This window comes from Paenibacillus xylanexedens, assembly GCF_017874615.1.
GTDB lineage: Bacteria > Bacillota > Bacilli > Paenibacillales > Paenibacillaceae > Paenibacillus > Paenibacillus xylanexedens.
In genome coordinates this window covers 1-115,343 of record NZ_JAGIKV010000002.1, presented here as the reverse complement: position 1 = coordinate 115,343, position 115,343 = coordinate 1, and the positions used below count along the sequence as shown (strand labels likewise).

General features: G+C 45.6%; 122 protein-coding genes, 2 tRNA genes and 1 pseudogene (1 of these 125 running past the window's edge). 91 read left to right on the top strand and 34 right to left on the bottom strand.

Features of this window, described 5'->3' with window-relative positions; all coding sequences use genetic code 11:
* From J2Z28_RS02835 to J2Z28_RS02800, 8 genes are all read left to right on the top strand, one after another.
* Positions 1-1,817, top strand: partial view of an asparagine synthase-related protein gene (locus J2Z28_RS02835; protein ID WP_211081109.1) — the 3' portion only. The gene continues 115 nt to the left of window position 1, outside the view; only the last 1,817 of its 1,932 coding nucleotides appear in the window; the start codon falls outside the window, past its left edge; its stop codon occupies positions 1,815-1,817.
* Between the two features lie 65 nt (positions 1,818-1,882).
* A complete protein-coding gene (locus J2Z28_RS02830; RefSeq protein WP_244988072.1) occupies positions 1,883-2,017 on the top strand; it encodes a paeninodin family lasso peptide in 135 nt (44 codons plus the stop codon).
* Positions 2,018-2,070: 53 nt separating this feature from the next.
* Complete coding sequence (locus tag J2Z28_RS02825; RefSeq protein ID WP_017689562.1) at positions 2,071-2,208, top strand: paeninodin family lasso peptide; 138 nt, start codon at positions 2,071-2,073, stop codon at positions 2,206-2,208.
* A gap of 139 nt (positions 2,209-2,347) precedes the next feature.
* Positions 2,348-3,295, top strand: coding sequence for a phosphoenolpyruvate carboxykinase (ATP) (locus J2Z28_RS02820; RefSeq protein WP_211081108.1), 948 nt, complete (start codon positions 2,348-2,350; stop codon positions 3,293-3,295).
* Complete coding sequence (locus tag J2Z28_RS02815) at positions 3,292-3,591, top strand: lasso peptide biosynthesis PqqD family chaperone (protein WP_017689560.1); 300 nt, start codon at positions 3,292-3,294, stop codon at positions 3,589-3,591. The genes J2Z28_RS02820 and J2Z28_RS02815 overlap by 4 nt, the downstream gene beginning before the upstream one ends.
* Before the next feature lie 4 nt (positions 3,592-3,595).
* Positions 3,596-4,078, top strand: coding sequence for a lasso peptide biosynthesis B2 protein (locus J2Z28_RS02810; protein ID WP_017689559.1), 483 nt, complete (start codon positions 3,596-3,598; stop codon positions 4,076-4,078).
* Between the two features lie 52 nt (positions 4,079-4,130).
* A complete protein-coding gene (locus J2Z28_RS02805; protein WP_244988096.1) occupies positions 4,131-5,264 on the top strand; it encodes a nucleotidyltransferase domain-containing protein in 1,134 nt (377 codons plus the stop codon).
* Positions 5,264-7,081, top strand: a complete 1,818-nt coding sequence (locus tag J2Z28_RS02800; RefSeq protein ID WP_211081347.1) for an ABC transporter ATP-binding protein — start codon at positions 5,264-5,266, stop codon at positions 7,079-7,081. Before J2Z28_RS02805 ends, J2Z28_RS02800 begins: the two co-directional genes overlap by 1 nt.
* 79 nt (positions 7,082-7,160) lie before the next feature.
* Here J2Z28_RS02800 and cysC read toward each other — a convergent pair whose 3' ends face one another.
* Positions 7,161-7,799 (bottom strand): adenylyl-sulfate kinase, encoded by a 639-nt coding sequence (gene cysC, locus J2Z28_RS02795; protein ID WP_076318331.1) that lies wholly within the window; start codon positions 7,797-7,799, stop codon positions 7,161-7,163.
* Between the two features lie 206 nt (positions 7,800-8,005).
* Between cysC and J2Z28_RS02790 the strand changes: the two genes are divergently transcribed.
* Together J2Z28_RS02790 and pdaA are read left to right on the top strand one after the other, a co-directional pair.
* On the top strand, positions 8,006-8,425 hold the full coding sequence (locus J2Z28_RS02790; RefSeq protein WP_211081106.1) for a hypothetical protein: 420 nt from the start codon (positions 8,006-8,008) through the stop codon (positions 8,423-8,425).
* Between the two features lie 97 nt (positions 8,426-8,522).
* Positions 8,523-9,302 carry a delta-lactam-biosynthetic de-N-acetylase gene (gene pdaA, locus J2Z28_RS02785; protein WP_017689554.1) on the top strand — a complete coding sequence of 260 codons (780 nt, stop codon included), beginning with the start codon at positions 8,523-8,525 and terminating at the stop codon, positions 9,300-9,302.
* Between the two features lie 194 nt (positions 9,303-9,496).
* On the opposite strand, the gene J2Z28_RS02780 is transcribed toward pdaA, so the two are convergent.
* On the bottom strand, positions 9,497-10,345 hold the full coding sequence (locus J2Z28_RS02780) for a DegV family protein (RefSeq protein ID WP_211081105.1): 849 nt from the start codon (positions 10,343-10,345) through the stop codon (positions 9,497-9,499).
* 105 nt (positions 10,346-10,450) lie between these two features.
* The gene (locus J2Z28_RS02775) at positions 10,451-10,801 is read right to left on the bottom strand and encodes a hypothetical protein (protein WP_211081104.1); all 351 of its coding nucleotides are present in this window, start codon (positions 10,799-10,801) and stop codon (positions 10,451-10,453) included.
* 214 nt (positions 10,802-11,015) lie between these two features.
* Between J2Z28_RS02775 and J2Z28_RS02770 the strand changes: the two genes are divergently transcribed.
* The gene (locus tag J2Z28_RS02770; protein ID WP_017689551.1) at positions 11,016-11,402 is read left to right on the top strand and encodes a DUF423 domain-containing protein; all 387 of its coding nucleotides are present in this window, start codon (positions 11,016-11,018) and stop codon (positions 11,400-11,402) included.
* A gap of 124 nt (positions 11,403-11,526) precedes the next feature.
* Here J2Z28_RS02770 and J2Z28_RS02765 read toward each other — a convergent pair whose 3' ends face one another.
* Positions 11,527-12,099, bottom strand: a complete 573-nt coding sequence (locus tag J2Z28_RS02765) for a hypothetical protein (protein ID WP_017689550.1) — start codon at positions 12,097-12,099, stop codon at positions 11,527-11,529.
* 463 nt (positions 12,100-12,562) lie between these two features.
* Between J2Z28_RS02765 and J2Z28_RS02760 the strand changes: the two genes are divergently transcribed.
* From J2Z28_RS02760 to J2Z28_RS02750, 3 genes are all read left to right on the top strand, one after another.
* Complete coding sequence (locus tag J2Z28_RS02760) at positions 12,563-12,823, top strand: hypothetical protein (protein WP_211081103.1); 261 nt, start codon at positions 12,563-12,565, stop codon at positions 12,821-12,823.
* A 145-nt stretch (positions 12,824-12,968) separates the two neighbouring features.
* Positions 12,969-13,574 carry a hypothetical protein gene (locus J2Z28_RS02755; RefSeq protein ID WP_211081102.1) on the top strand — a complete coding sequence of 202 codons (606 nt, stop codon included), beginning with the start codon at positions 12,969-12,971 and terminating at the stop codon, positions 13,572-13,574.
* 222 nt (positions 13,575-13,796) lie between these two features.
* The gene (locus tag J2Z28_RS02750) at positions 13,797-14,099 is read left to right on the top strand and encodes a YunC family protein (RefSeq protein WP_211081101.1); all 303 of its coding nucleotides are present in this window, start codon (positions 13,797-13,799) and stop codon (positions 14,097-14,099) included.
* 110 nt (positions 14,100-14,209) lie between these two features.
* Here the strand turns inward: J2Z28_RS02750 and mtnA are convergent, their stop codons facing one another.
* Both mtnA and mtnK read right to left on the bottom strand, forming a co-directional pair.
* Positions 14,210-15,301, bottom strand: coding sequence for an S-methyl-5-thioribose-1-phosphate isomerase (mtnA, locus tag J2Z28_RS02745; protein ID WP_211081100.1), 1,092 nt, complete (start codon positions 15,299-15,301; stop codon positions 14,210-14,212).
* 23 nt (positions 15,302-15,324) lie between these two features.
* Complete coding sequence (gene mtnK, locus J2Z28_RS02740; protein ID WP_211081099.1) at positions 15,325-16,542, bottom strand: S-methyl-5-thioribose kinase; 1,218 nt, start codon at positions 16,540-16,542, stop codon at positions 15,325-15,327.
* 297 nt (positions 16,543-16,839) lie between these two features.
* On the opposite strand from mtnK, the gene J2Z28_RS02735 reads away from it, so the two are divergent.
* The 10 genes from J2Z28_RS02735 to J2Z28_RS02690 all read left to right on the top strand — a co-directional run bounded on the left by J2Z28_RS02735 (position 16,840) and on the right by J2Z28_RS02690 (position 26,422).
* Positions 16,840-17,301: a Dps family protein gene (locus tag J2Z28_RS02735; protein ID WP_017689542.1), complete on the top strand. Its 462-nt coding sequence runs from the start codon at positions 16,840-16,842 to the stop codon at positions 17,299-17,301.
* A 125-nt stretch (positions 17,302-17,426) separates the two neighbouring features.
* A complete protein-coding gene (locus J2Z28_RS02730) occupies positions 17,427-18,002 on the top strand; it encodes a DUF1802 family protein (RefSeq protein ID WP_211081098.1) in 576 nt (191 codons plus the stop codon).
* A 378-nt stretch (positions 18,003-18,380) separates the two neighbouring features.
* A complete protein-coding gene (gene sufC, locus J2Z28_RS02725) occupies positions 18,381-19,163 on the top strand; it encodes a Fe-S cluster assembly ATPase SufC (protein ID WP_017689540.1) in 783 nt (260 codons plus the stop codon).
* A gap of 25 nt (positions 19,164-19,188) precedes the next feature.
* Positions 19,189-20,493 (top strand): Fe-S cluster assembly protein SufD, encoded by a 1,305-nt coding sequence (gene sufD, locus J2Z28_RS02720; protein ID WP_036609929.1) that lies wholly within the window; start codon positions 19,189-19,191, stop codon positions 20,491-20,493.
* Positions 20,490-21,710, top strand: a complete 1,221-nt coding sequence (locus tag J2Z28_RS02715) for a cysteine desulfurase (protein ID WP_211081097.1) — start codon at positions 20,490-20,492, stop codon at positions 21,708-21,710. The genes sufD and J2Z28_RS02715 overlap by 4 nt, the downstream gene beginning before the upstream one ends.
* On the top strand, positions 21,700-22,131 hold the full coding sequence (sufU, locus tag J2Z28_RS02710; protein WP_017689537.1) for a Fe-S cluster assembly sulfur transfer protein SufU: 432 nt from the start codon (positions 21,700-21,702) through the stop codon (positions 22,129-22,131). Before J2Z28_RS02715 ends, sufU begins: the two co-directional genes overlap by 11 nt.
* Before the next feature lie 20 nt (positions 22,132-22,151).
* The gene (sufB, locus tag J2Z28_RS02705; protein WP_036669904.1) at positions 22,152-23,549 is read left to right on the top strand and encodes a Fe-S cluster assembly protein SufB; all 1,398 of its coding nucleotides are present in this window, start codon (positions 22,152-22,154) and stop codon (positions 23,547-23,549) included.
* 301 nt (positions 23,550-23,850) lie between these two features.
* Positions 23,851-25,200 (top strand): jacalin-like lectin, encoded by a 1,350-nt coding sequence (locus tag J2Z28_RS02700; protein ID WP_211081096.1) that lies wholly within the window; start codon positions 23,851-23,853, stop codon positions 25,198-25,200.
* Between the two features lie 211 nt (positions 25,201-25,411).
* On the top strand, positions 25,412-26,131 hold the full coding sequence (locus J2Z28_RS02695) for a M23 family metallopeptidase (protein ID WP_211081095.1): 720 nt from the start codon (positions 25,412-25,414) through the stop codon (positions 26,129-26,131).
* A gap of 150 nt (positions 26,132-26,281) precedes the next feature.
* The gene (locus tag J2Z28_RS02690) at positions 26,282-26,422 is read left to right on the top strand and encodes a hypothetical protein (protein WP_017689533.1); all 141 of its coding nucleotides are present in this window, start codon (positions 26,282-26,284) and stop codon (positions 26,420-26,422) included.
* Between the two features lie 160 nt (positions 26,423-26,582).
* On the opposite strand, the gene J2Z28_RS02685 is transcribed toward J2Z28_RS02690, so the two are convergent.
* Together J2Z28_RS02685 and J2Z28_RS02680 are read right to left on the bottom strand one after the other, a co-directional pair.
* Entirely contained in the window at positions 26,583-27,632 is a 1,050-nt protein-coding gene (locus J2Z28_RS02685) for an HD-GYP domain-containing protein (protein WP_074094355.1), read from the bottom strand.
* 124 nt (positions 27,633-27,756) lie between these two features.
* On the bottom strand, positions 27,757-28,503 hold the full coding sequence (locus J2Z28_RS02680) for a molybdenum cofactor biosynthesis protein (protein ID WP_211081094.1): 747 nt from the start codon (positions 28,501-28,503) through the stop codon (positions 27,757-27,759).
* A gap of 120 nt (positions 28,504-28,623) precedes the next feature.
* On the opposite strand from J2Z28_RS02680, the gene J2Z28_RS02675 reads away from it, so the two are divergent.
* From J2Z28_RS02675 to J2Z28_RS02640, 8 genes are all read left to right on the top strand, one after another.
* Entirely contained in the window at positions 28,624-30,054 is a 1,431-nt protein-coding gene (locus J2Z28_RS02675; RefSeq protein ID WP_211081093.1) for a bifunctional metallophosphatase/5'-nucleotidase, read from the top strand.
* A gap of 73 nt (positions 30,055-30,127) precedes the next feature.
* Entirely contained in the window at positions 30,128-31,249 is a 1,122-nt protein-coding gene (locus J2Z28_RS02670) for an HD-GYP domain-containing protein (protein WP_211081092.1), read from the top strand.
* Between the two features lie 220 nt (positions 31,250-31,469).
* Positions 31,470-32,606 (top strand): radical SAM/CxCxxxxC motif protein YfkAB, encoded by a 1,137-nt coding sequence (gene yfkAB, locus J2Z28_RS02665; protein WP_101313331.1) that lies wholly within the window; start codon positions 31,470-31,472, stop codon positions 32,604-32,606.
* Between the two features lie 46 nt (positions 32,607-32,652).
* Positions 32,653-34,005 (top strand): hemolysin family protein, encoded by a 1,353-nt coding sequence (locus J2Z28_RS02660; protein ID WP_211081091.1) that lies wholly within the window; start codon positions 32,653-32,655, stop codon positions 34,003-34,005.
* A 288-nt stretch (positions 34,006-34,293) separates the two neighbouring features.
* On the top strand, positions 34,294-34,533 hold the full coding sequence (locus J2Z28_RS02655) for a spore coat associated protein CotJA (RefSeq protein WP_017689526.1): 240 nt from the start codon (positions 34,294-34,296) through the stop codon (positions 34,531-34,533).
* Positions 34,523-34,798: a spore coat protein CotJB gene (locus J2Z28_RS02650; protein ID WP_017689525.1), complete on the top strand. Its 276-nt coding sequence runs from the start codon at positions 34,523-34,525 to the stop codon at positions 34,796-34,798. The genes J2Z28_RS02655 and J2Z28_RS02650 overlap by 11 nt, the downstream gene beginning before the upstream one ends.
* 101 nt (positions 34,799-34,899) lie before the next feature.
* Positions 34,900-35,469, top strand: coding sequence for a manganese catalase family protein (locus tag J2Z28_RS02645; protein ID WP_017689524.1), 570 nt, complete (start codon positions 34,900-34,902; stop codon positions 35,467-35,469).
* A gap of 192 nt (positions 35,470-35,661) precedes the next feature.
* Entirely contained in the window at positions 35,662-35,970 is a 309-nt protein-coding gene (locus J2Z28_RS02640) for a hypothetical protein (RefSeq protein ID WP_211081089.1), read from the top strand.
* 275 nt (positions 35,971-36,245) lie between these two features.
* On the opposite strand, the gene J2Z28_RS02635 is transcribed toward J2Z28_RS02640, so the two are convergent.
* From J2Z28_RS02635 to J2Z28_RS02620, 4 genes are all read right to left on the bottom strand, one after another.
* Positions 36,246-37,238, bottom strand: a complete 993-nt coding sequence (locus J2Z28_RS02635; protein ID WP_211081088.1) for a 3-oxoacyl-[acyl-carrier-protein] synthase III C-terminal domain-containing protein — start codon at positions 37,236-37,238, stop codon at positions 36,246-36,248.
* Between the two features lie 54 nt (positions 37,239-37,292).
* Entirely contained in the window at positions 37,293-37,643 is a 351-nt protein-coding gene (locus tag J2Z28_RS02630; RefSeq protein WP_211081087.1) for a hypothetical protein, read from the bottom strand.
* Between the two features lie 187 nt (positions 37,644-37,830).
* On the bottom strand, positions 37,831-38,199 hold the full coding sequence (locus tag J2Z28_RS02625) for a carboxymuconolactone decarboxylase family protein (RefSeq protein ID WP_211081086.1): 369 nt from the start codon (positions 38,197-38,199) through the stop codon (positions 37,831-37,833).
* Positions 38,200-38,211: 12 nt separating this feature from the next.
* Entirely contained in the window at positions 38,212-39,843 is a 1,632-nt protein-coding gene (locus tag J2Z28_RS02620; protein WP_211081085.1) for a thiamine pyrophosphate-binding protein, read from the bottom strand.
* A 411-nt stretch (positions 39,844-40,254) separates the two neighbouring features.
* On the opposite strand from J2Z28_RS02620, the gene J2Z28_RS02615 reads away from it, so the two are divergent.
* Positions 40,255-41,226: a Gfo/Idh/MocA family protein gene (locus J2Z28_RS02615; RefSeq protein WP_211081084.1), complete on the top strand. Its 972-nt coding sequence runs from the start codon at positions 40,255-40,257 to the stop codon at positions 41,224-41,226.
* A gap of 179 nt (positions 41,227-41,405) precedes the next feature.
* On the opposite strand, the gene J2Z28_RS02610 is transcribed toward J2Z28_RS02615, so the two are convergent.
* Complete coding sequence (locus J2Z28_RS02610) at positions 41,406-43,124, bottom strand: methyl-accepting chemotaxis protein (RefSeq protein WP_211081083.1); 1,719 nt, start codon at positions 43,122-43,124, stop codon at positions 41,406-41,408.
* A gap of 294 nt (positions 43,125-43,418) precedes the next feature.
* On the opposite strand from J2Z28_RS02610, the gene J2Z28_RS02605 reads away from it, so the two are divergent.
* The 8 genes from J2Z28_RS02605 to J2Z28_RS02570 all read left to right on the top strand — a co-directional run bounded on the left by J2Z28_RS02605 (position 43,419) and on the right by J2Z28_RS02570 (position 53,420).
* Positions 43,419-44,105, top strand: a complete 687-nt coding sequence (locus J2Z28_RS02605; protein WP_211081082.1) for an HAD family hydrolase — start codon at positions 43,419-43,421, stop codon at positions 44,103-44,105.
* Between the two features lie 206 nt (positions 44,106-44,311).
* The gene (locus tag J2Z28_RS02600) at positions 44,312-45,202 is read left to right on the top strand and encodes a carbohydrate ABC transporter permease (RefSeq protein WP_017689516.1); all 891 of its coding nucleotides are present in this window, start codon (positions 44,312-44,314) and stop codon (positions 45,200-45,202) included.
* 22 nt (positions 45,203-45,224) lie between these two features.
* Positions 45,225-46,094: a carbohydrate ABC transporter permease gene (locus J2Z28_RS02595; protein ID WP_047842312.1), complete on the top strand. Its 870-nt coding sequence runs from the start codon at positions 45,225-45,227 to the stop codon at positions 46,092-46,094.
* Positions 46,095-46,108: 14 nt separating this feature from the next.
* Positions 46,109-47,950 carry a sensor histidine kinase gene (locus J2Z28_RS02590; protein ID WP_244988070.1) on the top strand — a complete coding sequence of 614 codons (1,842 nt, stop codon included), beginning with the start codon at positions 46,109-46,111 and terminating at the stop codon, positions 47,948-47,950.
* A gap of 11 nt (positions 47,951-47,961) precedes the next feature.
* A complete protein-coding gene (locus J2Z28_RS02585; protein ID WP_211081081.1) occupies positions 47,962-49,566 on the top strand; it encodes a helix-turn-helix domain-containing protein in 1,605 nt (534 codons plus the stop codon).
* Between the two features lie 133 nt (positions 49,567-49,699).
* Entirely contained in the window at positions 49,700-51,097 is a 1,398-nt protein-coding gene (locus J2Z28_RS02580; protein WP_211081080.1) for an ABC transporter substrate-binding protein, read from the top strand.
* 68 nt (positions 51,098-51,165) lie between these two features.
* A complete protein-coding gene (locus J2Z28_RS02575; protein WP_211081079.1) occupies positions 51,166-51,501 on the top strand; it encodes a cupin domain-containing protein in 336 nt (111 codons plus the stop codon).
* Complete coding sequence (locus J2Z28_RS02570) at positions 51,498-53,420, top strand: alginate lyase family protein (protein ID WP_211081078.1); 1,923 nt, start codon at positions 51,498-51,500, stop codon at positions 53,418-53,420. Before J2Z28_RS02575 ends, J2Z28_RS02570 begins: the two co-directional genes overlap by 4 nt.
* 67 nt (positions 53,421-53,487) lie before the next feature.
* On the opposite strand, the gene J2Z28_RS02565 is transcribed toward J2Z28_RS02570, so the two are convergent.
* Genes J2Z28_RS02565 through J2Z28_RS02545 form a run of 5 tightly spaced genes read right to left on the bottom strand, consistent with a single transcriptional unit; the run spans position 53,488 to position 59,850 of the window.
* Positions 53,488-54,666: a YheC/YheD family endospore coat-associated protein gene (locus J2Z28_RS02565; RefSeq protein WP_211081077.1), complete on the bottom strand. Its 1,179-nt coding sequence runs from the start codon at positions 54,664-54,666 to the stop codon at positions 53,488-53,490.
* A gap of 35 nt (positions 54,667-54,701) precedes the next feature.
* Positions 54,702-55,808 (bottom strand): YheC/YheD family endospore coat-associated protein, encoded by a 1,107-nt coding sequence (locus J2Z28_RS02560; protein ID WP_211081076.1) that lies wholly within the window; start codon positions 55,806-55,808, stop codon positions 54,702-54,704.
* Entirely contained in the window at positions 55,808-57,181 is a 1,374-nt protein-coding gene (locus J2Z28_RS02555; protein ID WP_036609869.1) for a YheC/YheD family endospore coat-associated protein, read from the bottom strand. The genes J2Z28_RS02560 and J2Z28_RS02555 overlap by 1 nt, the downstream gene beginning before the upstream one ends.
* Before the next feature lie 60 nt (positions 57,182-57,241).
* A complete protein-coding gene (locus J2Z28_RS02550; RefSeq protein ID WP_211081075.1) occupies positions 57,242-58,432 on the bottom strand; it encodes a YheC/YheD family endospore coat-associated protein in 1,191 nt (396 codons plus the stop codon).
* A 50-nt stretch (positions 58,433-58,482) separates the two neighbouring features.
* The gene (locus J2Z28_RS02545; protein ID WP_211081074.1) at positions 58,483-59,850 is read right to left on the bottom strand and encodes a YheC/YheD family endospore coat-associated protein; all 1,368 of its coding nucleotides are present in this window, start codon (positions 59,848-59,850) and stop codon (positions 58,483-58,485) included.
* A gap of 236 nt (positions 59,851-60,086) precedes the next feature.
* On the opposite strand from J2Z28_RS02545, the gene J2Z28_RS02540 reads away from it, so the two are divergent.
* From J2Z28_RS02540 to J2Z28_RS02530, 3 genes are all read left to right on the top strand, one after another.
* Entirely contained in the window at positions 60,087-60,434 is a 348-nt protein-coding gene (locus J2Z28_RS02540; protein ID WP_036609862.1) for a YlbF/YmcA family competence regulator, read from the top strand.
* 196 nt (positions 60,435-60,630) lie between these two features.
* Positions 60,631-60,915, top strand: a complete 285-nt coding sequence (locus tag J2Z28_RS02535) for a hypothetical protein (RefSeq protein ID WP_211081345.1) — start codon at positions 60,631-60,633, stop codon at positions 60,913-60,915.
* A gap of 245 nt (positions 60,916-61,160) precedes the next feature.
* Positions 61,161-62,495 (top strand): DRTGG domain-containing protein, encoded by a 1,335-nt coding sequence (locus J2Z28_RS02530; protein WP_036609860.1) that lies wholly within the window; start codon positions 61,161-61,163, stop codon positions 62,493-62,495.
* A gap of 144 nt (positions 62,496-62,639) precedes the next feature.
* Here J2Z28_RS02530 and J2Z28_RS02525 read toward each other — a convergent pair whose 3' ends face one another.
* The 3 genes from J2Z28_RS02525 to J2Z28_RS02515 all read right to left on the bottom strand — a co-directional run bounded on the left by J2Z28_RS02525 (position 62,640) and on the right by J2Z28_RS02515 (position 63,903).
* The gene (locus J2Z28_RS02525; RefSeq protein WP_017689501.1) at positions 62,640-62,981 is read right to left on the bottom strand and encodes a YtpI family protein; all 342 of its coding nucleotides are present in this window, start codon (positions 62,979-62,981) and stop codon (positions 62,640-62,642) included.
* Between the two features lie 82 nt (positions 62,982-63,063).
* Positions 63,064-63,552, bottom strand: coding sequence for a sporulation membrane protein YtrI (locus J2Z28_RS02520; RefSeq protein ID WP_017689500.1), 489 nt, complete (start codon positions 63,550-63,552; stop codon positions 63,064-63,066).
* A 21-nt stretch (positions 63,553-63,573) separates the two neighbouring features.
* On the bottom strand, positions 63,574-63,903 hold the full coding sequence (locus tag J2Z28_RS02515; protein ID WP_026081169.1) for a YtrH family sporulation protein: 330 nt from the start codon (positions 63,901-63,903) through the stop codon (positions 63,574-63,576).
* 266 nt (positions 63,904-64,169) lie between these two features.
* On the opposite strand from J2Z28_RS02515, the gene J2Z28_RS31055 reads away from it, so the two are divergent.
* The 9 genes from J2Z28_RS31055 (at position 64,170) to J2Z28_RS02470 (ending at position 74,491) form a co-directional block, all read left to right on the top strand.
* The gene (locus J2Z28_RS31055; RefSeq protein ID WP_244988068.1) at positions 64,170-68,309 is read left to right on the top strand and encodes a DNA polymerase III subunit alpha; all 4,140 of its coding nucleotides are present in this window, start codon (positions 64,170-64,172) and stop codon (positions 68,307-68,309) included.
* Positions 68,310-68,617: 308 nt separating this feature from the next.
* On the top strand, positions 68,618-69,109 hold the full coding sequence (locus J2Z28_RS02505) for a phosphatidylglycerophosphatase A family protein (RefSeq protein WP_211081073.1): 492 nt from the start codon (positions 68,618-68,620) through the stop codon (positions 69,107-69,109).
* Positions 69,110-69,393: 284 nt separating this feature from the next.
* Positions 69,394-69,582 carry a hypothetical protein gene (locus tag J2Z28_RS02500; protein WP_017689496.1) on the top strand — a complete coding sequence of 63 codons (189 nt, stop codon included), beginning with the start codon at positions 69,394-69,396 and terminating at the stop codon, positions 69,580-69,582.
* Positions 69,583-69,669: 87 nt separating this feature from the next.
* On the top strand, positions 69,670-69,924 hold the full coding sequence (locus J2Z28_RS02495) for a hypothetical protein (RefSeq protein WP_036609848.1): 255 nt from the start codon (positions 69,670-69,672) through the stop codon (positions 69,922-69,924).
* Positions 69,925-69,987: 63 nt separating this feature from the next.
* Entirely contained in the window at positions 69,988-70,881 is an 894-nt protein-coding gene (gene accD / locus J2Z28_RS02490; protein ID WP_036609844.1) for an acetyl-CoA carboxylase, carboxyltransferase subunit beta, read from the top strand.
* Positions 70,882-71,913, top strand: a complete 1,032-nt coding sequence (locus J2Z28_RS02485; RefSeq protein ID WP_036609840.1) for an acetyl-CoA carboxylase carboxyltransferase subunit alpha — start codon at positions 70,882-70,884, stop codon at positions 71,911-71,913.
* 106 nt (positions 71,914-72,019) lie between these two features.
* Positions 72,020-73,447 carry a pyruvate kinase gene (gene pyk / locus J2Z28_RS02480; protein WP_017689492.1) on the top strand — a complete coding sequence of 476 codons (1,428 nt, stop codon included), beginning with the start codon at positions 72,020-72,022 and terminating at the stop codon, positions 73,445-73,447.
* 101 nt (positions 73,448-73,548) lie between these two features.
* Positions 73,549-74,085, top strand: a complete 537-nt coding sequence (locus J2Z28_RS02475; protein ID WP_211081072.1) for an acyl-CoA thioesterase — start codon at positions 73,549-73,551, stop codon at positions 74,083-74,085.
* A 7-nt stretch (positions 74,086-74,092) separates the two neighbouring features.
* Positions 74,093-74,491 carry an FxsA family protein gene (locus J2Z28_RS02470; protein ID WP_036609835.1) on the top strand — a complete coding sequence of 133 codons (399 nt, stop codon included), beginning with the start codon at positions 74,093-74,095 and terminating at the stop codon, positions 74,489-74,491.
* A 102-nt stretch (positions 74,492-74,593) separates the two neighbouring features.
* On the opposite strand, the gene ytvI is transcribed toward J2Z28_RS02470, so the two are convergent.
* Positions 74,594-75,712, bottom strand: coding sequence for a sporulation integral membrane protein YtvI (gene ytvI / locus J2Z28_RS02465; RefSeq protein ID WP_211081071.1), 1,119 nt, complete (start codon positions 75,710-75,712; stop codon positions 74,594-74,596).
* Positions 75,713-76,242: 530 nt separating this feature from the next.
* On the opposite strand from ytvI, the gene citZ reads away from it, so the two are divergent.
* The 4 genes from citZ to J2Z28_RS02445 all read left to right on the top strand — a co-directional run bounded on the left by citZ (position 76,243) and on the right by J2Z28_RS02445 (position 80,313).
* Positions 76,243-77,355: a citrate synthase gene (gene citZ / locus J2Z28_RS02460; protein ID WP_211081070.1), complete on the top strand. Its 1,113-nt coding sequence runs from the start codon at positions 76,243-76,245 to the stop codon at positions 77,353-77,355.
* Positions 77,356-77,502: 147 nt separating this feature from the next.
* Positions 77,503-78,795, top strand: a complete 1,293-nt coding sequence (gene icd / locus J2Z28_RS02455) for an NADP-dependent isocitrate dehydrogenase (RefSeq protein WP_017689487.1) — start codon at positions 77,503-77,505, stop codon at positions 78,793-78,795.
* A 15-nt stretch (positions 78,796-78,810) separates the two neighbouring features.
* A complete protein-coding gene (mdh, locus tag J2Z28_RS02450) occupies positions 78,811-79,752 on the top strand; it encodes a malate dehydrogenase (protein ID WP_211081069.1) in 942 nt (313 codons plus the stop codon).
* 135 nt (positions 79,753-79,887) lie between these two features.
* Complete coding sequence (locus J2Z28_RS02445) at positions 79,888-80,313, top strand: hypothetical protein (protein WP_017689485.1); 426 nt, start codon at positions 79,888-79,890, stop codon at positions 80,311-80,313.
* A 263-nt stretch (positions 80,314-80,576) separates the two neighbouring features.
* On the opposite strand, the gene J2Z28_RS02440 is transcribed toward J2Z28_RS02445, so the two are convergent.
* Positions 80,577-82,136: a histidine kinase N-terminal 7TM domain-containing diguanylate cyclase gene (locus J2Z28_RS02440; protein WP_211081068.1), complete on the bottom strand. Its 1,560-nt coding sequence runs from the start codon at positions 82,134-82,136 to the stop codon at positions 80,577-80,579.
* A gap of 389 nt (positions 82,137-82,525) precedes the next feature.
* Between J2Z28_RS02440 and J2Z28_RS02435 the strand changes: the two genes are divergently transcribed.
* From J2Z28_RS02435 to J2Z28_RS02385, 12 genes are all read left to right on the top strand, one after another.
* On the top strand, positions 82,526-83,398 hold the full coding sequence (locus J2Z28_RS02435; RefSeq protein WP_211081067.1) for an SDR family oxidoreductase: 873 nt from the start codon (positions 82,526-82,528) through the stop codon (positions 83,396-83,398).
* 313 nt (positions 83,399-83,711) lie between these two features.
* Positions 83,712-83,834, top strand: coding sequence for a hypothetical protein (locus J2Z28_RS31450; protein ID WP_280530802.1), 123 nt, complete (start codon positions 83,712-83,714; stop codon positions 83,832-83,834).
* Positions 83,835-83,877: 43 nt separating this feature from the next.
* Positions 83,878-85,698, top strand: a complete 1,821-nt coding sequence (pnpS, locus tag J2Z28_RS02430; protein ID WP_211081066.1) for a two-component system histidine kinase PnpS — start codon at positions 83,878-83,880, stop codon at positions 85,696-85,698.
* A gap of 116 nt (positions 85,699-85,814) precedes the next feature.
* Positions 85,815-86,543: a response regulator transcription factor gene (locus J2Z28_RS02425; RefSeq protein WP_062833557.1), complete on the top strand. Its 729-nt coding sequence runs from the start codon at positions 85,815-85,817 to the stop codon at positions 86,541-86,543.
* A gap of 152 nt (positions 86,544-86,695) precedes the next feature.
* Positions 86,696-87,877: a methyl-accepting chemotaxis protein gene (locus J2Z28_RS02420; RefSeq protein WP_211081065.1), complete on the top strand. Its 1,182-nt coding sequence runs from the start codon at positions 86,696-86,698 to the stop codon at positions 87,875-87,877.
* Positions 87,878-88,104: 227 nt separating this feature from the next.
* Positions 88,105-88,860 carry a phosphate ABC transporter ATP-binding protein PstB gene (gene pstB / locus J2Z28_RS02415; RefSeq protein ID WP_076209092.1) on the top strand — a complete coding sequence of 252 codons (756 nt, stop codon included), beginning with the start codon at positions 88,105-88,107 and terminating at the stop codon, positions 88,858-88,860.
* Between the two features lie 63 nt (positions 88,861-88,923).
* Positions 88,924-89,583 (top strand): phosphate signaling complex protein PhoU, encoded by a 660-nt coding sequence (gene phoU / locus J2Z28_RS02410; protein WP_036609819.1) that lies wholly within the window; start codon positions 88,924-88,926, stop codon positions 89,581-89,583.
* Positions 89,584-89,815: 232 nt separating this feature from the next.
* A complete protein-coding gene (gene polA / locus J2Z28_RS02405) occupies positions 89,816-92,470 on the top strand; it encodes a DNA polymerase I (protein WP_211081064.1) in 2,655 nt (884 codons plus the stop codon).
* A 117-nt stretch (positions 92,471-92,587) separates the two neighbouring features.
* Positions 92,588-93,415 carry a DNA-formamidopyrimidine glycosylase gene (gene mutM / locus J2Z28_RS02400; RefSeq protein WP_036609815.1) on the top strand — a complete coding sequence of 276 codons (828 nt, stop codon included), beginning with the start codon at positions 92,588-92,590 and terminating at the stop codon, positions 93,413-93,415.
* Between the two features lie 142 nt (positions 93,416-93,557).
* On the top strand, positions 93,558-94,331 hold the full coding sequence (locus J2Z28_RS02395; protein ID WP_245837950.1) for a manganese efflux pump: 774 nt from the start codon (positions 93,558-93,560) through the stop codon (positions 94,329-94,331).
* Positions 94,332-94,340: 9 nt separating this feature from the next.
* On the top strand, positions 94,341-94,937 hold the full coding sequence (coaE, locus tag J2Z28_RS02390; protein WP_211081063.1) for a dephospho-CoA kinase: 597 nt from the start codon (positions 94,341-94,343) through the stop codon (positions 94,935-94,937).
* Positions 94,934-95,497, top strand: a complete 564-nt coding sequence (locus J2Z28_RS02385) for a lytic transglycosylase domain-containing protein (RefSeq protein ID WP_036609809.1) — start codon at positions 94,934-94,936, stop codon at positions 95,495-95,497. The genes coaE and J2Z28_RS02385 overlap by 4 nt, the downstream gene beginning before the upstream one ends.
* 82 nt (positions 95,498-95,579) lie before the next feature.
* On the opposite strand, the gene J2Z28_RS02380 is transcribed toward J2Z28_RS02385, so the two are convergent.
* Positions 95,580-95,801, bottom strand: coding sequence for an alpha/beta-type small acid-soluble spore protein (locus tag J2Z28_RS02380; protein WP_017689472.1), 222 nt, complete (start codon positions 95,799-95,801; stop codon positions 95,580-95,582).
* Positions 95,802-95,917: 116 nt separating this feature from the next.
* On the opposite strand from J2Z28_RS02380, the gene nrdR reads away from it, so the two are divergent.
* The 4 genes and pseudogenes from nrdR to J2Z28_RS02355 all read left to right on the top strand — a co-directional run bounded on the left by nrdR (position 95,918) and on the right by J2Z28_RS02355 (position 98,490).
* The gene (gene nrdR / locus J2Z28_RS02375; protein ID WP_211081062.1) at positions 95,918-96,385 is read left to right on the top strand and encodes a transcriptional regulator NrdR; all 468 of its coding nucleotides are present in this window, start codon (positions 95,918-95,920) and stop codon (positions 96,383-96,385) included.
* 185 nt (positions 96,386-96,570) lie between these two features.
* A tRNA-Ala gene (locus J2Z28_RS02370) sits at positions 96,571-96,643 on the top strand.
* 497 nt (positions 96,644-97,140) lie between these two features.
* Positions 97,141-97,836 (top strand): annotated as a pseudogene (locus J2Z28_RS31050) (tyrosine-type recombinase/integrase).
* A gap of 279 nt (positions 97,837-98,115) precedes the next feature.
* Positions 98,116-98,490: a YhjD family protein gene (locus J2Z28_RS02355; RefSeq protein ID WP_211081059.1), complete on the top strand. Its 375-nt coding sequence runs from the start codon at positions 98,116-98,118 to the stop codon at positions 98,488-98,490.
* A gap of 53 nt (positions 98,491-98,543) precedes the next feature.
* On the opposite strand, the gene J2Z28_RS02350 is transcribed toward J2Z28_RS02355, so the two are convergent.
* The 3 genes from J2Z28_RS02350 to J2Z28_RS31625 form a co-directional block, all read right to left on the bottom strand.
* Positions 98,544-99,323: a hypothetical protein gene (locus tag J2Z28_RS02350; RefSeq protein WP_244988067.1), complete on the bottom strand. Its 780-nt coding sequence runs from the start codon at positions 99,321-99,323 to the stop codon at positions 98,544-98,546.
* Between the two features lie 99 nt (positions 99,324-99,422).
* Entirely contained in the window at positions 99,423-99,671 is a 249-nt protein-coding gene (locus J2Z28_RS31045) for a DUF4062 domain-containing protein (protein WP_244988066.1), read from the bottom strand.
* A 75-nt stretch (positions 99,672-99,746) separates the two neighbouring features.
* Positions 99,747-99,866 carry a hypothetical protein gene (locus tag J2Z28_RS31625; protein ID WP_342357462.1) on the bottom strand — a complete coding sequence of 40 codons (120 nt, stop codon included), beginning with the start codon at positions 99,864-99,866 and terminating at the stop codon, positions 99,747-99,749.
* Between the two features lie 236 nt (positions 99,867-100,102).
* Between J2Z28_RS31625 and J2Z28_RS31445 the strand changes: the two genes are divergently transcribed.
* The 7 genes from J2Z28_RS31445 to J2Z28_RS02330 all read left to right on the top strand — a co-directional run bounded on the left by J2Z28_RS31445 (position 100,103) and on the right by J2Z28_RS02330 (position 103,554).
* Positions 100,103-100,231, top strand: coding sequence for a hypothetical protein (locus J2Z28_RS31445; protein ID WP_280530801.1), 129 nt, complete (start codon positions 100,103-100,105; stop codon positions 100,229-100,231).
* A 259-nt stretch (positions 100,232-100,490) separates the two neighbouring features.
* Entirely contained in the window at positions 100,491-100,622 is a 132-nt protein-coding gene (locus J2Z28_RS31440) for a hypothetical protein (RefSeq protein WP_280530800.1), read from the top strand.
* 355 nt (positions 100,623-100,977) lie between these two features.
* Positions 100,978-101,607, top strand: a complete 630-nt coding sequence (locus J2Z28_RS02345; protein WP_211081058.1) for a hypothetical protein — start codon at positions 100,978-100,980, stop codon at positions 101,605-101,607.
* A gap of 238 nt (positions 101,608-101,845) precedes the next feature.
* On the top strand, positions 101,846-102,229 hold the full coding sequence (locus tag J2Z28_RS02340) for a hypothetical protein (protein ID WP_211081057.1): 384 nt from the start codon (positions 101,846-101,848) through the stop codon (positions 102,227-102,229).
* Between the two features lie 307 nt (positions 102,230-102,536).
* Positions 102,537-102,668 carry a hypothetical protein gene (locus J2Z28_RS31435; protein WP_280530799.1) on the top strand — a complete coding sequence of 44 codons (132 nt, stop codon included), beginning with the start codon at positions 102,537-102,539 and terminating at the stop codon, positions 102,666-102,668.
* On the top strand, positions 102,649-103,251 hold the full coding sequence (locus J2Z28_RS02335) for a M23 family metallopeptidase (protein WP_211081056.1): 603 nt from the start codon (positions 102,649-102,651) through the stop codon (positions 103,249-103,251). The genes J2Z28_RS31435 and J2Z28_RS02335 overlap by 20 nt, the downstream gene beginning before the upstream one ends.
* A gap of 102 nt (positions 103,252-103,353) precedes the next feature.
* On the top strand, positions 103,354-103,554 hold the full coding sequence (locus J2Z28_RS02330; RefSeq protein ID WP_244988089.1) for a holin: 201 nt from the start codon (positions 103,354-103,356) through the stop codon (positions 103,552-103,554).
* Between the two features lie 106 nt (positions 103,555-103,660).
* Here the strand turns inward: J2Z28_RS02330 and J2Z28_RS02325 are convergent, their stop codons facing one another.
* Positions 103,661-104,335, bottom strand: coding sequence for a DUF4145 domain-containing protein (locus J2Z28_RS02325; RefSeq protein ID WP_211081054.1), 675 nt, complete (start codon positions 104,333-104,335; stop codon positions 103,661-103,663).
* Positions 104,336-104,490: 155 nt separating this feature from the next.
* On the opposite strand from J2Z28_RS02325, the gene J2Z28_RS02320 reads away from it, so the two are divergent.
* The 4 genes from J2Z28_RS02320 to J2Z28_RS31035 all read left to right on the top strand — a co-directional run bounded on the left by J2Z28_RS02320 (position 104,491) and on the right by J2Z28_RS31035 (position 106,490).
* A complete protein-coding gene (locus J2Z28_RS02320; RefSeq protein ID WP_211081053.1) occupies positions 104,491-105,738 on the top strand; it encodes a putative phage abortive infection protein in 1,248 nt (415 codons plus the stop codon).
* Between the two features lie 107 nt (positions 105,739-105,845).
* Positions 105,846-106,049: a hypothetical protein gene (locus J2Z28_RS02315; protein ID WP_211081052.1), complete on the top strand. Its 204-nt coding sequence runs from the start codon at positions 105,846-105,848 to the stop codon at positions 106,047-106,049.
* A 2-nt stretch (positions 106,050-106,051) separates the two neighbouring features.
* Positions 106,052-106,345 carry a hypothetical protein gene (locus tag J2Z28_RS02310; RefSeq protein WP_211081051.1) on the top strand — a complete coding sequence of 98 codons (294 nt, stop codon included), beginning with the start codon at positions 106,052-106,054 and terminating at the stop codon, positions 106,343-106,345.
* A gap of 13 nt (positions 106,346-106,358) precedes the next feature.
* Positions 106,359-106,490 (top strand): YolD-like family protein, encoded by a 132-nt coding sequence (locus J2Z28_RS31035; protein WP_244988064.1) that lies wholly within the window; start codon positions 106,359-106,361, stop codon positions 106,488-106,490.
* Between the two features lie 279 nt (positions 106,491-106,769).
* Here the strand turns inward: J2Z28_RS31035 and J2Z28_RS02305 are convergent, their stop codons facing one another.
* Together J2Z28_RS02305 and J2Z28_RS02300 are read right to left on the bottom strand one after the other, a co-directional pair.
* Positions 106,770-106,985: a hypothetical protein gene (locus tag J2Z28_RS02305; protein ID WP_211081050.1), complete on the bottom strand. Its 216-nt coding sequence runs from the start codon at positions 106,983-106,985 to the stop codon at positions 106,770-106,772.
* 179 nt (positions 106,986-107,164) lie between these two features.
* The gene (locus tag J2Z28_RS02300; RefSeq protein ID WP_211081049.1) at positions 107,165-107,413 is read right to left on the bottom strand and encodes a hypothetical protein; all 249 of its coding nucleotides are present in this window, start codon (positions 107,411-107,413) and stop codon (positions 107,165-107,167) included.
* 172 nt (positions 107,414-107,585) lie between these two features.
* On the opposite strand from J2Z28_RS02300, the gene J2Z28_RS02295 reads away from it, so the two are divergent.
* A complete protein-coding gene (locus J2Z28_RS02295; RefSeq protein WP_211081048.1) occupies positions 107,586-108,470 on the top strand; it encodes a hypothetical protein in 885 nt (294 codons plus the stop codon).
* 200 nt (positions 108,471-108,670) lie between these two features.
* Here the strand turns inward: J2Z28_RS02295 and J2Z28_RS02290 are convergent, their stop codons facing one another.
* Positions 108,671-108,856 (bottom strand): hypothetical protein, encoded by a 186-nt coding sequence (locus J2Z28_RS02290; protein ID WP_211081047.1) that lies wholly within the window; start codon positions 108,854-108,856, stop codon positions 108,671-108,673.
* A gap of 161 nt (positions 108,857-109,017) precedes the next feature.
* On the bottom strand, positions 109,018-109,185 hold the full coding sequence (locus J2Z28_RS31030; protein WP_244988063.1) for a zinc ribbon domain-containing protein: 168 nt from the start codon (positions 109,183-109,185) through the stop codon (positions 109,018-109,020).
* 219 nt (positions 109,186-109,404) lie between these two features.
* Between J2Z28_RS31030 and J2Z28_RS02280 the strand changes: the two genes are divergently transcribed.
* From J2Z28_RS02280 to J2Z28_RS02255, 6 genes are all read left to right on the top strand, one after another.
* Positions 109,405-110,334: a hypothetical protein gene (locus J2Z28_RS02280; protein ID WP_211081046.1), complete on the top strand. Its 930-nt coding sequence runs from the start codon at positions 109,405-109,407 to the stop codon at positions 110,332-110,334.
* 514 nt (positions 110,335-110,848) lie between these two features.
* On the top strand, positions 110,849-111,046 hold the full coding sequence (locus J2Z28_RS02275) for a helix-turn-helix domain-containing protein (protein WP_211081045.1): 198 nt from the start codon (positions 110,849-110,851) through the stop codon (positions 111,044-111,046).
* Positions 111,047-111,140: 94 nt separating this feature from the next.
* Positions 111,141-111,212 (top strand) — tRNA-Ala (locus tag J2Z28_RS02270).
* Positions 111,213-111,701: 489 nt separating this feature from the next.
* Positions 111,702-112,067 carry a tyrosine-type recombinase/integrase gene (locus J2Z28_RS31430; protein WP_211081044.1) on the top strand — a complete coding sequence of 122 codons (366 nt, stop codon included), beginning with the start codon at positions 111,702-111,704 and terminating at the stop codon, positions 112,065-112,067.
* The gene (locus J2Z28_RS31735; protein ID WP_211081344.1) at positions 112,055-112,414 is read left to right on the top strand and encodes a tyrosine-type recombinase/integrase; all 360 of its coding nucleotides are present in this window, start codon (positions 112,055-112,057) and stop codon (positions 112,412-112,414) included. The genes J2Z28_RS31430 and J2Z28_RS31735 overlap by 13 nt, the downstream gene beginning before the upstream one ends.
* A 386-nt stretch (positions 112,415-112,800) precedes the next feature.
* Positions 112,801-113,271, top strand: a complete 471-nt coding sequence (locus J2Z28_RS02255) for a YhjD family protein (RefSeq protein ID WP_211081043.1) — start codon at positions 112,801-112,803, stop codon at positions 113,269-113,271.
* A gap of 34 nt (positions 113,272-113,305) precedes the next feature.
* Here the strand turns inward: J2Z28_RS02255 and J2Z28_RS31730 are convergent, their stop codons facing one another.
* Both J2Z28_RS31730 and J2Z28_RS31020 read right to left on the bottom strand, forming a co-directional pair.
* On the bottom strand, positions 113,306-113,461 hold the full coding sequence (locus J2Z28_RS31730) for a putative holin-like toxin (RefSeq protein ID WP_415841544.1): 156 nt from the start codon (positions 113,459-113,461) through the stop codon (positions 113,306-113,308).
* A gap of 529 nt (positions 113,462-113,990) precedes the next feature.
* Entirely contained in the window at positions 113,991-114,191 is a 201-nt protein-coding gene (locus tag J2Z28_RS31020) for a hypothetical protein (RefSeq protein WP_244988062.1), read from the bottom strand.
* Positions 114,192-115,343 lie beyond the last annotated feature (1,152 nt).

Sequence of the window (115,343 nt, the reverse complement as noted above, 5' to 3'; positions counted from 1 at the left end):
AAGGCAACGAGGCGTTCCTCAGCTGTCACGCCCAATGGATTACACCAGAATCGGTTAGCGAGAAATTACCTTTATATGATGAGGAAAGTGGTCTGACCATCACGGCAGATGCGATTCTGGATAATCGGGAACAACTGGCTGATCAATTACAGATATCCAGAGCTGAACTGGCTATGTTGGCGGATAGTGAATTGATCCTGCGTGCCTATCAGCGCTGGGGAGACGATGTGGCCGTCCGATTGCTGGGGGATTTTGTATTCGCGATATGGGATGAGCGGAATCGAAAACTGTATGCAGCAAGAGATATTACAGGCATGAGAGCTTTTTATTACCGACATGATGGTTCACGTTTTGCTTTCTGCACACTCATGAATCCGTTGCTCGGGCTTGAAGGGGTACATAAAGAACTTGATGAGACCTGGTTGTCCGAGTTCCTTGCCATTCCCGACATGCATGATTCAGCAGATATCAATTCAACTGTATATCGGGGAATAAGCCAGCTACCGTCTGCACATACACTTGTCTTCCGGGATGGGAGACTGGAGCTGAAGCAATATCATCGCTGGAATGAAGTCGAACCCCTAAGGCTTAAATCCGATGGCGAGTATGTAGAAGCGTTTCGAGAGGTCTTTGGGCAGGCGGTTGGATCGCGCTTGCGAACGCACAGACAGGTGGCTGCTGCATTAAGTGGCGGACTGGACTCGGGAGCCGTGGTTGGTTTTGCTTCCGGAACACTGAGAAGTCAGGGTAAACGGCTGCAGGCCTATAGTTATGTTCCCGTACCGGATTTCACAGATTATACGTCGAAAACGTTGCTTGCAGACGAACGGCCCTTCATACGTTCAACCATTAATCATGTCGGCAATATCACAGAGAACTACCTTGATTTTGAAGGCAGAAGTCCACTCAGTGAAGTAGATACCTGGCTCGACATTATGGAAATGCCTTATAAATACTTTGAAAATTCATTCTGGATTCGCGGATTCTATGAAAAAGCGAGCCAGCAAGATGCAGGCATCCTGCTCACAGGCGCACGTGGTAATTTCACCATCTCCTGGGGCCCGGCTCTGGATTATTACGCCAGTCTACTGAAAAGTGGCCACTGGTACCGCTGGTTCCGTGAGATTCAGCAGTATAGTGAACGAACGGGCATGCCTTTCTCCCGTATAGCCAAGATCACCGGGAAAAAGGCATATCCGGATTGGTTCAAGGCTCAGTCCAAAGGAGCCAGCCAGGCCGCATCCGTACAGTTGATTCATCCTGACTTTGCGCAGAGAACAGGTGTACTGGAACGACTCAAATCCATTATCGTTCTGCAGGGCGGTGCCCAGGCCGATGCACTCAAAGTGCGTGCCGAGAAATTCAATAATCTGGCCATTGCGAACAAAAACGGTGCTGTCGCCACAAAATGTTCTCTCCGTTATCGGGCTTGGGAACGTGACCCGACCAGTGACGTCAGAGTCATTCGATTCTGCCTGTCTGTACCGATTGAACAATATGTGAAACACGGGACGGATCGTTCATTAATTCGCCGGGCTACTTCACCGGAGTTGCCTGACAAGGTCAGACTGAATCAGCGGGTACGGGGTGTGCAGCCGGCAGATTGGTTACATCGCATCATTCCGAATTGGGATGCCTTTACCGCTGAGTTACGTACTTTGTGTTCTGACAGCAAGGTCGCTGGCATATTAAACACGGAGCGTATCAAATCAGCCTTGGCCAACTTTCCGAGTCCGAGACCAGAGCTTGCTTCACATCCAGATCTGCGATTGATGATGCATAGTCTGATTGTCTATCGGTTCATTCGGAAATTCTGATATAGCCCGGTGAACTGTGGGCCCGGATTTTTCTTACATTTGACTCATGATAGGAGGTGAATACGATGCAAATGGAAAAAAAGGAATGGCAAGAACCAGTACTGGAAATATTGGAAGTCAACCAAACAATGGCGGGCACAGGTTACAAACATATCGACTGGGTTACGGTTCACGATGCGGATCTCTACGGAACTAGTTAGAAAGCTTTACCATATGCCATCATACTTAGAAGTGCGAAAAGGAGGTGAATACGATGCAAATGGAAAAAAAGGAATGGCAAGCACCAGCTCTTGAAGTGTTGGAAGTCAATCAAACGATGGCCGGTACTGGCTACAGACAAATTGACTGGGTAACGGTTCACGATGCGGATCTGTACGATCCAACTTCCTAAGTTATTAAGTTTTATGAAGTGTCATCATACTTAAAGGGCGGAAATGCAACAAATCCAGCTTTTCGCCTCCGCCCTTATATTGAGCAACATGAATATAAGGGCTTTTTTTTACATTTTATTACGAAGGAGGCGTCGTTCATTGTTGCCTGTGCATTATGTGGCGTATGGTCTGCGCTGGTCGAGCCAAATTCGAATGCCTGAACTACAGATCGCACCCAAGGATGCGGGGACTGATTTTGATGTCGTGGAAGTGCACATCGAGTCTTCAGATCTGACCCCATTGTGGGAGGATTGGGATGTAGGCAACGACAACTTTGTGGCACGAGAGGGCAGTCTTTTTTTCAAAATCGAAGATACAGGTCTGTTTCTAATGGAACAAGGAAAGCGCATTGTTGTATCCCCCATACCGGGTGCAGATGAGAAAAAGGTCAGATTATTCATCCTGGGCACCTGTATGGCGGTCATTATGATGCAGCGTGGCATCCTTCCATTGCATGGTAGTGCAGTGGTTATTGATGGCTGGGCTTACGCATTTGTCGGACATTCGGGGGCAGGTAAATCGACGTTGTCGGCTGCACTGGCATCACGCGGATATCCGCTTCTCACCGATGATGTTGTCGCACTGACCTGGGATGCTGGGGGAAGAGCCATCGTATCACCTGGTTATCCGCAACAGAAGTTATGGCAGCCCAGTCTGGATGGCTTCGGCATGAAGGAACAGGATTATGCAACGGTTCACGCAGAGATTACGAAGTATGCGATACCTGTTCAGCACTATTTTCATGAGATGGCCGTACCACTAGGTGGAATATTTGAACTTGCTCCACAACCGGAGGAAAACCATACATCTGTTCAACTGGTTGAAGTGACGGGGCTAGAACGACTGCATCTGTTATGCTCGCACACGTTCCGTGGTGGACTCGTTGCAAGACAGGGGCTGGCACAGTGGCTGTTCGAGACGGCTTCAAGACTTTCGGCAAGTGTGGAGATTGGCAGATTGGTCAGAACGGGCGCTGAGTTTACAGCATTTGAGATGGTGGATCGGATCACAGATCATATACGCAAAGGAGTGCATACAGGACAATGACAGCGACTACGCCGATGAATGTGGAAGACCGGGTAACCCGGAAGGAAGGCAATCTGGTCAGTGATATGGGCAGTGAGAAAGTCATGATGAGCATTAGCTCTGGAAAATACTATAATCTCGGGAGTACCGGTGGACGAATCTGGGACCTGATCGCAGAAGAACGCACGCTGGGTGAAGTTGTGGAGGTACTTGCTGCGGAGTATGAGATTGAGCCAGATGTATGTCGTGAGCAGGTGGTGCAATTCCTGGAACATCTGTCCCGTGAAGGTTTAATCGACGTTACTCGTGGAGTGTAGAATGATGTTGCGAAAAATAAAGGCTTATCTCTCGCTCCCGCGGTCGATGCGTCGACTGGTATGGGAGGCCTATATCCTCCTTGGCTGGGCACGCATACAGAAGGCTATGCCATTTGCCAAAATCGCGCCAGGGCTGGGTACGCCTATGGTAGAAACACCGATGACAGGACTCGAACGCAGCGAGGTCATCACTATACGGAATATTTCCAAAGCGATTTCGCTCGCCAGTAAATATACGTTATGGGAAAGTCGCTGTCTTGTAATGGCGATTGCCGGGATGAAGATGCTTGAGCGACGCAAGATAGAGAGTACGTTATACATGGGGACTGCACGGAATAAGCAAGGACATATGATGGCTCATGCCTGGCTGCGAAGTGGTAAATTGATCGTGACCGGAGCTGATACTATGGACCAATATACGGTTGTCGGTGTGTTTGGCAAACGGTGTCCGGAGAAGGGATCTGGGGAGATTGTCTATGATACATGAAAGTGAACTCTATTCATCAGGGTTTCCGAAGGAGCTTAAGCTGATTTTGAGCATGATTAGAGGTGATCTGACGGCTCTATCCCCTGAAGAACTCAAGGCGGGTTTGCAAGGAACCGATTGGCAGCTCTTTCTGCGGCTTGTCTATCATCACCGCTTATACTCTGTCCTTTATTTGAAAATGAAAGAATTAAACTCTGCAATCATTCCTGCAGTTGTTATGGAGAGTCTGAGACAACAATATACGGTCAATACGTTCCGCATGTTACATCTGACAGCTGAAATGGAGCAGGTGTGTGGAGCTTTTCGTGAACGCGGCATCCGCAATATTACACTAAAGGGACCGGCGCTCGCACATGATCTCTATGGCGATGTATCGATGCGAACCTCCAAAGACCTGGATATCCTGATTCCGTTTGATGATGTGGAAGCGGCTGAAGGCATTCTGGCTACCCTCGGATATATATCCAAGGAAGGGGAGCGGGCACCTACGGTGCGCAGCTGGAAATGGCGGGAACATCATATCTGTTACACCCATCCGGTCAAAAGGACTCAAGTGGAGATCCATTGGCGCCTGAACCCGGATTCGGGCAAAGAAACCGATTTTGAATTGCTGTGGAAACGCAGCCGGTTCAGTTCATACACACAGACACCTGTCCGTATGCTCGAACAAGAAGACCTATGGGCTTATCTCGTAACCCATGGTGCACGACACGGCTGGTTCAGACTGCGCTGGTTACTGGATATCGACCAGATGATCCGCAGCATGCCACTCGATGTGAAGAAAGTAGAGAGACGTCTGAAAGCGGAGGGACGTTTATCGATCGGTTCGCAGGCTCTTCACTTAGCCTCAGATCTGTTAAATACGCCGCTGGATGTAGAGTACAGGTCCTTGATGTCCTTGAGTGACCGTACAGGCAAGCGATTAGCCAACGAAGGCGCAAAGTTCATGAACGAGATGCTGGAAAGCCCGGCTGATATGAAGTCTTATCAATCCTATTTGTTTAAACTTCGAAGTACAAAACAGAAATGGTTTTTCTTTATTGAACGTTTATATCCAAGTACATGGGATGTGGATCAATTGCCGCTTCCGCGTTCTTTGTTTTTTCTGTACTTTCCGTTACGTCCGTTTCTCTGGTTCTGGCGGCGAATTAAAAGGTATACGGTGACGGAAAGGGGTAAAGTATGATCTCGGAATTAAGGTATTTCATGCGAAAGTTGCATCATGTCACGGGGCCCATTTTATATTGGAATCTGCTAGGGATGATCTGTATCAGTCTCATGGAAGGAATCGGTATCTACATGCTTGTTCCGATGCTGAGTCTGATTGGCATATTTGAGATGGGCTCCACAGGCTTAAACATTCCCTGGCTTGGCGACGTGTTGAATCGTTTTTCTGAAAATAGCCAATTGTTACTCGTATTGTTCACCTTTGTGTTGATTGTCTCCGGACAGGCCTGGATGCAGCGTCTCCAGACGATCCGTAATACTCGAATCCAACAGCAATTTGTACGAACGCTGCGCATGGAAACCTATGGTGCTATTATTATGGCGCAATGGTCATTTTTTCTCCAAAAACGAAAATCCGATTTTAACCATATATTAACGACTGAACTTGCACGTGTGAGCCAGGGAACGAGCATTATGCTGCAAATGGCAGCCTCTCTGATCTTTACGGGCATTCAGATCGGTCTTGCTTTCTGGTTATCCGCCAAGCTGACGGCACTTGTGCTGGTCTGTGGATTGGTATTATTTATCGTCTTGAGAAAATTCGTCAAGCGCGCCAAGCAGATCGGAGACCAGACCTCTGAATTCTCGCAAAGTTATTATAACGGCATTACCGAGCATTTTAACGGCATTAAGGATATTAAGAGCAACATGCTTGAGCGCTCCCACATGAACTGGTTTGAGCGTATGTGCAGACAGATAGAACGCAATGTCATTCAGTTTAGCCAATTGAACAGTGGAACACAGCTGATACACCGGATGTCCGCGGCAATCATTATTGCGGCATTCATCTATCTTTCTCTCCGTGTAATGACGGTGCCTCCCGCAAGTCTGCTGCTCATCATCCTTATCTTTTCCCGGTTATGGCCAAGATTTACGGCGATTCAGTCCAATCTGGAGTACATCAGCTCCATGCTGCCTGCATTTCGGGTAGTTAGAGAACTGCAAGCGCAGACGGCGAAAAGTCGTGAGATTAGTGAAGAGATTGCTTCGGCAGGAGACGTTGGAACTGATGGGATTCAACCTATGGAACTGAAGGAATCTATCACGTGTGAGGATGTCTGCTATCGCTATGAGGGAAGTGATACGTACTCATTGCGAAATGTGCAAGCTTCGATTCCAGCAAGGGGTATGACCGCAATTGTAGGTAAATCCGGAGCAGGCAAGAGCACGTTGATAGATCTGATTATGGGCCTCGTAAGGCCTGAAACTGGTCGTATTTTGATTGACGGTGTGCCTCTGTCAGAAGAACGATTATTGAGCTGGCGAAGTTCCATCGGATATGTCTCCCAGGACCCATTCCTGTTTCATACGAGTATTCGTGAGAATCTGCGTCTGGTTGATCCAAATGCAAGTGAAGAACAGATGTGGCAGGCTTTGCAATTTTCCTCCTCTGCGGCATTTGTACGGAAGTTGCCTCAGGGTCTGGATACGATCATTGGTGATCGGGGTATTCGTCTGTCCGGGGGTGAACGTCAGCGATTGGTGCTTGCCCGGGCTATGCTGCGTAATCCTTCTGTATTGGTACTGGATGAAGCAACGAGTGCGCTGGACAGTGAGAATGAACAGTACATTCATGAGGCGCTGGAACGGTTAAAAGGACATGTGACCATTATCGTGATTGCACACCGATTGTCTACGATTCGGACGGCAGATCGTGTAATTGTGCTCGATGAAGGTCGGGTGATTCAAGAGGGCGGGTACCAGCAGTTATCTACTGATCCGGTAGGGACGTTCAGCAAACTTTTGAACATGCAAGCGGGTGTTGTGGGACAGTAGGTAGGTTATGACATAACGTAAAGAGGCGCGCCACGATTGGTGCGCCTTTCATGTAAGTAGTTCGTATAATGAGCAAGAATTAATGAACGAGCGCTGTTTTCGTAGGAAGCGGCAGTTGAAGAGCACCGATCTGCTCCAAATGCTGTACGATCTCTTGCACGGCTTCCTCAATGGACCATTGCTCTGTATCGATGATAAATGAAGGAGATTTGGGTACATCATAGGGGGCGGAAATGCCTGTGAAATGCGGGATGTCACCATTGCGTGCTTTTTTGTATAGACCCTTGGGATCACGACGCTCACATTCTTGAATTGAACAGCGCACATAGATTTCAATGAAATCATCTGGTTCAAATAACTGTCTAACCATCTCCCGATCCTGTTCATGAGGAGAGATAAAGGCCGAAAGCACAAACAACCCGGCATCTACCATTAACTTCGATACTTCACCAATTCGCCGCAGATTTTCTTGACGATCCCCTGCTGTAAAACCGAGATCACGGTTCAGTCCATGACGTACATTATCCCCGTCCAGAACATAACAGCGGACGCCTTGATCGTAGAGATACTGCTCCAGGGCAAATGCAAGGGATGACTTTCCTGCACCTGATAACCCGGTAAACCATATGGCACGACTACGGTGCCCATTATGCTTCTCCCGGTCTTGTCTGTTGATGCTGGATGATTGCCAGGTTATGTTGCGCTCTTCCTTCGACATGAGTATCCCGCCTTTTCCTACCATGATATGTATAATATTTTAACATATTTACAAGATTATAGCACCTTACAGATTTCTTCAAAATAAGCGTGAATCGACAAAATATCGGGTATAGATGTAGTACATACATAAGCATTATGCATATATCCAAGGAGCGTTTTGAATTAAATGATGCAAAATGCTCACATTGCAGGAGGAACAATGTCATGAGTGAAAACATACAAAACATACAAAACATACAAGTTGGGTTCAAATGCCCGGATTGCCAGCAAGATGTCCGAGCGGAATTTATAAATGAACAGATCAGCACGGTTCGTTGTAAAGGTTGTGACAGAGCGTATACACTTTTGAAGCCAACCATCGGTGATGAGATTCTGCTGGATTGGGAGCAGGAGGCTTTGTATCACAAGCTGAGGGCAGAGCGGTCTGAACTGGATAATCACAATATGTCGGCCTTGATTATCAAAGTTATCGAGTTGCTTACATGGCGTGATCGGGGAGATGGGCAGACCCGTGCCATTCAGACCGTGAGGGAATGGCTTGCTTCCAGTGGCAAACCTCAGACCTTACTTGAATTGTTCCATCAATCTCCGCCACAACCTGAAAATAAACGTTTCGATCGTTAATGATTTACATACATTAGCCGTTCCTGTGGCATATTACCTGAAGGTGTTCGTGTGTGCAAACGACTAACCGAATTTTTCAGGAACAGGAGCGGATAGAATGAAGCGAATGGTTCTATATATACTGTTGGGGCTGTTATCCATCAGTATGGTACCGGCACAGACTGAAGCATCACCGGTTACCGGAGCGTATCACTTTGGCTTCAAAAAAAGTCAAAACGGTCAACTGCCCTCCATTGATCAGGAAGGCTTTAAATCGATCTTACAACATAACGATGCCATTTTCCTGGGGGATACAAAGCAGAAGGAATTGTATCTCACGTTTGATAACGGGTATGAGAATGGATTCACACCTGCCATACTGGATGTTTTGCGTACCAAGAAGGTACCAGCGGCTTTCTTTGTGACAGGTCATTATCTGAAAGATCAGCCTGAGTTGGTCAAACGTATGGCGGCTGAAGGTCATATTGTCGGTAATCATTCATGGAGTCATCCGGATATGACCCGCATCTCCAATGAAAAGCTTAGAGAGGAACTTGAGAAGGTCAAGTCGGAGGTCAATCGGCTGACGGGTCAACAAGCGACCTTTTTACGGCCACCGCGTGGGATTTTTAACAATCGTACGCTCGCAGAGAGTCATGCCCAAGGGTATGTGAACGTGTTCTGGTCTGTTGCTTATAAAGATTGGGATACCAATGTGCAGCGTGGCACACAATATGCTCATCAACAGGTGTTGAAACAACTCCATCCGGGCGCTGTCATTTTGCTTCATTCGGTATCCAAAGATAACACGGAAGCTCTGGGTTCCATCATTGATGAGGCACGTAAACAAGGATATGCATTTAAAAGTCTGGATGATTTGCGGACCAAAAATTATTGATCCTGTATCATAATGAGCAATGGACCAAATGTAGATCATTCAAAAGTTCAGCAAAAATATTAAAGGGCATCCTGAGCGATTAAGCTCGGAATGCCCTTTTTAGTTGTATCGGTATGCCAGTCCAAGTATTGGATGTACCACATACAGATTTAGAAGAAAGGATTAGGTAATACGATACGATGTAACGTGTAATACTATAAAACAGTGCTATAGATGATTCCAATCGTTTTCGGGCCACAGTGACTGCATACTACACAACCAGCAGTGGTCAGTTCCACACGGGCACCCGTTTGTTCCTGCAAAGACTTCTGCAAATCAAGCGCATCCTCTTCAGCCATGGTGTGCACAACAATCAGCAGGTCTGGATCGATCTGATCCTTCTGGCTGAGCGTATTATTCAGCATTTGTTCCAGAGCTTTTTCCCGTTTGCCGCGCACTTTATAGGCAGGTGCCATCTTGCCATCTGTTACCCGGATGACAGGACGAATCTTCAACAGGCTTCCAATCAGGTTTTGCATGCCCGAACAGCGTCCGCCCTTATGCAGATACTCCAGTGTATCGATGACAAACTCCGTGCGTACATTTGATTTCATCGCCTCAATCAGGTGTGTAATCTGAGTCAGGTTTTGCCCTTTATCAGCAGCATGTACAGCTTTCATCACCATCAGCGCAATTCCTGATGAGAGATTCTGTGAGTCAATGACCGATATTCGACCTTCCGGGAACTCGGAACTCGCTAGTCGTGCATTTTGATAGGTAGAGGAAAGTTCAGAAGATAAGCTGATATATAGAATCTCATCCCCTTGATCTATGTAAGGTTGAAATGCCGTTATGAAGTCAGCGGGGGAAGGTGCAGCCGTTTTAGGAAGACGCCCATCTTGGCTAACACGTTCATATAGCTGTTCAGGCTTAATCTCAGCACCGTCTTTCAGTGATTCTTCACCGAACACGACATACAAAGGGATGATACCGATATCGTGCTGCTGGATCCATTCTGGAGCCAGATCACTTGTGCTGTCCGCAAAAATTTTGATTCGTGACATGTCAATCTCCTTTGAAAACAATGATTTTGGCAAAAAATATAGATTATACTTATGTGTAAACCCATTCATTTTAATTATAAGGAAACATGACGCTGATGCAAAGTGTTACATCAGCGTCATGCCTACCAAGATAAGTCCAACGAATAACAGAATCATGATCCCATTTAATAGGGTTCCGATAATGGCAAAAACTTTCTTTCGATTCTTGAGGACAAGACCAATAATTCCGACGATGCCTCCGGCCAGATTGAGAATCAGGCAGACCAGGATGGCTAATGAAGCCAGAGCCACTGCTGGATGCAAGGCGATCTCTTCTGTCTGCAACGGGGTGAGAACTCCGATGGACTCGTTTACAGCCATGGTGGCAATAAAGAATATCAGAATATAACCCAAGATTGCAACCAACCCAATGACAAAGCTGGCGATCCCAGGTCCGGAATGTTTCAGTGGTGCCATTGGTTGCCTCTCATGATCTGGCGGGTAGGCTTCATACCCATTGTTATTGTATGGATCTGCATGGCCAGTTTTCTACGATATTTAGGGTAGGGATAGGTTTGGTAAGTATAAACAGACATATGATCTTTGACGCTCTGTCCCGACTGGTAAAGGAGGAGTGGATTCGCTACAATAATAGGAGTGAATTGTAGTTAAATTAAGGGAGAGAACTTATATGCAACGAAGATGGATGATGCTTGGAGCAGTAATGACCATGCTATCGGTGGCGATTGGTGCGTTTGGTGCTCACATGCTCAAGGATACGATTGGGCCGGCGGCCATCGCTACATATGAGACGGGTGTGCAATATCACATGATTCATGCATTGGCCTTGCTCATTATTGGCTTGACGGCTGGTCAACTTGGAGCATCGACAAAACTGAAGTGGGCAGCGCGTCTGTTGTTTATCGGAATTATTGTGTTCTCAGGCAGCTTGTATGTGCTTAGTATTTCTGGCATCAAGATTCTGGGTGCCATCACACCGATTGGTGGGGTAGCCTTTATTGCCGGATGGTTGTTATTGGCATTAGATGTGTGGCAACGAGGTAAGGATCGCTCCTGATCGGTCCAAACAAATCTCGGAGGGTTCAATCCTGCATGAACCATTGAACTAAAAAAGCAACTTGCGTTAGAATGTCCCGTCATTCTAACGCAAGTTGCTTTTTGTTTTAATCTGATGAAGTTAGTTACAGAAACTCATCGATTTCATTGGTTCGGAACGTATACACCTGTTTTTCATCGACATGGTAGATGCTCACAATACTGGTATCTCGATCAAAATTCAGAATACGGCAAGGAATGCTCTGATGTTTACCGTTTTTGTTATTGACAACAATACGGGTTAGTTTATTCTCTTTAATGAGTGTGTCAATCCACGCATCAAACGAGTTTCCATCGGAAACATTGGATGTTTGGGTGGCAGGTTTTGTCTCACTAACCGGTTGTTCTTGTAGATTCTGTGTTTTGACTGGAGCAGGTGAGGCAGGTGTCTGAGCTGCAGTGGACGCCTTCTGTGCTGCGTTGGCTTTTTTGCGCTCGTTGTGAAGTGTGACGAAAGAGTCCTTCTTGGACTGGAGTGTCGCTTCAATAATTTTGCCTAGCTCTATGCCGGATTGAATCCGAAAGTCCGCAATTTGTTCTTCATTGTTTATGAACTCCAACAGGGACTGCAGTGCCAATGCATTTGAGCGGCTCTTAATAAGTATATCGACATTAAATAAAAAGCCGATGTCCTCTTGATTGGATAAGGTTTCTTTCATTCATCCCAGCCCCGTTAAAAAGTATGTCAGCTCAAAAAAACGCTTCAATTCACTATATCATTAAAAAGGAAATTATCATAGTGCTAGAGACGCAGAAATATGCCGAAACACATGGGCGAATATCACAAATAAACCTTATTATTCACGACTTTTAGAAGGGGTCCACGAGACATCCAGAATGAGGGAAACAACATTCGTGACCTGTGGAACAGGAGGTGGATCGGGAAATTTGTTGACCGATGCAGTCCATTATTGTTGGAGAGCGCGTATTGGCATGTGCGGAGCAACTTATCGCACCTCATTTTGGAGTAGAGTCGCAAAGTGCTGGTACATGTAAATAATGAACCCGTATGAGATAACATTCATCTTATGCCCATTGTATTTGTTTGTACTCTGACGTTTAACAACCGCCTTCTCATTATTATGTTACAATATGCTCATCACACATTAAGGAATGAAGACCATGCATCAAGAGGACAGTGTATTTGAACAGATTATGAAGCAGAAAAGATTGAAGCCTGTCAAGCCTGAAACTACAAAAGTTCAAGTGAAACAAATACATAAAAAGAAACTAGCTCAGGAGCAATTAAGTGATTTGGATGTCCAGTTCAAAAAGTCGGTAGCTGAATCAATAGACCGCAGTGTACTTCATAGACGTGTACTGGGAATTAGAAGAGAGTTAACGGAGATAAGACGATTAAAGAATGATGAGCATACGTTTTAAGGTAGGCCCAATTCAACTCACCTTGGGTGAGGGGGCTTTTATTAGTGTTTATTCCCTGCGTTCTAATCCCTTCTATTGAATCCCATAGACCCACTACTTTTGGCATGGTATAATAATTCCATAATTTAGGAAACGAGGTCTACGTATGAAGAAGTTGGTTTTATCGTTTTTAGTTTTATTATTGTTTGTCGTTTCAACTACATATGCACCCGCACCTGCAACAGCAGCTACTAAGTACGATTTTAAAAATGTCAATTGGGGCATGACAGTCAATCAGGTTAAAAAGAAAGAAAAATCAAAGATATTGGAAACAGTAAAGAGTAAAGATTTTACCTACGTAGTTTATAAAACAAAAGGATTTAGGAAGAATGCGAATCTGTATTACTTGTTTTACAAAAACAAATTAGTCCGTGCAATGTATGTATTTGACCCAAACAATACTAATGGAACTACAATGCACTTGATAGGTGAATATTTCAGTTTAAAGCGAGATCTATTTGATACATATGACAGATCTATTAACAACAGAGACATTCTTGATCGAAGCGGCAAGCGTGTCACTATGTATGATGGCGAAGAGAAAGATCTAGCTGCTGGAAAGATAAGCTATCAATGCTATTGGATAGTAGATAAGAAAAAAACACACATTAGTCTTTCCCTCTCTATCTTTGGAAACTTTTTAATTAATCGAGTAATCTACAGCGATAACACTCTGGACTTCGACATCGATAAAGTCATGGATTCTATGTAAGTATAGGTTAAGTCAGTGGAAGAGCTGCCTCATTTCTGAGGTGGCTTTTTATATTCCAACTAAGCATATTTCTAATATCTAAGTCTGCGAAGAGAATTAGCAACAATATATTTAAACTGTAAGTACCTACATTTTCTCAAACACGGCAGGTGTCCACACGACAATCCAGAATGAGGCATACAATTATCGTGACCTGTGGAAGAGGAGGTGGATCGGGAAATTATGGTGACGATGGAGCCCATTGTAGTTGGAGAGCATGTATTGGTAGGGGTAGAAGTCAAGCTGCCCAAAACAACGTTGTTGACCATTAACACATCCAAAGGATATATCATGTGCGGAGCACTCGACGTGGGATTACTTAATGAGAAGCTCGGGGATCGCAAAATTATTGCGGCTCGGGCGGTTGGTGTGCGTACACTGGAGCAATTGTTGCATGCACCTATGGAGTCGGTGACAACAGAAGCCGAGGCCATGGGCATTACGATTGGTATGACGGGTGTAGAGGCTTTGTTGAAAATGATCTAATCACGCTAAAGAAGGGCTCCCCGTATGGGAAGCCCTTCTTTAGCTTCTTAGCGTCCTAATACAGAGCCGGGCACATCAGTAGCCAATGGCTCTATACACGAATTTTATTCTTAAATACTCTCATTAAATTCAGCTTCTTCCTTCGCGAACAAGGCAGCCAGATTTTCTTGGAAAGGTGCGCGAACAACGCCTTTTTCCGTGATAATAGCTGTTACATATTCGTTAGGCGTTACGTCAAATGCTGGATTGTATACTTTAACACCTTGCGGTGCTGTACGTTTACCAAATCCTTCAGTGACTTCTTCCGCAGCGCGTTCTTCAATCGGAATGAGGTCCCCGGATGGAGTGGACAAGTCGATAGTCGACAATGGGCTCGCTACATAGAACGGAATATTATGAGCCTTGGCAAGCAAGGCCACACTGTAAGTTCCGATTTTGTTAGCTACGTCACCGTTAGCTGCAACACGATCAGTTCCGACGATAACGGCTTGAATCCAGCCTTTGGACATCACCATGCCTGCCATGTTATCACAGAGCAGCGTAACGTCAATGCCGGCTTGCTGTAACTCAAATGCAGTCAGGCGTGCACCCTGAAGTACAGGACGAGTTTCGTCTGCAAATACTTTCAGGTGAATGCCACGTTCCTGTGCGAGATACATTGGAGCGGTTGCTGTACCGTATTTCGCAGTAGCTAGTCCGCCTGCGTTGCAGTGAGTAAGTACACCCATACCATCTTCGAACAAAGGCAGTGCATTCTCGCCGATCATGCGGCATACTTCTTCGTCTTCTTTCTGAATCAACAGAGCTTCTACTTCAAGAGCATCATTGCCCTCATCCAGGCTCAGGCCGGATTCAACGACCTCATTTGATTTTTGCATCATGCGATCCAGTGCCCAGAATAGGTTGACCGCTGTTGGACGGGAAGTAGCCAGATGAGCACATATGGATTTTACGTGGTCCAACCAACCTTGAACGGTTGTTCCGTCATATGATTTGGCACCCAATACAACACCAAATGCGGCAGCAATACCAATCGCTGGAGCACCGCGTACTTTCATGGAGTGGATGGATTCCCATACTTCCTCGGGTGTATACAGTTTCAACATGAGGATCGTTTCGGGCAACAGACGCTGGTCAAGCATTTCAAGCTTGTCCTTTTTCCAGATGAGAGAGGACAGAGGCTGATATTCAGGGGTTGTCATGGGTGGTACCTCCGTTCCTTATGTTAAACCTTAGTAGTAGTAACAGCTGTGGATACAATATCCAGTACTTCGCCGATGGTATTCAAGCGACGATTGTTCTTGATCAATGCTTTACCAATGGACAACGCTTTACGCTGAGCATGTTCACGTTCAGTCGCATTTGGAATGGTATCTATATCCGCCACGTGAGCAAGTCCCACGATACGACGAACCATCTTGGCACCTGCGAAGCCGATCGAATCTCTGAACAATTGTTGCACATACAGATCCTGATAGCCTGCAGTTTTTGCCATCGGATCAACGAGGTCGTTAACCCAGAGGGCACGGAAACGAGATTCGAATTCAGTCCATACATCACGAACCATTTTCAGCAAAAGCGTCTCACGTTCATGCAAAGCAGTCTCATCCTGAATCCATCCTGGCAGGGATGCGTAATTCAAGAGCAGGTTCGCAAGGACTGCACCGACATCAAATCCCATGGGGCCGTAATATGCAAATTCGGGATCGATGACCTTGGTTGATTCAGGTGTAACAAAAATACTGCCTGTATGCAGATCCCCATGAAGCAATGCCTGCCCATGTGTCAGGAATTTTTCCCGCAGCAAGGCCACTTCAAGGTGAAGTTCTCCATCTGTGCGAAGGGCTTCAGCCTCGTCCTCAATGGAAACATCATAATTATTTTTCTCAGCGATCCGGTAGGGTTCATCAAAGATCAGATCCTCCGTTATTTTGCATTGGTCCGGATTAATGAATCTGCCCTGTTGTTCCTTCTTCAATTGCTGATTCATGCCCAAGTCGGATGTGAAAAACAGCGTTCTTGCCATGAATTCCCCAATATGCTGTGCAAAAAGAGGATAGGAAACACCTTCGATCAGGCCTTTGCGCATGATCACATGATCACTCAGATCTTCCATAACCGTTAACGCGAGGTCATCATCGTAATGATACACTTCGGGTACCATCCCTGGACACAGACGATACTCTTCCTGAAGAATCTCACGTTCAATTCGGGCACGTACCAGAGAGAGCGGCCATGATTCTCCAACCACTTTCGCATAAGGAAGCGCTTGTTTGATAATGATACTTTTATCGGAGTTCTGATCCGTGATGTGGAATACCAAATTCAGATTGCCATCGCCGATCTCGTGACAATCCAGATTTGCATCTGCCGCAAATGGACCCGGTAATGTTTTGGCCAGTTCAATTGCATCCTGGGGGGTAAACGGGCGATATTGGGACAAAGGTGCCACCTCCATATATATGAAGAAACAGGAAAACCCACTTCTTTGCTTGGTATATGTCAGTATATCGGAAATAGCGCGGTTTTTGAACTTTTTTTTGAGACAAGTCAAGTCGATCCTGATTCGAACTTCCGGTTCAAGGGTAAAAACAAATAGGCCGGACGGTTGAGAGAAACGCCGTTAACAAGGCTCTCCACTACATGTGGTGACACATTATTAACTCTCTGTTATGTATTGCGGGACAACCTGCTTATCATGGCATGACAGACTAATTTTAAATAAAAGGATGGGATTAATATGGCTACAAAAAACAAAACAGATCAAGCAAAATCGGTGGAACAAGTACTTAATCGTCAGGTAGCTAACCTGAACGTATTGTATGTCAAAATCCATAACTATCACTGGTACGTTAAAGGACCTAACTTCTTCACGTTGCATGTGAAATTCGAAGAATTCTACAACGAAGTTACAGTACAAATGGATGAAATCGCAGAGCGTATCCTTACACTGAAAGGTAGCCCGGCGGCTACAATGAAAGAGTATCTGGAGCTTTCTTCTATCCAAGAAGCAGCAGGCGGAGAAGACGCAAAAACAATGGTGCAAAACCTGATCGAGGACTTCGCTACACTTTCGAATGAATATCAGGAAGGTATCGAAGTTGCAGATGCAGCTGAAGATCAACCAACATCCGATATGCTGACAGGCTTCAAGGCTGACCTGGAGAAACACATGTGGATGCTTCGCTCTTTCCTGGGTTAATATAGCCAAGATTTTGCTTAATACAAGTGGGTTTCTTACGTAAGCTTTTTGATCCCCGATCATGTTGTCAGAAACGCCCTAAGCGTCTATACTGCTGACAAGAACGATTGGGGAGGGAACCGCTTATGTTAGAACCGACGATACCGGCTTTAAAAGAATGGGCTTCTGCAATCAAAGCGCTGGAAACGGGTCGCCAGATTATGGTGATGCGCAAAGGCGGGATTGTAGAGGAAACCCGACATTTCGAGCTGAAAAGTCCGGCGTTTTACCTGTATCCGACTTATGAACATCAGCGTAAAGAACTGATTAAGTCCTCGGATCAATCCTATGTTGAAGAATCACTGGCCGAATGGGTGCCCGAAGCTTCGACAATCCGTATTACAGCATATGCTGAAGTAACGCAGGATCTGGAGATACGAGATCAGGAGATGCTGGATCGACTTCTTGACTTTCATATGTGGACAGCGGATTTTGCCGAAGACCGTTTGAAATGGAAACGGAAAGATCCGCTCCATGTATTGATTTTACGTGTGTACCTTTTGGAAGAACCGATGGAAATCCCCGTACTGCCTGAATATAATGGTTGCCGTTCATGGATTTCTATTCCGAATGGTCCGGTGCCGCGCGAAATGACGCCGGTGGTGGACGTTGCGGATTTTGACGAACAGGTACAGAAGATTAACGAGATGCTCAAATTGTAAATGGTAACGTTATTTAACGGAGGGACTTGTCCATAATATGGATGAGTCCTTTTTTTAGATTAGTGTACAGCAGATGACATAAAAGCTTGAATTGCTGTGATTTTTCTCACTGTGCATTTGTGCTTAAGATGTTTTCTGATTTGATTCAATTTGTCTTTTACTATAGAATCAGAAAGAATAAGGTTTCATGCAAGGGACAAAGGTTCTTAGGAAATGACTTGATTATCATTGAGAATCAGTTTAGAATTATTCTAAAGTGTTCTTGCTTTAAGAATCGAGTACAGGAGAAATTCAGGGGAAGCCCTGTTCAGATATAATAGGCGCTTTTTCGTTTTCGACAACTAACATCAATTTAATCAATGGAGGGAAACAATACACATGGCTACGAATTTCGTCATTGAAGGTCTGAAAGCGACGATCGAAGGTAAGGAAATCCTGAAAGGCATCAACCTGGAAATGAAAGGTGGAGAAATCCACGCAATCATGGGTCCGAACGGAACAGGTAAATCTACTCTGGCTTCTGCATTGATGGGTCACCCGAAATATGAAGTAACAGACGGTACAATTACACTTGATGGTGAAGATGTATTGGATATGGCTGTAGATGAGCGCGCACGTGCAGGTCTCTTCCTGGCTATGCAATACCCAAGCGAAATTGCAGGTGTTACGAACTCCGACTTCTTGCGTAGTGCAATTAACGCACGTCGTGGCGAAGGTAATGAGATCTCCCTGATCAAGTTCATTCGTCAAATGGAAGGTAAAATGAAAGAACTCGACATGAACCCTGAGTTCGCTCACCGTTACCTGAATGAAGGTTTCTCCGGTGGTGAGAAAAAACGTAACGAGATTCTGCAAATGATGCTGCTTGATCCAAAAATCGTAGTACTTGATGAAATTGACTCCGGTCTGGACATCGATGCTTTGAAAATCGTGGCTGACGGTGTGAACGCTATGAAGAGCGAAGATCGTGGCTTCCTGATCATCACTCACTACCAACGTCTGTTGAACTACATTACGCCTGACTATGTTCACGTAATGATGCAAGGTCGTATCGTGAAATCCGGCGGACCTGAATTGGCTCACCGTCTGGAAGCTGAAGGATATGACTGGGTAAAGGCAGAGCTGGGAATTACAGACGAAACTGTAGGCCAAGAAGCGTAAAGACAAAACGGAGGAGGATTAATCAATGACTACACAAACAATTCTTCCGGTTGAATCTGAAGCGCTTCGCGCCTTGTCGGAAAGCAACAATGAACCCGGCTGGTTGACCGAACAGCGGCTCGAAGCTTTAAAGCTTGCGAGCGGGCTTGCGCTTCCTAAACTGGAAAAACAAAAAATCGAACGCTGGAATGTCAGCGAGTACGGAACATATAAAACAAGTGAAGCTATTTCTTCTTTGACAGAAGTACCTGCTTCTATTAAAGATCTGGTTCAGGATCAAGCTGAAGGCAGTCTGGTTATCCAGCGCAATTCCGGTACGGTATACTCCAAGGTGTCTGCTGATCTGGCAGCAAAAGGAGTTATCTTCACGGATCTGGCTACAGCGGTTCGCGAACATGGCGATCTGGTAAAACAATATCTGAACACAGCAGTGAAAGCGGATGAGCATTCCCTCGCTGCATTGCATGCGGCACTTTGGAATGGCGGGGTCTTCCTGTATGTTCCGAAAAATGTCGAAATCGAAGTACCACTGCAAGCAGTGTTGCTTACGGACGACGCATCTGCAACGTTTGCACCTCACGTGCTTGTAGTTGCAGAAGCAAACAGTTCCGTAACTTATGTTGATAACTATGTATCTGGCGAATTGTCCGCACCTGTTTTCCATAATGGTGTTGTGGAAGTATTCGCAAAATCCGGTGCTAAAGTACGTTTCGCATCGGTTCATCAACTGAGTGTGAATGTAACTGATGTTTCATTCCGTCGTGCAGTGTTGGAGAATGATGCTTCCATCGAGTGGATTGTAGGCGAAATGAACAATGGCGACACAGCGAGCAACACGATGACCGTGCTGAAAGGCAATGGATCAAGTTCTGATTCCAAAGTCATCGCTGTAGGTTCCGGTTCGCAGAAAATCAACTACACCACAGAAGCTCGTCACTTCGGCAAGAATACACCAAGTCAGATGATTACACGTGCAGTTATGCGTGAAGAAGCTTCTGCAATCATTAACGGAATCACGAAGATTGAGAAAGGCGCTACCAAAGCCGATGGACAGCAGACAGAGAAAGTGTTGATGCTGAGCCCTAAAGCACGTGGAGATGCGAACCCAATCCTCCTTATTGATGAAGATGATGTAACAGCAGGTCACGCGGCTTCTGTTGGTCAAGTCAATGCCGAGCAGATTCATTACTTGATGTCGCGCGGAATTAACCGTACGGATGCCGAACGCCTGATCATCTATGGCTTCCTGGCTCCGGTGGTGGCGGATATTCCTCTGGAAGCACTGCGTACCCAATTGCAGTCCCTGATTGAGAAGAAGCTGGGACAATGAACCCGTCCATTCGCGAGCAGTTCCCGATCCTCCACCAGGAAATCAACGGACACCCGCTCGTATATTTAGATAGTGCTGCAACTTCACAGAAGCCTCATGCTGTGATTGAAGCAGTCAAACATTATTATGAGTTTGAGAACTCCAACGTACACCGCGGTGTTCATACCCTTGGAAGCCGTGCAACGGACGCCTATGAAGGCGCACGTGAGAAGGTAGCCAAGTTTATCAATGCCCGCCGTACACAGGAGATTATCTTTACCCGCGGGACAACGACAGCCCTGAATCTGGTGGCTTCATCGTATGCCCGAGCCAATTGCAAAGAAGGCGATGAAATTGTTATCACGCAAATGGAGCACCATAGTAATCTGATTCCTTGGCAGCAGGTTGCCAAGGAGACAGGTGCAACATTGAAATACATCCCGCTTCAGCCTGACGGTCATATTGAATTGGCTGATGTCGAGAAGACGATTACGAACAATACTAAAATTGTAGCAATCGCTTATGTATCCAATGTTATGGGTCTGATCCATCCTGTGAAACAAATTGCTGAAATTGCACACCGCAATGGTGCTGTCATCGTTGTTGATGGTGCACAAAGCACACCTCACATGAAGGTGGACGTTCAGGATCTGGACTGTGATTTCTATGCATTATCCGGTCATAAAATGTGCGGACCAACCGGAATCGGTGCACTCTACGGCAAAAAGGCGCTGCTGGAGTCCATGGAACCCATTGAGTTCGGCGGTGAAATGATTGATGATGTGGGTCTGTACGAATCCAACTGGAAAGAGCTTCCCTGGAAGTTCGAAGGTGGAACCCCGATTATCGCAGGTGCGGTAGGGTTGGGAGCTGCCATTGATTTTCTGGAGCAGATTGGTATGGATGAGATCGCACATCATGAGAGTGTGCTGGCAGCTTATGCAACAGAACGACTGGCCGAAATTGATGGGTTAACGATCTATGGCCCAGCCAAGCGGCATGTGGGTGTCGTTACCTTTAACCTGGGTGATGTTCATCCGCATGATGTGGCAACCGTGCTGGATGCGAGTGGCGTAGCCATTCGTGCCGGACACCATTGCTGTCAACCGCTAATGCGCTGGCTTGAAGTTAGCTCAACAGCTCGTGCCAGCTTCTATCTATACAATAACGAACAAGATGTAGATCGGCTTGTGAGCGCCTTAATCCAGACAAAGGAGTATTTTGGCGATGCAACTTGATGATCTGTACAGACGTGTTATAATGGACCACTACAAAAACCCGCGTAACCGCGGAACATTTGATAATGACGCTGTCACGGTGAATTTGAACAATCCAACGTGCGGCGACCGGATTTCACTGCAAATTTTGCTGAAAGACGGAATCGTCCAGGAAGCCAAATATACGGGTGAAGGCTGCTCCATCAGCATGTCCTCTGCATCGATGATGACAGAGGCCGTCAAAGGCAAAACGATGGAACAGGCACTCGATATCGCTAACCGTTTTTCCTCACTGATGAAAGGTGAAGAAGTCGATTTCGACGATTATGAAGATCTCGAAGCCCTATCCGGTGTGAACAAGTTCCCTGCACGCATCAAATGTGCCACTCTGGCCTGGAATGCATTACGCAAAGGGATTGACGAAGAGAACAAAGTACAATAACGATAGGGAGGTAGAGCAAGATGGCTAAAAAAGCACCAGAAATGGAAGAGTACAAATATGGTTTTCGCGACGAGCACAAATCCATCTTTCAAACCGGTAAAGGTCTGACTGCAGAAGTGGTTACCGAGATTTCCAAGATTAAGAATGAACCGGAATGGATGTTGGAATTCCGTTTGAAATCCTTGAAACAATTCGAAAAGATGCCAATGCCGAAATGGGGCGGAGATCTCGACGGATTGGATTTCAATGAGATTCAGTATTATGTACGTGCTTCGGAGAAACAAGGTAAAACATGGGAGGAAGTTCCTTCCGAAATCAAGGAAACCTTTGATAAATTGGGTATCCCTGAAGCAGAGCAAAAGTTCCTTGCAGGTGTATCGGCTCAGTATGAGTCCGAGGTTGTATACCACAACATGCAAAAGGAATTGGAAGACCAAGGTGTAATCTTCATGGATACGGATACGGCTCTCAGAGAGCATCCGGAAATCCTGCGTGAATATTTTGCAACGGTTATTCCGCCAGCAGATAACAAATTTGCTGCATTGAATAGTGCGGTATGGTCCGGAGGAAGCTTCATCTACGTGCCTAAGGGCGTTAAATGTGAAGTACCTCTGCAAGCCTACTTCCGGATTAACTCCGAGAATATGGGACAATTCGAGCGTACACTCATCATTGCCGACGAAGATAGTTTCGTTCACTATGTAGAGGGCTGTACAGCTCCAATCTACAGCACGAACTCACTGCATAGTGCGGTCGTTGAGATTATCTGTAAGAAAAATGCCCGTGTTCGTTACACAACGATCCAAAACTGGGCACCAAACATCTACAACCTCGTTACGAAACGTGCAGTTGCAGAAGAAAATGCAACAATGGAATGGGTCGATGGTAACATCGGTTCCAAACTGACAATGAAATATCCTGCGGTTGTATTGAAAGGCCGTGGAGCTAAAGGTTCCGTACTCTCCATCGCTGTAGCTGGTAAAAACCAGCATCAGGATGCAGGTGCGAAAATGATCCACTTGGCTCCGGATACAACATCTACGATCGTATCCAAATCCATCAGTAAACATGGTGGTAAAGTAACGTACCGTGGTTTGGCTTCCTTTGGACGTCAAGCTGAGGGCGCGAAATCCAACATCAAGTGTGATACACTCATTCTCGATAATGAGTCCACATCGGATACAATTCCTTACAATGAAATCATGAATGATAACATCATGCTGGAGCATGAAGCTACAGTATCCAAAGTGTCTGAGGATCAACTCTTCTACCTGATGAGCCGTGGTCTGACGGATGCAGAAGCAACACAGATGATTATCATGGGCTTCATTGAGCCATTCACGAAGGAATTGCCAATGGAATACGCTGTTGAGATGAATAGATTGATCAAGTTCGAAATGGAAGGTTCCATTGGTTAATCCAATGCAACGCCTTTCGAAGCCGTAAAGCTGAAGCTAGTTGCTGATGTTAAGCGGTAGATATCGTTTTATGTGATCGAATACCCTCTAGAGCAGACTTTTTAAAAAGTCTCTCAAGGGGGTATTTTTATTCAAAAAATCTGGGGATAACAGTGATTAGAAGGTTATTCTGTTATCGGAGTGGCAAGCGGAAATATTCTTTAGTTCAATTTGTATATTTACAAATGAATAGACCAGCGTTATTCTTCCATTAACGAATATTACATATATTTGAATAGATTCTAATATGAGGAGGGGTATGATGCGAAGAAGTATAGTTAAAAAAGGAGCAGCCTTGGTATTGTCTGCTGTTGTTGCCTTTACGAGCTCTCCGTTATTTTTATCAACGGCGAGTGCTGCAGAAGGTGGATCGGTATCGGGTTCATTCAACGTACTTAGTTACAATGTAGGTGGTCTTCCGGACCTGGTATCCAGTTCCAACCCCAAGGAGTACACCGTTCAGATTTCCCCAAAATTAAATGACTATGACATCATTAATGTGCAAGAGGATTTTAATTATCATAATGAGCTGATCTCCCAAGTCACTCTGCCGTATCTTACGACAACAAGCGGAATTGCGGGTTTTGGTAGTGGGTTAAACAGTCTGTCCAAATATCCATTCCGTGACTTGAAACGTATTACCTGGGATAAGCGATCTGGTGTTTTTGACAATGGAAGTGATGAATTGACTCCAAAAGGATTTACAGCAGCTACATATGAGATCACACCTCAGGTGAAAGTGGACGTGTACAACTTGCATGCGGACGCGGGTAGAGATGATAAATCGCTTGAGGCCAGACGAGATAATATCAGACAACTCTCCAATTACATCAAGGAGCACTCGGACGGGAATGCGGTTATCGTATTTGGGGATACCAATACACGGTATACCCGTGCCGCTGACAATATAGAGTTGCTCATGTCTGAGAATGGTTTAAGCGATCCGTGGATCGATTTGATTCGAGGTGGGAGTATTCCCGCTGATGGAGAAGCCCTTATGGATGCAACCAATTTAAATGGACCCAACTATGAGATCGTGGACAAAATTTTGTATCGCGGAAGTAAAGCGTTGTCTCTGAATGCACAGAGCTACCGTCTAGAAAATCAAACATTTGTTGATCCGAGTGGGAAGCAACTCTCCGATCATTATCCGATTACAGCGGAATTTGTGTACAGCACATCTTCTCAGTACCAACTTAGTTCAACGATTGGTGGATCTGGAGGAACTGGGTTTAATGATCTGAATCAGATTCCCGATGCCAGACCCAGTTCCGTTGCGCTTAACTCGGGCAACCGTGTAGACGGCATTTCAACGTTGTACAGGGATGGAACGAACCTGGCACATGGCGGCCAATCGAATATTACCACACTAAACCTGGCGGAGGGAGAGTACTTAACCCAGGCAACCATTAGTCAGGGGACACGAAATGGAGATAAACGGATCTTTTACGTGGAGTTGTCGACCAATCTTGGAAATAAGATTGAAGGCGGACAAAAGACATCGGATCAAATTAAACTTGAGGCACCAGTAGGGTGGTATATAGCCGGATTTTATGGAAGAGCAGGACAGGAATTAGATCAGCTAGGCGCCATATACAGACCTCTGAATTAGAAGAGAGTAGTGCTTAAAATGAAATAATAATATATACATCTCATAGAGTGTTCATAACGGCATAGCGCGCCGCTTGGAATATACGTTGGAGAGAGACCATAAGGTTTCCCTAATGATATTCTGAGCGGTATTTTTGTGGAATAAAATAAGACCAATAGCACAAGCCATTTCATAGATTTAAGCATTTAATGATAGAAAAGGATGTGAGTGTATGAGCGTGAACCCTTTCGAGGGATATCGGATTACAAGTTCATTCGGCTATCGAATTCATCCCATTCATGGTGGACAGACGTTTCACCGCGGAATTGATCTCGTGAAAGAGCCATGGAATGGTCCCGTCTACGCTTTTATGGAGGGTAGGGTATGTTTTGCTTCCGAAGGAGTTACAGGCTCCGGATTCGGCGGTTACGGGCTTACAGTTGCCCTTCAAGATCATCGTGGCTACTTGCATTGTTATGCTCACCTTTCGCGGATTGCCGTAACCGTTGGGCAGCGGGTGAAGGGAGGGCAGCTTATCGGGAATCAGGGAAGCACGGGTCAGAGTACTGGCCCGCATGTACATTATGAGATTCGTAAAACAAGTGCGCCATCTTACGGGTACACAGCCAGCGAAGATGGTGTGACGGAACCAGGTGCATATCTACAGGCCGAATACGGAACTGCATCTAAGGAACAGGAGGCTCCGCCGATGACCAATGAGCAGAAGAAAGTGTTTGAAGCCATGCAGAAAACGCTGGAGATTCAAGGGGGATGGATTCAGCAACAGGAGCAACTTTCTAATATGGATTGTCCCGCATGGGCGCAGCAAGCATTTGATTATTATCGACCGTTTATCATGAACGACAAAGGCAGTTATGAATTTTGGAGATTACTTGTTATCATGTACCGCAAGGAAAAAGGCATCCAGGTTCATTCGGGCTCCGATATATAGATCCCTGCAAAGAACAGGGAGTAGCAAAAGGCTGATCCGCTCAGGTAGATGCAGGCAGACAACCATTTATCGAATGTTGCCTATTCGCCCGGTTCATTCCACTGGAAACGTCATATGTTAGGGTATACCTGATGAAGAGGAGGCAATCACATGAGCGAAGTAGGATATGGCTGTGGTGGCAACGTAGGCGGAGTAGGCGGCGTTGGCGGATACAATATGTTCACAAACACTGGTGCAATCTTGGTACTGTTCATTCTGTTGGTTATCATCACAAAAGCATTCTGTGTGTAATCCAACATGATCGAATCGGAATAGACAAAAGGGAAGCCGATTACGGCTTCCCTTTTGTCATATGCCAACCTATGAGTTGGTTATTCGAGCTAATGTTTAGTTCTTCGTATGCATGCTGCTGCGTGCTGTGTAAAAATGAACCTAATGACTTGTTGCATGCTTACTGTACATAAATTTCAACGATAGCAATATCTCTTTCTTTCGCTAAATCGATAAAGGCCGTAGAGGTCTGAACGAGTGGTCGGAAATAATCCGCAGGATTATTCATGACAATGAGTCCCGTCTGACCCGTGGTGAGCAGAACCCTTTTACCGATGAAATTAGGCAGCATGTGCTTGATCAGTTCCTGCGTTGCTTCAGCATTTAACTGACCAAAGCTGAGGCTGTACAGCTCACACAGAACAGAGATCAGTTCCTGTTTGGTCTGGTACACCCGATTCGTCGTCATGGCGCTGTAAACGTCTGCTACAGCCGTTATACGGGCATATGGGTGGATCTCGTCTCCTCGCAGTCCATGAGGATAACCACTTCCATCCTCGCGCTCATGATGCTGAAGTGCTACCGTTGCCAGAATTTCATCCTGTGTGGATTCTTTAATGATATCGTACCCATAGAATGTGTGCTTCTTCATTTCGTCAAATTCTTCCGTGGTCAATTTACCAGGTTTATGTAACATTTCAGAAGGAATCTTGGACTTGCCGATATCATGAAGATATCCCGCTTTGGCTACCGTTAGACATTCCTCGGGGTTGTAACCCATCCAGCCGGCGATATAAAAAGCGAGCATTCCGACTTGCAATGAATGGTTGTACGTATAATCGCTATCCCCGTCCAGCATAAGCAACAAGGAGACAACATCTTTTTGTTTTTCCAACTGTTCTGTTAGGGTAAACAAAATCTCATCGACCTGTGTCTCATCAATAAAACCCTTCTCCATCGCTTGTTGAAATAGAGATTCAGTACCTTTGATCGTATCGTTAAACAAGTTAGTTAACAGACGGGTTTGATCGGAAGGTAAGGTTTGTGCATCAGAGTGTAGGTCGGATGGTGTGTGTTCTACATCTGCGTACTCGATTCCATGTTGCAACAGTTTGGATAGGTCATCTTCACTGAGGGTGGAACCTTTCATCAGCATGTGGAGACCCGAACTGTTGTATACATCATTTTGTAACAGGTCACCCGGTTTAAGATCAGTAACATGCACTCTCACGTATAAACCACCTTTTCTCGACTAATATCGACACATATAATTATAATAACAAGAAAAAAATGGGTTGACAACGACTTATTTACTATTAACCCACTCTGTCTAAAAAGGTGTAAAGGCTCATTGTTTAGTTCTCCATGGGGTTCCATGGTCCTAATTGATGTCCCTTCCATTCAGATCCATCTTCCCAAATTTCCTTTTTCCAGATCGGAACGGTCTGTTTGAGTCTCTCTATGGCGTAACGGCTTGCATCATAACAGTCATTGCGATGAGGTGAAGAAACGGCAATGACGACACTAATCTCTGCCACATCCACTTTGCCGATTCGGTGACTGATTGCGCATAACACACCAGGCCAGCGATCGGAGATTTCCACACCAATGGCCGCCATCTGAGAAAGAGCCATCGGCACATAGGCCTCGTATTCAAGATGAACGGTGCGCTGTTCACCGGTCATTTCACGAGTCGTACCTACAAAAGTAAGAGCTGCCCCGTGATTCGGGGTAATCACTAGTGCCGTTGTTGCTTCCACGGACAAGGTGGACTCTGTGATCAGAAATAAGCCATCTTCAGTCCGATGCTCTCGAACGGGAAAACGAAGCTTTTCATCGGATATATCCGTACCATCGCCTCCAGAGACGGGAGGGATCAACGCAAGTTCATCTTCTGAGCTAAGTATATTATCGGCAGGAGCGTACTGCTGGTTAACTGCCAAAAAGGATGTCCTTATCTGAGAAGCTGCCTCTGGGTAGGCCAGACTCAGTTTTTCTTTTAAATCGGCAGCGGTTGGAATGTCTCCAATGTACTCAAACTCCAGAAGGGATGTATTTAAACGTTCTGCAATACCTGCAAATAGTTGAATTGTCAATTTCATAGATATGACTCACCTCTTTTTGATCTCTAAACCCTATAAATATATCATAACGACGCGGAAAATGTTATGCTTATCCATTAGAAGAATGAACGTTTATTAAAGAGCAGGGGAGGCGGTGTGATGAGCACCAGGGAGAAGCAAACGTTAACGATTCTGCACACCAATGACATTCATAGCCAATTCGGCTCCATGAGCACCATCGCCGCTATGATCAATGAGGAACGTGACCAGGGCGGCAACTTCCTTGTATTGGATATCGGCGATCATATGGACCGGATGGCCGTTGAAACAGAGGGAACAATGGGTACGGCTAATGTTGATGTTATTAACCTGACGGGCTACGATGCCATTACAATCGGTAACAACGAAGGACTAACCTTTACGCCAGATCAGCTCTCGCAGTCCTACGCTGGACTTCTGTGTCCTGTGGTATGCGGCAATGTTGTGGAGCAAGATACTGGACTTGCGCCAGTGTGGATGAAACCTTCTCTGATTGTGGAGAAAGGTCCATTTCGCGTTGGTCTGCTGGGGGCAACGGCCCCTTTTACCACGTTTTACGAATTGCTCGGGTGGGATGTTCTGGACCCCGTGGAGTCATTAAGAGCTCAAGTGGAAGCATTACGTGATGAAGTGGATGTGGTGGTTATTCTTTCACATCTGGGGCTTTCGACAGATCGGAGACTGGCAGAGCAGATTACTGGAATTGATGTTATTCTCGGTGGACATACCCATCATGTTCTCGAAGAACCCTTAGTCATTGGTCAGACCGTGCTGGGTGCAGCTGGAAAATTTGGCCAATGGCTTGGGAAAGTGGTTCTGGAACGAACAAGTGTGGGAGAACCTCTCCAACTGGTAAGTAGCGGTTGTATGGCTGCCAAGAGCATATTACTGGATGATCAGGTCGCGCTGGCAATCGCTACGAATCGTACGGAGGCCGAAAGGACACTCAATCAGACGGCAGTGATAACGGATCGGGTACTGCCCATCGCGTATGACCGGGAATCCCCGTTTGCAACATTGCTTGCACAAGCTGTTCGTCATTTCACGGGGGCCCAGCTGTCCCTGGTGAATGCAGGTCAGCTTCTCGGAGAGCTTCCACAAGGTAATATTACAAAAGGAATGTTGCATTCCCTATGTCCATCTCCTATAAATGCTTGTACAATATGCTTGAGTGGAAGTCATATTCGTGAAGCACTTGAGCAGTCCTTGTTGGACGAGTTTTCAGGTAAGCCCATTGTAGGATTTGGTTTTCGTGGTCATATTCTAGGCACGTTATGTATGGACGGAATGGAAGTTCAATACAATCCAGATGCGCCAGCCTATGAGAAGATCCAGACCATATCCATCAATGGGGAGCCTATGGACGAACAATGTGAGTATATCGTTGGCACACTGGACATGTTTACGTTCAATGTGGGATATCCTCCTCTTGCTCATGGAACCCGTACGCTCTATCATCTTCCGGAATTCATACGCGATTTGCTGGAAACGGAAATAAAACGACCAGGGGCTCTGGACAACAGCCTGCGAGCCCGCTGGCATCAAAGCTAAATTTAAAGTACTTGCCTTCTGCTGAAGCGGCGGCTAGTGGTAATTACATCTACGGAGCGGGAGAGGATAGGCTGTGCGTTTAGTACATATAAACTTATTGCAGCCTGGCATGAAGCTGGGGAAACGTATTTATAGTGAAGAAGGCCTTGTATTACTTAGTGAGGATGTAGAGCTAACCAGTCGATTGATTGGACGCCTTAAGGATCTCGGAGTCGGTTATGTGTATATTAAAGATGCTGCGACAGAGGACATCATCGTTCCTGAAATGTTGCAGGAAGAGACCCGAAGGAAAGCACTGGTCGAGATTAAACAGCAATTTCAGAGCATGTCAGGACTGAAAACCAAAAATCAGATTCCTCATTTCGGTAAAGCGCTTAGTGGTGTGATGAATGCGATTCTGGAAGACATCGGCAGTCAGAAGGAAGCCATGATTATGCTGATGGACATGAACTCCAGTGATTTTGACCTGTATAACCATTCTCTGAATGTATGTGTGTACACACTGGTTCTTGGTGTCGCTTCGGGTTACACACGCCAGCAATTAATGGAGATTGGTCTGGGCGCTTTGTTGCATGATATCGGCAAAACACAGATTGCGCCAGAAATTTTGCATAAACCCTCCAGATTGAGTGACGAGGAATTCAAAATCATTCAGCAGCACACTACATATGGACACCGTATTCTCAAAGATGAACCAGGTATACCGCTTCTATCCGCGCATTGTGCATTGCAGCACCATGAACGAATTGATGGCAGTGGATATCCCTTTGGTTTGAAAGACAAGGAAATTCATGAATATGCCAAATGGATTGCGCTTGCTGATTCGTATGATGCCATGACGACGAATCGGGTGTACAAGCGAGCTTTGCTGCCGCATCAGGCAGTAGAGGTGTTGTATACGGGTTCAGGAACCCTCTATGAACAATGGATGCTGGAGAAGTTCAGGGATTGTGTCGCGATATACCCAGTAGGTATTTCAGTCAAGCTCAGTACAGGAGAGGTTGGGGTAGTTGCATCAATTCATTCACGTGTTCCTCAACGTCCGCTTATCCGTGTTCTAAAAGATGCGGACGGCCAGACTTTATCTTCGCCTTATGAGATTAACCTGCTGACAGCTCTGTCTGTGATGATCACAGGTGTAGAGGGTGTGGAGGATACACCTTCAGCGGCTCAAAGTGAACAGGTGGAAAGCTGAACTACTTGAAAGATAATTAGCGCTCATGTCGTAATATCCGGGCCGTTTCGTAATTCGGTTCAGAGTTGCCTGAGCGTTTTTTGTCATGTAATGGACAGGGTCTACGTATGCCGGAGCATTCAAAATTGTGCTATGATAAAAGATAACTCCAAAAAGAGAAACACAAGGTATGATGTAAATAAAACTTTTTAGGTTAATAAAAGGAATAAGGTGAAGAACAATGACCATGCTAAACTCAGGATCGGTACAACCGATGCCTTTATCGCCAACGAATGATCCGTGGGATCCGATCGGCTCTCTGCGTACATATGGACGTCATGTGCTGACCAGTGTAGAAATGACCGTGACACATCTGTGCAATATGAGGTGTGAGCATTGTGCCGTGGGAGATATGCTTACGATGCGTGAGGCGCCGGCTCTTCCGCTCCCTCTGATGCTGAAACGATTGGATGAAGTGGAGCATCTGCAGACGATTAGTCTGACGGGTGGCGAGCCAAGCTTTAGCCAGAAAACAGTGGATGAGATGATTATCCCGCTGCTCAAATATGCCAAGGAACGTGGAATTCGTTCCCAGATCAATTCAAATTTAACGCTGGATATCAGCCGGTATGAGCAACTTTTACCTTATCTGGATGTTATGCATATCTCATTCAACTATCTGAATGCTGACGATTTCCATCAAGTTGGATTTGCGAATAGTGGCAGACCTGTGAAACGTGAAGTAGCGGTGAAGATGTATGAGAAAATGATTGAAAATTCACGCAAACTGAGTGAAGCAGGCATGTTTATCTCTGCGGAGTCGATGATTAACTTCCGTACGCACGACAAGCTGGATGGTATTCACCAATTGATTCGTGAGATGGGCTGTGTCCGTCATGAAGTGCATCCGATGTATAATTCGAACTTTGCTTCGTCACTGCCGGTCTTATCACTAGACCATATGAGAGCAGCGATTCATCGTTTGCTTGATGCACGTGACAAAGATATGTGGATGTTATTCGGGACCCTGCCATTCTTCGCGTGCAGTGCAGCAGAGCAGGATCGGGAACTGATCAACCGTTTATACAGCGAACCAAATGTGACGGTACGTAACGATCCGGACGGACGTAATCGCGTTAACGTCAACATGTTCACGGGTAATGTGTATGTGACGGATTTTGCGGATATCCCGGAATTTGGCAACATTCGTGATCGTAAACTGGATGATGTGTTCCATGAATGGTCGGCTGAACATCCGTTGAATCAAACGGTCAATTGCCATTGCGATATTGCATCCTGTTGCGGACCAAATCTGCTGGTGGCAGATATGTACTACAAGGGTGTGGATTTCAAATCTAGAAAGGCAATCACACGTTGATATTCCAGGTGTATTCCTGAAATAGATAGAAAAGGGGAGTTTCAACTTGGATATTCATACCGAATTTCATCTTGGGCAGCTGGTATTTAATCTGGTCTGTGTGTTTTTGCTCGTATTTTTGAATGGCGTATTTGTCGCAGCAGAGTTTTCCCTTGTGAAAGTAAGACAGACACGCTTAACTCAATTGCAGAGTGAAGGAAATCGTATGGCTGGTTATGCACTGAAGGTGAATAGTAAACTGGATTCCTATCTATCGGCAACTCAGTTCGGGATTACGCTGACATCGCTTGGACTCGGGTGGTTGGGAGAACCAGCCATCTCTGAATTGCTCGTTGAGCCACTCATGTTTAAGCTCGGTGTAGGAGATACAGGGCTTATTTCGACCGTGTCGGTCATTATCGGTTTCTGTATCATTACGTTTCTGCATATTGTGCTGGGTGAGCTTGCGCCTAAATCGTTGGCAATTCAAAAAACAGACGGAGTGGCATTGTTTTTATCTGCGCCCTTGCTGTTGTTCTACAAAATCTTCTTCCCGTTCATCTGGGTACTGAATGTATCGGCCAATGCATTGCTGCGTCTGGCGGGTATCGAACCTGCCAGTGAAGGCGAAGCTCACTCGGAAGATGAACTTCGTATTCTGATGAAGCAGAGTGCCAAAAGTGGTGTCATCGATAAAGATGAGATAAAACTGATGGACAACATCTTTGATTTCTCCGATATGCTGGCACGTGAAGTGATGCTGCCACGTACAGACATGGATTGTCTTTACACGCATATGTCTTTGGAAGAGAACCTGGAGATCATTAATGCAACCAAACATTCCCGGTATCCCGTAGCCGTAGAAGACAAGGATGAGATCATTGGATTTATACACATCACCGATCTGCTCTTGGCTAAACCGGAGCAAAAACATGATCTGGCTTCACTTGTTCGTCCAATCTTAAACGTTCCTGAATCGATGGAAATCAGTCATGTGCTGCGTCTGATGCAGAAGAAACATTCTCAGATGACGCTGGTTGTGGATGAATATGGTGGTACAGCTGGATTGTTGACTGCGGAAGAAATTCTGGAAGAGATCGTTGGAGACTTGTATGACGAGTTTGAGGATGAGCGTCCGCATATGGAACGCAGTGGGGATTCCTTTTCCGTTGATGGTCGTTCGCTTATTGAAGAAGTTCATAAGTGGACTGGAGCCATCATTGAGGATGAAGAAGTGGATACCATCGGCGGATGGTTGTTTAAAGAGCTTGGGGGCAATCCATCCAAGGGGAAAACGCAGGAGCTGAATGGGTACGTTTTTGAAGTGGAAGAATCGACTCGCTTGCGAATTACCCGGGTTCGAGTGTACAAGCAATCTGTCCCTCAAGACATGAATGCGGAAGAAAATCCAGCAGAATAGAACTCGTTGCAGGAGCAAGATAAGACGAGCAAAAGTATGAAATGACGCAGATTACGAAGATCTGCCAGGATATAAGACCTTTGGAAGTTACCTGAAAGGGGAACGAACCGAAGGTCTTTTTTTATTTTGAAGAAGAATTTAAAGAAGAATTTGGAGAAATTCTGCATAGTTGAAACGAATTTCGGATTAACTTTGGAGACAGCGTCATATGGTTATAGAGACGAGAAACTGGAAGGACTTCAGTAATATTCAGTTGCACCAACAATGTGTTATAGGAGGCGTTGTTCTGTGAAAGATCCGCAACTTCGTGCTTACGCCCCTTTTGTGGGGCCGTTTGATCCTTGTCCGCCTGTAGAGATTCGAACGTATCTGGTTCCTCCGCAATTATTTATTCCATTTCAGCCTATGGGCTGGCCACAGTACAGTCCGGCAGAAGCATTAAGAGTGGGAACGTTGTGGCCTGCATTATACAGCCCTTATACACCAGCAAGATCGAAGGGAAGGAAGGTGGATGTGGATGGAACCTGAAGTACCGAAACCCTGTGACCCTAAATACTACGAATTGCTTGAAGAACTTCAGGCGCTGGATTTCGTGTTAGTGGAACTTAATCTGTACCTGGACACCCATCCGGGAGACTTCCAAAGCATTGAGCAGTACAACAAGTTCAGTCAGGAGCGAATGCGGGTAGCCCATGAATTTCAGCAGTTGTATGGACCGTTGATGAACTTTGGTCATGCGTTCTCCAAGTATCCGTGGGAATGGTCTCAGACACCTTGGCCATGGCAAGTGTGACAACAGCAGCAGCCTCGGGTTTCCTTGCAAGACTATAAAGTTCGGGGAGCTCGGGGGCTGAAGAAGGGGCATATTTGATAACGTAGAGGGAGGCGTCTGGCATGTGGGTGTATGAGAAAAAACTGCAATACCCCGTAAGGGTTAGTAAATGTGATCCTCATATGGCGAAATTGCTGGCGGAGCAATACGGGGGAGCGGATGGGGAACTGGCGGCGGCACTGCGGTATTTAAACCAGCGATATACGATTCCGGACAAAATTATCGGGCTATTGACGGACATAGGCACAGAGGAATTTGCGCACCTCGAAATGATCGCTACCATGATCTACAAGCTGACGAAGGACGCTTCGGTGGAACAGTTGCAAGAAGCGGGACTTGGGCCGAACTATGCGCAGCGTGACTCTGCCTTGTTTTATACGAATTCCTCCGGTGTACCCTTTACAGCAGCTTATATCGCTTCAAAGGGTGATCCGATTGCGGATCTGTACGAGGACATTGCAGCAGAAGAGAAAGCCCGGGCTACATATCAATGGTTGATCGACCTGACCGATGACGTGGATCTGCAGGACAGTCTGAAGTTTCTAAGGGAACGCGAGATTGTGCATTCCTTGCGTTTTCGGGAGGCTGTAGAGATCCTGAAAGACGATCGGGAGACAAAGAAAATTTTCTGAACGGTTGGTATAAAGCAGAAGTCTGGCAGTCCGAAAGGGCTGCTTTTTGCTTTGAAAAGATAGTATTATTAAATAATTAATTTTAAATTAAAATTACACATAATTATATATTTTACAAATATTGTTGTTAAATCCACTTACATATTATACAATGAACTTGTAGTAAAAAAATCTATTTAGGAGATGATCATTTTGAGACTTAGTAAAGTTCTTATTTTGACTGCATGTTCCTTTATTCTGACCACTTCCATTTCAAGTGGAGGCGTGTCTGCGGCAACTATTCAACCGAATACCAGTACTAGTGTATCAGACGTAGTAACTCCTATGCTTGAAAGTAAAACTTTTTCTGTAGTGCATTATTACCCTGTAGGTTTTGGAGTACCAAAATATCTTACGGACTATAAAACGCCAGATGGCTATGTAGGAACTTTGGTGTTGGTTAGTTATCATACTGTGGATGGAATTGTTGCTGCAAGATACGAAGGGACCGTTTACAGATAATCAGAAATGGTAGATTAAACCTTCTAGTATTTAGATTCTTATAACAACGCATTTATTATAAATTTGAAAGTAGCAGTTCCAAGATTAAATAATTTTGGACTGCTACTGTTTACTTTTAAATCATAGTTTTTGTGTAATAATATGTAAGTGACTATTTTCACAATATAAGGTAATAAATCTTCAATGAACGTTATAGGTAGAAACTGTAGAAACAAAAAACCATCCCCAGTAGTGGTACCAGGGATGGTTTTATTGGATTTTATTGAAGTGTTTACCTAATATTCAACTACTATGGCAACATTTTGCCACCCGGCTCCAACGGTCCAGAACAACACTTTGTCACCACGCTGAATCTGACCGGTTGTAACCGCTCGATGTAATGCAATGAACGGACTGCTGGTTGAAGTATATCCGAACTCATCTCCGATATAGACGGCAATGTCATCACCAATGCCGACGTTCTCGGATACAGCCCGAATGTTACTAATGGATAGCTGGGAGAAGCAGGCGGCTTTGATCTCGTCTGGTCCAATCTCGTTGCGAGTCAGCAGGGTACGAATGGACTCGGAAGCGGCATCCACACAGATGGAATCATCAAATGGGATGAATTTCACATGAAAGGCACCCGCATCTACACCCGTTTTGCCCAGCTTTGCCAAGCCTTGTGCAGGAAAAAGAGAATTACCATACACACAGGTATCCGTCTGATAGATGGAATCAATGAAACCGACAGCATGTTCATCCCGCTCTACAATAACCGCCGCTGCTGCATCACCGAAATTGGCGAAGTATACGGGATCATCGGGACTGGCGTGAGGAGCCACGTAATCCGAGCCGATGATTAATGCCCGGCGAATTCGAGGATTGCCCAGCATCTGCCGGCTAACCTGTTCGAAAGCAGCGGTCATGCCAGCACAGTTGGCGTTACTGTCAATACAGATCGTATGAGAAGCTCCGTTAATCAGGCGATGAATCATTAAGGAATTCGTAGGAAAGATGTATTCTGGCGTTTGGCTTGCATAAGCAATCAGATCAATATCTGCACCGGTGAGTCCGGTTTTCTCCAGTAGGTTACTGGCTGCCTCATAGGCCATGCTTAGTGAATTTTCGTCATCGTTGTCAATTTTATAACGTGTATCACGACCAAGTGCCTGTAACAATCCACGAATATCTACACCTCTTGCATCAAAATGTTCAATATAAAAATCATTGTGCACCTTGGTTGCAGGATGATAGATATCGATATCTACAATACGAATTCCGGCCATCTTCATTCTCCTCTTGAGCGGAAGGGTGAATTCACAGCTTGTCCGCCTGGTTTATTAAGTGGTAACGGTAGATATGATTTCGAGATTGTCCATGCCAACAGACCGACCAAGTCGGGACAATTGCATTTTTAGAATCGCGTTGTTCTCGAGGGTCAACACGATTTTTTTATATTCATCTTTTTTGAACATTTGAAGGCAGCCTTCCAGAAGAGGAACAATCTCCGGCGCAGTAACATTCAACTTTTTGCAATCGATGTTCAGGTCATACTCCTTGGTGTTAAGAGGAGCGATCGTATCCTGATAGGCCGAGATGGAACGCAAACCGTCTTCTTGAGAGAAAGAACCCTCCAGTTCAATGTTTAGCACCTTGTTTGGAACGTCAGTCTTCAGAATGAAATTTCCCATGCTTGATCTCTCTCCTTTAAATGAGTTAAGGCTATCCTGCTAATGGATACACAGCCCCATAGGACCTCTGCTGAAAGCTTCTAAGATGAGAGCTGGTTCGAAGGATAATTTAACCATATTATAAAGGTAGGAATGTAAAAAGATCAATAAAAAAGTCGAATCATGTATAAAAATGTAGAAAAGTGAATTACTGTATTTCTTCCAAGGTGGCAAGCAAAATATTAAATGCACTTATAATGCGTGGAGCACCCACACATGGCGCCAGATGTAGCAATATTCCCTTGAGCTGATCCACCGTCACTCCCATGCTTAGAGCCATCGTGTAATGTACGCCCAATTGTTCATACTGTCCTTGGGTGATCAACGAAGAGATGATAGCAACTTCCTTCCATTGATCCGTAATCGTAGTGCGCTGAAAAATATCCCCGTATGCCGTACCCATAATAAATTCCGACAATTCGGGAAAATGTTCTTTGATGGGTGCGAGGGCTCTTGCGCCGTACTCACCAGAAAGTTTCGCAAAACGGTCTAGTCCCTGAGCTACATGTTCACTCATGATATGCTCCTCCTAATTCAAATTTACGGTGCGGTGAGCCGTGGGTGGAATCTCATCTCGATCGGTCAGAAGCTCAATAACAGTTACTTGATTCAACGTCTGGGCTGTGTTCAGCGCAGATGAGAATTCGGCAAGAGTTTCTGCTCGAAACGCAACCGCACCGAGAGATTCGGCAAATTTGGCAGCATCCATAGGAACTTCATATAACGTGCCATCAATTCTGCCTGTTGTTTTTTCCATTCCTTTGAGTGCCATGTCCAGTTGTTTGTTGTTAACGACAATGAAAATGACGTTCAGATTGTTGCATACCGCGGTATTGATCTCCGTCCCCAGCATCATGAAACATCCATCCCCGGTGATACATACAACGGTCTCTTCAGGTGAAGCGGCCTTTGCACCTATCGCCATACCAATGGCGTTCCCCATGCAGGCAAAGTATGCGTCAAACACAAAGCTGCCTGGTTTTTTGACTTTATATCGCTGGACCGCATGAAATCCATGGCTGCCATCATCGACAAACAGTTTATGATCGTACGGAAGCAGATTGCTCATTCCATCTAGCACAGAAGCCAGAGAAAGTTGGGGGAGATCTGGTAAAGGGACAGTGTAATCTATGGGTGCCGTGGTTCTCACAGGAGTAGGGAGGTCTTCTAATGTGCCCAGCAAATATTGCAGGTTGTCCTTCAAATCACCGGTGATATGTAAGGTTTGAGCGCTCAGAATCTTACCCACAAACGTAGGGTCAGCGTCAAATTGAATGAGGTGTGCCGGGTGATGTTCAGGCTTCAGATTGCAGAGGGTCATGTCACTCAGACGTGAACCGAGTACGATATAAAGGTCACTTTGGTTCAACATGTCGTCCGCATGCGGGAAACCTCCAACACCACAAGGTCCATGGTACAGGGGGTGGTCCCACGCAATCGCTCCTTTTCCACCAGGAGTAGTAATGACGGGAATGTTGAACGATTCGGCCAATTGAAGCAATTCATCATGGGCTCTGGCGCGACTTACACCTTTACCAGCAATAATTAAGGGACGGTTGGATTGTTGAATGAGAGGAAAAATGCGATTCAGATTAGATACGCTAAGCAGAGGTTCCGGTTCGGGAATGACAATCCGGCATTGGGATAACAATTCGGTCTGTACGTCAAAAGGAATACAGAGGTGAACAGGGCCTTTATTAGGGCCGAGTGCAATGGAAAGGGCATGATTCAGTAGTGTGCCGAAGTGATCTCCACGCTCAACCAGTTTGCTGAATAGCGTAGCAGGCCTGAACATTTCGGCCAGATCAGCCAGATAAGAAGAAGAATCCTGACACTGAGGGAGCCCCAGTTCCTGAATGGATTGATGACCCGTAATAAACAGTACAGGCAGATTGTTGGCCTTTGCATGGGCTGCTGCAGTAAGCAGATTGGTTCCGCCCGGACCGGATGTGGCAAAGGCAACGCCGAGTTTACCTGTCTGTAATGCATAACCGGATGCGGAAAAACCTGAGCTGGATTCATGACGGCCTGGAATGAACTCTAATCCGTAATCCACCATTTTCAGTACAGCAGGACAGATGGATTTACCAATAATACCAAAGACATGAGTAACGCCTAGATTACGCAGAGTTTCTGCTAAATAGTCCGCAACTGTTCTCATGCGGGACACCTCGCTTCATGAAATAGGTTATTAGAACCATACGCATATTCCATTTATTGAATGCAAGTTACAGTCTAAGGTTGTAAGAGGAAATATTCATTGTTATTAGGAAGAGTATCTTTTTTTGTGGTTTTTTGTCAACCTGTTTTTGTGAGTCTAAATTCCTGATTCTTAAGTTGGTAACGCTTTAAGTATTGCTGGATAAAGTAAAAATAATTGGTTATATATCCCTGCAACGAATTACCCAATCGCAACAAAGTTACAAATAATGTAAAATAATGACTGTAAATGATGATTTTCAGCCTCTATTAGCGACTTGAAAGCTAGAGGTTTATTTTTTTTCGTATCAACGCATCGCATTCGCAATTCTTTGCTTTCTGCTATACTGGAAAGGAATTGGGAGGGGATGGAATGACAGTCATCAAGATGGCTCTGATTGGGCTGGGTAAAATGGGACTACATATGGTTCATCTAATCGAGAATACCAAGATGGATACAAAGATTGAGATTGTAGCGGTGTGTGATGCGAATGAGGAAGGTTTGGCTTCTTTTGCAGCTTCTCATCGGGGAGTTAGGACGTATACGGATTACAAGCAATTGATGAATGAACATCAGATTGATCTGCTGTATATTGCAGTTCCGCCGAAATTTCATTATCCGGTTGTGATGGAAGCGCTGGAGCGCAAAATTCATGTGTTCTGCGAGAAACCGCTTGCCAATAGTGTAGAAGAAGCCAAAAAGATGCTGGATGCAGCAGAGCAGGCAGGCGTTGTTCATGCCATCCATTTTTCGATGCCGCATGAACCTTCCGTGCTGAAGTTGCAAGAGATGATTGAGCAGGGTACTGTGGGAGCAATTCGCAAAATAGATCTCATTTTGCAATTCCCGCAGTGGCCACGATCATGGCAACAGAATGCATGGATTACGAGCCGGGAACAGGGTGGATTTATTCTTGAAGTGGGAATTCACTGGATTCATATGATTCAAAAGGTGTTTGGTGCCATCCGGGTAGTGAGCACTCAGGTTCAATATCCTGAGAATGGAGACTGTGAACTAGAAGTACAGGCTGCAATGGAACTGGAAGACGGAACCCGAATTCAGCTGAACGGAATCTCTCAATTTGCGGGGGAAGAACGTGTATCCATGGTGGTGTACGGTACGAAGGGCACGATTGCCTTGGAAAATTGGGAAGAATTGAAGACGGGTCTGGTGGGGCAGCCACTGACTCCAGTAGAAGTGCTTGAATCCGCCAGTGAATTGCCGGTTCTTAAACATGTCATTGCCCGTATACAGGGTAACCCAGCTAAGATATATGATTTTAACGATGGGTATCAGGCACAATTGATACTGGAAGCGCTACGGAACACGGAACAATCGAGATAAGAAAAGGAGTGCTTAGGATTTTTCATATGAGGTGCCCGTTGCACCTTTTCCTGATTCAGCTCTCCTTAACACAAAGAAGCATCGCAGAGGCTCGGATGAGTCTGTCTGCGATGCTTTTTTCCTTTGATATATGCTCATGATACAGCTATTTAGATACTCGATCAGTATGTTGATTCAGTTCAAGCCAGCTTGAATTGCTTAACCAGCTGATCAAGTGCATCGGACATTTCATTCAACTGCTTGGACGTGTCAGACATTTCCTGCAGAGAAGCAAGTTGTTCCTCCGTCATCGCAGATACTTCTTCCGTGGCTGATGCAGTATCTTCCACAACAGCCGATACTTCATTAATGGACTTCATCACAGCCTCACTACCGGAAGTTAACTCCTCGACAACAGCAGATACCTCCAGAACTTCACCACTGAGGTTATGAATATGCTGAGTAATGGTTGAAAAAGCATTACCTGCATCCTCAATGGTCCGCAACCCTTCATTCACATGTAGAGTGCTCTCATCAACCACCTGCACCGTACTTTGAACACCAGCTACTACGGTTTCCAATATACTTGTAATCTCTTTGGCTGATGTTGCACTTTGGTCTGCAAGATTACGGATTTCCGCGGCAACGACAGCGAAGCCGCGTCCATTTTCCCCAGCGCGGGCAGCTTCGATTCCGGCGTTAAGTGCAAGCAGATTGGTTTGTCTCGCAATACCCGACATTGAATCTGCAATGTTGATCACTTGATCAGACATCTTCGAGATTTCATTGATGGCTTCCTGTACAGAGAGGAAGGATTGCTCAATGGAACTCATTTTACCTACAGCATTATCAATGCGCTGTTGCCCATCCACGGCAATGGATTCGGTACGAACTGCACGGCCTGCCACGTCACTTGCCGAGGAGGCGACACGATTAAGCCCATGGAGGGATTGCTGCATCGCAGCTACCATGGTTTGCGTAAGAGCAACCTGTTCATCAGCGCCTTCAGCGACGCGTTCCATGGCAGTGGCAACTTCTTTTCCTGCAAGATGGCTATCGGCAACCCCTTTATCCAATCGATCCGAAGCTGTGCTGAGAATCATGGCATTGCTCTGAACGTCCAGCATCATTTGCTGCAAACCAGTGAGCATTGTATTGGCCGCCTCCGCGAGTTCACGAGTTTCGTCTTTCATTGGCGTAGCGATTCTCAGTGTCAGGTCGCCATTGGAAGAACCGATGTCATTTAATGCCTGCTTTACGGTACGAATGTTTCTAACAATGGCACGTGACAGGACCAAAGCAGTGATGAACGAGATAATGGCCACAACGATAAGTGCCCCATACAGTTCCAAGTTCAGTATTGTGTTTTTTTGCTTCAGTGCTTCTGTACGGTTATCGGTTAACGTATGCTCGTTGGTTCGAAACGTATCGAGAGCAGTCCGAATCTGGTCCATGTCTCTTTTACCTGGATCATCTGCGAAAAAATCTCGAATGGCCTGTGTATTATTTGCTTGGCGAAGGGCGACCATAGGTTCACCAGCGACCTGGACCCAGTTCTCCATATTAGTATGTATGTCTTCCAAAAGTGCAAGTTGAGCCGGATTATCCGAAATTAAAGTAGCAAGTTCATCTCTGAGTGTAATAAGTTGCGCTTTTCCTTGGGTGTAGGGATCGAGATAATTGTCCTGACCCGTGATGATGTAACCGCGTTGACCTGTTTCCATATCTACCATGTTTCTTTCGAGTTCATAGGTGAGGGCATGTACCCGCATATCGTGATCGACCAGAAAATCCAGTTCCCGTTGGAGCTGACTTGTGCTGTTCTGAATCAGCAGGATGCAACCAGCCAGTACAGCCAGTACGAGTAAATATCCTAATCCGATCTTATAAAAAATCTTAAAGGTCTTTCGCTTTTTCATGTTTGTTAATCCTCTCTATGGGGTATATGTAGTTGTCGAAAAAACTGGAAATGTGATAATTGTAGGTCTTTAGATTAGGTGTCTAAAGCACTATTTTTTAGTATTATACGTAAAGAAACTTCTTTTGTATATAGTTTGTTTAACTACAATATAATGTTTGGTTGGTGTTGTATAAGGTTGGGGTTGATGATGTTTTACAATCGTTGGTTTACACGTTCAAACGTTATGTTTATCATGGGAAGGGAACGATTCCAATTACATATACAATATCCCAATCCGAAAGGAACATTGGACATGAATAAAGAGAAGGTATTGCTCAAACCGGAAGCGATGATTTTTGACATGGATGGTACGCTGTTCCAGACAGAGACCCTGTTGTTGCCAGCTTACCAGCAACTATTTGATACATTGCGTGCCGAAGGGCATTTTGAAGGAGAAACTCCACCCGAGGAACGGATGCTGGGAAGTTTGGGCATGTTGCTCGAAGATATATGGAAAGTGGTTATGCCTGAGGCGTCGGAAGCGGCACATCGCCGTGCAGACGAACTGTTGCTTCAACTGGAGATTGAGGGGCTTGATCAAGGAAGTTCCCAATTGTATCCTGGGGTGAAAGAAACGCTGCAAGCATTAAAACAACAAGGAGTGCGTCTTTTTGTCGCAAGTAACGGGCTGGAGGACTATGTGAAGGGTGTGGCGTTTGCACACGAGATTATGCCTTTATTTGAAGGGGTATACAGTGCAGGCCAGTACAAGACTCCCTCCAAGATTAATCTGGTGCAGATCCTGCTTGAGAAACATCGTATTCAGGACGCATGGATGGTAGGGGATCGCTCTTCTGATGTGGAAGCGGGTAAAATGAACGGTCAGGCGGTCATCGGCTGTGCCTATGCCGGGTTCGGACGTGATGAGGAGCTTGCAGGCTCAGATGTGCTCATCTCTGATTTTACAGAACTGCTGCGTCTATATAATGAAGCGGAGTAGCCTCTACGCTGCATACGTATACTGAGATTTAAGATTACGAACTGCAAGATATGAACCTGTAGACTCAACGGAAATTCGTTGGATACAGGTTTTTTTTGTTTGGTCATGCAGTCACATTCTCCCCTGTAGAAAGTTGATTTCCCTATCCCGCTTTCCTCCGTATTCCCTCTATACTTCATTCAAAAGCTATAGGGGGTCCGATTCTGGTGAAACCATCCAAAATACATGCCTATATGTTCATCTTTCCAAGTCTTTTTTTAACTGTTGTATTCGGGATCTATCCTCTGTTATGGGCGCTGCGTTACATGTTCTATGATTATCAAGGCATCGGGACGCCTGTCTTCATCGGGCTTGACAATTTTGGACGTATTTTGCGTGACGGGCAATTCTGGGATTCTGTAGGTAACACGGGTGTGTATGCCCTGGGCAAACTCGTCGTTACGATTCCACTGTCGTTAACTTTGGCGATTATTCTGAATCGCAAATGGAGAGGGCGATCCCTCTTTAGGGCGATCTATTATCTTCCCACTATTTTTAGCGCTTCGGTCATGGCGATTGTATTTTTTATTATTTTCAACTCTTATAATGGAATATTGAACCAATTGTTGCTTAAGTATCATGTGATCTCCGAACCGATCGGCTGGCTGGGGGCTGAACATGCCATGTTAACAACCATTATCATCGCCATCTGGGGGGCTGTGGGTAACTATATGTTGTTGTTCATTGCGGGTCTTCAGAGCATTCCTGAAGAGTTATATGAGGCGGCGTCGCTGGATGGAGCAAGTGAGTTTCAGAAACTGCGGAATGTAACGATTCCGTTGCTGGGTCCTGTCTTGCAGATGATCATCATGCTGGCAATTACCACGGCGTTGAAAGGTTACGAGAGTATTATGGTGCTGACCGAAGGGGGGCCGTATGGCAAAACAGAGGTGATGTATCTGTATTTGTTCAAACTGTTGTTTCCCGTGTCGGCTGACACCCAATCACTCCAGCAGCTCGGTTATGGCAGTGCAGTCGGTTTCACAACGGCTCTCATCGTAGGGGCTGTGACGCTCATTTATTTCCGGATATCCAAAAAGCTCAATGATGTCTATTAATCCCTATCAGGAGGAAACGATGATGACTCAAAACGTACTTGCGCCCTCAGGGTCTCCCCAACTCATTCGCTGGACCAAACGAACGGTACTTTGGCTGTTTTTGATCGCAATCGCTCTGCTGTCGCTGTTCCCCATCATACTTGTATTGCTCGGTTCCTTCAAAACGAACCAGGAATTGACCGGAGGAGCTACCATCTGGCCGAAGATTTGGCAGTTCTCCAACTATGCTCAGGCTTGGAAAAGCGCCAATTTTTCGGGTTTTACGATGAACAGCGTGTTTGTTAGCATCAGTACAACAGTTGGCACACTGCTGGTAGCTTCGATGTCAGCCTACGCTGTGGATCGAGTGAATTTCAAAGGGAAAAAGGGGTACACCCTGCTCATGGCATCCACTCTGTTTATTTCCATAGGCGCGGTTGTGCTGCGTCCGCAATTTGACCTCATGGTCAAGCTGGGGCTGAATACCACGTTGTGGGGCGTTATTATTATATTGATCAGCGCACACGCTGCCACATACTTTATTCTGATTGGTTTCTTCAAGAGCATCCCGCGCGAACTGGATGAAGCGGCGATGATTGATGGCTGTAATTTCTTCACCACATACTGGCGAATTATTCTTCCGCTCCTGCGCCCCGGACTCGCCGTTGCAGGTCTGGGTGTATTCCAGAGTTCATGGAATGAATATATTCTCCCTTTTGTGTTCACCATGAGCAATCCGGACTTGCAGACTTTGCCGGTTGGGCTAGCTAATCTGCGATATGGCATCGGAGCTGCGGCTGAGGTCCAACTGATGATGGCCGGAGCCTGTCTGTCCATTTTGCCGCTGCTCATCGTTTATATTTTTGCCAACAAATCATTCATGCAGGTGACCTTGGGAGCTGTGAAAGGATAGGCGTGAGCACAATCATGGAAACGGTTTTACGGGTTATTCCACTGTGCTATACTCATTTTAATTCACAGCGGACGGGCCAAGCCGTGTTCAAGGAGCGAGCGCCGATGATATTCGACTTTTATAAAATGTCCCTGAAAAAAAGAATACAGTTGCTGTACATTTTTCTCGTTGTTTTATGCATCAGTGTGACCGGGATATGCTCTTATCTCTTTGCTGCACGAAGCATTGAGCAGAATGCACTTGAACTGAAACAAAGCATTCTGAACAAATCAGTGCAGGTTATGGATGAACATCTGAGGCACATTGTTGTATCCTCTTTTTCTTTTATGCTCAATGAAACGTTCACCCAGGTCATGAAGGACGTGGGAAAAAATAACACATCTCATTATTATCAGAATCTCTCGCTGCTGCAAACATCATTTGCTCAATTGAAGCTCGTAGAGCCACTGATTGATACCGCATATCTGACAACACCCATCGGTGATTTTTTCTCGACCAAAGATTTTCCGAATCGCAATAACTCATTCGACAGGGAATACGGACGCTACGTGAAGCTGCAAGGCTGGAATACGATGTGGTTTGGTTCACATCAGAGTCAGTTATTCCAATCCCAAGGAAATGTGTTATCTCTGTTGCTCAAACCCATTGTGATCGATAATCATACCTATTCGAATGTATATATGGTCGTCAATATGAAGGAAGAGGCGATGCGAGACATCCTGTCGCAGGATCTCATGAATAACCAGATTCAACTGTTTTTGCTGCACAAAAACGGAAATGAAGTCATCCGGCCCAGGTCCCGAAATTACGATTTCATTATGGAGCCGGACTTTACCCAACAGTTTAGCCGTGGCGATGCTGGGGATTTCACCTACAGGAACGATCAGGGGGAGGACATGCTTGTTAACTATTCGGCATTGTCGATGAACGAGGATTGGGTCATGGTAAGTGTACAGTCCAAGGCCGACTTGTTGTCCCCCCTCCAAAAGATACGCTGGCTGATCATCCTGATCATGTTGTTTTGTATTTTACTTGCACTCGGGTTGTCCAGGCTGCTGGCCTCCGCTCTGCTGAAGCCACTGAACAAACTGCGACGTCTGATGGTTGAGGTGGAGTCCAATGATCTGGATGTACGGTTTCGCAGCAAGTATGACGATGAAGTTAGCGCTGTAGGGCATCGTTTCAATCGGATGTTGGACCAGATTCAGATTCTGTTTGAAGAAGTAAGGACAACGGAGCAAGACAAACGACGGTTTGAAGTCAAGGCGCTTCAGGCACAGGTTGATCCGCATTTCCTCTACAATACGCTCAACACGATGTTCTGGAAAAGTGAGAGCGGAGAGAAGAAGGATGTAAGTGAGATGATCGTCTCTTTATCCTTGTTATTCCGTCTGGGACTGAATGATGGGAAAGACATCACCAGTGTGGAGCAGGAGATCAAACATGTCGAACAATACATGCAGCTTCAGCAAAAATGTTACGAGGATCTGTTCGTTTATCGGATTGAGGTGGGGGACCCCTCTTGTTACGCTGTTGATATTTTAAAAATATTACTTCAGCCCTTGGTCGAGAATTCCATCCTGCATGGATTCAAAGACAAAGAAGATTTGGGTGTTATCCTGATCCGCATTGATCGTCAGGGTGACACACTACGGCTGGAGGTGGCTGACAATGGATGTGGGATGGATGTAGCCAGCATCTATGCTGAGGATGCTCCTGATGGGGGACGCAAAGGTTATGCCTTATCCAATCTCCAGGGCAGATTAAGCCTGCACTATGGGGATGTGGCCTCGATTGTATTTCATAGCAGTATAGATGTAGGAACAACGGTTGTTATCACGATTCCGATCACCTGAGGAGGGGCAGTATGGGCCAATTGACGATGTGTGTTATGGATGATATCCAGGCAGTTGTAAAGGGCATATCTTCAACTATTCCGTGGGAAGATCATCAGGTTCGGATTGTAGGCACGGCGAGCAATGGAGAGCGCGGTTGGTCCTTGTTGCTGGAGCAGCAACCCGACATCGTGATTAGTGATATCAGGATGCCCAAGCTGAGCGGGCTGGAGCTAATGAAGCGGGCATTGGATGCCGGACTGCGAGCCAAATTTATTTTCATCAGTGGTTATTCGGATTTCCAATATGCACAGGAGGCCATCAAGCTGGGTGCATCCGATTATTTGCTCAAACCGTTTACCCCTGAAGAAATACTCGGTGCGGTGTTGAAGGTAAGACAGGTGATTAAGGAAGAACAGGCACAGTGCAAACAGCTGGAACAGCTGGAGCAGAAGGTGGAGAGTAGCAGCCAGTACGAGCGTCACAGCTATCTCCTGGGCTTGTTGCGTCATGAAATCGGGGGTTTCCTGAATGAAAGTCGCTGGAACGAGCTGCATATTGATCTCGATTCCTCCAATCTTATCGTCATGGTTATCGAGGTGGATGGTTATACGCGATATGGATACACGATGCATCTGGATGCCGAAATCGTTCCTTTTGCGGTCCAAAATATTGTGGGAGAAACCATAAACCGCTATACCAAGGGCGTTGTTTTACGGGAAAACCGATACCGGCTTGCAGCCATATTGAACACACCAAGCCACATAGATGTCTCCGAGCTACTGGAGCAATGCCGCCACAATGTGGAGCGATTCAGCAAAAAAACAGTCTCGATTGGTGTTGGTACGATTGCCCGCAGACCACAGGAAATCTGGACGTCCTACGCACATGCAGATCAGGCGATATCCTATCGTTTTTACAGTGAAGGAAATTGCATCCTCAAGTATGCTGAACTGGAGAATCAGGCCTGTGTGGCTCCGATATATCCTCTGGAGAAGGAGAAAGAGCTTTTTTACGCACTCAAATGTGGTAATGAGAGTACCTGTCACCGCATCATTGATGAAATTCTCGAAGAATGGCAGGTTTCCGAAGGTTTTCCCGAGCCGCTCACGATGATTCGTTTGCTGTCTGGACTGGCTTTTGCCATCTACCGTGCCTTTTGTGATGAGATTACAGCAGAGGAACGCTTGCGTCTGGAGGCCGACCTGACAGTGCTTGAGGCGATGCGCTCCTTGACGTTTGAGGGCTGGAGGGGATATATCAAACATTTTAGCAGTATGGGTTGCGAGATTATGGACAAAAAACGACTCACCGATGTCAAACAGGCGATTAGTAAAGCGCAGGAATATATCAGTCTTAATCTTGCAGAAAATCTGACGCTGCATGCCTGTGCCCAATCCGTACATTTAAGTCCAAGTTACTTTGCCAATGCCTTCAAAAAGGAAACGGGCATAACGCCGATTCAATATATAACTAAGATGAGGATGGAAAAAGCCAAAGAGTTGCTGGTTGCAGGTGTACAGGTGCAAGAGATCTGCCAGAGGCTGGGTTATGAGGACAGGCCTTATTTCAGCGGTTTGTTCAAGAAATATTGCGGCATGACGCCAACCTGCTTCCGGCAAATGTATGAGAATTGAAACCGATACGGATCGTCATTTTTCCCACCATGCAAAGTCAGAATGTCCCTCACCTCCATGAAAGCGTAGCGATTATCATTACGTTAACGGATAACCAAACGGGTTGTCCAGACAAGCATAAGGGGGCATATCAATGGTTAAAAAGTGGATGGTGACTACGCTAAGTGCATTGCTGGCGCTAAGCTTGGCAGGTTGTTCTGCTGACAGTGGTACTTCGGCAAATAGCGAATCGGGGACCAGCGGGGAGAATGCCGGAGGGAAAACCAAAATCATATATTGGACACCGGACCGCCATGATGCTGATTTTATGAAATCCAAGATCGATGAGTTTAACCAGACGAACAAGGACAACATTGAAGTGGAGATGACCGTGATGGGGGACAACTATCCACAGGCGGTCGATATTGCTTTTGCCAGCAAGCAGGCACCCGATGTGCTGCAAGTTAATGATTTTCAGACGTATTATCAGAAGGGGTATCTTGCCCCGATCGATGGATACATGAGTGATGAGATGAAGGCCGTATTTAAAGACAGCTTGATTGAAAATAAAAACACGATTGATGGAAAAATATATTCCCTCCCCAATACAGGGCAGGTCTGGCGGCTTGTGTATAACAAAGATATTTTCAAAAAGGCAGGGATCGAGAGTCCGCCAAAAACGCTGGCTGAGATGGTTGCGGATGCCAAAAAAATTACCGAAGTTGGTAAAAGTGAAGGCATCTATGGCTTTGCCAGCCCATTCAAGAGCAGCAGCGGCTTCTGGAGAGCAGCCAATACGATTGCAGGTGCAAGCAATAATGTTGGTATTGATGGTTACAACTACAAGACTGGTCAATTTGATTTTGGGATGTACAAGGATATCGCAATGGCGCTTCGTCAGATGAATCAGGATGGCAGCATGCTGCCAGGGGTTGAAAGTCTGGACATCGATCCACTCAGAGCCCAGTTTGCTCAAGGCAAAATCGGAATGTACATTAACCACTCCGGTGAACCAGGTGTATATAAAGATCAGTTTCCTACAAAAGAAAATTGGGCAGCCGCTCCTGTACCAACTAATGATGGAACGATCAAGGGCGCTTCACAAGTCATCGGGGGCTCCTACATCGGCATCAATGCAGATTCTGCCAACAAGGAAGCGGCATGGAAGTTTATGGAGTATGTGTACAGCACAGATCTTCAGAGTGAGTATTATGAAAAGGGATACGGAATCTCACTGATTCCTGCTGTACTAAGCTCTGACAAAAAACCAAGCATTCCGGGCATTGAAGGTTTCCTGCCCAAACGTTATGATGCCATTTTCCCGGCAAATCCAAGTGTGATGACCGAGAGTTCACTGGAAGGCACCAAATGGAGTGAGGCTTTTTCAATCTTTGTATTCACAGGTGGCGATCTCGATGCTGTGATCAAGGATCTGGATACAAGGTACAATGCAGCTCTGGAGAAAACCAAAGCGGCAGGGCTGACCAACATAACTGCTGATCCATCGTTTGATTCTTCCAAACTTCAGGGTAAATTGTCCACAGAAGACTAATAAATGTTCATAGCGGCCGTGGTTTAACCACTTCGGTCGCTTATTCACAAGGAAAGGGGAAAAGCAAAATGATTATTAATCATGCGTCTATCGATGCACATATCGTGAACGAAACGAGTTCCCGCAAGATCTTGGGTATGGGCGGTACATTAATGATGGTGGAGGTTACCTTTGCTAAAGGTGGTATTGGAGAAGTTCACTCCCATGATGCGCACGAGCAGGTCAGCTATATCGTCAAAGGCAGCTTTGAGGTTCAGGTCGGTGAAGAAACTCGCATCTTAAAAGCAGGGGACAGCTTTTATGCCGGTTTTAACGTCCCGCATGGGGTCAAGGCACTGGAGGACTCCGTCATTCTGGATGTGTTTACCCCGTTCCGTCAGGATTTCCTTGAGGCATCCCGATGAGCGATTTTTACCTTTCGGCAACGGATCTGCAACGGGCTGCCCAATATTATGAAAAACATTTTCCGGAAGAAGCCCGAAATTCCATCACGATTGCCAATCGTGCCATCCTGAATGAATTTATCGTTCCTTATACCAACGATCTGAATCGCTGGATTCGAATGGGGACACCCGTGGACTGGCTTCACAACCCGACCAATGATCTGGAGTTCACATGGGGCATCAATCGACACTGGCATATGCTCGATCTGGGCAAGGCGTATCTGATGAAGGGCAATCCGCTATATGTAACAGCATTTATTGACCACTTTCGTAGCTGGAGACAGCAAAACCCGGTACCTGTAAATCTGGTTTACGACGAGGCCGTGTTCTTTCAAAAACCCGGTCCGTGGCGTCTGCTGGAGACGGGACTACGTGTGCAATCCTGGATATCGGCATATAAATATATGGAAGCGAGTCCACTGTTGGACGAAGGCTTTCAGGCGGAGTTTCGACAAGGTCTGTACGAGCACGCCGAGTTTTTGACCCGTTACCTCGGCAGTACGGAAATCAATCATGCCATTATGCATATGCAAGGTTTGTTCATGATCGCTACGTTCTACCACCAGCACCCGCGAAGTCCACACTGGCGTCAAGTCGCGATGGAACGTCTTGAGTTGTGTTTGCTGCATCAGTTGGGTGAAGAGGGAATACAGGTTGAACTGACAACACATTACCACAATGCCAGCATCGAAATGTTTGGCACCCCTTATCGGTTGGGCGAGATATCAGGACATCCTTTCTCGGCATGGTATGCCCGCTGTCTACGCCAAATGGCTGCATTTACTGAGGCGCTGATCCGACCAGATCATCAGTCTACCGGTATTGGTGATTCGGATTGGGTTGGCGACGGACGACAACGACTGACCCTGCTTGGAGCGATCCTGGACGATGATGATTTGATGGCTCGCGGAACGGATAGCTCGGAGTGTCTCTGGTTGCTGGGTGTGGAGAAATATGAGCGATGCCTCAGACTACAGGCTTCTTCTTCTCCGGTTTTGTCTAGTCGAGCTTTTCCGCAGACAGGATATTATGTCATGAGGGACAAGTATCAATATCTTTTTTTTGATGCGGCTGCCATGGGCGGAGCGCACGGACATGCGGACGCGCTGAATGTGGAGTGGATGTGGAAGAACCAACTTTTCTTCACGGACACCGGACGTTACACGTATGAAGAAGGGGAATGGCGGCGGTATTTCAAAAGTACGCGGGCGCACAATACCATCACGGTGGATGGTCTGGATCAGACACCTTATCTCTCCACACAGCAATGGGGTGAACCGGAGGCTCAGGCCAGAACGCTACGTTGGGAGAGCAATGACAGATATCACTTCATTGATGCTTCACAGGATGGATATACGCATTTGCCAGATCCAGTTACACATCGTCGGTGGATGCTGGCAGGGGTGGAGATCCCTTTACTACTCATTGTGGATTGGCTGGAGGCAGAAGCAGAGCATACTCTGGAGCAACGTTTTCATCTGCATCCGCAAGCGGATATTGCGTTGAGGATTAATGAAGCTGGAGAAATGACGGCGGATATGAGCTATGAGGCATCTTCCATAACGCTGACGATGCAGTGGGTTACGGCAGGCATCGGGAAGGGAACCTTCGAGTTGACGGAGCAGCCCGGCTGGGTATCTGAGGTGTATGGTTCCAAGTCGGAAACATCGGTCATCCAGGGCAAGACTGATTTCTCGGGTAAAGTGGGTATTCTGACATTGTGCCTGCCCGCGGATCACACAGACCAGGTTACACATGTTACCACATGTCAACTGGAACCTGACCTGATGAGATTGGCATTATCTTATGTGCAAGGTGAGGAAAAAGGGTATATTGTGATAGACAACGACACACTGCAATGGACGAAAGAGAAGAAATAAAAAAACAGTAAAGCAGGAGCAGATGCTCGCACTTGGCGAACATCCACTCCTGCTTTTTCTAATCCACTCACTTAGCTTTCCTTTTTCTTTTTACTCTGGGTGATTTTTGCGTAACGGGCCTGGGAATGGCTGGCTTTCTGGCCGTTCCGGGAGGTCTGTTGCGATATACCCATAAGGCATACTCCAGCGGCTGAGTGATGGCTTTATAATAGATATCCCGCTCCCCGATGCGAGCGAATACTTCACGTGCAGGTTTGGGGTTAACTTCAAGCAGGTAGATACGCCCGCTTCTGTCAATCGCCAAATCCAGTGCCAACTCACATAGGTCCCCATACGTATCTTCCAGAAACGAAGCAACATCAATGCCGAATTTCTCTGCAGTTGTGTTAATTTCTGCACGGAGGTCGTCATCTTCGATCCATTGCTTCATGAGTCGGTCCATCGCTATTGCCTGACCGCCGCCATGCAGATTGGAGGTTACGCTTTTTTCTGCACCCATGCGTCCGGCACATCCAGTAAGCTCCCATTGTCCTTCACCGTTCTTCTGAACCAGCATGCGATAATCATGCACACGTCCATTCGGAAGCTGAAGTTGAATGCCCTTTTGTACAAGATACTTGTCTTTCATGTTCCAGTGCTGGAGCAAAGCGCCAAGTCGTGATAAATGAACTTTACGTGGAGTGATGATACGACGCTTCTGATCCCGCCCCTGAACAAGCACCGTATTAGCCTCGCTACCGCTGCGTTCAATGCGCAGAATACCACGTCCGCCTGTTCCATTAATGGGTTTGAGATAGACCAGAGAAGAAACTTTGAGCATCCGGTTTACATCGGACATATCCTGAAATAGAGCGGTTTCCGGCAGGTGTTCACGAAAGTTGGCTTTTTGTAAAAGGGTCTGGTGGATGGTCCATTTATTGCGCAGTGGCCTGTTCAGAAAGAGCAGATGCCCATATTTCTCACGAAAAGCAAGCAATTGCTGGAACCTTCGGTTACGCTGAATCCGGCAGCGATCAAAGATCAGGTCCGGGAATGATCGCCACTCCCTGGACCAGCCTTTTCCATCATGAAAAACCATGGCTTCAATTTGTTTGCCGCCGGGGTGTACGTCGGCTGGTGTGAATACATAGATATCGAGTCCCCGCTTGCGCCCTTCAAGAATCATTCTGCGATAAACGCTTCGTTCTTCAAGAGCGCGATGTTCATTTAAGTACAACGTCATAATGCCCAGAACAGGTGAGGACACAAACAATCACCTTCTTTTTGCAGTATTCCTGTCTATCATCGTTTGGACTGACGGGCAAGATAAGCGCTGTAGTGAAATATACGTTCCAATGACCGCCGTCTGATCTGTGGTTCATCAAACTTCATGGGCTTTGCATTGGCTTCGAAGAACCAGAGTTCCCCCAGGTCATCAATGCCCAGATCCATGGACATCTCTCCGAGCGTGAAACCTGATCCCCGTTCTACCTGTCTTGCGATCATTAATGAAGTGGATTTCACATGTTTCATCAGGTTCGTTGACATTTCTTCGCCAAAAAGCTCGGTCAGCAGCTTCTCAGGGTCTTCTACGCTCCCGCCGCGCGGCACATGAGTTGTAATGCTGCGGGAGCCAGCAAGTCTCGCTCCTACACCGGTTACGCTCCATTGGCCCTTGGTGTTCTTTTGTACAAGAACACGCAAATCGAAGGGGCGTTTACGAGAGGATGCCAGTTCAATGCCTTGTTGCATGATATAGGGCGTATGTCCGGTTTCTTTGCGAATTCGTGCCCATAACTTGGCAAGTGTAGCTGCTTTATAGGTCGTGCTTCTACGTGTGGTTTGTATTTTGAGACGATAGGGAAGCCGTTCTTTTTCCTGAAATTTAAGCATCATGATTCCTTTGCCAGCTTTGCCGCTCTCGGGCTTAAGGTACAGATAGGGATAAGCCCGTAGAACGGCACCCAGAGAAGAAGCACTTCGCATCCGCCGAGTATAAGGGATCAGTTGCTGAGTCGATTTGGATTTCCTGAGCCATTCGAACAGATCCCATTTGTTGAAAAAGAATGGGTTATACAGTTCGATTCCTGATTGAATGCATTCGTCAATTTTACGCTGCACGGAAGGTTTTCCTTCGTCTTCCCGGTTGGGAATACGATTGTACAGAACATGGGGAAGGGGGAAAGGTTGTGAAACCCACTTTCCACTCCCCTTGTTGTACGTATATCCTTTCACGGTGGGGCCACTCACGTTCAGATCTCGTACAGTTACAATGTACACCACGTATCCCATGCTCTCGCCTGTCTGTAAGATATCTTGAAAATTTTGATGATTTCCCCTGAACATACGCTGTTTATCATGCATGGTCAAAACAGCAATGACAGGTTTGAAATCATCATGAAGGGTCATCAAATCTCTTCCTTCTTCCGGAACTTGCTCAAATACAGGCAGTGTTCCAAGATGTGCTCCACCGACGATTTGCCCTCCACCCGGAGTGAAGGGTGACGGAAAATGGAGCGCCCGGGTTTGGCGTTCGCTTCGAACATCCATACATGTTCCTCCTGATCAATGCCCAGATCAAAGCCAATCTCACCAATCAGATGCTGGTGCTGGGTTTCAATCGCCTGGGCCAGTGTAATAGCGACGGATTTGGCATGCTGAAGAACTTCTCCCGCACGATCGCCGAAGTTGCGACTGAGCGCCTGCTCAGGAGTCATTAGGGAGCCGCCATTTTTGATGTGTGTTGTGACGCTGCCACGTCCTGCCTTTTTGGCTCCAATTCCGACAACAACCCATTGATTGTTACCATTTTTGTGCATGTGAAAACGAAAATCAATTGGACATTCATCAATCTCAATTAGACGTATTCCCTGCTGAACTACATATCCGCGTAGCTGTTTGCCATGTCTTCCCTGAAGCATGCGCATCAGACTGTTGAAGGACCCAAAACGCAGGAGTGCATTACCGCCTTTTTTGCGATAACGTGCGAAATATCCACGTTTGGGCGAATAAGTCAGGCGGTAGATCCCGTTCCCCAGACTTCCTGCAGTAGGCTTATAGTAGACGAACTGATGGCGTTCCAACATTTCCTTCATCTGTTCAACGGAAGGATTGGTAATCGATTCAGGGATATACCGTCCTGCTGCTGGCTCGTTCTCCAGCAACGTATAGATATCCGATTTGTTGAAGAAGCTCCAGTTGAAGAACGGGATTTTTCGGCGAACAAATCGTTCCCGCAGCTGGTTGATCGCTGGTGAGAAGTCTGAGCGTCTGCTCGGCAATCGGTTGTAGACAACATCGGGCAGAGGTACCGTTCTGCGGGTGAAGCTTCCGTTATCATTCAGGAAAAAACCGGATACCGTCTCGTTCTGCCAATTGATATCCCGGGGAGTAAAGGCGTAAATGTAGGATTTACGGCTGCCTTCGCGGAGTAACTGTTTGATGAAACCAGTACGGGAACCGAATGGATTCGTGCTCGTCGCAGGCCCATCAGAGAGTACGCCGATCAGTGGGCCTAACTGGACCTCATCATTTTGCAAATTCCGGAGATAAATACTGCCCCGTTTGGGAACGTTCATCATATTACGGATACCTGAAGCGAGATACAGATGTTTACCTGCTTTTTTGATTGGTTTGATCGTTGCAGGTACCCGGTCACGCCCGAAGCGAAGGTGCACCGTTTTTTTGCCGGACAGGTTGAGGCTCTTCATTAAAGCGTTGGATACATAAACCACTTTATCCGGTTGCTTGGTGAAATGCAGATTGCAAAAGGTCAAACTCATGATTTATCCTCCTATCCTGAAAAGATCCTTGGGCTCCATGGCAAGCGGGCGCTGCGGGCCTCAGCCGCCGTGAATCGGGATGGGTTTCAGGCCAGCTTTGCTGGATGTATTCGGCAATTTCATTGGACGAAAGACGTCCGTGAGAACATGTTGTTGCAACAGATAACGGGCATAGGCAAGCGGCCGCGTATAAGTCAGGGTATGCATGCGTCGGTCGCCCGCTTCTGCAAATGAGGTGCGGCCTGGTTTGGAGTTGACTTCAATTAGCCAGAGTTGGCCCTCTGCATCTGCTCCGAAATCAAGCCCCAATTCGGCTAGTCTGCCGAAACGGCTCTCCAGCAGGGTGGGGATAAGCATAGCAGTCTGCCGGATGTGCTTCAGCAGAGCTTCTGTACGGATCGTTCCATATCGCTGGAGCAGATATGCTTGGGCAGGATATGCTTTACCCCCACCGTGAAGATTGGACGTGAGTGAACCTTCGGGTCCTTCCCGTACCATACATCCGGTAAGCGTCCAGCGACCTTGCCCATTCTTTTGCATTAGAGCCCGTATGTCGAATGCTCTTCCATGATGGCTGAGCTCCAGATAGGGCTGCACGATCATCTTACGCTCAGCCTGATGTAATGCTAGCCAGGAAGATACAGCCTGGGTATGGTTGAATGTAAGAAGAAAGGGTTCATTGTCCTCGTTACGCCCCTCCACGACCCATGTTGATGGAGTCGCTCCCTGAGACAGGCGAAAGGTATTTTTGCCATGAGTCCCGGATACCGGTTTGAAGAACAGTCCTTTGGGCCAACGGTCCAGCCATGTTTCCCAAGGAATATGCGATCCGATCCGGGTTGTGGGAGCAAGTTGTGACCGCAATTCAGGATTTCGGGACAACACACGATGTACCTCCCATTTTCCTGGAAGGGAAGCAGACCAATAATGGTGTTGATCTGTGCCGTTGGTTGGTATCCATTCCTTAAGCTGTTGTCTGACGTACCTGGAGATAGGGCGAAGACAACGATCCATAATGAGATCGACTGCAGGAACAGGTACCGAATTCCACTTCCCTTGATGATAGACATATCCCCATTGAAGAGGGAGATGACCTGCATCATTCGATATCGGGATCACAATAATCTGAAGGGCGTATGGCATACTCCCCAAACTGAGACGACGGCAGAAAAGTTCATCCGTAAAGGGAGGTGAGCCTTCGGTTGCACGTACCAGAATGGCCAGTGTCTTGGTCTGAGATGATGGAAACATTACGCTACACCTCTCCTTTGTCAGATTTGTTTCCAATAGGGAATAACTTTTCAAAAACCCGCCAGGTACGTAGAGTATTCAAGCATGGCTTTGACGGAAGGGCGGATCTTGCTCTCACTCAGTGGTGTATTATCATTCTTGGATGGTTTGGAGTTGACTTCGAGCAGCCATACGCGCCCAGTGGTGTCCAGAGCCAGATCAATACCAAGTTCACCAAAATGAGCAGGGATGGCACTCTCGATCCCTTTTGCGATATCCAGTGCTGCGGTGTGCAATCCTGCATACGCGGAAGCTTTGGCTGATCCAGACAACTGTGTTTTGGCAACAGCATCCTTGACGGTGCTGAGACTTCCACCCCGTGCCAGATTGGATACGTAGTGACTCCCACCCGCAATCCGGGCGACGATGGAGGTTACACTCCATTTACCTGTACGGTTCTTTTGCACGAGCGCACGGAAATCCACGGGTCTGCCACTGTTGTCAATGAGAGTCAGCCCTTGTTGGATCTGATAACGCGTTGTTTTCATTTTCCCAGACATACTGGCATACAGTTTATCCAGAGAAGTATACGTTTGTTTCCGGGTACCCCCGACGCCAGTCGCCAGAGTCAGGAAGCTTCCGTCCGTCTGACGTGAGACCCGGATGATCCCTTTACCCAAAGAACCGCGTACGGGCTTCAGAAATACAACCGGATGTCGGTTGCACATCGTCTTGAGCATGGCGGACGTCTTGAGCAAATGAGACTCGGGAAGAACTCGTTTAAGCGTTGAAATGGACTTGAGTGCGTCAAACACTTCGTTTTTGTCCAGAAACTTTTCATTGAAGGTTTGCGTGCCGTAGAGCGATTTTACTTCTTTCATAAAATGCTGTACGCTAGGTTTGTTCTCAAGCTTGCGGGACGTTAGCCGGTTATTGACGACGTCTGCTACAGGCAGAACAGTCTTTTTCCAGCCGTCATCATACACCCAGCCTTTCATATAACCCGTTACCGCTCCAATATCCTCCGGTGTGAAAAAGGATACATAGGCGCCTCGCTTACGGCAGGCGTTCACCAGTTCTTGACAGAACATCGTGATGGAGCCAAAGGGCCGATCGGGCTGATCGGGATAATCCTGGCTAACCAGTACACTGATGTAGGGTCCAAGGCGAAGCGTACGACTGGCTGAACGATAGGATACCCTCAGGACCGAACGTGGAACGAGACCGGTCTTGCTGGCAACTGTCTGATTGATGCGCAGCCCGTCATACTTTGGTACCGGAATAACAGTGACTTCGCGGCGGAAAGAGCCAAATTGCAGCTGAAGCGGCCTTCCTGAAGGGATTTTAAGCGCCTTGAGCACCCCTTCGCCCAGCATGATGACGTCGTCCTGCAGGATGCCCGAGCCGGTAACCTGAATCGTTACTTTTTTAGTGGACATCACGGATCTCCTTCCGGGCGGCAACTTGATGTCTGATCTCGAAGTTGAACGGCATCTGAACATGGCATGTGCTTCATCATATGAGGACATATAACCCTTGGTGATTGACCCATATGGATTAAATGCATTTGATTTCGAGGCAGGTTATCGATGCCTGTTTCAGATCGCCCTTGTTTGACAGGAGAGAAAAGCGTGTATTAACACGGATGAACAAACCAATCTGAGGAGGAATAATAGTGAACATTTATGACAAAGCCAATGATTTGGCCAAAGCACTGAGAGAAAGCAGCGAGGTGGAAGAGATTACTTCCGCGATGAAGCTGATTGAAGCTGATCCGGATGCAAAAGCAATGCTGGATAACTTCCGTGATCAACAAATGGAACTGCAACAACGTATGATGAGCGGGGATATGCCAGCTCCGGATGAGATGGAGAAAATGGAGAAACTGTTTGAAGTACTGAGCTTGAATCTGAACATCCGTCGTTTGTTTGATGCGGAGCGTCGCCTCAGTGTCATCATTGAAGACGTGAATAAAATTATTGCTGACAGTCTGGGACATCTGTACGGTGGCGCTGAAGCGTAAAAAGGTAGTTCAAAAAGTCCACTTTTGATTACGAAGGATGCCTAGCTTCATTCCATCTTCTCGGTACTGAAAACTGATCTTTTTGAACACGTACTAAAAGGTTGTCTTGTTTTTTTAACTGAACCTTTCATATTAGCTCCTTATCGTTCATAGACTAGACATATAGAGTCGATCAAGAACGAAGGAGCTGTGAATGGTGAAGAGGTTGAAAAAAGGAAAACATGTAATCTATCTGCTTATTGCGTTGTCGATGCTGGTCATTGCACTGCCGCGGATTTCCTTTGCTGGAGGAATGGACTGGGTTAATATTTTTGGCATCGTATGGGTGCTGTTCTCCTTATTAATCGTTGGTGCACATCTGCATTTTATTCTCGGTGTGGATGAAGAGAAGAAGCGTGCACTGGAAGCCGTTCGCCGGGCGAAGCTGCGGCAGTGGGAGATGAAACTGCTGGACAAGCAGGAGCGGAGCGAGTCTGTATAAAGGATAGAATTACAATCCGTATGCCAGGGCCAACGGATTTGGTTCTGCCTCTGGAAAAAGACCGGATTCCCTTTCACATAAAGGGGTCCGGTCTTTTTTGGTACATACAGAATTAGAGGTTAATCAGATGATTAAATTCAGATGGCGAACTTGCCTGTGAGAATGGGTAGGGGTGGGGTTATTTTCCTAAAGCCGTGTTATAATAGATACAGTATAGTACAGATGCATCTTCGGGGGTGGTACAGTTGGACGGACAGGAAGAGAACGTAACGAAGCATGAACAGTTACTTCAACATATTGAACAACTGAAGGTTGGCAGCAAAATATCAGTACGTGGACTTGCGCGGGAGCTGGGTGTAAGTGAAGGGACAGCATATCGTGCGGTGAAAGAGGCGGAGAACTTTGGGCTGGTCGTGACCAAGGAACGAATTGGAACGGTGCGGATCGAGAAGAGACCTCGGGGCATGTCGGAACAGTTGACCTTTGCTGATGTTGTGACCATTGTGGAAGGCCATGTGCTGGGGGGGAACGAAGGTCTCGCCAAACCGCTACACAAGTATGTGATTGGTGCGATGAAAGAACAGGCAATGGCCCGTTATATTGACGCTGGGAGTCTGCTGATTGTAGGTAACCGTGAAGATGCTCACTCGCTTGCCCTCGAACAGGGAGCGGGCGTGTTGATTACGGGTGGTTTTGGGACAAGTCGTGAAGTAAGAATTATGGCTGACGAGCTTGGGCTGCCGATTATTTCATCCAGACATGATACATTCACGGTGGCTTCAATGATTAACCGTGCGATCTTCGACCGGCTGATTAAGAAAAAAATTATGCTTGTTGAGGATATCATTGGTCAGAAACCTCGCTTGCAGGTGCTGAAGGTGACCAGTTCAGCCGCAGATTTTCATATGTTGGTTTCAGAGACGGGTGAACATCGCTTCCCGGTCGTGGATGAATGGAACCGGGTCATCGGGATTGTGAGTCTGAAGGATGTCAGTGAGCTGAAAGAAGATCAAAGTATTGAGAAATGTGTGATACGCCGCCCGATTACGGCCTCATTGCAGACATCTCTTGCTTCTGCTGCCCAGATTATGACCTGGGAAGGCATTGATTTTCTGCCAATCGTGGATCGGAACCGCAAACTGATTGCGTCCGTCACACGCAAGGAAGTGCTTCAGGCCATGCGGGATGCACAGAAGCAGCCACAACTGGGAGAGACGTTTGATCATCTGATCTGGAACGGGTTTGCCGAGGAGCGCGGTGAACAGAACGAATTGTTATTTCACGGATTCATCATTCCTCAGATGGCAACGGATCTGGGTACGATCTCCGAAGGTGTTCTGTTGAATGTGATGACACAGGCTGGCCGGCGGGCAGCCTGGGATGTTACAGGGAACGACCATGTGGTGGATAATGTAACAACTTATTTTGTTCGACCGGTACAGATTGAGGATCAGATTCTGGTTCGACCGTTAATTCTGGAAACTAGTCGTCGAACGTGCAAAATGGACATTGTGGTTACCCGTGAAGGCAGTGTGGTATGCAAAGCGGTAATGACATTGCAGTCGATTGACCATGCCTAGCAGGGGCGTTGCCTCGGGTATAGACAAAGAGAGTACTCCCTGATCGAGAAGCTGTGCCGGGTTGCGCTGTCGCGCGGTTCTGGCTTCGCTTAATGAAGGGGATGTACTCTCTTTTTGCAGACACAACGATAACACTTCAACGAGTCATGCAGATTGTCCGGAGGTTTTACCTGATCCATTACTGGACCGTTGTTGAAGCCGTGCATAATAACTGCGGTTACGTATTCCGGCGAATACATTATACGCACCCATAATCAGAAATAGCGCTTCCACAATCACAGATAAAGTGGAACCCGTGAAGACAAACATCAGAATCAGTGCAAGCACAACAAGCATGCCACCCATCCAGATATTTGTCCACGAACGGTACAGACCGGCGCTGGCAGCATCCGAACTTCTGTGTGAACGAATACTGTTTAACGCTGCAAATACCATGGCAACAGCAAAGATGGCAATTAGAGCATATTTGAGTACATCAATGAACACCAAGACGCAGCTCCTTTTCTGGAAAGCATTTACTGCCCTTATTGTACCATGCAGAGATGCAGACAAGGGCAGTTTTTTGCTGTTACGCAGGAACGTGCATGCGAATCTGCACCCAAACTTGAAGTACGCCTTCCATAACCAGCATCGTTTTGACCTGAACGGTGTATTCCTTTTCCCTGACCGAGTAGACTTTCTGATTCAGCATGATACGCGTCATTTTGCTATACTCGTCGATGTTGAATACATCTCTGCCCCGAAGTACCTCGAGTTCGTCTCCGAGTTTCTGTAACATCACTTTCAGAGAAGCCTCGTCTGGCCCCTTATCCGATTCTTCTGCACGGACCTTGATTTCCTTGATAACGGTTTGGCGTTTACTGTATTTTTTCAGCGTTTTGATATCCTCCTCATTCTGATGCAGCTGAAGCTGCAGCTCCTGATTGTTCAGCCACAACGCATTGTAACTCAGGTGAAATACACCGTTGTAGACGACACATCCAGCGATCATTCCCAGAACAAACACAGCGGTCATTCGCATCAGCGGGCGGTAACGGGAAAATGGCGGAATTCTCATGAACGCTGTTCCTGTCTCATATTAGCTCCGGCCTCCGCCGCACACCCATTTCACTAGCTCGGTTCCCATATGCGCGCCCATAAAGGCAGAGATCAAATACAGGATTTGTTTGACCGCCGGAGACAGGTTACCATCCAGAAAATTGCTCTCGATGACACGCATGGGATCTATTGTGCCGCCAACAGCGGCTGCGAGTGCCCATATCTTTATTTTTCCAGAAATATCGAGCATCGTCTGTGTCGGAGGCTGAAGAGAGATCACTGCTCCAATACCTCCGATCATCGCGCCGCCCAGCACGATTCCAAACGCAATAAAGAAATCAAGAATGGCTTTGGACAAAAATGTGCTCACTGGCAACACCCCTTTCAGACCTAGCAGCACACCTCCTGTCTTCGGTCTGTCACAGGGGGAGCGGCTTGTACTTCTATTGTATGGGCGTGCCCCCGAACGTTATGATAAAATAGAATAATAAAGTCTCCTTTTAAGAGGTTGTCACGAAATCTAATAAGGGGATTCCATTTTTTATTTATTTAATTCATATATATGAGATAGATAGGGTGGCAGACGGATCAGAAGATCGATGCTGCGACTATCTGCGGCGAAAGGAAGAAAAAAACATGAGTTCTTTTGTGCATTTGCACGTTCACAGCGAATACAGTTTGCTGGACGGCGCTGCGCGTATTCCGGATCTCGTGAATAAGGCTGCAGATCTCGGAATGACGACACTTGCGCTGACCGACCATGGCGTGATGTATGGTGCAATTCCTTTTTATAAAGCCTGCGTTGAACGAGGCATCAAGCCGATTATAGGGTGCGAGGCATACATGACAGCAGGGTCCCGCAAAGAGCGGGGAAGCCGCAAGGATCAACCGATTCATCATTTGATTTTGTTAGCCAAAAATATGACGGGTTACCGTAATCTGATGAAATTGTGCTCGATTGGACATCTCGAAGGTTTTCATTACAAACCCCGTGTAGATATGGAAAGTCTGGCTGCCCATCACGAGGGCATTATCTGTCTAAGTGCGTGTCTTGGTGGTGAAGTACCACAACATTTACTGCATGGACGAGAAGAAGAGGCGAGACGTGCGGCGTTACGCTACAAAAATATTTTTGGTGACGACTTTTATCTGGAACTTCAGGATCATGGGCTTTCGGAGCAAAAAAGGGTAAATCCGCAGTTGATTAAACTGGCTGCCGAGCTGGAGATTCCGCTTGTAGCCACCAATGATGCACATTACCTGTCCGAAGAGGACGCGGAGCTTCAGGATGTATTGATCTGTATCGGAACAGGCAAGACCGTGGATGATGAGAATCGGCTCCGAATTGGAACCAATCAGCTCTATCTGAAAAGTGAAGAAGAGATGGCTCGTTTGTTTCCTCATGTACCGGAAGCTCTGGCGAACACCGTCCGCATTGCGGATTCCTGTGAATTGAAGCTGGAATTCGGCAAATCGATTTTGCCGGAATACAGACCGCTTCCTGATGGACTCAGCCCTTCGGTGTATCTGCGTCAGCTGTGCGAAGAAGGAATGGAGGAGCGTTATGCGCAGTCCACACGTTGGACAGATGCAGAGCTTCGATCCGAACTCGAACAACGATTGGCGTATGAGCTGGGTATAATCGACAGCATGGGATTCTCGGATTATTTCCTGATTGTCTGGGATTTTATCGCCTATGCGCATAAACAAGGCATTGTTACTGGACCAGGCCGGGGCTCCTCCGCAGGTAGTCTGGTCGCGTACACTTTGCATATTACCGATGTTGATCCGATGAAATACAACCTGCTCTTCGAACGATTCCTGAATCCCGAGCGGATCTCCATGCCGGATATTGATATTGACTTCAGCGATGAACGGCGGGATGAGGTCATTGATTATGTCGCGCATAAATATGGCAAAGCCCATGTCGCCCAGATTATCACGTTTGGAACGATGGCTGCTCGGGCAGCCGTACGTGATGTTGGGCGGGCCTTGAATGTGCCTTATGGTGAAGTGGACAAGGCTGCAAAGCTGATTCCTGCGCAGCTTGGTATTAACATCGAGCGGGCCATGGAAGCTACGCCTGAACTGAAGGCGCTGTATGAAACCAAGCCTAAGACACGTGAGCTGCTGGATATGGCGATGAAGGTCGAAGGTATGCCACGCCATGCTTCGACGCATGCAGCGGGAGTGGTTATCTCCCGTGACCCGCTGACCGATGCGGTGCCACTTCAGGAGGGCAGTGAAGGGACAGCGTTAACCCAGTATTCCATGGAAAACCTGGAGTCTATTGGGCTGCTTAAGATGGACTTTCTTGGTTTGCGTACCCTCTCAATCATTGAACGGTGTGTACGCTGGATTGGGGAACATGGAGAAATTCCGGATTTCCGTCTTATCCCCGATGATGATCCGTTAACGTACGAGATGCTTGGCCGAGGGGACACGATGGGCATATTCCAACTGGAATCTGCCGGGGTACGCCGTGTGCTGAAAGAGATGAAACCAAGTAGTTTTGAAGATGTAATCTCTGTACTTGCCTTGTACCGTCCGGGTCCGATGGAGTTCATATCCAAATACATTCAGGGCAAGCATGGACAGATTGAAGTGGATTACCCCCATGTGGATCTGGAGCCTATCCTGAAAGATACGTACGGTATCATCGTGTATCAGGAACAGATCATGCAGATAGCCTCCCGGATGGCGGGTTTCTCGCTGGGTGAGGCAGATTTGCTTCGCAGAGCGGTCTCCAAGAAGAAACGGGAAGTGCTGGATCTGGAGCGTGGACACTTTGTACAAGGCAGCCTGAAACAAGGGTATAGCGAAGAAGAGGCAGACTTGGTCTATGATATGATCGTCAAGTTTGCCAACTATGGCTTCCCGCGTGCTCATGCCGCGGCATATGGTGTGCTTGCGTTCCAGACGGCTTATCTGAAGGCGCATTATCCGGTTCATTTTATGGCATCCATGTTAACAGCTGTAATGGGCAGTCATCGGAAAGTGGCAGAATACGTGGTGGAATGTCGGCGTATGGACATGGAGGTGCTTCCGCCGGATGTGAATGAGAGCGGTATTCTGTTTACCCCTGTATTTGTGCCGTCCGGCAGCGCAGGAGCCGGGGATCAGAGCAATGCATCGCAGCAGACTGCGGGAGCAGATGCAGAGAATGACGCTGGAAGCCCTGCCGAAGAACATGCCACGAATGGTAACGGGAGTTCCTTCAGGGAAGATCGCGTTCATGAGCATGATGGGCATTCGGAACAAGCCGAATATGGTGAAGCACCTCTGCCGGATGATCCCGGTCCTGGACCGGAAGAGGACAGTGGCGGATATGAGTGGCAGGCAGCGACAACCATGCCTGAGGCATCCGACAACCGGAAGGAACCGGGATTGGTGACGGCTTCTTCAATGGAAAATGGTAATAACGAAGGACAAGAGGCGTCTTCTTCCCGCACGGAGCATGGGGAACTGTCCACCGCGGAGAAGAACGTTGCAGTGTCTAATGATAGTCCGGATGAGGAAAAATTAACGGGTGCAATACGATTTGGTCTGGCCGCTGTGAAAAATGTCGGTACCCAGGCAATGGAAAGCATTATGATCGTAAGGCAGGAGAGACCGTTCGACAGTTTGCTCGATTTTTGTCGTCGTGTGGATCTGCGTGTATGCAACAAACGTGTGATTGAATCGCTGATCCAGGCCGGAGCTTTTGACACATTACCTGGGCACCGGGCCCAATTGCTGGCGATGCTGGATGAGACTGTTGAAGCTGCGTTGAAATGGCGCAAGGAGCGCGAGGATCTGCAGATTCAATTGTTTGACTTTGTTGAGACGCCAAACTGGGAGATCGAATACCCGGAAATTCCTCCTTATTCCTCAGGGCAGCAACTGGAGCTAGAGCGTGAGTTGTTAGGTTTGTATCTCTCCGGGCATCCGCTGGATGACTATGAAGATGTGCTGGAATCGAGTGGGGCTGACCGGATCATGGAGCTGACCGAGGCGGCAGACGACACGATGACCGTCGCCGCGGGTATGGTTGTGTCCGTGAAGTCGATTACGACGAAACAGGGCAAGGCTATGGCGTTCATGGAGCTGGAAGACCAGATTGAACGCTGTGAAGTGGTTCTCTTTCCCGAGGTATGGCGGCGTAGCCAGCAGCATGTCGGGAAAGGCGAACTGCTCGTCGTGCGTGCCAAAGTACAGCAGCAGGACGAAGGGTTTAAGCTGCTGGCTGAGGAAGTGGCGCCGTTGTCACCGGCGGCACTGGAACAGCAGCTGCGCAGCCGTGACCGGCGCGGTAAGCCCGGCAGCGGCAGCTCTTCGCGCCCGGCGCAGGCGGCTTCGCCGCGGCGGCCAGCGGGCGCAGGAGCCGAAGCGCAGCGCAGCAGCGCAGGCGGGGATGCATCCGCTGTGCGCAGCAGCGGGAGCCAAGGCTCGGCAGCGACGCGCAGCGATGCGGCGGGTACGGGCGCAGCCACGGCGGCGGCTTCCCGGCCTGGCGGTGCCGCTGAGGCGGCAGGCAGCCCAGACCAGAGCCGCGAACCGCGGGCCGTGGAGCAGCGGGTGTTCGTGAAGATTGCCCCACATGCGGAGAAGCCTGAGCTTCTGGCACGTCTGAAGCAGCTGCTTCAGGAGCATCCCGGACCTGTGGCGACAGTGCTCTTCTATGAGCAGCAGCAGAAGCTGCTGGCGCTGAGTGATGCCTACCGGATTAAGCCATCGCCAACCTTGTTCTCCGAGATGGAGAAAATGCTGGGTGAAGGCACAGTCAAAATTAAATAAGAGGCTGTCCCGTAAGTGATCACTTATCCATAGTATTAAACCTGTTTGGCTCAATGCTGAACAGGTTTTTTTTTGATTATTTTAGTGCGAGCGCGGTTCCCTGACGACAGGGTTTAAACAAACAAATTGCAGGCTTGTTATAGGCCAGCTACAGACCAGAGCGGAATGTACAATCCTGAAACAGGTTTAGGGTGCGACTGGTTTTAACCATCCGCACATTTTATGAACATTTTAACAGGTTGCTGCATACACTTGAGAACACCGAAGGACCTCGCGGTCCTTGGGGGATTGATGCGGGAGGTCGAGATATGTCATATGAAATCGTAGAAGCCATGCTGGCCCGGCGGGGTGTACGGATTGATGCAATCGCAGCAATTGTATACCGTCTGCAAAAAGGGTACCACCCCGAACTGACCATGGACGACTGTGTAACCAGCGTGAAATCCGTTCTGCAGAAACGAGAGGTGCAATATACGCTCTATACGGGTATTGCTCTCGACGAACTTGCGGAGAAAAAACTCTTGCCCCAACCGTTACAGGCTATTATGGAAGCGGATGAATCCCTGTATGGAGTGGACGAGACTCTGGCCCTCGGCATTACTCATGTGTATGGTATGATTGGTTTAACCAGCTTTGGTTACCTGGATAAAGAAAAAATAGGTGTAATTCATGATTTGAACGAACACACAACAGCCATTCATGTCTTTTTGGATGATCTGGTCGCAGGGGTGGCCGCTGCGGCTTCTGCCCGGATTGCACACAAAAATATTAAAGCCAAAAAATACCCCTCAGACCTTTAACCCCCTGTATTTCCATGCTTGTCTGCTATGGTCAATCTAATGGCTCATATGAAGGTCTTCAAGGGCGGCTGACGCTGCCCTGATAAGCTTACGGGTGCTTATGGAAGAGGTATGAACAAGAAGATTTCGTCAACCATATGAGTTATTCGTGGGGGACTAATGTCCCTCATGATCCCAAATTCTCCCCAAAGGTCCCGAACCCTTTCTTGCAGAAAAAAAGTGAGGTATGTTATCATTAGTCCAATATACGGGCTCTGAACATTAGCTTAGGGGGCGGACAAGGCATGTGGACGGTGATTTACATTGCACCGACAGCAAAGGTTGCGGACAAGATCAAGACCAAGCTTTCGGAAGAAGGTTTTCTGGTACAGACCCGTCCCATCAGTTTATCCAAGCAGCAATTTGAGATTCGCGTCCCTTCTGGGGAATTGGAAGAGGTCCAGGAAGTGTTGAATTCCATTCTGCATTCCTGATTTGTTCGACATCAACGTGCCTTGGCAGATGAAGAAGTACCATCGGTACATAAGGGACTAATCGCGTAAGCGGAGAGAGGAATCGACTTGCATGTATTGTATGCTGCTGTCCTTCCTTCTTTTTTTGTTAGGACAAGGACCGATCTGGTTGCTCCCGGAGACCCTACCAAGATAGATTCAAACATCGGCGCAACAATCTTTCGGTTTTTGCAGGTAACATCAATCGTGCTGACAGAAGCCGGTGATCCTTGCCCTGTACCGGCGGATTTTTTTGTTGTGAATGCTGGACAAGGCCCATGGCAGCGTGTGGGTCGTAAGCGGTTTACCGTAACACGCGGATGAAGCTGCCACAAGCAGCGCTCTGCAGGTTGCGGCCATCAAATCAACGGCTGGAGAGGTGTAGTTGTGTTCAAAGATATATTCCAGAAGAAACGGAAGTACGCTACCATACCTTCCGAGCGTGCACTTCCCGGCGAAGGCCAGGAAGTCCTAGAACGCCCAAAACGTGAAATACCTGAAGGGCTTATGAACAAGTGCAGCAAATGCGGCACGATTCAATATAGCAAGGAATTGGAGAAAAATCTGAAAGTATGTCCTGCCTGCGGTTACCATATGCGTCTTAACGCTATGGAGCGCATTGCTATGGTACTTGATGATCAAGGATTTGTTGAGTTTGATGCTGATATGATATCGGTTGATCCACTTGGCTTTCCTGGATATAGCAACAAATTGGAACAACAGCGTCTGAAATCGGGCCTGAAGGAAGCGGTAATTACAGGGGAAGGAACCATTGATGGCCTGCCTGTAGTTGTGGCTGTCATGAGCTTTGATTTCTTCACAGGCAGCATGGGTTCTGTTGTAGGGGAGAAAATTACCCGTGCCATTGAGCATGCCACAGAGAAACGCTTACCATTGATTATTTTCTCAACATCAGGTGGTGCCCGGATGCAAGAGAGTATTCTTAGCCTCATGCAAATGGCCAAAACAAGCGCAGCTTTATCCCGTTTAGATGAACAGGGCGGGCTGTACATTTCGGTCATTACGGACCCAACGACAGGTGGAGTCTCGGCAAGTTTTGCGAGCTTGGGCGATATTAACATTGCCGAACCTGGCGCTGTATTTGGTTTTGCCGGCAGAATTGTTATCGAACAGACGATCCGTCAGAAGTTACCTGATGATTTCCAGACGGCTGAATTTAATATGCAACATGGTCAGTTGGACATGGTTGTGCACCGGAAAGAGCTTCGGGCCACTCTTGGCAAGCTTCTGGATATGCATAGTGAAAAAGGAGGGGTCTAAATGGCGGGTGAGTTGCCATATGAAGCGCCTCTGGTTGAGATGCGCAAAAAGATTGATGAACTCGTACAGTTTGGACAGGAAAAAGGGATCGACTTCACGGACGAGATTGCCCGCCTGGAAGAACGTTACCATAGACTTGAAGAAGAGATCTACACTGGCATAACAGCAGCTCAGAAGATGCATCTGGCCCGTCATCAGCAGCGCCCAACGGCGCTGGACCTGATCCAGCTGATATTTACGGACTTCATTGAGCTGCACGGTGATCGCATGTTCGGAGACGATCTTGCGGTTGTTGGCGGACTTGCCAAGTTGAATGGAAAGACAGTAACGGTAATCGGACAACAGCGGGGGAAAGACACGAAGGATAATATCGCCCGCTTCTTCGGTAGCGCTCATCCAGAAGGTTTCCGAAAAGGACTTCGTCTGATGAAACAAGCGAACAAATTTGGCCGTCCTATTATTACGTTTATTGATACTAAAGGTGCGTATCCGGGTAATACTGCAGAAGAGAGAGGTCAATCGGAAGCGATTGCTCGCAACCTGATGGAAATGGCGAAGCTATCGGTTCCTGTTATTGTTGTGGTCATCGGCGAAGGTGGAAGCGGCGGTGCCCTCGCTATGGCTGTGGGTAATCGTGTGTTGATGCTGGAACATGCGATCTATTCTGCAATCTCTCCGAACGGCGCTGCTTCGATTCTCTGGAAGGATGCATCCAAGGCAGATCAGGCGGCTGAAGCAATGAAAATAACAGCCAAAGACCTGTTGGAGATGGAAGTCATTGAAGAGATTGTCCCTGAACCACGCGGCGGTGCTCATCGGGATTATGAAGCGTCTGCTGCTTTCATTAGTGAAGCTTTGGTCCGTCATCTCGACGATATGAAGGGTTGGAGCGGGGATCAGCTGAAACAGGATCGTTATGAGAAATTCCGTAAAATTGGATCGGTCACGTTTGAACCTCAAGCATCCATTGAAGCCCCTCAAGAGCTTGTAAAAGTCGATGTTGCGAGTAATTTGTCGGGAAATGCTGAATAATGTGACGAATTTCCTATACAAATGAGCAAAAGTATAGTAAATTTAATAGTTGGAAAAAGAAAAATAGATAAAGAGTAATACCTTTTAAAATCGGAGGAAACCCAAAATGCGTAAAACGAAAATTGTATGTACCATTGGTCCATCCAGTGAATCTCTGGAAAACACCAAAAAATTGATTATGGCCGGTATGAATGTGGCCCGTCTGAACTTCTCCCACGGTGATTTCGATGAGCACGGCGGACGGATCATTGCGATTCGCCAAGCATGCGAAGAGTTGAACAAAACAGTAGCGATCCTGCTGGACACCAAAGGACCGGAAATTCGGACAGGTAAACTCGAAGTTGAACCGATCGAATTGGTTCAAGACGAGTACATCACTTTGACAACAGAAGAAATTCTGGGAACCAAAGAACGTCTTTCCATTACGTATACAGATCTTCCGAATGATGTTGAACCGGGATCTACAATTCTGATCGACGACGGTCTGATCGGACTGACTGTGGTGGAAGTGCAAGGCACCGAGATCAAATGCCGTATCGTTAACGGCGGATCGATCAAAAGCAAAAAAGGTGTTAACGTTCCGGGCGTTGCCATTTCTCTACCGGGTATCACCGAAAAAGACGCTAATGATATCGTATTTGGTATCGAACAAGGTGTCGATTTCATCGCGGCTTCTTTTGTACGTAAAGCAAGTGATGTACTTGAGATTCGTGAATTGCTTGAAAAACACAATGCTGGACATATCCAAATCATCTCCAAAATCGAAAACCAACAAGGTGTCGATAACCTCGACGAAATCCTTGAAGTGTCTGACGGCCTGATGGTTGCTCGTGGAGACCTGGGTGTTGAGATTCCTGCGGAAGAAGTACCATTGGTACAAAAACGCATGATCCAAAAATGTAACGTTGCAGGTAAACCGGTTATCACAGCTACACAAATGCTGGATTCCATGCAGCGTAACCCGCGTCCAACACGTGCGGAAGCAAGTGACGTGGCAAATGCGATCTTCGACGGTACGGACGCAATCATGTTGTCCGGTGAGACAGCTGCGGGTAAATACCCTGTTGAATCTGTTCTGACCATGTCCCGTATTGCTGAAAAAGCAGAATCTGCTCTGCCTTACCAAGAGTTGTACCTGAAACAACGTGTTGCTCAACAAACAACAGTTACAGAAGCAATCAGCCAATCGGTTGCTCTTCAAGCTCAAGATTTGAACGCAAAAGCGATCATTACTTCGACTGAATCAGGACATACTGCACGCATGATTTCCAAGTATCGTCCAGAATCTCCAATCATCGCTGTGACAACGGAAGACAGAACTTCCCGTCGTTTGGCTCTGGCTTGGGGTGTAACTCCTGTCAAAGGAAGACTGGTTGATTCCACGGATGCTTTGTTCGAAAATGCAATTGAAGGCGGCGTAAAATCCGGACTTGTTAAAGAAGGAGACCTAGTTGTGATCACAGCAGGTGTACCTTTGGGTCGTTCCGGTTCTACCAACCTGATTAAAGTAAGTCAAATTCCAAACAACGCTTAATAGCGTCTTGGATGGAGAAGCAACAGGAAAGAAGCAATGGGGCTTTATTGTCCCGTTGCTTTTTTTCCATCTTATTGACACTTTACAACGATGTAACACGTATGAATGTTAGAGCGAAGGAGGCCGATAACGTGCGAGAACTGAGTAATGGTAACTGGTATGCGGCACGTCTTCGTGTACGCTATCAAGAAAGTGACCAGATGGGCGTGGTCTACCACGCGAACTATTTGAATTGGTTTGAAATCGGTCGAACTGAGATGATTCGCCAAATGGGGTATACATATCGTAAAATGGAGGAACAGGGGTTACTGCTTCCCGTAACCGGACTGGATGTGAAGTATCACAAGCCTGCCCGATATGATGATGAGATTATCATTTTCACCCGTATTGCTGCATTTAGTGGTCTGCGACTGAATTATGAGTATGACGTAAGACGCATGTCTGAAGAACCTGATGAGCATATGGCGATTGGAGAACGGGTATGGTCAACTGATGAATCACTCCCCGGTGAACGGCTAGTTACAGGTTCTACCCAGCATGTGTGGGTGAATGGGGACTGGAAGCCAGTTCGGCTGGATAAGGCAGCCTCTGAGCTATACAGCGCGCTTGAAAAGGTGTGGCTTTCGGGAAAGGGGTAATACGTCAATGCGAAAATGGATGTGGGCTTTACTCTTAATCATTCCGGTGATTGAATTATTTGGTTTTATTCTGATGAGTGACTGGATCGGAGCCGGAAAGACATTGCTTCTCATGATTCTCACGTCCTTGATTGGTATAGCAATGTTGCAGTTTGAAGGACGAAAAGTACTTGTGGACGCCAAATCCGAGATGGAGCGTGGCAAGGTACCTGGAAGAAAAATGGTCGATGGTCTTTTTATTTTTGTCGGTGGTTTCTTGCTTTTGATTCCAGGCTTTGTAACGGATCTGATCGGGTTTACACTGGTATTTCCATTAACACGTCCGGTGTACCGTCTGTTCTTCCTGGGGTGGCTGGAGAAAAAAATGAAAAGTGGCAAAATTACGTTTTATCGTCGTCCGAAATGAAACACCAGTTGTTATGCATAATGGAAAAGGCTCCGCTCAACAGATAATTTCTGTTGAACGAAGCCTTTTTCTATTTTTCCTGCGTACTCGTAAGATGATGCCTCATCGGACACGGCCGTTGATGATATACGTTCTGAGGTCGCGTAATACGTTAGCCCGGTTGAACGCATCGAGAATCACGAGACTGACAGGGCCAATAATCAAGCCCAGAACACCGAACAACTTCAAGCCCACAAACATGCCAACCAGCGTGGCGAGTGGGTCGAGCCCTACACTGCTTGCAAGTACCTTCGGTTCAATAATTTGACGGGCGATTAATAAGATCAGATAGATAATACTAATGCCAATACCCAGATACAGATCCCCATTCATAAAGAGGTACGCTGCCCAAGGCACCATGACCAGACCGACACCCAGATAAGGAAGCAGGTCGACCAAACCAATCATCAGAGCGATGGTGAAGGCTGAATTGACTTGCAATATAAGCAGCCCAATCATGACGAATAGTGCTGTAATTGAGATCATGATCAATTGTGCTCTTGCGTATCCGAACAGTGCCTTCTTAAGGTCAGTCCATATGTCGGATATCGGCTTGCGAATGGAAGAGGGCACCCATCCCGATACGGTGATGCTGTGCCTGGTCCAGCTTTTGCTAATGAAGAATGTAGACAATAGAACAACGATTAATACCGCGCCCATGTTCGGCAGGGAAGTCAGTAGACTCAGAATCATGTTGAAAAATCCGGTGACCAGATCTGTGACGGCTGTACCCACCGTTTCAGTTGTTTTACTAATATTGCTGTTGATGGTTTCCTGATAGTTGGGATTTTCCTTGTAAAATTCATTGATCTGCGCAGTCAAACTCTGAATGGTGTCATTCTGGGTCCAGCGCACAAACGTGTCCTTGATCTCATCAACATGAAGATCAAAGCTTGTCGTAAGTGAAATGACTTCTTTTACCATGCGGGTAATCGCCGCAGACAGCACCACCGCAATGGCTCCAAAATAAAGGATCAATGAAAGAGTCACAGCCAGCCAGCGCGGGAATCGTGCTCGATGCTGAAGCAGTTTCACTAATGGATTCATGGCATAGGCGATAATCCAGGCGATCGCAAAAGGGTACAAGAGCGGGAACAACAAGTATATGGCAACGGCGATCAGAACGGCCGCAATGATAACCCATAAGCCACGGAGCAGGCGTTTCATTATTATTCTATCCAAGCATCAACTCTCCTTAGTTCAATTAAGCCGACCTATGTATGATCCATGAAGCAGTATTAGAAATAGATGGCTATCTTAATTAATATAGAGCATTTACAAGGTTTTGAAACGCCGGGATGTTGCCAGATCTTGTTCAAAAGCGGACTTTTGAACAAGAAGTACGGGGATTCTTTCTTTTGCCTAGAGTATGCCTTAGTATTACAGAATATAGCAATAGAAAGTTCTTCATACGACAGGATTGGTTAAAAAACATTAAATGTCAACCTTGTTTTTGTAAAGGCTTTCAAAAATGCTTTATCGGTCCGATAAAGAAGTTTGATGTGCGAATGAACTCTCATCATGTTCACATAAACGACAAAATCCAGTATGATGTTATAAGTGAATACCGATTGACAGATAGGAAAACCCCATTTTGAAATATTTGTTAATTTTAAAATGAAAATGTTTACAAAAAGAGAATAGGTGCATTTTGGCACCTATATGACACTCTGGAATGGTTCCTGATTTCGCTTATTAAAGGAGAGATGTATATGACAGCTACCAAAGGTCTGGAAGGCATCGTTGCAACAACCTCTTCGATCAGTTCTATTGTAGACGGTGTGCTCACATACCGTGGTTACGATATCGACGATTTGGCTGAACATGCCAGCTTTGAAGAAGTTGCCTATTTGTTGTGGTTCGGTAAATTGCCAACAACGGATGAATTGAAATCCCTTCGTAAAAGCCTGAGCGATTACGCGCCGATTCCGAGCGAGTTGATTGCACAAATTAAATTGTATCCGAAAAACGTCAGTACCATGGCAGCACTTCGTTCCGCTGTCTCTGCACTTGCACTGTACGACGAGCAAGCGGATGAGATGACAACGGAAGCAAATGAGAACAAAGCGGTTAAGTTGCAAGCACAGTTGCCAACGATTGTGGCAGCCATCGCCCGTATCCGTCAGGGCAAAGAACCTGTGGCTCCAAAAGAAGGCGCTTCCATCGCAGAGAACTTTTTATATATGATGACTGGTGAAGAACCATCCGAGACCGCAGTGAAAGCATTGGATCAAGCCCTTGTCCTGCATGCGGATCACGAGTTAAACGCTTCGACATTTGCAGCCCGTGTAACGGTTGCGACGCTGTCGGATATCTATTCCGGTGTAACTTCCGCCATTGGCGCACTGAAGGGACCACTGCATGGCGGTGCTAATGAAGCCGTTATGAAAATGTTGAATGAGATTGGTACGCCTGATCGTCTTGAAGCGGCAATTCAGGAAAAACTGAATAATCGTGAAAAGATCATGGGCTTTGGACATCGGGTGTACAAAAATGGTGATCCACGCGCCAAACATCTACAGAAGATGTCCAAGGAACTTGGCGAGATGAACAATGATACGCGCTTGTATGATATGTCTGTGAAGATCGAGGAACTGGTAACAGGACAAAAAGGACTGAAGCCTAACGTAGACTTCTATTCTGCTTCTGTATACACCCAACTGGAGATCGAACAGGAATTGTTCACTCCGATCTTTGCCATCAGCCGGGTGTCTGGATGGACTGCGCATATTTTGGAACAGCTTGCGGACAATCGCATCATTCGTCCACGTGCGGAGTACACTGGTCCTACAGAACAGAAATACGTTTCTATTGAACTTCGCTAATAGCCGCAAAAACAGTATAATAATATGGACGAGGTGAAGGGTTGGAAAGCAGAGGCGTTACTGGCTTAAGCTCTCAGGACCCTTCTCTCAACAAGACTAGTGGTATGATGAATACTGCATATACGAAACCTAGGAGGAATTTTAACTATGAAATTAGAAAAATTTGCTCACCCAACTGAAGGCGAAAAAATCCAAATTGATAACGGTACACTTCAAGTACCTAGTAATCCAATCATTCCATTTATCGAAGGTGACGGTACAGGCCGTGATATCTGGAAAGCTTCCAAACGTGTATTGGATGCAGCTGTTGAAAAAGCTTATGATGGCAACAAAAAAATCGCATGGTATGAAGTGTTTGCTGGACAAAAAGCATTCGATACATACGGTGAGTGGTTGCCGAATGATACACTGGAAGCCATTCGTGAGTATATCGTAGCGATCAAAGGACCATTGACTACACCAATCGGTGGCGGTATTCGTTCCCTGAACGTAGCCCTGCGTCAAGAGCTTGACCTGTACACATGCTTGCGTCCTGTTCGTTATTTCGACGGTGTACCTTCTCCGGTTAAACGTCCTGAGCTGGTAGACATGGTCATTTTCCGTGAGAATACGGAAGATATATATGCAGGAATCGAGTATGCTGAAGGTTCTGAAGAAGTGAAAAAAGTGATCCAGTTCTTGCAACAAGAGATGGGTGCTAACAAAATCCGTTTCCCTGAAACTTCCGGTATTGGTATCAAACCAGTTTCTTCCGAAGGTTCGAAACGGTTGGTACGTGCAGCAGTTCAGTACGCAATTGACCATAACCGTAAGACGGTTACATTGGTACACAAAGGTAATATCATGAAATTCACAGAAGGTGCCTTCAAAAACTGGGGATATGAAGTGGCTGAAGAAGAGTTCGCTGACAAAGTATTCACATGGGCACAATACGACATCATCAAAGAAAACGAAGGTACAGATGCAGCGAATGCAGCACAAAAAGCTGCTGAAGATGCTGGTAAAATCATCGTAAAAGATGCAATTGCCGATATTGCTCTGCAACAAGTATTGACTCGTCCAGGCGAGTTTGATGTAATCGCAACCCTGAACCTGAACGGTGACTATCTGTCCGATGCACTTGCAGCCCAAGTTGGCGGAATTGGTATCGCTCCTGGAGCGAACATCAACTACGTAACAGGACATGCTATCTTTGAAGCGACTCACGGTACTGCACCTAAATACGCGGACAAAGATGTCGTGAACCCTGGTTCCGTTATTCTGTCTGGAGTAATGATGCTTGAGCACTTGGGATGGCAAGAAGCAGCTAACCTGATCTACAAAGGTATGGAAACATCCATTAACAATAAAACAGTAACGTATGACTTTGCACGTCTGATGGACGGCGCTACTGAAGTGAAATGTTCTGAATTCGCGGATCAAATCATTAAAAACCTGTAAGGGGAGATGTGAATCTTGACTATTCAGCGCAAAAAAATCACAGTAGTCGGCGCCGGTTTTACCGGTGCTACGACCGCATTAATGCTTGCCCAAAAAGAACTCGGGGATGTTGTGCTGGTTGATATTCCTCAACTGGAGAACCCGACGAAGGGGAAAGCACTCGATATGATGGAAGCAAGTCCTGTACAAGGATTTGATAGTCATATCGTCGGTACTTCCAACTACGAAGATACTGCAGGTTCTGAGATTGTAATCATTACCGCTGGTATCGCCCGTAAACCGGGTATGAGCCGCGACGATCTGGTCAATACGAATGCGGGTATCGTGAAGTCCGTTTGTGAAAATGTGAAAAAATATTGCCCTGATTCCATCGTCATTATTCTAAGCAACCCAGTGGATGCGATGACTTATGCTGCTTATCAGACCCTTGGTTTTCCTAAAAACCGTGTTATCGGTCAGTCAGGTGTTCTGGATACAGCACGTTATTGTACTTTCATTGCGCAAGAGCTGAATGTATCTGTTGAAGATGTTCGTGGATTCGTTCTTGGCGGCCACGGAGACGACATGGTACCACTCGTTCGTTATTCGAGCGTAGGTGGTATTCCGATTGACACGCTGATTCCTGCAGACCGCATTGAGTCCATTGTTCAACGCACACGTGTTGGCGGAGGGGAGATTGTGAATTTGCTGGGTAACGGCAGTGCCTATTATGCACCAGCGGCTTCACTCGTTCAGATGACCGAAGCGATTTTGAAGGACAAGAAACGTATCATTCCAGTGATCGCTTATCTTGAAGGTGAATATGGCTATAATGATCTGTTCCTCGGTGTACCAACCATTCTAGGTGGTAACGGCATTGAGAAAATATTCGAACTTGAACTGACAACGGAAGAAAAAGCAGGGTTGGATAAATCTGCTGATTCGGTTCGCAACGTCATTTCGGTAGTAAACCTGTAAGTTTGAAAACTTTTTGAACAGAAGCTAAAAGAAAACCTCCGGTAAACCCGGAGGTTTTCTTTTCTTTGGATAAGTTCCCCAGTATAATGGGATGTGATGTATAGCACACCGAAAATGTTGAGGAGGATGAAAATTTTGACAATGATTATGTATTTGCTCCATATTGTTGGAGCACTGGCGATGGGATTCTATTTGATTCTGCCATTTGTGGTCGGTAAAATCCGTACCTTGAATGCCGCAGCACAAGAGGGAGCCTTTGCATCGCTTCGTTCTTTGAACAAAGTCGCGCAGTATGGACTTGTAATCCAACTTCTTACTGGTGGTTACCTGATGACCAAAGGTGAGTATTCTCATGTCTGGATGGCTGTCGTTGTTGTTCTGCTCTTGGCTATTGCGGCTATTGGAGGAATTATGGGTAAACCACTGCGACTCGCTGCAGAAGGTGTGAAAAACAAACGTGATGTGGGTCCTGAGCAAAGCAAGATTCGTATGTTCAGTACACTTCTGGCTGTATTCTTGCTAATTATGGTGTACCTGATGGTGAATAATCAGGTGATCTAAGTGCGTTGCGGACGGTTAATCCACCTTACGAAGATGTATTGTTAGTTGTTGGTTAAGCGTTTGCAGACGTAATTAGGACAAGCCGGATGATATGTAAGACGGCGTTTCGTTGAAACAAACAAAAAATAGACAGCCTCATTGGCTGTCTATTTTTTGTTATCATCAAGATGGAATCAGCAGTCCTCGGTTTATTTGAACTGAAACTAGAGGGATCACTACTATACATAACATCATGCATTACCATCTGACACGGTCTACATGGGTTAGGTTGTACTCACAGTATACGCACGCACTGCATTTCGACCATTACGCTTGGATTCGTACAAGGCAGTATCAGCGTCGCGTAACAAGGATTCCAGCGAATCCGAACCTCCATTGTACTGGGCAATGCCAAAGCTTGAGGTCAGCGTAATAGGCACTCCCTTAACATCCAGGGGGTCATTCAACAAGGCAACTCTCAGTTGTTCGGCAAGTTTCTCGGCTTCTTGAAGCGAGGTATTCGGAAGAGCGATGACAAACTCTTCGCCTCCATAACGGGCAAACAACATCTCAGGTCTTAAGTACCGATTACATACGGAGACCACATGAATGAGGGCCTGATCGCCAACATCATGCCCGTACGTATCGTTGATGCGTTTAAAGTAATCAATATCAAATAAAATAAATGAAACAGGTTGCGGATTAAGCTGAGCTTCACTCAAAATCTCCCGTCCTCTATGCAAAAATTGAGTGCGATTATAGATTTTGGTCAGACCATCGAAATAAGCCAGTTGTTTCAGCTGTTCTTGCAAGAAGCGTTGTTCCGTTATATCGATTAACATAATTAGACTGCCCACAGTCTGTGCATCCTTGTTATACACGTAAGATGTCCTGACCTGATAACAGACGGTCTCTCCATTTAATTGCCAGTACAGATCGGTTTGTAATCCTTCCCTGCCGTATTCAACGGGAAACGTCTTTCCAGCAAGAGTAAGCCAGATATCATCCAAGGGTTGGCCAATCATGGTTGTATTAAGCTCTGGCAACATGTCACGCAGAGATCTGTTGTAATCGACCAGTCGATTGAAACTATCCAGTACAATTACACCTTCACGCATACTCTCGAAAATACTGTCTTTGGCGATGGGTACGATGGTCAGGAGACGTGAGGATAGAATCGCCCAGATATACATGGCAGATGTGATACACATGAGTACGGGTACGGGGTCCATCCCGCCGGGGGTCAAACCAAGCAAATACAGAAAAGCTGCGACCATAGGAATAATCTGTGAAGTAATGAGAGTAAGTAATTGACGACGGTACATTTTCTTGGTGTGTCTCCATTGTCCAATCAGAATGAGGCAGGCACATAACAGACAGGAGAAGGTGAATGCACCGTGTACAACATACCATTGACCGACTGCGATATCCATCAGAGGAACGGGACTATCTTCTCTTAGCCATACTTTTTTATAAAATAGATGATGAAAGTCATTGGTTGCAACCATACCTAGTGTAATGGAAGGGATTACAAACAGCGCGGCAGTTACCTTTTTGGATAACGTTTTTCCTGTGTACTTTATCATCAACATGAGGCCAAGAGATGCGGAGAAGGGCATGCCTATATACTCCACGGTGGTCCAAAACAACATCTGCTCCAGCGTGTCGCTGGCTAGCTCAATTGCATAACCAAAAGTATATATGGAGAGTGCTGCTGTGTAGAGAATGAATATTTTGGAACTGGGAATCTTGGATCTTCTGAAATAGGTATATAAACACAAAAAGACATTCAGCACGGCTGAAGTAGCGACGAGTGTTATATATGTATTAATATGCGATTCCATTGTCAGGTCTCCATGTTAGGTTAGAATGATTAAACCAATAAAGATGAGAGTTAAAGCACATCAGTATACTGTACATTGTACATCAGCCCAAGCGGCATAGGAATACACTTTGTATCATGAAACAGTCTAATTTCGAATAAATTTCGAATTTTGGCCAAACAGCCATTAAAGCAAATCGGTTGTTTGATATCCAAAGAGAGTGGTAAATAACGATTAGAGACAGCACGGCGAGGCTTAAGTTGCTGTTCATCGCAGAAGAATAATCTGAACTGTTCATGCCATCCTACAGAATGAGACTTTTTCAGAGAACGAAAGACAAGGAAGGTTACAGTTAGAGTCCATGTCTTCTGTAATCCAAACATGTTCACATTTTGAGAGGAGAATGTTAGATGTCAACCAACACACAACAAAATCAAAAAACAATGCCAGCACAGCATCAGGATCAACGCCCCGGTATTGAATCGGAGATGCATCCCAGACCGGAATTTGAGAAGCCTGAATACAAGGCAGCAGGTAAACTGACGGGTAAGGTGGCCCTTATTACAGGGGGTGACAGCGGAATTGGACGTGCTGTTGCTGTTACGTATGCCAAGGAAGGCGCGGATGTCGCCATTGTATACCTGAGCGAGCACGAAGATGCCAAGGAAACGAAACGTCAGGTCGAACAAGAAGGACGCAAGTGCATCTTGATTGCAGGTGACATTGGTGATGATGCCTTTGCGAAGAAATCGGTTCAGCACACAGTAGATGAATTGGGCAAACTGGACATTGTCGTGAATAACGCAGCAGAACAGCATCCACAGCAGAATCTGGAGGATATTACGCCAGAACAGTTGGAGCGTACATTCCGTACCAATATCTTCGGCATGTTCTATGTGACGCAGGCAGCCCTGCCACATCTGAAGACGGGCAGTACGATTATTAATACAACCTCCATCACAGCTTATCGCGGAAGCCCAACCCTGCTTGACTATTCATCTACCAAAGGAGCAATCACTTCGTTCACTCGTTCGCTATCGATGAATGTGATTGAGAAGGGAATTCGTGTCAATGCCGTTGCACCAGGGCCGATCTGGACACCACTCATTCCATCCACATTTGATGAGAAAAAAGTAAGTGAATTCGGCGCAACGCAGCCAATGAAGCGGCCGGGACAACCGGATGAACTGGCTCCCGCCTATGTATATCTTGCTTCAGATGATTCCTCGTATGTGAGCGGACAGGTGATGCATGTGAATGGCGGCGAAGTGGTGAACGGATAATACGTAATGAACGTTTAGACTCAGGATAGGATTGATTATATAGAGAGGCGTATCGTTTTCAGCATGGCTGAGCGGTGCGTCTTTTTTTATATCAGGTGGATATGTAAGCCAAAATGCGGTTTAGCACCTGTTTACAAAAGTCGGCATCTCTGTTGATACAACTATGATAATTTATTAATAGCCATGTCTGATCTCAGTTGAATAGCATATTGCAAAGTACTGACTGAAAAGATTGGAAGCTCCCTAATCTGTGATATGATAGATCGAGCAATTATACTCGGAGGGGCAAGTCATATCACAATGAGCAAACAGAATGCAGCACATTATATATGGGATGCACAGTGCGATGATGAATCAGAGCGACGAAGAAGTGGAGTTTCTCGTGATTTCCAATCCGGGTACCCGTGGGGACCGAATTGAACTGGATTCAATGTAGAGCAATTCATTAGATATTAATCTGAACATAAAGGAAGAGATAGATGAGACCGTTCCGAATTCGCCTTGCCATCATTATGATGGTGCTGATCGGCGTATCCGTCATTGTGGCTGGATATACGATGGGCAGAGTGTTTAAAACTACGCATACTACCGCACTGGAGCAAACGATGGTGCGCGAGATTAATCTGCTCAAAGCTACATTCCCGTTTCATGATGCAAGCGATCCAACCTCGGAAGCCACACGAAAATATTATTCAGATCGGGCGCTGGAATTGGATCGTCTGACGGATTCCCGGGTAACCTTCATCAATAAAGACGGCATGGTCATTGGAGATTCCGAGAGTGATCCGGCATCCATGGATAATCACCTGAACCGTGAGGAGATTAAGGGTGCCGTCGGAGATGGATACGGCCAATCCATACGTTACAGTGAGACATTGGGACAAGACATGCTGTATGTAGCACTACCTGTGAATTCGGATCAAAGCGACATGATTGAAATCCCTAGCGGCAAATTTGATGGTTATATTCGTCTATCCATGAGTCTACAGGCTGTGGATCAAGGGCTTCAGCGTGGTTGGATGATTATGTTTGCTGCACTTGGATTATTGTTCTTAATTGTCGCATTTGTCAGTTATCGGGTTGCACGTGGATTAACCTCCCCGATTGAGCATATTACAAAAGTGGCTCATCGGATCACCAAGCTGGAATACGATGCCAGAGTTGATGTAACGCGTAGAGATGAGATCGGACAGCTGGGGCTTGCGATAAATGGAATGGCAGACAGCTTGCAGTCCCAGCTGAAGACGATCCGTGACAATGAAGCGTTGTTACAGAGTGTCCTCGCGAACATGACCGGAGGTATTGTCATGATCGACGCAGGGCAATCCATTGCACTGGTCAATCGGGAAGCGGAGCGTATGCTTGGTATTCAGGCAGGAAAGGTTACGAGTAAGCCTTATACTGAATTGAAAAGACACTACGAATTAACACGTACCATTGAAGAGAGTGTTGCACTGAAAGAACGGATGCATGAAGAAGTAAGTGTGTTCAACCCGGAGGAAAAACTGATCCGTATTGATGGAGTACCGATGTCCGAAGATGATGGCGGGTATCGAGGCATGTTGTTCCTGTTGCAGGACGTGACGGCGATTCGCCGATTGGAGTCCATGCGCAGTGAGTTTGTTGCAAATGTCTCTCATGAGCTCAAGACACCAGTCGCTGCGGTCAAAGGGTTTGCCGAAACGTTGCTCAGCGGCGGGGTACAGGATAAGGAGACAGAGCGATCATTCCTGAAAATCATCTATGATGAAGGAGATCGACTTAACCGATTAATTGGGGATATTCTGGAGTTATCCAAAATTGAATCGAAACGCGCACCGCTGCAATGCTCACCTGTGCATGTACACTCTTTCTTCGAAATGGTGTTGGGCACCTTGTCCAAGGTGGCGGAGAAAAAGCAAATTCGTCTGGAAATGCATGTTCCGGAGGAACTGTACATTGAAGCGGATGAGGACAAGATGAAGCAGATTTTCATCAATCTGTTATCCAACGGCATCAACTATACCCCCGATGGTGGACGAGTGAAGTTACAGGTGACGATGGATAATGATGATGAAGTTGTCTTTGCGGTGTCAGATACAGGAATTGGCATACCGAAAAAAGATTTGCCGCGAATCTTCGAACGATTCTATCGTGTTGATAAAGGCAGATCTCGTAATTCAGGGGGCACAGGCCTTGGACTTTCCATCGTTAAACATCTGGTGGAACTGCATCATGGCAAATTGTCTGTAGAGAGTGAACTGGGCATGGGGACAACGTTCCGTGTGATTCTTCCATTCATTCAAGACGAAGAGATGTAGGCATCGGGTATCAAAATGTAAAAAGGTTGTATTGTTTTACACCGCGTTAACAAATTAGTGCTATGATAGAAAAAGTGTTGTGGCAACAGACAACCTATGAAGAGAGAAGGGGTATCATGGCACAGCGTTTACTAGTTATTGAAGATGAACCTACATTATCAAGATTACTCACGTATAACCTGACACAGGAAGGTTACGATGTTACGGCAGAGGATCACGGATCTGCAGGATATGATCGGGCCTTGTCCCAGGAATTTGATCTCATTTTGCTGGATCTGATGCTTCCGGGCATGAATGGTCTGGACATTCTGAACAAGTTAAGAATTCAGGGTGTCAGTACACCAGTTATCATTCTGACGGCGAAGACCGGTGAAGCCGAGGTTGTACAGGGTCTGAAGTCGGGTGCCGATGATTATATTACCAAACCATTTGGTGTATCTGAGTTATTAGCCAGAGTGGATGCGGTATTAAGACGTTATTCCAATGGTGAAGATTTACCACAGCCTGAGGACAAGGATGGTTCACGAATTATTTTGGGAGAGCTGGAGATCTATCCTCTGAAGTATGAAGTGACACTCGGTGGACAATCCATCAGTCTGCGTCCGAAAGAGTTCGAAGTACTTCTATATTTGGCTAAAAAGCCGGGTGTGGTACTGACAAGGGATGATCTGATGAACGCTGTGTGGGGCTTTGATTATATCGGAGGTCAACGAACCGTGGATGTTCACGTCAGTTCATTACGTAAAAAGCTGGAGCTGGACCCGGAATCGGTTCACATTGATTCCATTCGTGGTGTAGGTTATAAATTGGTTGTCAAAAGAAAAACTCCCCATCATTCAAGTTAGCAATGATCGGGGAGTTTTATTTTACGTTCATTTAACATAAAGGAAGATTTTTCTTTACGTAGAGGGAGTAGCATGGACTTATCTGAGTGATACTTTGTACCTACATAACCCACCTCAAGATGGAGGTATTACGTAAAGGAGATTGCGCATTTATGCCCATGTTGCTCGAAGTGAAACCTGACCAGCCTCATGTTGTTTTACATAATGAAGAATTAACAACATCTGAAATGAAGCAGAGTGAAGAAACGGTTGTTGCTGAAGAACCTGTAATCCATTTGCATGACCATTATCGTCAGGTACCTGTCGCGGGGGTCCATACGACCTGTGGAGAAGCTGCGACGATGATGAATCAGGATCAGGAGCACCCATGTATTGTATTGTGTGATGAGCAGATGAAACCTACTGGATTGTTAATGCGAGAGACGTTATATCGGATGTTAAATGGCCGTTTTGCCGCAGATCTATTCTACCGTAAGCCGGTCATACAAGTAGTGAATACATCTCCGGTCATAGCAGATATTCATATGGAAGCCTCAACGATTATTGATATCGCACTTGGACGGGATGAACAGCATTTTTACGATTGTCTGCTGGTTACGGACCAAGGCAGACTGCTTGGTGTGCTGACGATGCGTGACGTAATGTCGCTATCTCGCAGATTGCAACAGGCTGTTACGGAAGAGCGCATACGTACAGTAACCGAGAGCAGACAGGAGATATCCAGAATCAATAATGCGGTCACCAAGCTGGTGAATGCAGCGAATCAGACCGTTCATGAGGCCCGTGAGATCATGGCATTGTCCAAGCAGGGCGAAGAGAGTTTGAAGCACGTTGATGCTTCCTATAACCAGGTACATCAGCATATGGAGAGTCAAGGACAACATGCGGATCACATGCTGAATTCGATCAAAACAGGCTCAGGCATGGCACATTCCATTCGCTCCCTGGCAGATCAGAGTGGTCTCCTCGCCCTGAATGCTTCCATCGAAGCAGCTCATGCCGGTGAATATGGACGAGGTTTTCAGATTGTTGCAGGTGAGATCCGAGCGCTCGCAAAACAGACCCGCGAGGTTGCGGGGAACATGTCTTCATTGCTAGAGAATATTGGTGGATTGACCCTTCAGACTGTTGAACTGGTTAAGGCAAGCGGAGCGGAGATTGACGACAGTTCGGTGCATGTCACCGCAGGGGGAGCAACGTTCCGACAACTGAACAGTGCGGTGAGAGATTTGTCTCGTATAGCAGAGGAGATCGCCATGGAAGGCGGAAAAGCTGGAGAAGTTGCTGAGCACATTCGGACGAAGCTGGATGAGATGGTTTCGAATAGTGAGTAATATAAAGTAGTCAATAAGGCAGACATCAGGAATCAGATTGATCCATCAAGCAGATCATGAAGGTTAAGGATGTCTTTTTTACATTCCGTTAACATGAAAGTGATACTGTTTTTACAATGAAAGGGTAGGATATTAAAGATGGCCGAGCAGCGATGAAAGATTATCAGTATCGGTCTCAACGTAAAGGGAGTTTTCGTGTCCCTGCAGCGAAGGAGAAGTGAACATCCATGAAGGACCTCATTCACATTGAAAATCTTAATTTATATTATGATACGCATCACGCGCTTAAAAATATATCGATGGATCTGCCGGAAAAAACCGTTACTGCGTTCATCGGGCCGTCAGGTTGTGGTAAATCGACATTGCTTCGCACGTTAAACCGGATGAATGACATGATTCCGGGTGTTCGTGTGGAAGGCCAGGTTATGCTGAGTGGCTCTGACATTTACAGTAATGAGATTGAAGTGGAGACACTGCGCAAACGAGTTGGCATGGTGTTCCAACAACCGAATCCTTTTCCAAAATCCATATACGATAACGTGGCTTATGGACCGCGCTTGCACGGGGTAACCCAAAAGGCTGAACTGGATCAGTTGGTGGAACAAAGTCTTGTCCATGCTGCCCTATGGGATGAAGTGAAGGATGTATTGAAAAAGTCGGCACTTAGTTTGTCTGGCGGACAACAACAGCGTCTCTGTATTGCACGGGCGCTGGCTGTACAGCCTGACGTTCTGCTGATGGATGAAGCAACGTCTGCACTCGACCCGATCTCCACATTGAAGATTGAGGAGCTGGTGAAAGAATTGCATCACAAGTACACGATCGTTATGGTTACCCACAATATGCACCAGGCGGCACGGGTATCTGGACGCACGGTATTTTTCCTGAATGGTGAAGTGGTGGAGGCAGCTGATACGGAGACGTTATTCTCCACACCGCAAGATTCCCGGACCGAGGATTATATATCTGGAAGGTTCGGTTAAGCGAGCTGAATTGGAATGATCCCGGCATACCCGGAGATGATGGATAAGGAGGACATGAAATCTATGATTCGCAGAAAAGAATTTGATCAGGAGCTTGAAGAGCTGCGTACCTTGCTCAAACAAATGGGTGAACATGTAGGAGCAGCATTGGATGGTGCTATTGAGAGTTTACAAACGATGAACGCGGAGAAAGCTCAGGTCATCATCAAGAATGATGCGAATCTGAATGCCCTTGAAGACAAAATTATGGAACTTGGCTCCAAACTGATCATCACACAACAGCCGGTGGCAAAGGATCTCAGACGTATTATCGTGGCATTCAAAATCTCCAGTGATCTGGAGCGTATGGGAGATCTTGCGCTCGACGTGGCGAAGGTGACACTCCGTATGGATGGACAGAAGCTAATTAAACCTTTGGTGGATATCCCGCAAATGGCAGAAATCGTGAAATCCATGATTGATGAATCCATCGAATCTTTCCTGAAAGAAAACACAGACCTGGCCTACAAAATGGCTCAGACAGACGATCAGGTCGATCAACTGTACAGCCACATGATCAGTGATCTCTACACGTTAATGTCAGAGCATCCTAATCAGGCTTCTCAGGCTATGCTGCTGATGATGGTTGGACGTTACATTGAACGGATTGGCGATCATGCAACCAACATTGGTGAGAGCACGGTATACCTGGTGACAGGTAAACGTCCGGATCTGAATCAATAGAAGAGCATTGCTTTGGAATTGGGGAATCAGTACTGATTAAGTAATGCAATCATATGAATGGAAAAGGACTTTCTCTCAGGTAGGCTGTGTACAGCTGTCTGTGGAGAAGGTTCTTTTTGTGATTAAATGTGAAGTGAAAGAGGCTATTCTTTTTGATGTGACAGGTGGGTATGGTATCATGAGAGTAGATGTAATCTGAAGAGGTTGACCATATAATACGCGAGGTGCTGGAATGGACAAGTTTATTCTCATAGATGGAAATAGCATTATTTACAGGGCGTTTTTTGCAATGCCGCCTCTGACCAACTCAAAAGGTCTGCATACCAATGCGGTATATGGCTTCACTACGATGCTGCTGAGATTGCTTGAAGAGCATAAGCCTACACATGTCATGGTTGCATTTGATGCAGGCAAAATCACGTTCCGCCACGAAGGGTATCAGGAATACAAGGGTGGACGGGAGAAAACACCACCAGAGTTGTCAGAGCAATTCCCTTTGCTCAAAGAACTGCTGAAAGGACTTGGCATTGCTCAGTTTGAGCTCGCTGGATTCGAAGCGGATGACATCATCGGAACGTTAACCAAACGCGCAGATGAAGCGGGCAGACAGGTGCTTGTTGTATCGGGTGACAAAGATATGCTGCAGCTTGCTTCCGAACATGTACATATCGGGCTGACGCGCAAAGGGGTAACCGATATTGAGCTGTATGATCCTGCTCAGATTAAGGAGCGTTATGGTCTGACGCCGCTGCAAATTATTGATCTCAAGGGTCTGATGGGCGATGCGTCCGATAACATTCCAGGCATTCCCGGGGTTGGAGAGAAAACAGCGTTGAAGCTGCTGCACCAGTTCGGATCGGTAGAAGATGTGCTGAACGGCACTAGTGAGCTGAAAGGCAAGATGAAAGAAAAGATCGAGGCCCATGCCGAAGATGCCCGGATGAGCAAACAACTCGCGACGATTCACCGGGAAGTTCCGCTGGAGCAGACGTGGGAGGATATGCAATTCGCTGGATTAAAAGAAGAAAATGCGGGCCCTGCATTGGCCAAGCTGGAATTCAAATCCTTGCTCGAACGCCTGTCGTTCAGTGGCAGCATCGGTTCTGAACAGGAAGCGGTCCCTGCTGCCGAAGTTGAATCCTCCATTGCAACAGAGGACAACATCAGTGAGCTGTTCAGTTCCCTCGATTCCATTGATGTACTCCACGTGGAGACACATGGGGATAACCCGCACCAAGCGAAATTGATTGGACTTGCTGTAGGTTCCGCTGGAACATATACGTTCATATCTCCCGAATTGCTTCATTCCGAGGCAGCGGCTCCAGTGCGGGCATGGCTTGGTAATTCAGACCAGCCCAAGCGCGGGTATGATCTTCATCGTGTAGACCTGGCCCTGCATGCACATGGCATTGAATTCGCTGGTGCGTCATTTGATGTACAACTGGCAGCGTATTTGCTTGATCCAACGGAATCCAATCAGACGATTAGTGGACTCACGACCAAGTATGGTTTGCCGTCACTTGTAGAGGATGACACGGTTATGGGTAAAGGGGCCAAGTACAAGGTACCGGAAGTAGAAATACTGGGGGATTTCCTATGTCGGAAGGCTGCTGCAGTAGCAGCCATTATTCCACTTCAGGAGCAGGTGTTGGAAACCGATGAGATGAATTCACTGTTCCATGAACTGGAGATGCCGTTGTCACGCATATTGGCGGACATGGAGAAACAGGGCATTAAGGCCAATACAGCCGATCTACAGGCTTTGGGCAGTGAGTTTGAAGAACAGATCAGCAGGTTGATGGCTGAGATCTACAAGCTGTCAGGAACGGAATTTAATCTGAATTCACCAAAGCAACTGGGTGAGATTTTATTTGATAGACTGGGCTTACCAGTGGTGAAGAAAACAAAAACGGGTTATTCCACAGATGCTGAAGTATTGGAGAAATTGGCTCCTTATAATGATGTGGTCAAGCATATTCTGCAATATCGTCAGCTTGCCAAGCTGCAATCCACTTATGTGGAAGGATTGCTCAAAGAGATATCCAATCGGGATGGCAAGGTGCATACGTATTATCGTCAGACCATTGCTGCAACGGGACGACTTAGCAGTCAATTCCCGAACTTGCAGAACATTCCGATTCGGATGGAAGAAGGTCGCAAAATCCGGAAGGTATTTGTTCCTTCCGAGCCCGGATGGTCCATTTTGGCAGCAGACTATTCCCAGATTGAACTGCGAGTACTGGCCCACATTTCGGACGATGAGCGCTTGAAGGAAGCGTTTGTCAATGATATGGATATTCATACAAAGACAGCTTCGGATGTATTCGGTGTGAAGCCTGAGGATGTGGATGGGGATATGCGTCGTTCCGCGAAGGCAGTTAACTTTGGTATCGTGTATGGCATAAGTGATTATGGCTTATCACAGAACCTGCACATTACACGTAAAGAGGCTGCGCAGTTTATTGATCAGTATTTTGAAGTGTTCCAGGGTGTCCGCCGATATATGGATGACATTGTGAAGGAAGCTCGTCAGGATGGTTACGTCAAAACGTTGTTGGAGCGACGTCGTTACCTGCCAGAGATTAATGCCAGTAACTTCAATCTGCGTTCCTTCGCAGAGCGTACGGCGATGAATACACCGATTCAGGGAACAGCGGCAGATATCATCAAGCTGGCCATGGTACAGATGGATGAAGCGCTGCGGGAACGTAAGTTGAAGAGCCGTATGTTGCTTCAGGTGCATGATGAACTTGTATTCGAAGTGCCTGCGGATGAATTGGAACTGATGAAAGAGTTAGTGCCTTCAGTTATGGAAAAAGCTTTGGAACTGTCGGTTCCGCTGAAAGCTGAAGTCAGCTTTGGTGATAACTGGTACGAAGCGAAATAATCAAGCGCTACGCGGATTTTCCGGTATTTTACAATAGGCCCTTCCATGTCCGAGATATAAGAAAAGGGTCCCGCTGAGCGCCATCTTCCGTTATAATATAGGGGAGGTGAGAACATCATGCCGGAATTACCGGAAGTCGAAACAGTCAGAAGAACATTGAATCAACTTATTGTGGGCAAAACGATTGATCATGTTACCGTTAGCTTGCCGCGGATTATTCAGCGGCCGGACGACATAGATGCATTTGCAATGGAACTCGCGGGACATACCGTCATTGGCGTGGAGCGCCGCGGCAAGTTTTTGCGTATTTTGCTGGACGGGTTGGTGCTTGTCTCCCATCTGCGGATGGAAGGAAGGTACGGTGTGTACGAGCAGCATGAAGATGTGGAGAAACATACACATGTGATCTTCCATTTTAATGATGGTACGGAATTGCGTTATAAGGACGTGCGTCAGTTCGGTACGATGCATCTGTTCAATGCAGGTGAGGAACTGGTGTCCAAACCTCTGCTAAAGCTGGGACTGGAGCCGCTTGATCCAGCCTTTACGGTAACTGCATTCCGCGAGGCGGTTGGCAAGCGAACAACCAAAATCAAGGCTGTGCTTTTAAATCAGGCATATGTGGTCGGTATCGGGAATATTTATGTGGACGAGGCTCTATTTCGCGCAGCAATCCATCCCGAGACGATCGCCAAGACACTGACCGAAGCTCAGTTAACGGTGCTTCATGAAGCGATTGTGGCTACGTTGCAAGATGCAGTGAATGCAGGTGGATCTTCCATCAAGTCCTATGTGAATGGACAGGGTGAGATGGGGATGTTCCAGCATCAACTGAAAATCTATGGACGCAAATCAGAACCTTGTACAACTTGTGGTACGTTAATTGAAAAAACGGTGGTTGGTGGCCGTGGCACGCATTTTTGTCCGAACTGTCAGCTGCTGTAAAATGAACTGAATGAACGAAATGATGAAATCATAGCACCCTTGGATTCCTCCCTCCATATACTGATATGGCAGAAATAAGCGGGCGTATACCCATACTGGCATCTTCAGTTGGCACGAGTACCGCACAGAGGAGGAGTCCGGGGTGCTGCATCATTTTATTTCATTGCTGGCGCTTGCTTTGGCGCTTAGTTTAGATGGTTTTGGAGTCGGGATTACATATGGGTTACGGAGGACTAAGATTCCCCTGTTATCTATCGCTGTTATTTCGATCTGTTCAGGATTGGTTATTGCCTTGTCGATGCAAGTAGGTGTGTTGTTGTCCCATGTGGTGTCACCGGATATCGCTTCGATCGTGGGAGCCGTTATATTGATAGGTATTGGTGCGTGGTCACTGTTGCAACTAATTCGAAAGCAAGGCAAAGAACAGCTGGAAACAGACACTGGAATGGGTGAGGGAACAGAAGCAAAGGTAACTGGAGTGGGAGAAGCACAAGAGAGACTGTCGGATTCAAAGGGCAGGAATCAGGTGCTCGCACTGGATCTGGAGCAGTCGGCTTCAAATGGATCACTGGAACGAATGGTATTTACACTGGAGCTGCGCAAGCTGGGCGTTGTCATTCAGATCCTTCGCAGTCCCTCCAAGGCGGATATGGATAACTCGGGGAGTATATCTGCTCAAGAAGCGATGTGGCTGGGTATTGCCCTGTCTCTGGATGCGTTTGGAGCAGGTTTGGGAGCGGCACTTCTGGGATTCCCTACACTATGGACAGCACTCATTATTGCACTGTTTAGTGGGGCTTTTCTGTCACTCGGCATGAAGGTTGGCCTACGATTCTCAGCTCTGCGCTGGATGCGAAGACTGTCTGTATTGCCAGCGCTATTGTTAATGATTATGGGAATAATGAAGTTGTTATGAGGTGAAACGATGAATATAGGCTTAACCGGCGGGATCGCGACAGGCAAAAGCAGTGTTTCCGCCTATCTCGCCAGTAAGGGAGCGTTGCTCATCGATGCAGACGTTATTGCCCGGGAAGTTATGATGCCCGGGCATCCCGTGTTGGCCGCCGCTGTTAAGCGGTTCGGACAAGCCATACTGAACGAAGATGGAACACTGGATCGGAAAAAGCTTGGGAGTATTGTTTTTCAACAACCAGAGGAACGAAAGGCATTGGAGGCTATTACACATCCGGCGATCCGAAGAGAGATGCGCGAACGGGCTGCTGCATACGAATTGCAACATCCGGATAAACTTTTGGTGTCTGATATTCCTTTGCTCTATGAATCAGGTCTGGAGGACGGTTTCGAGGAAGTCATGGTTGTATATGTCCCGAGATCGGTGCAACGAGATCGCTTGATGAGTCGGGATGGAATGACTGCAGAACAGGCTGAGGCTCGAATGGATGTACAGATGGATATTGAGCGCAAAAAGCAGTTGGCAGACATTGTCATCGATAACAGCGGCTTATGGCCTGCGACGGAGCAGCAAATTGACTCATATCTACAGCGTAAGGGTTTGTTATGAGAATATTGCGTAAGAAACGTGTACTGCTGTTGATGTTTGTGTCCTTTGTACTGGTCTTATTTCTGAATACTAACTGGATGGCATGGTTCTATCCCATACATTATAAGGAAGAGATCCGTGCCCAATCTCAGAGTTATGAGGTTGATCCGTTTCTGATTGCTTCCATTATCAAGGTGGAGACTAATTTTAAGACAAGCAAGGAATCCAAACGAGGTGCCATTGGGCTCATGCAACTGATGCCGGACACGGCGAACTGGATACTGGAACAAGCCAAAATTCCCGACACTTCGCTGGAGGAATTAAAGCACGAGCCAGAACGAAATATTCAGTTAGGCACATGGTATCTGCGGAATCTGTCCGATCAATTCGATGGCAATGAAGCAGTTATGATCGCTGCCTATAATGCGGGTCCAGGCAAAGTGAACAGTTGGCTTAGAGATGGTGTATGGGATGGCTCGTTTGATACAGTGAAAGATATTCCGTTTGGTGAGACGCGTCACTATGTACAAAGAGTCATTTACTATTATAATCAGTATGTAAAGATCTATAATACGTTCTAAGTATATAAGTAGAAGCACAGAGCAGGCCGGTTGTTCACCGGCCGCTCCATGCTCCTCTGTGTAGCGTATTACGATGCAGATATTATTGGTATTGACCTGCCAATTGCTGTTCTGCAATTGTTACCAGACGCTTCGTGATGTATCCACCGATCGAACCGTTCTCGTAAGAAGTCATGTTACCTTGGTATCCGTCTTGTGGGATGCTGATTCCGAGTTCTTGAGCAACTTCATATTTCATTTGCTCGAGTGCTGCGGAAGCTTTAGTTACCACCAAGTTGTTGGAGTTACCATTGCTTTGTGCCATTGCTGTTCACCTCCTCGCGGGTTGGTAAAAGTATTATGTGTCGGCAATGCGTTTTTCATTACAAAATCAGTACAGGGAATATGTGGTAAAAAGTAAAACGTGGGAAGTGATCTGTTTTGAAGTGTCCTTATTGCGGTTATATGGGTACCAAAGTGCTTGATTCGCGTCCGGCCAACGAAGCAAAATCCATTCGTCGTCGCCGTGAGTGTGAGCAGTGTGCCCGAAGATTCACAACGTTTGAGATGATTGAGGAGACTCCACTGATTGTCATTAAGAAAGATGGCAGTCGTGAAGAGTTCAGCCGGGACAAGATTCTCCGCGGGCTTATTCGTGCCTGTGAGAAACGTCCAGTCTCCGTAGAGACCTTGGAGATGATGGTATCTGAAGTGGAGAAATCTCTGCGTAATACAGCTGATGCTGAAGTTGAGAGTCGCCAGATTGGTGAGCTATTGATGGAACAGTTGTTTCCAGTTGATGAAGTGGCGTATGTCCGTTTTGCGTCGGTATACCGCCAGTTCAAAGATATCAATATGTTCATGAAAGAACTAAAATCCCTGTTGTCCAAAGACAATCTGGAGGAGTAGTGAAGTGGGTAAGGGGAGAAGAGCAGTCTGGGGTTCCAGTCCGTGTGTGCCAGTGAAATCGGTTGTTCTTCTCCAATCACTTTGGAGCATGAAAAAGTGTTTGACAGCGAAAGCTGGATTTTATATGATATAGGAGTCGCCTGTGGAACGTAGCAGCGCTGGACAAGTTATCTATTTCATTTCCTGGGGCCTTAGCTCAGCTGGGAGAGCGCATCGCTGGCAGCGATGAGGTCAGGGGTTCGATCCCCCTAGGCTCCATAACTCGTAGAGAATCCGCTAATATAGCGGGTTTTTTCGTTTGTCTAGACGTTGACTGTTAACGTGGACACCTTGCAGATATGCGCTCCACGCATCGCACACGCGCCTAACCGTTCGCTTTCTTACAGCAATTATTATAGAAGGAGACGGTATGGAATGGATAAATGTAAAGGAAGAACAATTAAGAGTGAGCTCACATCAACGCGCTTACAACATTCGTTAGACTACCTGTTTGATTAATACTACCAAGCGAAGAAATCCGAGGGTCGTGCGGAGAATACGCTAAAGACATACGTACAGAATTACAATTACTTCTGCGAATCTCTGGATGAACGTAAGATCATTCGAGACATTCGGAATATCAACGTTGAAGTTGGGCGTGACTACATAAATTGGTTACGTGATGAAAGACGGAGATTTAGTGATAACTGTAACGTTCCGTAATCTGTCTGTACTGTAGGACTGCTTCCGAATCAATTAACACGCGGATTAAGGACATGAAAACGATGTTCAAGTTACTTAAAGAAGAGGACGTTATTGAAGCGGACCCGTTTACGTACTTAAAGAACGTACAGGATATTGGGAAGGATATTGAGGTACTTACCGCGGAGGAGATGAGCGACCTTCTAAAAGCGCCAAACCAGCGCAAATACAGTGACTTCCGTGATTTTGTTGTAATAGATCTGCTGATTGACGGGATGTTACGTGTAGACGAGGCGTTAACATTACGCAAGACTGACGTAGACTTCACCGCATGTTGTGCAACTTTACGACGGGAAATGACCAAGACGCGTAAGCCTCGAATTGTACCGATCACAAAACGAACTGCTAAGCTGATGCAAGAGTAAATCCGCGAACCAACGGAGTTTGGAAGTGAATATATATTCCTCAATAATTACGGGGAACGGTTGGGTCGGAATCACTTCCGTCACCAATTAAAGAAATATGCGGATAGGGCGGGGATTGAGAAGCGCGTGTATCCGCATTTGTTAAGGCATTCAGGGGCAACGCTCTTCTTAGAGGAAGGCGGCTCACAACGTCATTTGCAAGTGATTCTGGGTCACGCGGACGGTCGTATGACCGCTCATTATATGCATTTATCCGATAAGAACGTGAAGAAGAACCATGACGAGTTTTCTCCGCTAAACGCGGTTATTGGGAAACTGGAAAAGCCTAGAAGAACTAAACTGTAGGCTAACAAGGACCATTCTTCCCCTTACTCCCTCTCAGTAATTATGAATTAAACCTTTTAATAGGCAAACTGTACACACTCGCCCGCAGCGGATACTAACTCCAGTTCGCGGGCTTTTTGTCGTTACGGGAGCGCATCGCTGCAACTATTAATTTCGCATACCTGCGCAATCTATTTTGCGCAACGTCGATACATTTCTTCCCGCTTGCCCTCTCCGCCACTCCCGCTCTATACTAAGAACGAATGTTCTAAACACGAAATTAAACGGAGGCCACCGACCATGATCGATATCACCGACGCATACTGCGCGCATATCATACTGCCGCATGTCTTTTCCGCATCCGAACGTGACATCGCGCTTATTAACACGACGCTCAAGACGCCGGGCCCGTATGTCGATGCAATTGCGGAGGCCCAGCGCAAGATCACCGTAGACCTCCACGAAGTACGCAATGGATTCCGTACGCGCGGCATCAAGGTCTACGAAGAGGTCACGGATCATGACGGCGTAGTGGCGCGCTATAAATGTCGCGGCTACGAGTCGGAAATGCGGATAAGGTGGACGATGATGGCGGCGGATGCGAGCGTGGTTATGCGGAAGTATCTCGGGCTGAATGAGGGAACGCGGCCGTTTGTGACGGTATCTCCGGAGTAGACAACGAAAAGACGCAGCTTCGGGTGACTGCGTCTAAATTATTATCAAATAAATTATTTTTTTGTTGATGACGATGTCAATTTAAGTCCTAGTTTTTCTTCGAAGAAACTGATTACATTTTCATCCCATATTTCTATCCTAAACATTTCTTTATCAGTAATTTCTTCAATTTTTAATGCATTAGCTATGAAGGTGCCACATATCTCTTCTATCTCTGGGTGTTCACCAGCGATAGCCAACACAAAGTGAAAGGGGACCCCATCCGCATGTTTATACTTGCGTATAAGGATACGGATTCTAGCTAATGTGGCGTTCAGTTCATCTAGCTCGATTTCGCTTACTATCAAGAATTTGTTGTACGACCCATCTATGTCTAGAATATAGTAGGGATCAAAACCCGATGGGTACTCTATTATTACCTCCTCCATATTTCCTTTTTCGTCGACCGTCTCCCAACCTAATCCTTCAGTTCTTTTAATATACTTTGCTTCCAACAGTCCGAGAATATTTTCTAGCCGATCAGAGATATCTACAGGAACAGGTACTGCTTTTTCCCTTTTCTTGGATTCTATAGCCGTTTTTTTAAGTCGTTCGTTCTCCAACTTGGCTCTATTAAGTTGTTTTGTTAATTCTAATACTGAAACAGCTAGGTCTTGGGAGTTAGTTATATTTTTTCCGGAAACCCAACCGTCAAGAGTTGGGTCTTTAGATAATTCGCTCAATGTCTGCATGATAGTAATTTGTATATCTTTGGTATCATCAAAAAATCTAGATATCTTAGTCAATACTTGCTTCTTAAACTCGCTATACTTTCCTGCGTTTTCTATTTCCATGACAGAAGAGCCAAATGCTTTAACCTTCGAGTCCAACAATGATTGAGACATGACTATTGAAAAGCGAGGTTTCCCCAGTTCACCGGCTAAGTCGTATTCTCAATGGGTATAACTATTTCCGCTAGTCTCCTCAATGGCTCCGTACCTTCCTCCAAGTATTAACAAATATACATCAGATTCCTCGATCCATTTTCTTATTGTATCTTTCTGTGACTGATCTCCTGAGCGAAATAATTCCATCCCAGCGGGAATGTGTGAAGCTTTTAGAATAGCTTCAACTGCAGCTTGTCTTTCCTCTTGCAAATCGGTGAAAGTAGACGAAACAAAAACTTGTAGTTTCTTTGTCATTTGATCTCTCCTTATGTATAGGACTTTAATTATAAACTAAAGAGGACCCTTTGATAGTTAAAGGTCCTCTTTAGTTTATTTATCAATTTCGCGATCTCTATCGGTTATGTATTCGATTAAGTCGCCAGGCAGCACACCCAACTTTTCACATAGGGTATGGAGCGCTGGGAAATCTATCAGCGCGTTGGCGTTCAACGCGATCGCCTTTACAGTATTGCGATTATGCCGGTAATTTGAACGACGTCTTTCTGTTCAAGTCCGCGTTCCTTCATTATCTTATCAAGCGAGAACCGGATAGTCACAAAAATTCTTCCAAAAATAATGGTAGTAAACTAGTAGACATCTTATACGCATATCGTAACAAAAGGTTTCATCATTATCAAGCAACATCGTAATGGTCCGCATTAAATCCCACAAGGAGGAACGAAATTATGTCTAACATTACCGTAGTCACCAAGGTCGACGACTTTGACGGCCCATTCAGCATCGAATACATCAGCACACTAATAGATGATAATCACGCGATTTACATTGACTCTGATTACAAATATCGCCGTTAGGAGCGTGTTGATTTTGACGGTACAGAGTACGTTACATCATACGGCGAGCCTATCATTTTCGACCTGACGGTTGAGGACCTGAGCTTCATTGATAACATTCACAATATGAGCGCGATCGAACTACTTTCTATATTTATCCGTAAAGGGGATACGCAAAATGAAACTCACCTTTAATAATACTCAAACTATGTCTAACAAAATCGAATCGAGCGTACATGGTCAGAGGTTTTTAAACGTTAATCTGAGGAAGTGAAGCGAATTGTCCAACGCAATCTGGCGTCTAAACGCCGATACCATCGCATATTTTACGGAAGATCCAGAAGTCATCGCAAAGATTCACCGAAGCTACAGTGATTTTATCGTCATGGCTACGTACGAACGTGGCGACTAAGTAACCGGTATTCAATATCGCGTGCCTGACGCAAGGAAACGCTTAGCTAAGAGGTTGTTCAACGTGGCACAAATTACGTAAATTTTACGTGAATACGGAGCTGGAACAGGCGGAGGAGCGCTAACATCTCGGCTTATTTTGCGTGTCTAAAATCAAACTGGCACAGTCGTCACTAGACCGCTCAGTTGCCGAAGTCGAGGCGCTACAGGAGAAAACGTCTGAACTAAAAACGGCCTTAGAGGAGCGTGCGAAGTTACAGCAGCGACTAAATGAGATTGAGGCGATACAAAGCGACGGACTCGGAACTCCCGCCCTCCTAGACGAAATGATTGATATTAACGAAGAGCTGGCAGATATGGACGATAAATTACGTACGATGGGTTACGACGGAGTTGAGGACGCGTCTAGTAAGCTCGGGATGCTCAATCGTACCATCGAAGAGTCTACGCCTGCGTTACTGAAAATGAAGGACGCGGAGATTCAAAAAATCACGCCTAAGTACCGCCAGGTTGAAGCGTCGGAAGCATTGCTGGACCGATATAAAGAGCTCGCATCCGCTCAAACGCTTGATCAGGCGCAGAAACAGGAACTAGCCAGCACAGTCGACCAACTCCGGAAGAAGTACCCGGATCTGAACCGCGTTATGGGTGAATCCGAAAGAGTTCGCGTCCAGAACATTGACATCATCGGGGAACATATTGCCGCAGAGCGTTCATTTATCGATCAATCCGCGCAAGTAGTTAACGCATACGTTGCGAACATGAAAGCGATGGCCGAGGCGAATCTGGCGTTAGTCAAGGCGCAGATTAGCAACTACGAGAACTTGGCTAAAGCGATGAGCTCAGTCGGAGGCATCCAGTCCGCGCCATTCAAGAAAAACGTTACAGGGATCGGCGGAGTAAGCGTAAATCCAACGCTTGAGCGGTTGGCAAACGAGGAGAGTACGATGCTTGACGGTCTTTACGATAAGCAAGTGAAGGTGTAGCAGGCGGTGATGGACATTTCGCGGGCCATGGATGGGCTGACACTGAAGAAGCTTACTCTGCGAAGGGAGTAGGTTCCGGTATTATATAACTGGGGGCAAAGAAAAAAAATCCGGCGGAAAAGGCAAGAAGGCGAAGTCGGGCAAGGCTAAAAAGGAGAAATCTGCAGCCGAAATTGCTAAGGATCTCCGCGATAAAGCTTATAACGCGGATCTTGCTACGATACGTTATCAGGCCGACATGTACGATTGGTCTGCCGAGCAACAGATCAAAGCATATGAAAAGCTTCGTAAGGCCCATGCGCAGCATCTCAGCGAGACGGTGGAAGATTCGCGGACTCTTAACCTACAGCTCTGGGGTGGGGGTGCCCACATCTTGGCAACCCAAACGCCACAGGAACCGCGTCCGGCGCTATCTGAGCGAGTGCGTTCGCTCGGTGGTCAAATGGCTGAAATGAAGCTCCAAGGGATCGAAAATCAAACCGTAATGAACAGTTTGGGTGGTGAACTTACCATCGTCAAAATGCAGAGCATCCAACAACAGCAGACCATCACTTCTCTGGGTCAAGAACTGGCAGCAGCCAAACTCGAAATCATCCAACTGAAAGGGGGTGAACCGACATGACATTCTGGTCTCTCGCTTTTTGAATGAACTGGGTAACTGCTGTAGCGCTGAGAATTGCAGTGCTCACAGATAGCAACCCATTTGGAGAAATTACACCTGAGCAGTATGAGCAAATTACAGGAATTGAATATTAGTAGAGATGGCACGCACAGAAAATGGAGCGTGTTTTTTTGTGTTCAAATATAGACAGAATTGGGGGACGGATATAGATGCAAACCAAGGAGGTGTGATCGACATGTAGGACAGCACGAACACCCTAGTCACTCTTCAAACTCAACTTGCAAGGATTGAAGAGGGTATAAAGCCTTTGGCTGCGCTGGTGCCTGCGGTGGCTGAGGTAAAGGATGTTTCGAAAGAAGCTCTCCAGTGTGCTCAACAAACTGCAACCAAGTTGTCCGAGGTGGAAGTTACTTTGAAGCGTGCTGAAGATACAGTTTGAAGGTTATCGATTGACGAGTCCATTCGGCTGGCGCATTCATCCCGTTCATAAAACTCGTAAATTTCACAAGGGCGTGGACCTTGTTGTAAGTCCGTCAAACGGCCCTCTGTACGCTTTTGTAGGCGGGGAATTCTTACACGCTAAGATGGGTGTTACTGGCTCAGGATTCGGTAACTACGGCAATACGGTAGCTATCTGGGATGACATGGGATATCTGCATATCTATGCTCACATGTCATCTGTGTCTGTTACTGTGGGACAGAGAGTGAAGTATGGAGGCAAGATCGGCAACCAGGGCAGCACGGGCATCAGCGCTGGACCACATCTGCATTATGAGATCCGGAAGAAGACGAGTCCATCCTTTGGGTTCACTGTAGATGAATCCGGAGTGGTCGAACCGACACAGTACCTGATTAATTATTACAGACAGCAGCCTACAGTTGATAAGGGGGAAGAGCCGATGACGGCAGAAGAAAGAGACGGTTCGAGGATCTGGAAGCCACATCAAAAGCACAAGCGGAATGGATCAAGGCTGAAAAGCCAAGGCGGCGTATGTGCATTACAAAGATTACATTGCCGATGAGACGGTCAGCTATGATTTTTGGAGAAAGCTTGTGATTGATTACCGTAAAGAAAAAGGGATTAAAGTTACCAAGGAGGCGGGTAAGTGATGGAGAATCAAACACTGGAATTTGTATTGACATTTGCTTCTGTGTTGGCTGTGTTCGTTCTCGCAGCGGTGCAATTGGTTGAAAACACGGTCAAAATGCCTTCAAACATAGTGACGGTTATAGGTCTTTTAATCGGTCTACTGATCACGGCGGCCTATCCGTTCACAACGTTGGATGTAACATTGCGACTTTGGGCTGGTGGTCTGGCTGGATAGTCGGCTACTGGATTGTTTGAATTAGCGTTTAGTAAGCGACTAGGTAACACAAAAGAATGATAGACATCATAATGCAGGGAAGATAAGTCACTCAAAGTTGAGTGACTTATCTTCCCTGCATTTCAGTTAAATATCGTTCCATTAATAATTTATTTGTTATCCAGTTAACGGTTAGATCAATGAGGATTTTGAGGTCATTTAAATCTTTGTCTTCCCATTTTCTTATGTAATGAGTTTCGTCATTTCCCAGCCATGTGGCCCTTTGAGCACAAGTTTTAATATCATGGTCAGTTATTCCACTTATACAATGGCCTAACAGCTTACTCTGGATCTCCACTTCTTTCTGGGGCTCGAGATGGATTAGATAATCTTTAATTAAAAATTCCAAAGATTTGCGATATCCAGCACCGCAAATTTCAGTCAGCTCACCTAGTTCCGCAGCAGCAGCTTGATTATATATTTTAATGAAATTGGGAGATAAGTCCATAATTTCTGATCTGAAAATTTTTTCTTTAAAAATTACTGGGTAGGACTTTGAGTAGTTATGTACATATGTTGATCCATAAACACTAGTATATTTTGCTATAAATAAATTGTTGCATTTTTCATAAGAACAACTAAATACAATTTGTAATTCACTATATAGACCATCTTGATCTGCAGGTCTAAAATGACTAACTATCTCGGCAGGAGATATTTTAAAATTGCAGATAGGACATTCTTCAGGAAAAATATCATATCCTATACTAGATTTGTGATTTTGAGGCATAGTACTTGGCATGGTAACACTCCCTAAAATTTATGTATGATCTGAGTATATTCATAAAACGCAGGCTTAACAAGATTCTTGTGAATGTTCTGTAGAAATGTAAGAACGTGTACATAAAATTAAAACTACAATAGAATAGAACTATTAAATATCTGGGGGAGATAAATTTGAGTACAAAGCAAGAATCAGAGGGAGTGTCTACTTGGTGGGTAACGGTTAAGAATTTTTTAAAGTGGTTTATTCAAAAAGAAAATATATTGATGTTGTTAGGAGCATCAATTGCCTTAACCGCTGTTGCTGTTCCGTTCGCTATAATCCATTTCACCAAAACATCATATACCATGAAAAGCTTTGAGGACCTGGGGGTAATTGGAGATTTCTTTGGAGGGACTACAGTAGGACTATTATCACTAGCGAGTATTATTTTTGTTACGGCTGCTGTCATGATGCAAAAAGAAGAGCTGAAGTTACAACGTAAAGAGGTAGAAAAAACAAGAGATGAGTATAAAATAACAAACGCAACAATGAGAAAACAGCAGTTTGATAGTACATTCTTTAATATGATTAATCTTCATCATAATATATTGAAAGAAATATCATTTAGACATGTTAGCGGGAGGAGTGCAATCTCCTTATTATTTGAAACGGTTAAGGAAGTATACAATGGAGAAGTCCTTTTAGAGTATAAGAAAAAACTTAAAACAAGGATTTTATTTTATAGGGATGAATCTATGCGGAATGATTTTCTTTTACAATCAGTTTGGTTTAATTTAAAAAAAGAATACATATTAGATATTCAACAACATGTTCAAAATTATATTCACTATGATGAAGATGGGAAGCCTAATGATGATAGGCTTAGTTTCAAATTGTTATCTGTCTATACAGATAAAGACTCACAATGGATTAGAATGAAGGAACATGCCGAAAAAGAGTTCAATGCAAATATGAAAAAAGATCCTGAATATGTATTAGAATTATTAGAAGAAGTTGATTTTGAAGGTCTGATCAATGCCGGAATAGACCATCATTTTTTAGATGTCTTTAATAAAAATACCAACTCTAAACCACTAATAGATTTGAGAATACAATCTTTTGAAATTGTCTATAACGCAAACGAAAATTTAATCGGACATTATTATCGCAACTTGTATAGAATAATCAGGTTAATTCAGGATGAGACATTTGATATAGATGAAAAGAATAATGAAAAAGAGAAAAAAAAATATAGAGGGATTTTAAGGGCGCAGCTTTCTTCTTTTGAGTTAATGATGATATTCTATAACGTTACTTACTCCAAAAAAGGTGAAAAATTTAAAACTTATTTAATTAATACAAATTTCTTCGATGATCATTTAATACAGTCTGATTTTATATGGGCGAATGATAAAGATGAGTTGGAAAAAATAAATTAATATAAAGTAACAGAAAATACCTGACTTTTGTTGGGTATTTTTTTCTTTTGAATAAGAATGTTTGTTCGTATGTAATACACACAAACGTTCTTATTGGAGTGATGAGCATGCCAGTAGAATACTTAAGTTGGTTGATGGAAGTTACCTATCAGAACCAAAGTGGAAAGATCACGAAACGGCGAATTCAAGTCAAGAGCATACGGTTCGGTCTGATTAAAGCAGATGATTTACTATCAGGCCAACCGAGGACATTCCGTGAGTTGGGGTTACTGGCATGGTATCCAAGCAAGATGGTAGCGGAAGGGGTGTAAGCATGCTAACGGACTTTGAACGAAAGGTATTACGAATATTGTATAACTACAAAAGTGGACGGAGACGATTGCCTACTGTCTACGAATTAACGGTTAAAACAGGCAAGTATACGGCGGATGTTATGGCTGCACTGGACGCTTTGATTGCTGCTGAATACATACATTGGGATGACAAGTCAGACACTACTAATATCGTTATTCTGGAGGGCTGGGAGCGCGAGGCAGAACGTCCTAAGGTTGAGCATAGAAAACAACCAGATAACAACAACAATACTGACTATTGGACTGAATACTAAGGAGGGGCTTATCTTGCGGAGTAGATTGCAGGGAAATGGATTGTATGAATCGTCGCGGATGATCTTGCCTGACCACCGAGAGGCTTGGTTGGAGCAAGAAGAGAAGGCGCTGGAGAAGGAAAAGCCCACTTTAGATGAACAATAGATCCAACTAATACAGGGTAAAATTAACGACTCATTTCACAGTGCATACGCATCCAAGTCACTGTATTCGATCCGATTGAGGATAAGGTATACGAGGGTGTTGTATCTGTGGTAAACACGTTCCTCATGGAAATCAAACTGGTATTCCCTGATAAAGATTGGAAGTACATCAAACTGGATACGATCAATGTTAGTTACATAAATGACAAAAAGAGCAGTGGGTGTATTCCTCTGCTCTTTTGCTTTTTCTGTGGGGTTTAATGTTAAACTATTGTCAGTTTTATCTAATTGTATATTCATAAACCTCTTCTTTTATCATAATTACTGCTTTCAGTGGCTTTTCGCTTTCAGCAACTTCATTAGGCATCTTTGCTAGGTAAAGTAAGGTGGTGGTTTTAAGAGGGCTGACACTTGTAATGTTACTGTATGTAAAATCCGCTCCTCCATTTTCTTCAACAGTACTAAACGTAGTGTAATCACACTGATTATCAAACATTAATGTAACATTTGCTATATCTGATGCATCTATTCCTGTTGTGTATAAGTTTTTTACTTTAACTGTTAAAGTAAAATAGGTAAAATCTTCTTCCGTTGATTCGTAGTATGTATAGAAATTGCCTGGTTTAGAAGGTTCAATTTTTTTAGAGAATGTCTGTTTATTTACAGATATCTCGGCTATCCATCTACCGTTACTTTATCTCCTTTTTTTATTGTAATTGCTTTATTTTCTTGTTCCTCTTCAACAACCTCTACTGATTTTTCATCTTGAACTGTCGGATCTTCTGATGATTCGGTTTGTGAGACAGTAGTTTTTACTTCATTTGTAGCTACCTCACCACTTTTTGTAACAGTACTAGTTTGAGTTGAGCAAGCGGTCATTGTTAGGAATGCAGCAACTAACAAAATACTTGGTACTATATTCAAAAAAATTATTAATCCTCCTGTAGATAGTTTTGCTATATAGTCTATAAGAACTAGTTGAATGTTTCTATATTCATTTTTTATGGTTGATTCATGGTACTTTATTCATATTTTTGGTATACAGATTTTGGAGCTTAATTTAGAATGTAGGTAGAGAAGAATAGGGAGGGTTACAATGACTACCAAGGTCAAAGAACAAATTGAGGAACCAGAAGAAAACTCTAAGCCAACTAAATTAAAAACTTGTTTTATTGTGATGCCGATTTCAAATGCAGATGGGTACGATCTAGGGCACTTTGATAGGGTCTACGAATACATAATTAAACCTGCGTGTAAGGCAGTAGGGTTTGAGCCCTCAAGGGCTGATGATACTAAACACACAAATACAATTATCTTGGATATTCTAAATCAAATTGTACAGGCAGACATGGTTATCTGTGATTTAAGTTCAAAAAATCCGAATGTCATGTACGAATTGGGAATAAGACAGGCTTTCAATCTACCAGTGGTTCTTATTAAGGACGATATTACTAACAGAATTTTTGATACCGCTTCTTTGAGGGATATTGAATACGATCATAATTTAAGGATTGACACAGTGAAGGCTGCAGTAGATGGAATCTCCGAATCTTTGAAGGAAACCTATAGAAGAAGAGAGAGTGACACCCATTCTTTAATTAGCTTGCTTAAAATTAAACCAGCCACAGTTCCAGAAGAAATAGAAATCAGTTCAGAAACGGCACTTATTCTAGAGAAAATCAAACAACTAAATAAAGACGTTAATATTAACAGGACAGGACTTACAATTGATAATTGGAATGAAAGTGGCTCTAGATACAGAATAAATGCTATGCGAAAAGCTTCTGCTTATCTAAATACGTTCTCATCCATTCTTCCGATTAATGTCAACCACGAGGATTATGGAAGAGGAGTTGTAATAGAATTTAGTGAAAATACTCAGGCGGTCATTGTTAATTTTGAAAATGAAGATCCTCAGTTAATCCCATTCCCATATGAGGAGTTAACTATTGAAGGGGATAAATCTGATGAATGGGAATAAATGAAAAACTTTGAGGTAAGAAGAGATACATATGTCAGGAAAACTATTCGGAAATAGGGTGTTTGATCCCTCAAGGACGATCTTTACCAGAGCCTAGAGAGACAACAAGCGAAGAAACTAGAGAAGTAAAAAGTCAACTCAGGATCAGCATACAAAAAAGCAGTAAGGAAATACCTCACTGCTCTTTTGCTTTATCTATATTATTTTTTTGAGACGAATTCATAAGCAACCCAGCCAGATCCGCCAGAGTAACTTACTTTCACCGTTGCTAATTTTCTCTCAACGATATTTACCGCAGTACCTTGTGACACTGGGGAAACCTGGCCTGCCAGAATCATCTCGTTCAAACCCTTGTTATTCCGAGCGTTCATATAATTGAGCATCATATCAAGATCACCTTTTGTAAGAGCAACGTAAGTGTCTGTATATATGTATCCACGATCTCCGGTTTTCACGCTTGATGTTGCTGTGATGCTTGATGTGCTTTTATTGTTATCGCAAAATGTGAGTCCGAAAAAGAATACCAGGACGATTAGGCCTACACTTCCTATAAGCAATGTGTTTGGCTTCTTCTTTGTTGTTGCGCTGGCTCTGTGGTTGCATTCAATATAGGTGTTTGAGTGGTGCTGATATTCTCAGACAACATGCTACCGCAGTGCTTGCATTTAATAGCCTCATCTTGGATTTCCTCAGCACAATAAGGACACTTTTTCAATTGGCATCACCTCGACTTGTGATATGTGCATAGTCTAACAGAACTGAGAATGTTTCTATATTTATGTCATTTGTGATTTGGTTTCTCACAAGGATCGTTGAATTACAATAGATTAGATTAGTTTTAGAATTTTATATAAAAGAGATTAAAGGCTAATTATAATCTCCTAATGAATTACAAAATAAAGCTGTGAAACAACATTTTTTATTGGAGGAAAGTATGAAGAAAATATTTACTGAATCATTATTTCCAACAGTGCTCGCTACAATTTTGTCTTTCTTTTTAAGTTTTATTAATTCCTATATTAATATGCCAGATGTAATAATTAATGTCGGTGAGGTAGTTAAAGTAAAGAATCAATATCAAGTAAGTGTGAGTATTTTCAACCAAGGTAAAAGAGATATACATAAAATTGAATCTGTATTTCCAGATGAGATTAAGACTAATAATATATATACAAGTGATATGCTGATACTAAATCAAAAGGCTGGAAATGGTCAGAATGTATTTGAAATCGGAGGTGTTAGAAAAGGACAAAGCATCCAGATGACTCTGTTTTTTCAGAACCCAATAAACCCTGAGAAAATTAATTTTCTAAGTTCAGAGTTAAATATTTCTGTTAATTACTTCAATCAACAAGTCGATGCTACTCAAGGTAAAGTAGTTAGAGAGGCATTAATACAAACTATAGTATTTCTACTCATATTCGGGAGTTTTAATTATTTCTCTGTAAGAAGAATGAACGAGACAAAAGAATTGTTAAATAGATTTGAAGATAATCATAAAAATCAGATAGAGAGAGCCGAAAAAAATTCTGAGATCCAACTTGATTTTTATAAAGAGCAACTAGATCAATTGAAATCTGTCGTAGCGAAAACGAGAATATTAAATGCTCGTAGAACTTATGAATATAAAAAAGAACTTTCTTTCTGGAGAGATACGATCAGAAAAATCATCTATAATTCAGGGAGAACTGAACGAGAGGCAAATAATTTGTTCAATCAGATTTCCACATATCTGAAAACCCATCAAACTCATAAAGAGGAAAGGGATGTTGAGACTTTAATGCAGTTAGAAGAAATGTATGCGTATAAAAACAAAAAAAAAACAAATAAAAAGTTCTTTACAAAGATTATATATATCTGTTAATATAGTTTCAATTATACTAAACAAATTTACTCTTGAGCATGCGCTGTAAAGAGAGAATTATTAATTTTAAACTATATGAGTCATTTTTCATAAATGAATTATGGCCGTTGCAATTTCAAGGATTAATTAAAGAGCATCATCTACTTAAAAAAAATTCTTAGTTACGTTTCTATAAGTAACTGTATTGACGAATTTTTTGATGATCTTAATCCTTGAATTGTAGCGGCCTTTTTGCGTTCATTTACAAGTTAGTGATTTACCAATCTTATATCATGGAAGTAGGTGAATAATGTTGATGAGGTATCAAACAGCGGTTGGTTTCCCGATGAACATGCATGGGGAAAATCAATATGTTTCAAAGTGAACTGTGAGCCGATAGTTGAGGAGAGGCTAGATCCGTAGGTTTTATTTAATTTAAATTGGATTTACATTGTTTAGGTAACACCCTGAGGCCCACGGATTATCTCATTTAATAAGTTTATTTTAAGATTGTGTGATCGGAAGGAGAGCAACTATGAAAAACGAGACGAAGAAACGTTCACTGGATGAATACGATGAGGTTATGGAGACGAAAGACGTTAGGGAGTATCTTGGTATCAGCAGGGATAAAGCATATGAACTGATGAACTCGGGTAAATTCCATGTGGTTCAATCGGGAAGGAGCAAACTGGTTTCAAGAGAAGTTTTTCGAGCTTGGTTCCATGGAGGCTAATGTGTGCCAGATTATCAAGTTTTACTGAGAATGAACACGGAATAGTAAGTACATGCTAAAGTAAAAACCCTGATGTATCAAGGGTTTCAAGTACGGGGCATCGCTAAGGAAGTACGCGCATCGCTGGCAGCGATGAGGTCAGGGGTTCGATCCCCCCTAGGCTCCATACTCGTAGAGAATCCGCTAATATAGCGGGTTTTTTCGTTTGTCTAGACGTTGACTGTTAACGTGGACACCTCGCAGATATACGCGCCTAATCCCTCGTTTTCTTACCATACTTATTATCGAAGGAGACGTTACGGAATGGATAAACGGAAAAGGAAGAACAATTAAGAGTGAGCGCACATCAACGCGCTTACAACATTCGTTAGACTATTTATTCGATTATTACTACCAGGCAAAGAAGTCAGAAGGTCGCGCGGAGAATACGCTAAAGACATACGTACAAAATTACAATTACTTCTGCGAATTTCTGGACGAGCGTAAGATCATTCGAGACATCCGAAATATCAACGTTGAGGTTGGGCGTGATAACATAATTTAGTTACGCGATGAAAAACGAAGGTTTAGTGATAACTGTAATGTTCCAGAATCTGTTCGCACTGTGGGACTGCTTCCGAAATCAATTAATACGCGCATTAAGAATATGAAGACGATGGTTAAGTTTTTAAAAGAAGAGGAAGTAGTTGAGGCGGATCCGTTTACGTACTTAAAGAACGTACAGGATATTGAGGTAATTACCGCGGAAGAGATGAGCGACCTCCTCAAAGCGCCAAACCAACGTAAGTACAGTGATTTCCGTGATTTCGTTGTAATAAATCTCTTGATTGATGGAATGTTACGCGTAGACGAGGCATTACGTAAGACTGATGTAGACTTCACTGCATGCTGTGCAACTTTACGGCGAGAAGTGACCAAGATGCGTAAACCTCGAATTGTACCGATCACAAAACGAACTGCTAAGCTGATGCAAGAGTTAATCCGCGAATCAACGGAGTTTGGAGGTGAATATATTCCTTAATAATTACGGGGAACGTTTGGTTCCGAATCACTTTCCGTCACCAATTAAAGAAATATGCGGAGAGGGCGGGAATTGAGAAACGTGTATATCCGCATTTACTGAGGCATTCAGGCGTAATACTCTTCTTAGAGGAAGGCGGATCGCAATGTCATCTACAAGTAATTCTTGGTCATGCGGATGGAAGAATGACTGCTCACTATATCCACCTATCTGACAAGAACGTGAAAAGGAACCACGCAGAGTATTCACCTTTGAACGCGGTTATCGGAAAATTGGAAAGCCGCGAAAGACGAACCGACAGTCTTAGTGACTGTCCAGGCGCACAATTGAAGTATAAAAAGACGTAAAGTTTTCACGGATAAAGTTCAATACAGGAAGTTCAAGGTAGTGGGGCTTCATAGACGTTGCTTGTTATTGGGGTAGTATTTATCGGCATACTCGATTGGCTCAAAATAGATCCAGTCGGGCCAATATCTAGTGGAGCAACGAGTGTTGTTAAACAATCTGCGCCAGGCATTGGCGACGCGGTAGCGGTTGGATCATTCTACGTATACATAAACGATGTTTCGGAAACAACGGACAAAAGTGACGGGACGAAAGTTGTAACGATTGACGTTAACGTTACTAACAAGGCAAAGGAAGCGGGCGCTCTTTTTCGGTTAACTTTGCTTATCGCTGCAACCGTTAATTACGGATATCTCCGTATCTCAGTTCTTTCGACGACAAACGATTTATGCTGCATGTATACATCCCGCATCTCCCGGGTTATATTGGGAACGTACGTTCTGATACAGAGGAAAAAGCGAGATGCCTCCCCGTACATGATCGATATCACCGACGCAAACCGCATGCTGGTCTTATTGCGGAAGCTCAGCGGAAGATTACCGCCGACATATACGAAATCCGTAAGCAATTCCGTCAGCGCGGCATCAAAGTCTACGAAGAGGTGGCGGATCATGACGGCGTTGTAGCGCGCTACAAATGCCGCAGCTATGAGTCGCAAATGCGGATAGGGTGGACGATGATGGCTGCGGATGCGAGCGTAGTTATGCGGGAGTATCTCGGGCTGAATACGGAGAGGTTCGAGGGAGAGCGCCCTTTTGTGACGGTGCCTCCGAAGGTAGACAGCAAAAAGACGCAGCTTCGGAATGGGCTGCGTCTAAGTCTTGCGTGTGTTCGCGGTAAGCGTTATGATAATTACTGAATAGTGATCGCGATAGCAGCTCTTGGCGGGGATGCTATCGCTTTTTTGTGGTAGATCTAAGATAGGCTAACATAGCGAAAATTAGAATCCCAAAGTTGAGCATGACGTCCAGTGCCTCATATGTACTCACTTTTTCACCTCCTCTCTGGTATAGATTATTGAATAGAGTAGTTTGTGTCAATGTTCGCATAAAAGAGGAACAGTGACTCGGGACGAAGTATTTGCTAATGTTGTGTAGCTGACAAATATGATATATGGGGAGGTTCAAGATATAATCAAAGTGTGAAATAGTAATAGGCCTCCTGACGTAAAATATTAATGTTTGCCTCTATTGGCTGATCTCCTATGGTTTGACGTCATGTTTATCTGTTGATTTTTAACGCATGTCCAAATTACCATCCAAATGGACAGTTTCAGCTTATTATCGATAATTCGATCTAAAATCGCGATACTTATGGAATTCCCAAATGCTTGCTTAATCTCTCTCAAACACACTATTTTAAAACTTGACATTTACTCCTCTAAAGCTTCCCGTACGGTCATTCGTCAACCGTTTTAGATGCGCCGGATGACGAGATTGTGTGCGGTGAAGTGACGAAATCGTTGCGGTCGATTTCGGATAAGAGCGAAATGGTACGACGTCGTACCAAACTGCTCGTACGATTGAATAGCTCGTGTCGAGGTCTGTCGCGTAACCTCCACATAATCCTCAAGCCACCTTATCCATATCCTCCGGCATCTTCCCGTTGTTGCGCAAGTCTGGGCTCATCCGCGTCCTTTCCGTCTAATTTTGCGTCGCGCACTGACTTAAGGCGTTTGCCAATTTCGAATATCGCTTCGCCATCCACGCGTTTATATGCGTTGATTTCGGCGATTAACGTTGACAGGTCAGAGGAGAGCGCTAGTTCATTCGTTGTCATGGCGGCGCTCCTCCTTAGTATAAGTGGACTAGCGAATTTTGGTAAAACACCATATTCAGAAATTGCATAATCCAGATGCAATCAACTTGTGATGCGTCAGGTAGTTAAAATATTTTCTGGAGTTTTTCGAAATCACTCTCCACTCAGAGGAATGATTCTAGTTTTAGCTCTACTTTTGCGGCTTAATTTGTTTACAATGTTATGAAGTGTTTTGATTACCCTCCGTGAATCTCCTTCTAACTCTCCCATACGCAATTTTTGATTTTCTTTTGCCTAGTAGTTCCGATTATAAACTCACAAACTAAATTTCTTCAAAGTCCATATTCACCAATTAGCTGAAAATTCTCATTAAATACGCACAGTAACCTCGCGAAATTCAGCGTATATCAGCGTACAAGAACGTACACCAACGTATAAGAAACGGTAAAACCGGATGAATCAGTGCTTTTCCAGATGAACTCGAAAATCACGTTTTCTCCCGAATACTCCCGATCTCTTACAAATTCATTTCGGAATTGTCATAACGCGATGATAAACGGTCAGAATAGGAAGATCATCCAAAACTAATTGAACGTAATCGTAAACTATACGCCTGGTTTCGCCGCGATTGTTAACCCGACTAGTAATTGGTGAACGTATAAGTTATCGATAATGCACCCGACGGTCGTCCCCATCACGCATTCACTCCTTTGATTTAATGCAGGATATAGCAGAGAATTTGCGCCAATTTGTGAAAGTATAGACATAATCCACAATGAAAGGACTACGTCTATATGCGCACTAACAAACGCTTTATGCTCTCCAAACCGCGGTTTCTAAGCCCGCTGACTTCCGATATCTAACTTTACACCGCGTAAAGGACCAACGCCCATCGTCGTGTTTATCGACGCGGAACTCGTTGGTAGCGGAGTTTACGGAGTTGAGCGTTGCGGTGAAGGGCGAGCTTTATAGGAGTCTGTACGTTTAAATATGCGGGATGAGAGGGAAATAAAATCTATGAGTACACCGATATTTGATTCGTTATATTTAATAAAAGATGCGAAATCCAGCTTACATTACTGTACTTGCCAATAATCTCTTCAAATATTTGTAAGTTAAAAAACCTGACAGTATCCTTATGCGACTCTGAGCCGCGTTTTAATTTGGTCTAAT

Bases quoted from the DNA above. Each gene is read 5' to 3' on its own strand.
- J2Z28_RS02830 (WP_244988072.1), top strand. From the start codon at position 1,883: ATGCAAATGGAAAAAAAGGAATGGCAAGAACCAGTACTGGAAATATTG.
- J2Z28_RS02825 (WP_017689562.1), top strand. From the start codon at position 2,071: ATGCAAATGGAAAAAAAGGAATGGCAAGCACCAGCTCTTGAAGTGTTG.
- J2Z28_RS02815 (WP_017689560.1), top strand. From the start codon at position 3,292: ATGACAGCGACTACGCCGATGAATGTGGAAGACCGGGTAACCCGGAAG.
- J2Z28_RS02810 (WP_017689559.1), top strand. From the start codon at position 3,596: ATGTTGCGAAAAATAAAGGCTTATCTCTCGCTCCCGCGGTCGATGCGT.
- J2Z28_RS02805 (WP_244988096.1), top strand. From the start codon at position 4,131: ATGATTAGAGGTGATCTGACGGCTCTATCCCCTGAAGAACTCAAGGCG.
- cysC (WP_076318331.1), bottom strand. From the start codon at position 7,799: ATGTCGAAGGAAGAGCGCAACATAACCTGGCAATCATCCAGCATCAAC.
- J2Z28_RS02790 (WP_211081106.1), top strand. From the start codon at position 8,006: ATGAGTGAAAACATACAAAACATACAAAACATACAAGTTGGGTTCAAA.
- pdaA (WP_017689554.1), top strand. From the start codon at position 8,523: ATGAAGCGAATGGTTCTATATATACTGTTGGGGCTGTTATCCATCAGT.
- J2Z28_RS02780 (WP_211081105.1), bottom strand. From the start codon at position 10,345: ATGTCACGAATCAAAATTTTTGCGGACAGCACAAGTGATCTGGCTCCA.
- J2Z28_RS02775 (WP_211081104.1), bottom strand. From the start codon at position 10,801: ATGGCACCACTGAAACATTCCGGACCTGGGATCGCCAGCTTTGTCATT.
- J2Z28_RS02770 (WP_017689551.1), top strand. From the start codon at position 11,016: ATGCAACGAAGATGGATGATGCTTGGAGCAGTAATGACCATGCTATCG.
- J2Z28_RS02765 (WP_017689550.1), bottom strand. From the start codon at position 12,099: ATGAAAGAAACCTTATCCAATCAAGAGGACATCGGCTTTTTATTTAAT.
- J2Z28_RS02760 (WP_211081103.1), top strand. From the start codon at position 12,563: ATGCATCAAGAGGACAGTGTATTTGAACAGATTATGAAGCAGAAAAGA.
- J2Z28_RS02755 (WP_211081102.1), top strand. From the start codon at position 12,969: ATGAAGAAGTTGGTTTTATCGTTTTTAGTTTTATTATTGTTTGTCGTT.
- J2Z28_RS02750 (WP_211081101.1), top strand. From the start codon at position 13,797: ATGGTGACGATGGAGCCCATTGTAGTTGGAGAGCATGTATTGGTAGGG.
- mtnA (WP_211081100.1), bottom strand. From the start codon at position 15,301: ATGACAACCCCTGAATATCAGCCTCTGTCCTCTCTCATCTGGAAAAAG.
- J2Z28_RS02735 (WP_017689542.1), top strand. From the start codon at position 16,840: ATGGCTACAAAAAACAAAACAGATCAAGCAAAATCGGTGGAACAAGTA.
- J2Z28_RS02730 (WP_211081098.1), top strand. From the start codon at position 17,427: ATGTTAGAACCGACGATACCGGCTTTAAAAGAATGGGCTTCTGCAATC.
- sufC (WP_017689540.1), top strand. From the start codon at position 18,381: ATGGCTACGAATTTCGTCATTGAAGGTCTGAAAGCGACGATCGAAGGT.
- sufD (WP_036609929.1), top strand. From the start codon at position 19,189: ATGACTACACAAACAATTCTTCCGGTTGAATCTGAAGCGCTTCGCGCC.
- J2Z28_RS02715 (WP_211081097.1), top strand. From the start codon at position 20,490: ATGAACCCGTCCATTCGCGAGCAGTTCCCGATCCTCCACCAGGAAATC.
- sufU (WP_017689537.1), top strand. From the start codon at position 21,700: ATGCAACTTGATGATCTGTACAGACGTGTTATAATGGACCACTACAAA.
- sufB (WP_036669904.1), top strand. From the start codon at position 22,152: ATGGCTAAAAAAGCACCAGAAATGGAAGAGTACAAATATGGTTTTCGC.
- J2Z28_RS02700 (WP_211081096.1), top strand. From the start codon at position 23,851: ATGCGAAGAAGTATAGTTAAAAAAGGAGCAGCCTTGGTATTGTCTGCT.
- J2Z28_RS02695 (WP_211081095.1), top strand. From the start codon at position 25,412: ATGAGCGTGAACCCTTTCGAGGGATATCGGATTACAAGTTCATTCGGC.
- J2Z28_RS02690 (WP_017689533.1), top strand. From the start codon at position 26,282: ATGAGCGAAGTAGGATATGGCTGTGGTGGCAACGTAGGCGGAGTAGGC.
- J2Z28_RS02680 (WP_211081094.1), bottom strand. From the start codon at position 28,503: ATGAAATTGACAATTCAACTATTTGCAGGTATTGCAGAACGTTTAAAT.
- J2Z28_RS02675 (WP_211081093.1), top strand. From the start codon at position 28,624: ATGAGCACCAGGGAGAAGCAAACGTTAACGATTCTGCACACCAATGAC.
- yfkAB (WP_101313331.1), top strand. From the start codon at position 31,470: ATGACCATGCTAAACTCAGGATCGGTACAACCGATGCCTTTATCGCCA.
- J2Z28_RS02650 (WP_017689525.1), top strand. From the start codon at position 34,523: ATGGAACCTGAAGTACCGAAACCCTGTGACCCTAAATACTACGAATTG.
- J2Z28_RS02645 (WP_017689524.1), top strand. From the start codon at position 34,900: ATGTGGGTGTATGAGAAAAAACTGCAATACCCCGTAAGGGTTAGTAAA.
- J2Z28_RS02635 (WP_211081088.1), bottom strand. From the start codon at position 37,238: ATGGCCGGAATTCGTATTGTAGATATCGATATCTATCATCCTGCAACC.
- J2Z28_RS02630 (WP_211081087.1), bottom strand. From the start codon at position 37,643: ATGGGAAATTTCATTCTGAAGACTGACGTTCCAAACAAGGTGCTAAAC.
- J2Z28_RS02625 (WP_211081086.1), bottom strand. From the start codon at position 38,199: ATGAGTGAACATGTAGCTCAGGGACTAGACCGTTTTGCGAAACTTTCT.
- J2Z28_RS02620 (WP_211081085.1), bottom strand. From the start codon at position 39,843: ATGAGAACAGTTGCGGACTATTTAGCAGAAACTCTGCGTAATCTAGGC.
- J2Z28_RS02615 (WP_211081084.1), top strand. From the start codon at position 40,255: ATGACAGTCATCAAGATGGCTCTGATTGGGCTGGGTAAAATGGGACTA.
- J2Z28_RS02610 (WP_211081083.1), bottom strand. From the start codon at position 43,124: ATGAAAAAGCGAAAGACCTTTAAGATTTTTTATAAGATCGGATTAGGA.
- J2Z28_RS02605 (WP_211081082.1), top strand. From the start codon at position 43,419: ATGAATAAAGAGAAGGTATTGCTCAAACCGGAAGCGATGATTTTTGAC.
- J2Z28_RS02595 (WP_047842312.1), top strand. From the start codon at position 45,225: ATGACTCAAAACGTACTTGCGCCCTCAGGGTCTCCCCAACTCATTCGC.
- J2Z28_RS02590 (WP_244988070.1), top strand. From the start codon at position 46,109: ATGGAAACGGTTTTACGGGTTATTCCACTGTGCTATACTCATTTTAAT.
- J2Z28_RS02585 (WP_211081081.1), top strand. From the start codon at position 47,962: ATGGGCCAATTGACGATGTGTGTTATGGATGATATCCAGGCAGTTGTA.
- J2Z28_RS02580 (WP_211081080.1), top strand. From the start codon at position 49,700: ATGGTTAAAAAGTGGATGGTGACTACGCTAAGTGCATTGCTGGCGCTA.
- J2Z28_RS02575 (WP_211081079.1), top strand. From the start codon at position 51,166: ATGATTATTAATCATGCGTCTATCGATGCACATATCGTGAACGAAACG.
- J2Z28_RS02570 (WP_211081078.1), top strand. From the start codon at position 51,498: ATGAGCGATTTTTACCTTTCGGCAACGGATCTGCAACGGGCTGCCCAA.
- J2Z28_RS02560 (WP_211081076.1), bottom strand. From the start codon at position 55,808: ATGACCCTTCATGATGATTTCAAACCTGTCATTGCTGTTTTGACCATG.
- J2Z28_RS02555 (WP_036609869.1), bottom strand. From the start codon at position 57,181: ATGAGTTTGACCTTTTGCAATCTGCATTTCACCAAGCAACCGGATAAA.
- J2Z28_RS02550 (WP_211081075.1), bottom strand. From the start codon at position 58,432: ATGTTTCCATCATCTCAGACCAAGACACTGGCCATTCTGGTACGTGCA.
- J2Z28_RS02545 (WP_211081074.1), bottom strand. From the start codon at position 59,850: ATGTCCACTAAAAAAGTAACGATTCAGGTTACCGGCTCGGGCATCCTG.
- J2Z28_RS02520 (WP_017689500.1), bottom strand. From the start codon at position 63,552: ATGAGAATTCCGCCATTTTCCCGTTACCGCCCGCTGATGCGAATGACC.
- J2Z28_RS31055 (WP_244988068.1), top strand. From the start codon at position 64,170: ATGAGTTCTTTTGTGCATTTGCACGTTCACAGCGAATACAGTTTGCTG.
- J2Z28_RS02505 (WP_211081073.1), top strand. From the start codon at position 68,618: ATGTCATATGAAATCGTAGAAGCCATGCTGGCCCGGCGGGGTGTACGG.
- J2Z28_RS02500 (WP_017689496.1), top strand. From the start codon at position 69,394: ATGTGGACGGTGATTTACATTGCACCGACAGCAAAGGTTGCGGACAAG.
- J2Z28_RS02485 (WP_036609840.1), top strand. From the start codon at position 70,882: ATGGCGGGTGAGTTGCCATATGAAGCGCCTCTGGTTGAGATGCGCAAA.
- pyk (WP_017689492.1), top strand. From the start codon at position 72,020: ATGCGTAAAACGAAAATTGTATGTACCATTGGTCCATCCAGTGAATCT.
- J2Z28_RS02475 (WP_211081072.1), top strand. From the start codon at position 73,549: ATGAATGTTAGAGCGAAGGAGGCCGATAACGTGCGAGAACTGAGTAAT.
- J2Z28_RS02470 (WP_036609835.1), top strand. From the start codon at position 74,093: ATGCGAAAATGGATGTGGGCTTTACTCTTAATCATTCCGGTGATTGAA.
- citZ (WP_211081070.1), top strand. From the start codon at position 76,243: ATGACAGCTACCAAAGGTCTGGAAGGCATCGTTGCAACAACCTCTTCG.
- icd (WP_017689487.1), top strand. From the start codon at position 77,503: ATGAAATTAGAAAAATTTGCTCACCCAACTGAAGGCGAAAAAATCCAA.
- J2Z28_RS02440 (WP_211081068.1), bottom strand. From the start codon at position 82,136: ATGGAATCGCATATTAATACATATATAACACTCGTCGCTACTTCAGCC.
- J2Z28_RS02435 (WP_211081067.1), top strand. From the start codon at position 82,526: ATGTCAACCAACACACAACAAAATCAAAAAACAATGCCAGCACAGCAT.
- J2Z28_RS31450 (WP_280530802.1), top strand. From the start codon at position 83,712: ATGCAGCACATTATATATGGGATGCACAGTGCGATGATGAATCAGAGC.
- pnpS (WP_211081066.1), top strand. From the start codon at position 83,878: ATGAGACCGTTCCGAATTCGCCTTGCCATCATTATGATGGTGCTGATC.
- J2Z28_RS02425 (WP_062833557.1), top strand. From the start codon at position 85,815: ATGGCACAGCGTTTACTAGTTATTGAAGATGAACCTACATTATCAAGA.
- J2Z28_RS02420 (WP_211081065.1), top strand. From the start codon at position 86,696: ATGCCCATGTTGCTCGAAGTGAAACCTGACCAGCCTCATGTTGTTTTA.
- pstB (WP_076209092.1), top strand. From the start codon at position 88,105: ATGAAGGACCTCATTCACATTGAAAATCTTAATTTATATTATGATACG.
- phoU (WP_036609819.1), top strand. From the start codon at position 88,924: ATGATTCGCAGAAAAGAATTTGATCAGGAGCTTGAAGAGCTGCGTACC.
- polA (WP_211081064.1), top strand. From the start codon at position 89,816: ATGGACAAGTTTATTCTCATAGATGGAAATAGCATTATTTACAGGGCG.
- mutM (WP_036609815.1), top strand. From the start codon at position 92,588: ATGCCGGAATTACCGGAAGTCGAAACAGTCAGAAGAACATTGAATCAA.
- coaE (WP_211081063.1), top strand. From the start codon at position 94,341: ATGAATATAGGCTTAACCGGCGGGATCGCGACAGGCAAAAGCAGTGTT.
- J2Z28_RS02385 (WP_036609809.1), top strand. From the start codon at position 94,934: ATGAGAATATTGCGTAAGAAACGTGTACTGCTGTTGATGTTTGTGTCC.
- J2Z28_RS02380 (WP_017689472.1), bottom strand. From the start codon at position 95,801: ATGGCACAAAGCAATGGTAACTCCAACAACTTGGTGGTAACTAAAGCT.
- J2Z28_RS02355 (WP_211081059.1), top strand. From the start codon at position 98,116: ATGATCGATATCACCGACGCATACTGCGCGCATATCATACTGCCGCAT.
- J2Z28_RS02350 (WP_244988067.1), bottom strand. From the start codon at position 99,323: ATGGAAATAGAAAACGCAGGAAAGTATAGCGAGTTTAAGAAGCAAGTA.
- J2Z28_RS31045 (WP_244988066.1), bottom strand. From the start codon at position 99,671: ATGACAAAGAAACTACAAGTTTTTGTTTCGTCTACTTTCACCGATTTG.
- J2Z28_RS31445 (WP_280530801.1), top strand. From the start codon at position 100,103: ATGTCTAACATTACCGTAGTCACCAAGGTCGACGACTTTGACGGCCCA.
- J2Z28_RS02345 (WP_211081058.1), top strand. From the start codon at position 100,978: ATGGACGATAAATTACGTACGATGGGTTACGACGGAGTTGAGGACGCG.
- J2Z28_RS02340 (WP_211081057.1), top strand. From the start codon at position 101,846: ATGTACGATTGGTCTGCCGAGCAACAGATCAAAGCATATGAAAAGCTT.
- J2Z28_RS02325 (WP_211081054.1), bottom strand. From the start codon at position 104,335: ATGCCAAGTACTATGCCTCAAAATCACAAATCTAGTATAGGATATGAT.
- J2Z28_RS02315 (WP_211081052.1), top strand. From the start codon at position 105,846: ATGCCAGTAGAATACTTAAGTTGGTTGATGGAAGTTACCTATCAGAAC.
- J2Z28_RS02310 (WP_211081051.1), top strand. From the start codon at position 106,052: ATGCTAACGGACTTTGAACGAAAGGTATTACGAATATTGTATAACTAC.
- J2Z28_RS02305 (WP_211081050.1), bottom strand. From the start codon at position 106,985: ATGTTTGATAATCAGTGTGATTACACTACGTTTAGTACTGTTGAAGAA.
- J2Z28_RS02295 (WP_211081048.1), top strand. From the start codon at position 107,586: ATGACTACCAAGGTCAAAGAACAAATTGAGGAACCAGAAGAAAACTCT.
- J2Z28_RS02290 (WP_211081047.1), bottom strand. From the start codon at position 108,856: ATGATGCTCAATTATATGAACGCTCGGAATAACAAGGGTTTGAACGAG.
- J2Z28_RS02280 (WP_211081046.1), top strand. From the start codon at position 109,405: ATGAAGAAAATATTTACTGAATCATTATTTCCAACAGTGCTCGCTACA.
- J2Z28_RS02275 (WP_211081045.1), top strand. From the start codon at position 110,849: ATGAAAAACGAGACGAAGAAACGTTCACTGGATGAATACGATGAGGTT.
- J2Z28_RS31430 (WP_211081044.1), top strand. From the start codon at position 111,702: ATGGTTAAGTTTTTAAAAGAAGAGGAAGTAGTTGAGGCGGATCCGTTT.
- J2Z28_RS02255 (WP_211081043.1), top strand. From the start codon at position 112,801: ATGCTGCATGTATACATCCCGCATCTCCCGGGTTATATTGGGAACGTA.
- J2Z28_RS31730 (WP_415841544.1), bottom strand. From the start codon at position 113,461: ATGCGAACATTGACACAAACTACTCTATTCAATAATCTATACCAGAGA.
- J2Z28_RS31020 (WP_244988062.1), bottom strand. From the start codon at position 114,191: ATGACAACGAATGAACTAGCGCTCTCCTCTGACCTGTCAACGTTAATC.